We start from the raw sequence: 115,343 nt of genomic DNA on the forward strand, positions 1-115,343 counted from the left end.
GCCATCGGTAATGATGCCCAGCACACGCCGGTCGGCGTCTACCACCACGGCGCGGCGGCGGCGATCTTGTTCCAAGACCTGCACAATCTCCTCCACCGTCGCCTGTGGTGATACCACCGGCACATCCCGGTACATCAGGTCGGCGATGGCCGTGCCACCAGACCTGGTTTCCGGGGTCGTATCCTCTACCGGCTGAAAATCTTCCAGCACGCGCAAAATATCTACGCGACTCACCCACCCGGCGAGACGGCCGTTGGCCTTCACCACCGGCAGCCTTTTCAGGTGGTGGGCCACCATCAATTCCATCGCCTGACGCAGCGGCGTGGTAGGCGCAACAGTCATCACCGGGGCAGTCATCAGGTTGGCGGCCGTGGAAGCCTGCGCCGGCAAATCGGCCAACTGCCGCAGCCAATCGGCGGCTGATATGTCGGCCAGCATGTCCAGGCGGGTGCTGAAACCGGCGCGGCGCAGCAGATCGCCATCGGTGATGATGCCCAAGAGATGACCGTTCTCGGCCACCACCGGCAGGCTGCGATACCCCTTTTGCAGCAGCAAGGCCACAATTTCGGCCGTCGGCGTATCCGGCGAGACGGCAACAACTTCCGTGCGCATCACGTCGCGTACTGGCTGGTCCAACGGGTCTACCGGCCGATCTGCGTCGGGCGCTTTGGTCATTTTTTCGGCGAAGGGAGCGATCATCAGCGATTCCATAATGGGCGGTTCGGAAACGGCCGTGACTTCTTCGCCCACCGCCACGATCACCCCCAAAGCCGCGATAGCTTTGTCGGCGCTCCAAAAGACATGTTCTGGTCCCAACTCTTCCAGCACACCGGCCCGCTCCAACAACACCCGCACCCGATCATCCATCGAAGAGAGCAGAATATCGCCGCCCCCGTGTTTCTGTCGCTCTATGAGTTCACGAATTACTTCCATGCCGGTGGCGTCAATCAGGGGCACGCCGCGAATAGATAAAATGAGAGTCGCGTCCGGCTCGTCGTGGCTTTCGACAAACTCCAACAGGCGGCGGGCAGCGGCAAAAAAGAGAGGGCCGCTGAGGTAATAGACCGCTACGTTGTGGCCGGAGGGCGCCAATGTTTGCCCCGCTTCAGACAACCGCTCGATTTCTACCGGCTTGCGCGATATTTGCAGTTCGCTCATCTGCGCCATAAAAATCAACGTGCTAATGCCAAAGCCAATCAAAATAGCCTGTGTCAGGTCCAGCACCACCGTCGCCACCAATGTAATGGCAAAGGCGATGATGGCGTGGCGCAGGCGGTGGCTGAAGTAGAAGCGGATGGTATGCCACTCGTTCATGCGCCAGGCGGTCACAATGAGTACGCCGGCCAGCGCCGCCAGGGGAACCTGCCGGATGATGCCGGCCAGCAGCAGCGCCGCCAATAGCAAAACAACGCCATGCAAAATGGGGACCACGCGCGTGACGCCGCCACTTTTGATGTTGACGCTGGTGCGGGCGATGGCCGCCGTAGCCGGCACGCCGCCAAACAGGGGAATGAGCATATTGCCCACGCCCTGGGCGATCAGTTCCAGGTTATTGTTCAGCCGAATGCCGGTCATGTTGCCGGCCACAGCGCCGCAGAGCAGGCTTTCGATGGCTCCCAAAGCAGCAATAGACATGGCGGGCACAATCAAATTGTTTAGATCCGACCAGGGAATTTCGGTGAGGCTGAGCCGGTTCTCCAACAAGATGGTGCGCGGCACGGCGCCAATCACCGGAACCGGCCAATGGGCGACGACGACGATCAGGGTCGCCAAGATAATGCCCACCAGCGAACCGGGCACGCGCTGGCCGAACTTGAAACGAGGCCAGACAACCATGGTGGCGATGACCAACAGGGCCAGGAAGACAGCCTCTGGGTTAGGCGCAATACCGTTTTCCGCGTAATAGCGCAGCTTTTCGATGACGTTTTCCGCCGCCGGGGTTTTGATGCCCAGGAAGTTGTCTAGCTGCCCCAGGGCGATGATGATGGCAATGCCGCTGGTGAAACCGGAGATGACCGGGCTGGGGATGAGGGCGACGACGCGCCCCAGGCGAAAAATACCCAGGAGGGTCATCATGATCCCGGCCAGGAGCGCTGCCACCCACATGCCTTGCAGCCCATAGCGGCTGACCAACACAATGAGCACCGCCGACATGGCGCCGGTGGGGCCGGAAATCTGGTAAGGTGCGCCGCTCAATAAGCCAATGACGACGCCAGCGAGTACGGCCGTTACCAATCCCGCCGCTGCATCTGCCCCCGAAGCCACACCAAAAGCCAGCGCCAATGGCAGGGCCACGGCCGCTACCGTGATACCGGCCAACACGTCTTTTTGCAGTGTGGATCGGTTGTACCCGGCAAACTCGCGCCGCCACATACGCGGCCACTCTTGAACCATCATGAGAACACCTCTATTAGATTAGATTTTTGGCGTCCGGCACGCTGTCCAAAAAAAAGACATACCAGAGGTATGTCGTCTCGGTGACAAATTGGGCATCTGTCGGTTCGTCGTGGCGCTCATTTTATGACCATCTGGCGCGAAGGGCAACAGATTCAGGCGTCATTATGGATTGACGATTGACGATTTGGGCAATTGACAATTGGCGATTGGCCCGTTAGTTCCGGCATTCTTCGCACAGACCGTAAAACTCTAGCAAGTGTCCCTGCACATCAAAACGGAAGCGCTGGCCGACCACTTTTTCGATTTCCGCCAACACGCAGTCATCAAACTCAATGACTTTGTCGCACGCGCCGCAGATGAGATGGTGATGATGGCCGTGATGCAACAAGACAAAATGGGCCGCGCCGGTACCCTGGTAAATAGGGCGAATGAGGTTGAGTTGGCACAACAAATCGAGCGTGCGGTACACCGTCATGCGGCCAACGTTGGGGGAATCTTGATGCACACGCTCTACCAGATCGTCGGCGGAGATGTGACCGCCGCAGGCAACCAGCGCTGCGAGAATGGCCTGCCGCGAGGCAGTGAGCCGATAACCATGTGCGGTAAGCGCCGCACTGAGCCGGGTGAGTTGATCTTCCATTGTTCCCATTCTAACCGGATTGAGAGTTCTTATCAAAAGGTGCAAAAAGCCGGGCGAACCGACATGACAAATCCCTTTACGAACCGGCCGCAACCAGATGCTTGACGGTGGCAACCAGGTCCTTGCTTTTCACCAGGGTTTCGCCGACGAGAATGGCGTCCACGCCAATGCGGCGCATGGCGTGGACATCAACGGCCGTTTTAATCCCACTCTCCGCCACCACGACCACGTCTTCGGGGATGCGCTGGCGCAGCCGGGCGGTGTTGGCAAAATCCACCTCGAAGGTCTGCAAGTTGCGGTTGTTGACGCCGATGATTCGTGGCTTCACCGCCAGCGCTTTTTCCAGTTCCGCCTCGGTATGCACTTCCACCAGAGCACTCATGCCCAGTTGCTGCGCCAGATGCAGCAAGTCGCGCAGCTCATTTTCGCCGAGAACGGCCGTAATCAACAAAATCGCGTCGGCGCCGGCGGCCCGCGCCTCATACACCTGATAGGGGTGGAAGATGAAATCTTTGCGCAGCACCGGGATTTTCTGCGAGCCAACCGATTGGCGCACATCGCGCAGATGCTCCAGCGAACCTTGAAAGTGACGGCCGTCGGTCAATACAGAAATCGCGCTGGCCCCACCCTGCACGTAGGCCCGCGCCAACTGCACCGGATTGTATTTGGCGACCAACAGTCCTTTGCTGGGCGACGCTTTTTTGCATTCGGCGATTAAGGACACGCCGGGCTTGCGCAGCGCGGCGTAGAAATCGTTGGGTGGTGGCGCGGTGTTGGCGAACGCCCGCACATTTTCCAGCGGCGTTTCGCGCATTATTTTCGGCAGGTTTTCCCGATGAAAGGTCATTATTTCGTCAAGAATAGTCCCGCGACGTTTGGCTAAGTTGGTAACGCTCATAGGAAGCTGTTGGTTGTCTTAATCCAGGATTGTAAGGCGGCCAGGGCACGGCCGTTAGCAATAGAATTACGCGCTTTTTCCAGTCCGGCCATCAGGTTATCATCCGCCACACTGAGGGCGGCGGCGGCATTCAGCAGCACAATGTCGCGGCGCGGCCCCTGGTCTTGCCCACTAAGAATGTCGTAGGTGATTTGGGCATTGTCCTGCGGCGCGCCGCCCAATAGATCGGCCATCGTCGCCCGCGCCAGACCCAGGTCACGCGGATCTAGTTCACGGGTACGCACAATCCCATCTCTTAAATAGCTGACGCGATTCACGCCCGTCGTCGAAAGTTCGTCTAATCCATCCGCGCCGTGAACCACATAAGCGGCCTGGCTGCCCAATTTAGCCAGCACGGCCGCCAGCGGTTCTGTCAGCGCCGGGCTGTAAACGCCGATCAGTTGGTGCGTCGCTCCGGCGGGATTGGTCAGCGGCCCCAGGAGGTTAAAGACAGTGCGCTGCCCCATCTCCCGGCGCGGCCCGATGGCGAAGCGCATGGCCGGATGGTGGTGGATGGCATACAAAAAGCCGATGCCCACCTCGGCTATGCAGGCAGCCACCTGCGCCGGGGCAAGGTCCAGATTGCCGCCCAGAGCCAGCAGCACGTCGGCCGAGCCGGATTGGCTGCTGGCGGCGCGATTGCCATGTTTGGCGACCTTCACCCCGGCCCCGGCGACAACAAATGCGGCCGTGGTGGAGATGTTGAAGGTGTGTTTGCCGTCGCCGCCAGTGCCGCAGGTATCCACGACCATCTCGCCGGGCAGCAGGCCAGGCACGGCCACCGCGACGACATGGGCGCGCATGGATTGGGCGCTGCCGGCGATTTCGTCCACCGTTTCGCCTTTCATGCGCAGGGCCGTCAGGTAGCTGCCGATTTGCGCCGGGGTGGCTTCGCCGTTCATGATGACGTTCATGGCTTCTTCTGCCTGGTTGAAGGCGAGGTGACGGCCGTTAATCACTTCGGCAATGGCTTCTTTTAAGGGCATGTCGTTTTTCCTGACTACTTTTCGCCAGATTCTTTGGCGGGTGAGCAATACGCCGGTGATCTCAGGGGCTAAAGCACTTTGGTCACTTGCAGCCAGTTGCTGTCGTTGACGGCCGTAATCGCCTCGGCCGACCCCATCACCACCACCAGACCATGCTGGCTGACCTGGGCCAATACCTCGCCAAATTCGCGGAAGTTGACGGCCGTTGTCGCCAGGATTTCGTCGCGGTACTGCTGACGCGCCTCATCGGTGCGGCCGATGAGGTGGCGCTGAAGCGAAGTAAAGCCTTTGGCGTCCGGCAGTTGGTAGGCGTCCATCGAACCAATCGCGCCGATGATAGATTTGACCAGCTCGGCATCGTTCAGGTCCAGGTTGCGCAAAAAGTCGCTGGTATGGTCATAATTTTCCAACGTTTGCAGCAGATTCGGGTCGCGGTAAGAAAGATAGGTGTAAACGCCGGAATCCATGTCGAAGGAGCAAAAGCCGCCATACGCGCCGCCCTGGACCCGCACTTTTTCCCACAACCAGGTGGTGCGCAGGTATTTGGTGATGACTGAGACGGAGCCGTGCAGTTTGTAGCCCAGCTCGTACAAATTGGCCCCTTTGCCGACATAATTCACCTGGGCGGGGATGGTCAGCCCTTCGTGTTGGCGGCCGAAAGGGGGCGTCCAGGTGAGCAGCTTGCCCGGTTTGGCGGGAATGGCCGCCAGGAAATCGGCCAACTGCGGTTGGAAGCGGGCGTAATTGTCCGCGTCCAGGGTAACATTGACGATGAGGTTTTGCCGATTGACCAACAGTTGGCGCACCGTTTCCAGCTTTGCCAGCACAGAGGGCCAATCCTTCTCCACTTCTTCGGCCAGTTGGCGCAGCAGGAACAGGTAACTGATGCCACCCATCTGCTCGTCTACCCAGGAAGATTCATCCAGATGGGCGCGGAGACGGCCGTTAACCACCGAATGCCCCGATGGAACCAGCCCAGCCTCGCTGCGCGCTTTGCCTTCCAACACAATCTGGCGGAAGCGGGCCTGGTTGTCCAGCTTCACCGTCAACAGCATGTCGCGCAAGATGTTCAACATCTCTTGGGCCTGGGTGACGGTCGCTTTGGCGCGCAGGAACAACCAGGCCATGCTGCCCTGGCGGTCGGCCAGCGCCGAGGTAACATGCGTGGGATAGACGCCACCTGTTTTGCGGCCAATACGCTGCGACATCTTGACAAAATCTTCCGTTTCTGTGCCCAATTTCACCAGCGTCTGCCCAAACAAGCGCACATAGGGCAGCAAATCGGCGGGCACGGCTTTCATGTTCAAGCCCACATCAAAGTAGACAATACCGTTGGTGAAAAGGTCATGGTAGACCACTTCGCTGCCTTGCAGCGCGGCTACTTCGATGGGGATGCGCTTGTTTTCTTTTTCCAGGTCGGCCAGGGTAAGCACTGGAATCGCCGCCAACGCTTCCGGCGAATCAGGGGCTTCCTGACGAGCTTTTAACTCCTGGGTATTGGTGATGATCGCCTGCAATTCCGCCTGACTCAACGCAGCGCGCACGGCCGTCAGGCGGGCTTTTTCCGCCTCTTCCTGCTGTTGGCGCAGTCCGGTGTCCGGCTCCAGCAGCAGGGTAACGCGGTGTGGGTTTTGCAGCAGGTACACGCGGATGAAGTCCTGGAGGTAGGTGGGGTTGTTGGCGAGATTGGCTTTAACGGCCGTCATCGCTCCTTCATATTTAAGCGGGGCCAGGGGATCACGGCCGTAAGCCCAGGTCCCCAACGCGCGCATCATCAGGGCGATGCCGCGCGGAAAAGAGCCGGTATTGTTTTCACGCAGGCTAAATTCGATGCTGTTGACGGCCGCTTCCACCATGTCTGGCTCAAAGCCGTCGCGGACAATTTGGTTCAGCACTTCTTGCACCAGGGCTTCCACCTTGCCGGCGTCGGCTTTGTCTATGCCCTTCAGCCCGACAGAAAAGGTCATCTGGCGCAGGTAAGTGGAAAGGCCGCTGCCAGTGAGGTCCTCGCCCAGACCAGAATCAATCAGCGCCTTGCGCAGCGGCGATGCCTGTGTGCCCACCAGGGCGTAAGACAGCACATTCAACCCCCAGACAAGTTCTGGATCGGCCGCTTCCGGCAGCACCCAATTGATGTCTACCATCGCTTTTTTGGCGATGTCGGCGCCATCGTCCATGCTGTAGGGATAGGTGACGTATTTGGGCGCGGCAAAGGGGGCTTGCAAATCTACGCTGCCATTCACCTGGATGCGGTCAAAGTCGCGCAAATACGCATCCAACAACCGCAGCCGCTCTGTCTCGTCATCATCGCCATAGAAGAAGATGAGGGCGTTGGCAGGATGGTAGTAAGTGTCATGAAAATTCTTGAACTGCTCGTAAGTCAGGTCGGGAATCACCTCCGGGTTGCCGCCGGAATCGTGCTGGTAGGCGTTGTCCGGGAACAGTTCTTGCTTCACATAACGGAACAAGATATTGTCGGGCGAAGAATAAGCGCCTTTCATCTCGTTAAAGACGACCCCTTTGTAGGTCAGCGGCGCGTCCAGGCTTTCCAATTCATAATGCCAGCCTTCCTGCTGCAAGTGGTGGGGGTGATGAGCGGATAAAAGACGGCATCCAGGTAAACGTCTACCAGATTGTAGAAATCTTGCAGATTGGTGCTGGCGACCGGGTAAGAGGTGCGGTCGGCGCTGGTGAAAGCGTTGACGAAGGTGTAGAGCGAGCCTTTGAGCAGCTCCACAAATGGCTCTTTGACCTGATATTTGCGTGAACCGCCCAGCACGGAATGTTCCATGATGTGGGGCAGGCCGGTAGAATCGGCCGGCGGTGTGCGGAAATTAATGCCAAAGACTTTGTTTTCGTCGTCGTTGGCGAGGGAAAGCAGTTCCGCGCCCGTCTTTTGGTGACGATAGAGACGCGCCTGGGTGTTCAGTTCGGCGATGTGTTCTTCGCGCAGCAGTTCAAATCCGTGGGTGATCATGTGCTATTACCTCGCTGGAAATTTTGGGTATTGTAACCCTGATGAGCGGGCTGTGTCCAACCAGGACGGCCGTTATTCAGCAATTCCAATAATGAGCCTATCTCACCCCAGTGTGAACCAAAAGGGGCGAGACGGCATTGGTTGAAGTCAACGGCCGTTCACAAATCCAGAGTTATCTTCAATATCTTGTCTATTTGCGCCATCACGTCTGGCGGCAGACTGCCTCAATGCCTCCCAGTCGCTCTTGGCAAAAGATTCAGCGATGTCGTTTTGCAGCGCCTGATACGCAGCATCGCCGGACAGCGTGGCAAATTGACGATCAATTTCTTCTCGCTCTAGCCGGGCAATGAACTGCTCTAAAGCCGTAACAATGAGGGCATTGCGGTTCGGCGACTGGCCTGAGTCCACCAGGTTCTGGTTGCGTTGAAGCAGTTTTGCGGGAAACATCACGGTGGTACGGACCGTTCCACATTTGTCGAGCATACAAACCTCCATCATTTTTGATGTGGAATATGATGCGAGATGAATCAACTGTCAACGGCCGTCTAAAAAATTCTGCAATATCCGCTTACCATGCTCCGTCAAAATGCTCTCCGGGTGGAACTGTACACCCACCACCGGATATTCGCTGTGCTGCAAGGCCATCACCTCGCCCTCGCTGGTGAAAGCCGTCACCTTCAGGCAGTCCGGCAGCGGCTCCTCAACGATGAGCGAATGGTAGCGCGTGGCGTTAAACGGGCTGGGCACGCCAGAGAATAAGCCCTGACGATTATGGTACACCGGCGAAACCTTGCCGTGCATCAGGCGCGGCGCGCGCGTCACCTTGCCGCCATACACTTCGCCAATACACTGGTGGCCCAGGCAAACGCCCAAGACCGGCGTCGTCGGCCCCAACTCGCGGATCACATCGTTAGAAATGCCGCCATCCCCCGGATCGCCCGGCCCCGGGCTGATGACGATTTGCGTCGGCCGCAAGGCGCGGATCTCCTCCAGCGTCACCTGATCATTACGAAACACAGTTAACTCTGCCCCCAATTCCCCCAAATATTGCACCAGGTTGTAGGTAAACGAGTCGTAGTTATCAATCACCACAATCATGACAAAATCTCCAGAACTCAACTCACTCCAACTTCACAACAATCAAGGTAAACGTCGCCGCGCCACCGTTGGCTGTGCTGATTTCAATGGTGTATTCGGTGGTGCGCAGAGGCAGGACAAAAGCGGCCTCGGCCGAACCAGGGCCGGAGAAGTTGGCTTCGTTGGCGATACTGCCAGCCTCGAAAAACTTAAGCACGAGGTCGCTCTGGTCCAGCGGCTCGGCAAAAGCCACCACCGGCCGGCCGCCGTTGGATTGGACGGTATAACTTTTACTCTGTCCGGCAGTCAGGGTTTCGCCGCGATAATGGGTGGCTAAGGGGGTGTCGGTGGCTTCATCGAAGACATAGACGGCCGTTTCCCCCGCCCCACTGCCCTGATTAGCCACAATCAAGCTAAACAAGCCATCATTATCTGGTGAAAACACCAACACTTCCGGCCGCCCCGCCGGGCTGAAATTCGCTTCGGTCAACGGACGTGCGCCATCCGCGCTGGCCGCCACCGCCAGCGCCACATCCGCCTCGCCAGAAGCCTCGGCAAAGACAAACAACGGCTGGAATTTGCTGCCTTGAATGGTATAGCTCTTCGACGCGCCCGGCTCCAGCCGGCTCACATCTTGCTGCCCGGGACCAAACAGGCGCACGGCCGTACCAACCATCGCCGGTGTAGGCGGAACGGCCGTCGCCAGACCACCTGTAGCCGGCCGTTCGGTCGCCGTTGCCGGGGGGACGGCTGTCGCCGTCGCCGCTGCCGTCGCGGTGGCCGGAACGGCCGTATCTGTTGGCAGGGGAATGGCGGTGGGCAAAACGGCCGGCGACCCCTCCTGCGCCGCCGCCTGCGTTGGAATGGGCGTGGGAACGGCCGTTGCCGTCGGCGTGCCCGAAAAATTACACGCCAATGTCAGACCAACCAGGCTAAACAACGCCAACCAAACAACACTCTTTCTCGGCATCATACGCACCTCCAGAAAGCGAGAGCAAGAGAAAGAAACCCACTCTCGCTTTCGCTCTCGCTAAGGAACCACCAGCCCCATCATCCGTTTCATCTCGTCCACTTTTGGCTGCGAGACGGCCCGCGCCTGCGCGGCGCCAACCGCCATCAGCCGGTCCAATTCGGCCGGGTCTTGCATCAGTTGGTTATGGCGCTCGCGGATGGGAGCCAACATCTCAATGGTGACTTCAGCCACGCGCGTTTTCAGGTCGCCATAACCCCGGGCATCGGCAAAATCGGCGAGTACGGCCGTTTCCTCCTTGCCCGTCACCGCTTTATAGATGCCCAACAAATTGTTCACCCCTGCCTTCTCCGGGTCATTGGAAAAGACGATCTCGTTGCCCGAATCCGTCACCGCCCGCTTAAACGAACGCATGATCTCCTTCGGGTCGTCCAACAGGCGCACGGCGTGCCCCCGTTTATCGGCCAGACTTTTGGACATTTTGGCCGTGGGATCATCCAGGCCCATCACCCGCGCGCCAACCGCCGGGATAATCGGCTGCGGAATCACAAAAAACTCGCTCTCATACAGCGCGTTAAAACGCTGGGCGATGTCGCGCGCCAGCTCCACGTGCTGCTTCTGGTCTTCGCCCACCGGCACTTCATGGGCATCATAGAAGATGATGTCACCGGCCATCAGCACCGGATAATCCAGCAGCCCTGTCAACACGCTCTCCTGTTTGGCCGACTTGTCTTTGAACTGCGTCATGCGCTGTAACCAGCCCAGCGGCGTGACGCAGTTCAACAGCCAGCAGCCCTCGGCGTGGGCCGTCACGTGGCTTTGAATGAAAATGGTACTCTGATCAGGGTCCAGACCACAGGCCAACAGCATGGCGGCCATAGACCGCGTTTCGTAGCGCAGTTCACCCGGCTTCTGCGGCACTGTCAGACTGTGCAAATCCACAATGCAAAAGAAGTTTTCCTTCTCTGCCTGCCGCGCCACCCAGTTGCGGATGGCCCCTAAATAATTGCCCAAATGGGTGTTGCCCGTTGGTTGAATGCCACTAAATACTCGTTTTTTACTCATGTCGTCGTTTCCTAACCTGGTCAAGCCAGAACTTAAAAGGGTTATCAAAGATGACGCAGATTTCACAGATTGAAGCTGGTTGGCTGACAAATTTTATTTTCAAAGGCCGCAGAAACCGGTGACGATTTTATAGAATTCCTTGCTCTGCTTTGTCCACGGCCACAAAAAGCGCCTTTGCTTTATTGACACACTCTCGATACTCACTGGCCGGATCACTGTCGGCGACGATGCCAGCGCCGGCCTGCACGTGAACTGTGTCACCCTGCACCAGCATCGTGCGGATGGCAATACAGGTGTCCATGCTGCCATCATAACTGAAATAACCCACCGCGCCAGCGTACAAACCGCGCCGCTCACCCTCTAATTCTTCGATGATTGTCATCGCTTTGACCTTAGGCGCGCCGCTGACCGTGCCGGCCGGGAACGTGGCGCGCATCAGGTCAAAGGCGTCCATACCCGGCTTGATCTGTCCCTCGACGTGGCTGACCATGTGCATGACGTGGCTGTAACGCTCCACCACCATCAAATCACGCACCCGCACTGTGCCATATTCGCTGACGCGGCCGATGTCGTTGCGCCCCAAATCCACCAGCATGACGTGTTCGGCCCGCTCTTTGGGGTCGGCCAGCAGGTCGTCGGCCAGGGCGTTGTCGGCCTGGGGGGTTGCGCCGCGCCAACGGGTTCCGGCGATGGGGCGCACACTGGCGACGCCATCTTCCAGCCGCACGTGCATCTCCGGCGATGCGCCGACCACCTGTATGTCGAATTCGGGAAAGTTGAAAAAGAACATGTAGGGCGATGGGTTGAGCATCCGCAGCGCCCGGTAGATGGCGAAGGAGTCGGCGCTGGTATGACGGCTGAAGCGCTGGCTCAACACCACCTGGAAGATGTCGCCGGCGGCGATGTGTTCCTGGGCCTCAGCGACGATTTCTTCGTAGCGGGTCTGGCTCATGTTGGCTTCAATACGGCCGTTCCGCCCATTCCTCACCCCGTATCTTCGCTGTGGGATAGCCGGTAACGGCCGTAACAACTTCTCGCTCACCCGCGCAATGCGCTGTATGGCATCCACATAAGCCGCCTCCACGTCCGCGGCGACGTGGGCGTTGGCCAGAATAATCAGCCGGTGGCGGGCATGGTCGAAGACCACCAGAGTATCGGTCAGGAGGAAAATGGCGTCAGGGATGGGCAGGATGGGCACGGCCGTTTCCGGCAGCCGCTCGAAGTAACGCACCACATCATAGCCCAAATAACCAACCGCCCCGCCCTGAAAACGGGGCAGACCGGGCAAATCGGCCGGAGAGAATTGGCCCAACTCCGCCTTCAGCACGTCCAGGATGTCTTCGCCATCGGCCAACTCGTGTGCCGTATTCCGTATTCCGTGTTCTGTGCGCGGTTCACCGTGTATGGGATACGAATAACGGCTGACGGAACGGCCGTGCAGCGCCACCATCCCACGCGGATTCACCCCCACGAAGGAGTAACGCCCCACCTGCTCACCGCCCTCCACCGATTCCAGCAGAAACGACGGCCCTAGTTCGTCCAGCAGCTTGATATACACCGACACCGGCGTCTCCAAATCGGCCGCAAACTCCCGGTACACCGGAATCAAATTCGCCGCACCCGCCGCCAATTGGCGAAACTCAGCCAAAGTTGGCTGATACACATTTTGCACAACCATAATTCCTCCATTGAGAATAGCGAGAGCTAGAGCTAGAGCGAGAGGAAGAACTCTAGCTCTAGCTCTAGCTCTCGCTCTCGGCTTTCACCTTATCTCCGGCAAATGGGTCATCGCTTCTTCAATTGCCGCCTGCGGATAATCGTAATCTTGCAGTTGGCCTTTCATGTAGGCGTCATAAGAAGCCATATCAAAATGACCGTGCCCACAGAGGTTGAACACAATCACCTTTTTCTCGCCGCTCTCTTTGCATTTCAGCGCTTCTTCGATGGCGATGGCGATGGCGTGGGTGGGTTCCGGCGCGGGGATTATGCCTTCAGCGCGGGCGAAGGTCAGCGCGGCTTTGAAGGTGTCTAGCTGCTTCACCGAGCGGGCTTCCACATCGCCATTGTCTACCAGGGCGCTCACCTGGGGCGACATGCCATGATAGCGCAGACCGCCGGCGTGAATGTCCGGCGGCATGAAGGTGTGGCCCAAGGTGTGCATTTTGACGATGGGAGCCATCTGCGCCGTGTCGCCATAATCAAACGTATACCTGCCTTTGGTCAGGCTGGGCGATGCCGACGGTTCGGCGGCAATGACCCGCGTCGTTTTGCCGTTGGTGAAGTTCTGCTGCAAGAAGGGGAAGGCAAAACCACCAAAATTAGAGCCGCCGCCGGTGCAAGCGATGACCATATCCGGGTATTCGCCGGCCATTTCCAACTGCATCAGCACTTCCTGCCCAATCACCGTCTGGTGCAGCAGCACGTGATTGAGAACCGATCCCAGGCTGTATTTTTTCTGCCCGCCCGATTTAGCCGCTACTTCTACCGCTTCGGAGATGGCAATGCCCAGCGAACCGGGATTATTGGGGTCCTCGGCCAGGACGGAACGGCCGTAATCCGTGCGGTCGGTTGGGCTGGCATATACTTCCGCGCCATACCCCTCAATGACCATGCGGCGGTAAGGCTTCATGTTATACGACGTTTTGACCATGTACACTTCCAGGTCCATGCCAAAAAAGTTGCAGGCCATCGCCAACGCCGACCCCCACTGCCCGGCGCCGGTCTCGGTGGTCAGGGCCTTGACGCCTTCTTCTTTGTTGTAAAAAGCCTGGGGAACGGCCGTATTCGGCTTATGTGATCCCACCGGGCTGACGCCTTCATATTTGTAATAAATGTGCGCCGGGGTATCCAGCGCCTTCTCTAACCGATGGGCGCGGAAAAACGGGGTCGGCCGCCACAGCTTGTAAATCTCGCGCACCGGCTCCGGAATTTCAATATACCGTTCCGTGCTGATCTCCTGCATGATCAGCCCCATAGGGAACAACACGCTGAGAAAATCAGGCGTCACCGGTTCTTTCGTCTGCGGGTGCAGCACCGGCGCCGGCGGCACGGGCATGTCGGCATTGATGTTGTACCACGCCTGCGGCAGCTTGCTTTCGTCTAACAAAAATTTCGTCTGGTCGCTCATCTTTCTGCTCCTTTCGTTGATAGAAAATAAAAACGCTCTCGCCCAAGCAGATAATTTGCTCGGGACGAGAGCGCAAAATCTCCCGCGGTGCCACCCGGATTAAGCGGCCAATCTAACAAAAAACGCGCCGGTGAAAGCGCGTCGGGTGGTTAGAAAAGCCAGCTTCACTTGACATAGTCTACCAGTTTGCCGCTGAATGGGACGAACAAACCAGCTAACTACTTTGCCCAAATAACGGTGGCATTTCCGGTTCAGGCTAATAGCGCTGGCGTTCGCCTGAACAACTCCCCGGTCCATTCACCTGCTGCGCCGACGTTGGCCTTGCAGCTCCAGGGCCAACTCTCTAGGACTCGCTTTGCCGGTTACTACTCCGGATCATCGTTTTTTCCTGTTCAGTTGGGCAGATGTTAGCATGGAGGCAGGCGCGTGTCAAGCCGCTTTGTCACTTTGTGCCTTTGTCCCTTTGTGTTAAATTCCCGCCTAAGGAAGTGAAATCATGCCCAAAATCCTGTCGTTTTGCCTGCTTCTGCTGTTCCTTTTGCTCTCCGCCCTGGCCTGCAATCGCCGCGCTGACGCTGTGCCACCGGCCATGCCCACAATGGTCAGTACGGCCGTTTCTCCCACCGCTACGGCCGTTCCCCCACCAACCAGCCCATCCCCAAACCAGGCCGACTTGTTCCGCGCCGGTCTCGTCAGCGCCGCCCTCGATGGGCTGGACAGGCTAGACAGCGCGCCATTTTACCACCTGACCTTGACCATTGACCCTGTTGGCAGTACCGTTGTCGGTCAGCAGCTAATTCGCTACACGAATATCGAAGATGTTTCACTCGACGACATCTACCTCCATTTATTCCCCAATCTGCTGGGGGGGCGCATTGAAGTGAGCAACTTTCGGCTAGACGGCCGTTCTGTTAATTTGCTATACGAAGAAATCAACGACAGCGTGCTGCGCGTCCCGCTGCCAGCCCTGCTCGCGCCAGGCGACACAGTGGAGATGACGCTGGACTTCATAACGGCCGTGCCGCCCGAAACCGGCCGGAATTATGGCGTTTTTGCCAACGTGGATGGGGTGATGGCTTTGGCCCACTTTTACCCCATGCTCGCGGTGTATGATCACAGCGGCTGGAACATCGCCACGCCGGCCGTTTTTGGCGACGCAACTTACAGCGACGCCGCCTTCTACATTGTTGAGTTAACTGCCCCGGCTGATCAGGTGGTGGTGGGCAGCGGTGTATTAACGACCCAGTCGGCCAGCAGCGAGACGCAAACACAAACGCTGGCGGCCGGGCCGGCGCGCGATTTTTACCTGGTCCTTAGCTCTGACTACGCCGTAGAAACAGTGACAGTCGGCGAGACAACCATCAACAGCTATGCACCCTCAGCCTTTGCCGCCAGCGCCAGACAGGCGGCCGAACACGCGGCCGTCGCCCTGCGCATCTTCAACGCCCGCTATGGCGATTATCCATACACGGAGCTGGACATTGTGGCGACGCCTACGCTGGCTTTGGGGATCGAATATCCCGGCGTCATCGCCATCACGCAGCGCGAATATGACCCAGACAACCCAATTTCGGCGGCGCGGCCCAACAGCGCCTACCTGGAATCAACCGTCGTTCACGAGGTGGGGCATCAATGGTTCTATAACGTGGTGGGCAACGATCAGTTGGATGAACCCTGGCTGGATGAGGCCCTGGCGCAGTACGTGACTGGCGTCTACTATGGTGATTATTATGGGGCCGAGGCAGCGCAAGATTACGCCGATTCCTGGCGCAGCCGATGGACGGCCGTTAGCAATGCCGAAATTCCCATTGGGCTGCCGGTGAGCGACTATGAAGGGGCGGCCTACAGCGCGATTGTATACGGCCGTGGCCCGCTCTTCATCCTGGCATTGGCCCAAGAAATGGGCGAGCCGGCGTTTGATAACTTTATGCGCGATTATGTGGCTCAGTTTGCCTGGGAGATCGCCACCACCAAAACCTTTATGGCCCTGGCAGAGCGGCACTGCCAATGCGACCTGACAGATTTGTTTGCGACGTGGGTAAACCCCTAACGGCCGTAAACCGAAGCCCGTAATCCGTTTTCCGCCGGCATTTACCAGAGGCAGCACCCACGGAATACGGATTACGGATTACGCTCACTTATGTTCAACATTCAGCAGCCCCTCAAACCCATCCCCTACCCCTAACCCAGTACTTTTCAGCCAGGACTACAGGTTTTCACTTATTAACAAACTTTGTAACCTGGCGATCTTATAGTTCTTCTATAACCAAATAGGGGTGGCGCTCAGCAGTCATGAAACAGTATTAGGGAACATCGCGGCCACATCACAGCGAACATTGCAGCCCATTGCAGCCTCATCGAGACCACATCGCCGACTACACCGTTGCACCATCGTTCCTAACACAAAGCAGCATTGTTGTTATCATCGTAGTTGCACTGAAGCTCTAGCTGTTTCATCACATTGTCGTATCACTGTCTACATCGCAGCCGTAACGCAGCCAACATCGCAGCCCCACAGATGCTCATCTCAGCCACATCGAAGGCTGAAAGCGTCGCACCTCTCATCGAGAAAAGAGCCTGGACTGATGGTCCAGGCTCTTTTTCGTTCTAGCTTGCGGCTGGTGGTTTCCGGACCTCGGTCAGATGATCCAATAAAGCCGTTAATCCCAATTGGTAACTCCGCCAGCCAAAGCCGCTAATTTGCCCCACACACACGGCCGCAATCACCGACGTATGCCGAAATTCTTCCCGCGCATGGATGTTGGACAGGTGTACTTCCACGGTGGGCAGGCCAACGGCGGCCACTGCGTCACGCAAGGCGTAGCTGTAATGGGTAAACGCGCCGGGGTTGATGAGGATACCATCGGCCCAATTGCGGGCGATGTGAATGGCGTCTAGCAAATCCCCTCATGGTTGGACTGTTGGAAGCGCAGTTCCACCGATTGACCAGCCACAAAGTTTGCCAGGGTGTCGTTGATGTCTTCCAGGGTGGTACGGCCGTATACCGCCGGTTCGCGCGTGCCCAAAAGATTCAAGTTTGGCCCATGCAGCACAAGAATTCGCTTCATCCCATTCCTCCCTCTGGCTGCGTTTGCAGGGCGCGGAGAGTGTCTAGCACGGCCGTTTCCGCCACATCTCCGGCCACAAATACGTCACCCACGTCTCGCAGCAACACAAAACGCAGTTTACCGGCTGCCTTTTTCTTGTCATGACCCATTGCCTGATACAAGCGCTGCGGCGGCAAATTGGCGGGAATGCGCGTGGGCAGCCCAACATTTTGCAGTACGGCTTCAATCCTGGTTGGCAGCGCCGGGTCGCAAAAACCGAGGCGCGCCGACAGGTGGGCGGCCGCCGCCAGACCCATCGCCACGCCTTCGCCATGCCGCACCGCGTAGCCGCTGACCTGCTCAATGGCATGGCCGAAGGTGTGGCCCAGATTGAGAACCGCCCGCCGTCCCTGCTCGAAGGGGTCTTGCTGCACCACGTCGCGTTTCACCTGGACCGCTTCGAGGACCAAGGATGCCAGGTTGGCGATGAGCGCCTGGTTGTCGGCGTGCAAGCGCCAATCGCCAATTGCCAGTCTGGCAAATAAACCAGGGCTGGCGATGAGGCCATGTTTGACCACCTCGGCCATGCCGGCGGCAAACTCGGCCGGTGGTAGGGTGCGCAGGGTGGAAACATCGGCGAGGACGGCCGTTGGCTGCTTAAATGCGCCCACCAGGTTCTTGCCCTGAGGCAAATCTACGCCTGTTTTGCCGCCCACGCTGGCGTCTACCATGGACAGCAGGGTGGTGGGGCACTGCACAAAATCCACGCCGCGCAGGTAACTGGCGGCGGCAAAGCCGGCCATATCCCCCACCACGCCGCCGCCCAAAGCCACGATTGTGCCTGTGCGGTCCAGCCCGGCGGCCAGCAGTTCATCATAAAGGCGCTGGACGGTGGACAGGGTTTTGTGGTGCTCACCGGCGGGCACAGTGATAACGGCCGTCGCCCCAACACAGCACGCGGCATACATCGGCCCTACATGGGCATCGGTGATCACAACAAACGAGCCGGTGATGCCGGCCAATTCACCCACCCGCGGCAGCAATTCTTCGCCGACAATGATGTCATATTGCCCGGTCGGATGGCTGACGGGCAAATGGGTTTTGTTCATACGTGGTCCTTTTCGATGGCAGTGTTCGGTGTTCGGTGTTCGGTGTTCAGTGTTCAGTGTTCAGTGTTCAGTGTTCAGATCACTGGATACTGAATACTGAAAATCTCCTGGGCGACTTGCTCTGCCGTTTTACCGCTGGTGCTGATTTGGGGGAAACGGCCGTATGCCGCAGCCCGCGCCGCCAACAAGCGCCGGATTTGCGCCTCCGGGTCGGGCACATTGAGCAGCGGACGGCGTTCGTCGCCATCCAGCCGGGCGACAATTTCTTCTGGCTCGGCAGTGAGGCAAAAGACACGGCCGTTTTGTTGCAAAGCCGCCGCGTTGCCCTCGTCCAGCATCAAACGGCCGCCGGTGGCAATAACCAGCGCCTCAGATTGGCCGAGTTCCTGGGCGATAGTCGCTTCCCACTGGCGGAACGTCTCCTCGCCTGATTCACGGAAGATATCGGCAATCGCCCGGCCGTCGCGGGCGACAATCATTTCATCGGTATCCACAAAGGCATAACCCAACTGCGCCGCCAACAGCCGCCCCACCGACGATTTGCCTGTGCCCATAAACCCGGTTAGCACCACATTTGGTCTTGTCATGAAGCATAGTATAGCGGAATTGGGGGAACGATTCAGGAATCTGGGGAACAAAATGAATTCCGGTGGCGTTGTAATGAATGAAACGCCAATTATCGGCGCAACTTTTTGTATTTTTGTAAAGGAGTGACAACCATGTCTATCAATAGAGTAAGGACAACGATTGCAGTTTTGCTTTTGGCTGTGTTAACGGCCGTATTGGTCGCCTGCACCCCGGCTGCGGCCAGCCCCTCAGGGCAAACTGGCGGCATCACCGTCATCGGCCAGGGCGAGGCGTTTGGCACGCCGGATAAAGCCCAGGTGCAGGTGGGCGTGGAAATTTTCGCCCCCACCGTCGCCGAAGCCACCAGTCAAAATGAGGCCACCATCCAGCGCATTATGGACGCCCTGACCACCCTGAACATTGCCGCCGAGGACATCCAAACGACCAACTACAGTCTGTGGGCCGAGCAGATTTATGGTGACAGGGGGCCGGAAGGCATTGCCGGGTATCGTGTCACCAATCAGGTCAACGTGACCATCCGCGATATTGACCGGGTGAGTGACGTGCTGTCGGCGGTGATTGAGGCCGGGGCCAATACGGTTTATGGCATTCAGTTCAGCGTGGCCGACCCGGCCGCCCTGGAAGCGGAAGCCCGCGCCGCGGCTGTGGCCGACGCCCGCGCCCGCGCCGCATCGCTGGCCGGTCTGGCCGAAGTGCAGTTGGGCGACGTGACGGTGATCAGCGAAGTGATCGGCCAGCCGGTTATGCCGATGGGGTATGGCGGGGCGATGGTCATGGCCGAGGCAGCCGCTGCGCCCAGCATTTCGCCAGGACAACTGAGCTACAGTGTCCAGGTGCAGGTGACGTTCGGCATCCGGTAAACCAGGCTGAGGGTATAGGCAATAAAAAACGGCCGTTCTGTGTCAGAACGGCCGTTTTGCATTCATACAGTGACTCCGGAAGGACTCGAACCTTCAACCTCGGCATTAAGAGTGCCCTGCTCTGCCAGTTGAGCTACGGAGCCGCTACTGCCCGTATTTGGTAATCCGTATCCCTTGTTCCGTAGGTTGCCACGGCCGGCAAATGCCAACGGAAAACAGGAGACGGACTTCGGTTTACGGCTGCCAGGGGGCTAACCCCACAACGGAAAAGAATTATACCGACTTTCCGACCTGTGGCAACCGGGGTTTTCGTTCCGCAGCAGTTCTCAATTTGTCATGGTGCATGGTAGGGGCGAGACGGCGCGCGCAGAAAACAGCCGCAGCGGACGGACTTTCCCGCGCCGTCCCGCCCCATAAGGCCCAAAGAGGGGCGGGGGCAAGGCATTGGTGATTGCAAGGCGTTGCGGCTATCCCCCTACGTCTGGATTGCAAAATGAGAACTGCTGCTCGTTCCGTCAAGCCCCGGCAGATTTCTAAAAATCTGGCGGGGCTGATGTGCTATAATTGCTTTCACGGACTTCGGTTTACGGCTGTCGGGTCAGGAGTTCAGGACGAAACCAATGAAACAAATTCAACTGGAAGACAAAGAACTACAAGTTTTGCAAACATTAGAACAGCGCGGGGCCATGAGTCCCAGCCAGGTATCTGCCTCAACGTGGCTGCTGCCAGGGGAAACGCTGAACGTATTAAAAACATTATCCAGCGCCGGCATGGTCCTGATGCGCAACGACACGCATAGTCCAGATGGCATGGTGGTAGCCATCACCCAAGATGCCCGCTCTTACCTGGGCGTTACCATGCCACGCGCCAACAAGGGTGGTTTATGACGGGTGATCATTTACCACATAACGCCGCTAAACCCAGCCGCTCCTCCCGCTTAAGTTTGGTGGTGGTGGGTCTGTTTTTGCTGGTGATTTGTGTTCTGCTGATCTTTCCCAGCAATACTGTCATGACGCCAGCCTGGGTTCCGGCGATTCAGAGCGAACTACGGATGGCGCTAACCATTATTGCGCCCTACCTGGGGGTGGCGCTGCTGGGCACAACCGTGGCCATGGCCGAATTGGCTTCAACCTTTCCAACCTATCCCCGCGAGGCGCTGCAAACCCGGTGGGCGCGGGTGCTGGTGCTGGTCAATGTGACGGCCGCGATTCTGGCGCTGATCATCGCCCGCGTGACCATGCCGGCAACCAATCCGGTGCTGCTGGTGATTGGCGTGGGGGTGGGGTTTCAGGCAATCATTCGCACGCGCTTTGTATTGGCGCGCTCGATGAGCAGCGATGGCGCCAGCGAGAATGAGGTGAGCCTGAATTTGGGCTGGCTGTATGAGCAGTTCCAACATCTGTGCCGGACGCAGATTGACCTGGAATTGATGAAGAACCGGCGCACGGCCGTTACCCAACTGCTAGAATATTACCCCACCATCGCCGAACTCTACGACATCGCCTATTACACCATCATCGCGCGGGCCACCCTGACGCCAGAGGAAGAAAAACTGCGCATGGAACAGTTGCAAACGCTGATCGATCCCAAGGCGCCAGAGCAGTTCGCCCGCAACAGCATGGCCCTGACTATCCTGGAAAACGGTGGGCCAGCTTACGTGGAGATGCTGCTGAGCCAGGCCATGAACGAAACGACAGCCACACCCCCGCGCCGGGCGACGCAAGAAAAATTGGTCTGGCAGTTGATCAACAACTTCTCATTGGCAGAATTGGTGACGCTGACGGCCAGTTTGACCGACGACCCTAGTATCCAAGATTGGGTTGCCCAGGCGGCCACAACGAATCAGGCGACGGGAGAGGCCAACCAGAAAGCGTCAATTGCCTATTTTCTGGTCCAGCAGTTGGGGGTGGACAAGATTGAAGAACGATTGGGAACTGGGGATTAACGATTAGCGGGTTCGCCTTTGCCGGGCGGCTTCAAAGAGGATAATGCCGGCGGCCAGGGCGGCGTTGAGCGATTCGGTGGCGGCGTGCATGGGGATGGTGCAACGGCCGTAAGCCAGACTGCCCGCTTCTGCCCGCGTCCCCCACGCCTCGCTGCCGATAATAAGCGCCGAGGGCGTGTGCCAGGAACGGCGTATAATCCACCCCCTCGCCCACATCGGCCAACCACACCGTCAACCCGGCCAGCAGCGGCCTAATCTCCGGCCAATCCAACGCCTGAATCGGCAGCCGCAGGTGTGCGCCCATCCCACCGCGCAGCGCCTTCGGATTGTAGACATCCACACAGCCCGGCCCCAACAACACGCCATCCACCCCGGCCGCCGCCGCCGCGCGCAGCATCGTGCCCAGATTACCGGGGTTGCTAATGCCATCCAAAACCAACAGCAGAGACGGCAGCAGCGGCCACGTTTTGGCCGCCATACCCACCACCGCCAAAACGCCCGCCGGAGTATCGGTGTCGCTCATAGCAGCCATCACTTCCGGGCGAACTATCTGTACGGGCGCGCGAAGTTGCTGTAAAATGACGACGTGATCGGGTGAACGGAACCAATCTTCGGTATAAAAAACGATTTGCAAGGGCGCATCAGATATTGTCAACTCTGATAACCAGCGCGTCCCTTCGACCACAAATGCCTGCTCCCGCCAACGAAAACGACGTTCCGCCTGCAAGCGGGCCACATATTTCACTTTGTCATTTTTGCTGCTGCTAATCATAAACAGGAATTGTATCTTTTTTGCCCAAGGCGGGTTAATAGTAATGGGTCTGTGACTGGCAAATCTTATTTTCAAAGTTCGCAGAACACCAATTTTCAGGATTTGCAGATAAACGCGAGTCCACCGGAGGAAGTTCAACCCACAGGAGAGCAGATGAATCAGATCAAAGGTCTCTATAAAATTAGCCGTCCCATGTCTACCCTCTCTGGGGCTTTGGCGGTGGTATTGGGTGGATATGTGGCCGGCACAGGCGAATGGCTGAACATTTTGCTGGCAACGCTGGCAACGCTGCTTATCTCGTCGGCGGCCAATGCCTGGAACGATTATATGGACATTGAGATTGATAAGATCAACCAACCGCAACGGCCGTTACCGGCCGGGTTGGTCAGCCCACGCACTGTCCTAACATTCTCATTTGTCGCCGCCGGGCTGTCTGTGCTGCTGGCCGCCTTCATCAACCCGGCGGCCTTTGTGATTGCCCTCACCTCGGCGGTCATGTTGTACGTGTATTCCTGGCGGCTCAAAAGCACCGTCCTGCTGGGTAACGCCACTGTCGCCTTCATCTCTGCCTTAAGCGCCATCTTTGGCGGCGTCGCCGCCGGCAATGTCATCCCTTCGCTGTGGCTGGCGGCGATCATCTTCACGGCCATCATGGGCCGCGAAGTGCTGAAAACCATGGCTGATTATGAAGGGGATTTGCGCCAGCGCTGCCGCACCATCTCCACTGTTTGGGGACGGCGGCCGGCGCGTATTGTGTTTTTTGTGCTGGCCTGGGCCACTCTGGGCATGATGATGCTGCCTTATCTGTTTCGCGTTTACAGCCCCATTTACGCCTATATCGTCGTCTTTGGCGTTTATCCGGTGATTGTCTACATCCTGGTGAAGGTCAACCGTTACCGCACGGGAGCGCAATTGGAACGCCTGAGCCAATTGATGAAATATGACTTTATGATCTGGTTTGTGGCCGTGCTGCTAGGCGCGCAGGCATGGTAAAGCAAATCGGCTATTCGCTGCGCGTGTACCGGTCGGGCAAAAAAGATAACTGGCTGTTAAACAACGGTTTGGCCTCGGTGATGGTGGCGGCGGCCAGGTAACGGCCGTCTGGCTGCAATAACCACGCTTTGGCCGTATCCTGCAAATAAACTTCCAAAATATCCTCAACAATCTGACGGCGCATCTGCACATCTTCCACCGGAAATAAAATTTCCACCCGGCGATCAATGTTTCGCGGCATCAGATCGGCGCTGCCAATATACATGTCGGGCGCGCCATTGTTGTGGAAATAATAGATGCGGCTGTGTTCTAAGAAACGGCCGACGACACTCATCACCCGAATATTCTCGCTCACCCCCTTCACACCTGGCCGCAAACAACAAATGCCACGAATCAGCAAATCAACCTGCACCCCTGCGGCCGACGCTCGATACAGAGCCTGGATAATTTCCGGGTCCACCAGGGAATTGGCCTTGACGATAATTCGTCCTAGCTCGCCATGCTCGATTTCCCGGTCAATAAAACGCAGCATGTGGTAACGTAAATTGACCGGCGCGACCAAAAATTTGCGGTATTGGGTCTGTTTAGAATAGCCCGTCAGATAATTAAACAATTCCGAAGCGTCGGCCCCAATATCCTCCTGACTGGTCATCATGCCCAGGTCGGTGTACAGGCGGGCGGTCTGAATGTTGTAGTTACCGCTGGCAACGTGGACATAACGCCGAATGCCATCCCGCTCCCGGCGCACGACCAGACACAATTTGCAGTGGGTCTTCAAACCGATCAACCCATACACCACATGCACGCCAGCATTTTCCAGCGCCCTGGCCCATTCTATGTTGCTCTCTTCGTCAAAACGTGCCTTTAATTCCACCAGCGCCGATACTTGTTTGCCATTTTCCCGCGCCCGCATCAGCGCTTGCACCACTGGCGGATTGGGGCCAACACGATACAGGGTTTGCTTGATCGCCAGCACATCCGGGTCTTCGGCCGCGGCGCGGATGAAGTCTATCACCGGCGAAAAACTGTCATAAGGATGGTGCAGCAGCATGTCCTGGCGCTGTAGAACCTGGAAAACAGTCTCGCCGGCGTTCTGCAGAACTGCCGGATAGCGCGGACGAAACGAGACATCTTTCAGCTCCGGTCGTTCCAATTTGTGCAGTTCCCACAGACTGCTTAGCCCCAACGGGCCGTTAAATGTGTACACGTCATAGGCATTCATTTGCAAATTAGTTAGCAGCAAATCGCGGATGTCATCGGGTGTGCTTTCGTCAATTTCCAGACGAACCGGAAAGCCAAAATGACGCTGACGCAGGTTTTTTTCCATGGTTAACAACAGATCGTCGGCCTCTTCCTCTTGAATCTCCATGTCGGTGTTGCGGGTAACACGAAATGGATAAGCGGCCACAATTTGCATCCCAGGGAACAGGCGGTCCAGGTTGGCCGCAATCACCTGCTCCACCCAGACAAACTTCTGCAAGGCAGGCAGCAGCAGTTCGTCCGGATCCAGCGGCTTCAACGGAACCAGGCGAGGCAAACTGGCCGGCACTTTTACTCTGGCAAAGTGCATTTCATCGCTCTGCAAATCACGGATGACAACCGCCAGATTGAGGCTGAGATTGGAAATGTGCGGGAAAGGATGGCCGGGGTCAAAGGCCAGCGGCGTGAGAACGGGAAAGATGGTCTCTTCAAAATACTCCCGCACACGCACTTGCTGCCCTTTTTTGAGTTGATCATAATCGAGGACATGAATTTTGGCCTCTAGCAGAGCGGGATGCAGCAGGTCGCGCCAGATGGACATGGCTTCGGCGAAGAGTTGGGTGACGGTGCGGTAGACAGCCACCAACTGCTCGCGGGGCAGCAGGCCATCGGCCGGGGTGCTGGTGATGCCCAACAAAACCTGCTGTTTCAGGCCAGATACGCGCACCATAAACAATTCGTCCATGTTGCCGGTGAAGATTGCCAGAAATTTTACCCGTTCCAGCAGTGGATTTTTTTCGTTGTAACATTCGTGCAAGACACGCCGATTGAACTCAATATGGCTCAATTCGCGGTTGATGTATAAACTTGGGTTGCTCAGATCAGTTTCCGACATAGGGAAATCCATTCGTTATGAGATGGTTTAACCGCAATGGTCGCAATGAGCGCAATGGGCGCGATGGGCGCGAAGTTTTTCGGTTTGTATAGACTCGCGGTTTTATGTTTAGCGGATGATGTTAATTTTAATGCGTATATCGTTCTTGTCCAGTGGTAAGAAGTTTATTGTCGGCTTATTCGTTTTGCTGCTGCTGCCAGGGTTGGCGGCCTGTGCCGGGGAAGGCGTTGTTCCCCTGCCAACACCTATCATTCCGGCTTCAGTCGCCGACTACACAGCCACAGCGCCAGACACACGGCCGCCGACGCCGGTAATTACGCCACGTCCGGTAGATGGCACGGCCGTTTCCCTGCCCACCCCCTTGCCACCCCTGGCTCAGCCAGCACAAACCTGGCGCGTTGGCGTCTCGCCGGCCGCACCACCTGAGCTGCAAGCCCACATCCAGCAAATGATTCAGGCAAACCCAGCTGGGTTTACCTGGGTTGGCAACGGCGAAGCCGATGTGGTGATTGGCCTGGAGGGAACACGGCCGTTTTTCAGCACCATTTACGTCCCAGCCGCCCCCTTCGCCACCCTGACCGACGCCATCAGCCAGGCCGCTTTGCTGGCCGCCTGGCAAAGCGGCGCTGGCGACCCGCTTGTGCTGACGGATGAGACGGCCGCCGCGCTGACGGCCGTGTGGGGCGCGCCCCACACCGGGGTACAAATCGTACCAGCCGCAGAACTGCTGGCCGAAGTCTGGCAGCAACGGCCGTCGCTCACCATCCTGCCCTTTGACCAGCTTCAGCCGGAACTGAAGGCGCTGCGGTTGGACGGCGCATCGCCGTTGGACCGGGACTTTGACCCGGCCGGCTACCCGCTGACCGTTTCGTTTGCGGCTGGGGGGCTGGAAACGGCCGTGTCTGATTTCGTCGCCGCCTGGAATGGGCCAGCTTCCAATTACGAACCGGCCAAATTAACCCGCGTCGCTCTGACCGGCGTCACGGCGTTGGTGCGGGCCACCGCCTACAACATGGAGCAAAAGGGCATCCTGTGGCCGGCCGAAGACGTCGGGCCGGTGCTGCAAATGGCCGACATCGCCCATGTGAGCAACGAGGTCTCCTTTGCGCCCGACTGCCCCTATCCCAACCCCATCGGCGGCACCACATTTTGCTCGCGGGACAGCTATTTTGCGCTGCTGCAACACCTGGGCGTAGACGTGGTGGAATTAACCGGCAATCATCTGAACGACTGGGGGCGGGCCAATTTGCTGCGCACAATTGATATGTACGAAGCGGCCGGCATGGCTGTCTACGGCGGTGGCAAAGATGGAGCGGCAGCCGCCGAACCGGCGCTGTTCAGCCATAACGGCAACCGCATCGCCTTTGTCGGCTGCAATTCGTTTGGGCCGACCTACGCCTGGGCGACGGCCACCGAAGCCGGTTCGCGCCCCTGCGATGAGGGCATGACGGCTCAGGTCCGGCAGTTGGCCGACGACGGCTATCTGGTGATTGTGACGCTGCAATACACGGAGGATTACCAATATACGCCTTCGCCGCAGCAAAAGGCAGATTTTCGCGCCTGGGCCGATGCGGGGGCGACGGCCGTTTCCGGCAGCCAGGGGCATCATGCCCAGGGGTTTGATTTTTACAAGGGCAGCTTCATCCACCACGGGCCGGGCAACCTGTTTTTTGACCAGATGGACATGCTGGGCACGCGGCAGACGTTTGTGGATACGTATGTGATATACGACGGCCGTTTGCTCAATGTAGAGTTATGGACCGGTCTGATCGAAAACTATGCCAAACCCCGTCTGATGACGGCGGAAGAAAGAGCGCAGGCGTTGACGGCCGTTTTCCAGGCCAGCGGTTGGTAAACCAGTTTGATGCTTTTTGTCGCAAAATCAGCCCTTTTGCATTGGTCACAATTTAGTGACACGGAGCTGCACGGAGGAGTCACGGAGTACCACGGTTTTCATTGGCGTTTGCGCGGTTTCATTTCAATGCGGAAGGTGTGCGGGTGGTTGGGGCTGCGCGAGGCGCGGAAGATGAAGTGGCGGCGGCATTCGCTGCAACAGCCTTCGTAATGGAAATCGTTTTCCTCAATGCGAATGGCGTAGGAATTGAGGACCAACTGACGCACGGCCAGATTCCAGGTTAGCGACAGCCAACCAGATTTCGCCCGCTCAACGGCCGTAATCAAATCCGCCCGGCCATTGGCCGCCCAATAACCGGCCAAAAAATAACCGCAGCGACCACAGGGCGAAAAGTAAGAAACCACATCCTCAACCTTCAGGCGTGGGCCACGTGGCAAAGCCGACGTATGTTTTTGCACAGGTTTTGCCGCCGGAGGTTCAGGCAAAGTCTCCGGGTTGTTCTCTAGAAAAAAGTCTGTGGGCATTTCCGCAGAGCCACCTGTTAAAAGAAGCGCATCGGGAACGGCCGTTTCATCATCTATAACCATAATCATCCCATTCGCACACAAGTATGTAAACCAGATGGATTCTAATGCGCTTGGCGCATCTGTCAAATCTTTCGCCCAATGTTTCTAGGTAAAGCTGCCGCTTTGCCGATTTCCAGTTGGCGAAAGTAAGGAATCGGGGTTTAATTACGGTATCGTAGTACTGGAGTCCTGTAACAGCGTAAAATATCGTATGCACACATTTTATTTTCCCGGTCACGCCCAGCACGATCCGACGCAGATTGGCAGCGCTGACGGGCCGGAAGCAACGTTATTGATAGACCATCCCCAACGCGGTGATGCGATTTGCCAGGCTATCCAGGAAGCCGGCCTGGGTGATATTACCGCGCCTGGCGACTTTGGCGGCGAACCGATTGAGGTGATCCACGAGTACGGAATGCTCAACCTGCTGCAAGATGGCTACGAACGATTGGCGACACAAAACAACCAGACGGCTGCCTTGCCAGACACCTTTATCACCAGCGTCCGGCCGCTGCACAAGACCCGTTCTATCCAGGGACAGTTAGGTTATTACTGCTTTGATCGCGCCTCACCGCTGCTGGCCCATACCTGGCAGGCGGCGTATTGGAGTGTGCAAACGGCCGTATCCGCCGCCGCGCTGGTGGCTGCCGGGGGTGAGACTGTGGCCTATGCCCTATGCCGCCCACCAGGCCATCATGCCGGGCCAAACAGCTACGGTGGGCGTTCTTACCTCAACAACGCGGCTATTGCCGCCAATTGGCTGGTGCAGCAAGGCCGCCGGGTAGCCGTGCTGGACATAGATTACCATCATGGCAATGGCACGCAGGCGGTGTTTTACGGCCGTTCCGATGTCCTCGTCTGCTCCATTCATGCCGACCCATTTTACGAGTACCCCTACTTCTGGGGCTTCGCCGACGAATTTGGCGTGGGCAGCGGCCTGAACTACAACTACAATTTCCCTCTGTCTCGCGGCGCGCAAGAGGCCACTTATCTGGAGACCCTGACCGCCGCCCTGATCAAAATTCGTCTGTACGTGCCCGATGTCCTGGTCCTCTCCCTGGGCACAAACATCATCGAAGGCGACCCTGGCGGCAGTTTCCGCCTGCACAGCGACAGCCTCGGCCGCATTGGTCGCCAACTGGCCCAGCTCAATATCCCGCTGGTGGTGGTGCAAGAGGGTGGGTATGCGTTGACGGCCGTTGGTCAGCAAATCGTCTCCTTTTTCAGCGGCTTATTAGACTCGCAAAAGCCATAATCTGACATGATTGTCACCTTGTCAGATGTCACCTTGTCAAGCATAGACACCACAATCCACGTATAAACAGATGAGGGACAACACCTATGATCCGTACCATCGGCAAATCTAGTCAAATCAGCACGCAGCGACCCGGCTGCCTGGTGGGGTTTTCCCTGTTTTGGATAGCCTTTTCCGGCATCTTTGTGGTGATTGGGCTAACTGCTGGCGCTGGGTTTTTTTTCACCGCGTTTGGTCTGGTCTTTGTGGGCATTGGCGTCGTCCTGTTGATCTACGCCCTGATGAGTTACTTTGCCCGCTACAAAGTAGGCCAGCCGGAGTTCCGGCTGTCGCAGACCGAGCTGCGCGTCGGCGACAGTTTCGCCTTCAGCTTTACCCACACCTTTCCCCGCAGTGTACAGATTACTGAGATGGAAACACAGCTCATCTTTCGGGAACGGGCCACCTATCAGCAGGGCACAGACACTAAAACAGTCACCCATGAACACATCATTCAGACCTTCAGCGAACCCGGTCGGCAGTTTCAGGCCGGGCATCTCATTGCCAAAGGATACCAACTGCAAATCCCCCGAACGGCGATGCACACCCTGAAAGTGCGGCGCAACGAACTGACCTGGATGGTAAAATTCACGGCAAAAATACCCAGCTTACCTGACTTTGTGGAAGAGTTTGAGCTAAACGTCTTACCAGAAATAACGCGGCAGGTGTCTGATGGCTAAAGCAGATTTTACAGTTACGTTTCATGGCGGCGAAGATACGCCCACAGCCAAAACATTTCGCCCCGGCGAACAACTGCGCGGCCGCGTGACGCTTTTCACCGATGAAAAAGTGAAATGCAAACATTTTTACATTCGCCTCGGCTGGCGCACCGAAGGACGCGGCAGTATCTATGCGGAAAAAGTGGCCGAGTTGGACGTTTTCCAGGGTGAGTTGTCCCCTTCTATCCCGGCGACGCATGATTTTGCCTTTACGCTGCCAGCGCAGCCGTGGAGTTATGAGGGGCATTACATCAGCATTGTGTGGGGCGTGCAGGTGGAAATAGACGTACCCTGGGGGATTGACCTGAAATACCATGAGCCGTTTATTCTTACGCCACAGCGGGAGGGAGTTGAGAGTTGAGAGTTGGGAGTTTAGAGGGCGTGGTGGATGGCGGCCAGGTGGTGGGCGTCCAGGGTGATGGGGGCGTCCTGACGCTGCCAGACCTCGTATAAAAAGTATTCGGCGTCGCGCATGTTGTGGCCGAACGTGTCGTACAGGAACGACACGGCCGTTTCCGCCAAAGTCACCCGCTCTCTGTCTGGCAGCGCAAAATAGGCCAGCCGCCGCTCCAGCACCGCCCAGTAATGGGCGACCGAAATTTCTGTCGCCAACCACACGGACGCCAACGGCCGTCGCCAGCGGGCAAACAAAGGCGACAAATCCTCATGGCTGCTGATAATCAGGCGGATACGGCCGTGTTCCACCAGGCGCAGCAGACGCCGCCGCTCGCGCCCACTCAGGCGTTGCGCCTCATCAAGCAAAAACAGGTCCAATTCAGCCGTGTCGGTGACAAACCGGGATTGACCATCCGGCAGATATTCATAGGCCACACGCTGCCCCAAGGCGGCAAAATGGGCTTCAAGCCCCAACAAACTGGTCGTTTTGCCGCTGCCCATTGGCCCCAAAAGCTGCCAGTTTTGCGGCGAAACCGCCAATAACAGGTTTACAGGCGACGGTAACACAGCCACCGCCGCCCACTCCGCCGCCGTCAGCGCCCCAAATGGATTGCGCCGATAGCCTAATTGGTAAAAATGAAAGTGCGCCCGATTCATTATGCTATAATCATAGGGGAATCTGGTTATGACGCAATTACCTTCCAGTTGGATTGGCTGCACGCTTAACGGCCGTTACCACATCGAGTCCCTGTTGGGGCGCGGTGGAATGTCTACCGTTTACCGGGCGACAGACCCCAATTTACAGCGCGTCGTCGCCATCAAACTCATCCATCCCCATCTCACCGAAAACCCACAGTTTGTCCAACGCTTTGAGCAAGAGGCAACGGCCGTTGCCCGCCTACGCCACCCCAACATCGTCCAGGTACACGATTTTAACCACCATGAAGGCGTCTATTACATGGTGCTGGAATACATACCCGGCGAAACCCTGGCGCAAAAGCTAGAAACCCTCAACCAGGCGCAGGCCCATATGCTGCCCGCCCAAAGCGTGCGCATTTTGGCCGATTTATGTCTGGCGGTAGATTACGCCCACCAGCGCCGTATGGTCCACCGCGACCTGAAACCGGCCAATGTGATGATCAACCGGCTGGGCGAGCCAGTGCTGATGGATTTTGGCATCGCCAAACTGCTGGGCAGCCCATTGGCGAACCTGGGGGAAGATGGACTGGGAACCGCCCGCTACATGTCCCCAGAACAAATCCAGGGGCAAGAAGTGGACCACCGGGCCGACATTTATGCGCTGGGCGTTATGCTTTGGGAGATGTTGACCGGGCAGCCGCCGTTTAACGGCCGTTCAACCGAAGAAATCCTTGCGAACCATCTAAACCAGCGCGTGCCGGACATTCTGGAAGGGTTGGGCGATGTCATTCCACCGGCGCTGACGGCCGTTATCAGCACCGCCCTGGCTAAAGACCCAGCCTATCGCTACCAATCGGCCGCCGACATGGCCACCACCCTACAAACGGCCACACTCTACTTGCAAGAGCTGAGCGGGCCGCTGGGGGTGCGCCATTGGCAGCATTTGTCCCGTCTGCTGCAGCAGGCGCAAACGGCCGCCGAAACAGACGACCACCTGGGCTGCCTGGAAAAACTGGATGAGCTAGAACGCACCGGGGCCGATTTTGCCCCGGAACAGGTGGCTCACCTGCGCCAGGCGGCGCAAACAAGGCTGTATGAACAGGCCGTCCACCTGTTCCAAAGCGGCCGCTTTGATGACAGCCTGACTCTGGTAGACCGGCTGGCGCAATTTTCACCCGACCTGCCCAATCTGGATCATCTGGAGACACAAATTCGCCAGGGGCAAAAAACGGCCAGTCTGCAAACAACATTAGACCAGTTGTACGATGAAGCCATCGCCTACCTGCGGCAGGGAGAATACGAAGCGGCGCTGGCAAAATGGCGCGACGTACAGGCGCAGCACGGCCGTCTGGCTTACAGCGACCGACTCCAGGTGGAGCGCCTGGCCAAAGAAGGCATTTGCGCCAGTTTGTACAGCCGGGCGTTAACGGCCGTCTCCACCAACCGCCCCGAAGAAGCCCTGCGCCTCTGGGAGGAAATTCAGGCGACCGACGCTGATTACCCAGACCTGGGGGATGTAGCAGCCCAGGCGCAGCAGCTTTTGCATCAGCGGCGGCAGCAAGTCACCTGGCAGCGCCGTCTTCTCTACGCCGTCCCGGCGCTGCTGCTCTTGGGGTTGGCGGCGTTTTGGCTGCTGCGTGGCCGGGCGGACGTGGCGGCGTCAGCGCCAATGCCAACGGCCACCCAACTGCTCGCCACCCCACAGCCCACCCAAACGGCCGTGCCCGCAGCCACACCGACCGCGCCGCCTACGGCCGTGCCGCCTACAACCATCCCTGCGGTTCTGCCACCGGCCAGCCCCACACCCACTACCGCCCCAACCACCGAAGCGACGGCCGTCCCCACCCGGCCGCCCAATATCGCCCAGGCCAACGCCGACGCTTCCATCTTTGCCAGCCCCAATACAAGCAGCCTGGAACTGGCTGTCGTGGCTGCCGGGGAACAGGTGCAGGTGCTGGGGCGTTCGGAAGTGCGCAATTGGCTGTTTGTAGACAACGGTCAGGTGGCCGGGTTCATTTTCCAACCCCTGCTGCTGTGGGATGGCGATGTGGCCGCGCTGCCGGTTTACACCTACACCGACGCCGCTCCGGCGGACGACGCCGCTCCGGCGGACGACGCCGCTCCGGCGCTGGCCTCGCCCACCCCGCCTTCAACCAGCAGCAGTGTGATCACCCCGCTGAAGATTGATTTGTGGGGATTGGCCGGCACGGCGCGATGCAGTGGTGGGCGGTGGAGCCAGAGTGTGTTTGTTCAGGGGCAAGGTGGTAACGGCCGTTACCGCTACTATTGGAATGATCAACTGCTGGCCGGCCCAACCAGCGCCAGCCACACCTTCACTGTTAACAGCGGCGGCGGTGTGGTCATCGGCGTCGGCCGCGTCGTCTCCGGCGACGGGCAAACCGCCGAACGCGAACTGTTTATTCCCATTCCCACCTGCGCCAGTGGTTCGTAACATCCGTAGGCCGAAGTCTGTATCCCGTTATCCGACGACATCTTCCAGAGGTAACACCCTACGGACTACCGCTTACGGTTACTAATGTGTATCAAAGATTGCGCAGATTGCGCAGATTATTTTCTGCTACGCTCTGCGCATTCTCTGCGGTTTATTGTTGAAGGAGTACAAGTCATGAATACGATTCAAGAAAGGCAGTGGTATACCGGTGATATTGCCGAGGAAATACGCAACCGTGAACAGGAGTATACGGCCGTTACCCAAGACATCACCTTTACGGCCGAACAACACGCCATCTGGGCGCGGCTGTACAAAGGCATCCACCGGCCCCATTTATTGGAGCATGTTTGCCGTGAATTTGTCGTCGGGTTGGAACGGCTGCAATTAGACCCACAGCGCATCCCCTCCATCGCCCACCTGAATGAGCGCATTCAACCCCACACCGGCTGGCGCATTGAGCGCACGGCCGTGCGCTATACCAAAGCCGACGACTGGTACGCCAAATTCGCCCAACGCATCTTCCTCATCACCGATTACCTGCGCAGCCACGACCAGCTCCAATTCACGCCCGAACCAGACATGTTCCACGACATCTTCGGCCATCTGCCCTACCTGACGCTGGACTTTTACGCCCGCATCGAAGACAAATTTGCCCCCGCCTACCACAAGGCCACCGACGCCGAACGTGAAGTTATCAAGCGGCTGGCCTGGTACAGCACTGAATTTGGTCTGGTGATGGAGGACGACCGCATCAAAATTTTTGGCGCGGGCATCATCTCCGGCCGCAGTGAACTGGCGAACACCATCATGGAACTGTACCGGCTGGACCGGGACGATGTGGTGTCTTACAGCGATGGCAATATCTATGCGCAAATCACTGCCCAATTTGAACAGCACAAAACGGATGTGGACCGCATTATTCACGGCGTGAACCGACTGCACCAGCGGGGCGAAATGTCTTCGCAAGACCAGGGCTGGAATGTCATCCGCGCCCTGTATGATGACCTGGGCATCGCCCGTGTGGGCTATTTTGGCGGCGAGGTGCTGCTGGCGCCCTTTGAGATTGAGTACATCGCCCGGATTCCCAAAACCGTGTACGCTTTTAATCCCATCTTCTTCGTCTTTGAATCGTTTGCGCAGTTGGACGCGCTGCTAGACAGTTACCTGGAACCGATTGCCCGGCGCTGACGCATGACGCGCAGTGTACTCTACTCTATAATTCCATCCCATGATATCCATCACACATCCCGAACAAATCGCCCAAACCCTTACCTTACGGCCGTCACAAGTGACGGCCGTCATCGAACTCCTCGACTCTGGCAACACCATCCCGTTCATCTCCCGCTACCGCAAGGAAGCCACCGGCAGCCTGGACGAAGAACAAGTCCGGGCCATCGAGGAACAACTGCACCGCCTGCGCGCCCTGGACGAACGACGCGCGGCCATCATCGCTTCCATCACCGAACAGCAGAAGATGACGCCAGAATTACGCGCAGCGCTCCTGGCCGCCAACACCCTGACCACTCTGGAAGACCTCTACCAGCCGTACAAACCCAAACGGCGCACCCGCGCCACCATCGCCCGCGAAAAAGGGCTAGAGCCGCTGGCCGCCCTCATCCTGGCCCAACCGCGCAGCACAAAAAGCATCTACGAACTGGCCGAACCCTTCCTCACCGAAGCCGCGCCCACCATCGCCGAAGCCCTGGCCGGGGCCTATGACATCGTCGCCGAAACCATCAGCGACAACGCCGAGGTGCGCCAGCGCGTGCGCGAGAAGGCGCTGCAATTTGGGCTGCTGCACAGCCAAAAAATCGAAGGCGCGGCCGACGAGAAGGCCGTCTACGAACTCTATTACGACTACGAAACGCGGGTGGACCGGCTGCGGCCGCACCAGATTCTAGCCATCAATCGCGGTGAAGCGGAAAAAGTGCTGCGCGTCAACCTGACCATCACCGAGAATGATTGGTTGATGCCGATGCGCCATGTTTTTCGGCCCGATTTTCGCCATTCGCCGCTGGCCGAGCCGCTGCAACTGTGTATGCACGACGCCGCCCAACGCCTGCTGCTGCCGGCCATCGAGCGCGACGTTCGCCGCACACTGACAGAAAAAGCGGAAATCCACGCCATCCATGTCTTTGCCGCCAATTTGCGTGGGCTGCTCAGCCAGCCACCGCTTGGCGGCCATGTGGTCCTGGCGATTGACCCCGCTTTTCGCACGGGCTGCAAAGTGGCCGTGATTGATGCGACGGGCAAGGTGTTGGAGACAACGGCCGTTTACCCCCACCCGCCGCAAAAAAAATGGGACGAAGCGCTCAAAACCCTGGCCATGCTGATTGCCCGACACGCCATCACGCTGATCGCCATTGGCAACGGCACCGCCTCGCGGGAGACAGAGCAGTTGGCTGCCGAACTGACGCGGCAGATACCAGGCGTGCATTACCTGATGGTCAACGAAGCCGGCGCCAGCGTTTACAGCGCCAGCAAGCTGGCCCGCGAAGAAATGCCCGACCTGGACGTCACGCTGCGCGGCGCGGTATCCATCGGCCGCCGGGTGCAAGACCCACTGGCCGAACTGGTGAAAATTGACCCCAAGGCCATCGGCGTGGGCATGTACCAGCACGATGTCAACCAAACGGCGCTGGCGGCCGCGCTGGATGGGGTGGTGGAGTCGGTGGTAAATCAGGTGGGGGTGGACCTGAACACCGCTTCGCCGGCGCTGCTGACATATGTGTCGGGCATTGGGCCGAAGTTGGCCGAGAAAATTGTGGCGCATCGGGACAAAAACGGCCGTTTCCCCCACCGCCAATCTCTGCTCAAAGTGAACGGACTGGGCAGCAAAGCGTTTGAGCAGTCGGCCGGGTTTTTACGCATCCGCGATGGCGCCGAGCCGCTGGACGCCAGCGCCATTCATCCAGAGAGTTATCAGGTGGCAGCGGCCGTTTTGCAGCGCGCCAACCTGTCACTCGCCAATTCCCCGGCCGAGCGCGAGACAGCGCTGCAGCGGCTGCGTCAGCAGCCGTTGGCGGACTTGGCCGCCGATCTCAAAACCGGCGTACCCACCCTGCTGGACATCTTTGAACAATTGGTTCGCCCCGGCCGCGACCCCCGCGAAGATTTGCCCCAACCCCTGCTGCGCCGCGACGTGTTGAGCATGGATGATTTGCTGCCGGGAATGCAGTTGAGCGGCACAGTGCGCAATGTGATTGATTTTGGCGCGTTTGTAGACATTGGCGTCAAACAAGATGGCCTGCTGCACCGCACGCAAATTCCCCGCGACGAAACGCTGAACGTGGGCGACGTACTGGAAGTATGTATCTTGAAAGTGGAAAAGGATCGCAATCGGATCAGCCTGGGCTGGCCTGTCCCCGACTAGTATCCGTAGGCCGTAAGCCGAAGTCCGTACCCCGTTATCCGATGGCATTTTCCAGAGGTAGCGCCCTACGGATTACCGCTTACGGATACTAGGCCGCCTTCCCATGCCCCGCCAGGACATAAACGGCCGTTGTCGCCAACAAATTCTTAAACCAGGTTCGCGGACCGCGCTGTGCGCTGGCCAGGTAAACCTCGTCCAAAAAATCTACATTGAGTTCTCGGCACAGGCGCGCAAAATCGGCCACGGTCATGGCCTGCCAGCGTGGTGGTTCGTACCAGGATTGGGGCAAGTCGGGGGCCGGGGGGATACGGCCGTTCAGCAGCAGCGCCAACCGGCAGCGCCAATAGCCCCAATTGGGGAAGCTGACCACCCCTTTGCGCCCCACACGCAGCATCTCGCGCACAATCATCGCCGGGTTATCCAGATACGGTAAGGTTTGGCTGAGAATGACATAATCAAAACTATCGTCGGGATAATCGGCCAGCCCCTCTTCTAGATTGCCCTGGCGCACCGTCAGGCCGCGCCGCACACAGGCCAACACGCCCAATTCGCTCAGCTCGATGCCCCGTCCCCGCGCCTGCCGCTGGTGTACCAGAAAGTCCAGCAGTTCGCCATTGCCACAGCCCAGGTCCAACACCCGCGCCCCCGACGGGATGAGGTCGGCGATGACCCGCAGGTCGGGACGGAGCGGCGGCGGGTTAGCCACCTATCGCCGCCTCAGCCCATAACCGGTCCAAAAAGCTGCCTAAGAGTTCGGTCATGGTGTCTACCTCCAATAGAAAAGCGTCGTGGCCCCAGGTGGATTCAATGTCTAAAAAGGTAACGTCGGCGTTAACGGCCGTTAACGCCGTCACCAACTCTTTACTGTGATAAGTGGGATAGAGCCAATCGCTGGTAAAGCTAACCACCAGATATTTCACTTCGGCCGAATGAACAAAAGAACCGGCCAGCGTGCCCGTCGGCTCGGTCAGGTCAAAATAATCCATCGCTTTGGTGACGTATAGGTAGCTGTTGGCATCGAAACGGCGGGTAAAGTTGTTGCCATTGTATTTCAGGTAACTTTCCACCTGGAATTCCGTCTGAAATTCATAACCAAACTTTTCCCGGTTTTGCAGCCGACGGCCGAATTTTAGATTCATGCTCTCATCGCTGAGATAGGTGATGTGGCCGACCATGCGCGCCACCGCCAGACCGGCGTCTGGTTTGTGGGGCTTGTCGTAGTAGGCTCCGTTTTGCCAGTTGGGATCGGCGTAGATGGCCTGCCGCCCCACTTCGCCGAGGGCGATGAGCATCGGGCTGTGCCGCCCGGTGGTCGCCAGAGGAATGGCTGCCTTTAGCCGATGAGGATGGCGCGCCGCCCACTCCAACACCTGCATCCCGCCCATGGAACCGCCGGCGACACAAAACAACTGCACGATTCCCAGGTAATCAATCAGCCGAACCTGTGCCCGCACCATGTCACCAACGGTGACGACGGGGAATTGCAGGCCATACGGCCGTCCAGTCGCCGGATTGGTCGCCGTAGGGCCGCTGGAGCCGTAGCAGCTGCCCAGGACATTGCTGCACACGACAAAATAGCGGTTGGTATCAAACGCTTTGCCAGGGCCAATGCAGTCGTCCCACCAGCCAGGGCTTTGATCTTCAGGTGTATGGTAGCCGGCGGCGTGGGCGCTGCCGCTGAGAGCATGGCAAATGAGAATGGCGTTGCTGCGGTCGGCGTTTAGAGCGCCATACGTCTCATAAGCCAGCGTCACCGGGCTGAGCGCAGCGCCGCTCTCCAACTGAAACGGCGACCTCTCCGCAAAGGTGAGGTGCTGAGTGTGGACAAGGCCGACGGAAGATGTTGGGGTCATTGTGGCGTTAACCAGCAGGCGACAAAAGTCTTGGAGACTTTTGTCGCCTGCTGTCTGGTTTAGGCGGCGCTTAATGCCTGGTCCAAATCCCACAAGATGTCTTCAATATCTTCGATACCTACGCTCAGGCGAATAAAGTCCGGGGTGACACCGGCCGTCTTCAATTCGGCTTCCGTAAGTTGGCTGTGGGTCGTGGAGGCGGGATGAATCGCCAACGATTTCGCATCGCCGACATTCGCCAGGTGGCTGAACAACTGCAAGTTATTGATAAACCGTTCACCGGCGGCGCGGCCGCCCTGAATGCCAAAACCCAGGATGGCCCCGCTGCCTTTAGGCAGCAGCCGTTTGGCGCGTTCATAATGGGGATGGCTGGGCAGACCGGGATAAGAGACCCAGGCAACCAAAGGATGCGCTTCCAGGAACTCGGCCACCCGCTGCGCATTGCTAACATGGCGGTCAATCCGCAAACTCAGGGTCTCTAACCCCTGAATGGTTTGCCAACTGTTAAAGGGCGCCTGCGACGCGCCAATGTCGCGCAAAATCTGGACGCGAGCCTTCAAAATAAAGGCCGGCGCACCCAAATCCGCGTAGACCAAACCATGATAGCTGGGGTCAGGCGTGGTGAAATTGGGGAAACGGCCGCTTGTCCAATCAAAATTCCCCCCATCCACAATCGCCCCGCCAATCGTCGTGCCATGCCCACCGATAAACTTGGTGGTCGAGTGGGTGATAATGTTGGCGCCCCATTCAAACGGCCGGAAAAGATACGGCGTAGGGAACGTGTTATCAATCACCAGGGGAATGTGATACTTTTGGGCAATCGCCGCAACTTCCTCAAAGGGAAAAACAGCAATGTCTGGATTGCCCAACGACTCCCCATAGATAATTTTGGTATTGTCCTGAATGGCCGCCTCAAACGCCGACGGGTCTTCCGGGTTCACAAACGTCACGTCAATACCCAGGCGGGGAAAGGTATAGTTAAACTGGTTGTACGTGCCGCCATACAATCGGCTGCTGCTGACTAAATGGTCGCCTGCGCCGCAGATAGTCAAAATCGCCATCGTTTGCGCTGCGTGGCCGCTGCTGGCGGCCAGCGCACCCACGCCTCCTTCCAGATCGGCCAGGCGCTGCTCCAGCACGTCCGTGGTAGGATTCATGATACGGGTGTAAATGTTGCCAAATTCTTTCAAGGCAAAGAGATTGGCCGCATGTTCCGTACTCCTGAACTGGTAACTGGTGGTCTGATAAATCGGCACGGCGCGGCTGCCGGTGGTCGGGTCCGGCTGCTGCCCGGCGTGCAGTTGACGGGTGGTAAAACCTAATTTGCGGGGCTGATCGGTCATGAAAACGCTCCTTTTCAAATTATGAATGGTGGACTGCGAATTGTGAACGATGAATACGATTGCGAATGAACTCATGACCTGGCGCCAGATCAATTCAAACTTCACAATTCACGATTCAAAATTCACAATTCTTGAGCGTTTTCTGGGAGATTTGCCTTTTGCGGAATACAACGCTTAGGGCACAGGGGGGCGGAAACCACGGTCCTCTCTCATCTTCCAGAATCGCTCTGCCGGAATTGGCACCCGGTCGCTGTTTGTGTCTGGCTAGACATGAACAGTCGGGTTGCCGAGGCTTCATCGGGCCGGTCCCTCCGCCTCTCTGGATAAAAGTGACACTATATAGTTGTTAGTTTTCGACTATACCGATTCGCCAGGGATTCGTCAAGCAACAGAATTGCACAAAAGTACCACGATTGCAATTGTGCAGATAAGACAGGTCTAGCTTATTCCTCAGGCAAATTGGGAACGTCTAGCGTTAATTCCTGGCTAACAAACTCAAAGAGCAGCGCCAGGTCGGTGAAATGCCGCCATTCACCGGTGCGGACATCCTGCACTGAAACGTGCCAGGCCGGCGGCTGCGCCTGCATCCGCCGAAAACGTATCAGATAAGATTGATACTCTTGTGGCGCTGGCTTGTAAGGCATGGCTCGATAACCTTCTTGGCATCAAACAGGGGCAAGGGCAGGGGCACAATACACTGTGCCCCTGCCAAACAGGCAATCAATACGCCGCTGTCCGGAGACCTGGTACAGTTGTCCAGAAATCAGGACCAGGTTTGTAGGGGCTGGCCTTGTGCCTGCCCCAGAGGGCGACCACAAGGGTCGCCCCTACAAACATGATGCGAATTTACGGAAAGCTGTACTAGCCGTTGTTGACGATAAACGTATTGAGAATACGGTCCAACGCATCCAGGTCGGCGTCGCTGACAACCTGAACCATGATGAGCGCCAGGTAGCTGCGGTCGGCTGGTTCAGCGGCCATGACGACCAGCAGGGTTTCTGTGCCGCCACAGTTCAGCCAGAGATCATATTTGCCGGTGTAAACGGAGTCATCATAATCACTGCGTGGGCCTCCGCTGTCGCAGTCGGAGCTAAACTCAAAGGCATCCAACAGTTCGTCCACAGAAACATCAAACTGGTCGGTGGCCCCAAAGAAAACGCCGGGCGTGGTCCAGGAGTTCAAGAATTTATCCAGGCTTGGCGCGGCCGTTACCGAAAGGCCAATGACTTCACCACTTAGTTCCCAGGGACTGCCATCTACTTCGCCCCAGGTTGAGGGGATTTCCAGCGTCATCAGGCCAGAGTCATCGGTGACGGCGACGTAATCGGTGTATGTCGTGGCGCTGCTGCCGGTGCTGGCGCTGTCGTTGTTGCTGGCTTCGTTTTGCAGCGTTTGGGCAAAGGAGAAGGATTGTTCCAGGACACGGCCGTTCAACTGCCCGGCCAACACCTCTTCGCTGCTAAAGCGCAGGACTTCCACCGCCAATTTGTCGTTGGGGCCATGCGTGCGCAAAATGTCGCAGTAATCGGCCATTGTGCCGTCCAGGGCCAGGATCAGGTTTTCCAGGCTGGTGATGATGTCGCCACCTTTGACGCCCACTTCATCGGCTGGCGAACCAGATTTGACGGAGGAAACCCAGATGCCGGAGATGTTTTGTCCATCGTTAACGGCCGTGCCATTCACCCCAATAGACAAATAATCATTTCCCTGACGAAGCTGATCGATCACCGGCAGCGCCTGCGCCTGAGCAATGGCGAAATATTGGTTGGTGGTGTCTGATCCGGCGTAATTGACAGCCACAATTTTGCCATCGGGCGTCAACAGCGGGCCGCCAGAGTTGCCAGGGTTGATGGTGGCGTCATGTTCGATCACGTCATCCACCGAAGCCCAATTGGTCTCGCCAGAAGTACGCGCTTTGGAAACAATGCCCCGCGTCAGTGTGTATTCCGGGTCGCCCAGCGGGAAACCGGCCGCGTACACATCCAGACCCACACCCACCGGGCCATCGTACCATTCAAAATAGGGGTAGCCATCGCCGTCAATATCTATCACCGCCAGGTCGGCGCATTCAGAGACGCCCAAAATGCGGGCGTTGCGCGGCTGCGATTCGCCGCCGACCCACACCTTGAGCAAAGCAGCGCCGGTAACGACGTGATTGTTGGTAACGGCAATCCCGCTGGGGTCAATAATAAAGCCAGACCCGCGCCCGGCGGCGTTGTAGAGAGTCCCCACTTCGGGATCAACAAAAGTCCCTTCGGCTTGAATCTGAATGACACCTGATTTGGCCTGTTCCAGACTGGAGATGGCGCCGCTGGCAACGGCCGTTTCCGCCGTCGCCTCGGCGACAACTGTTTCCGTCCTGGTGTCCTGGGCCAAGCCACCCGACACCCGGAAAGGCAAAACACGCGCCGATTCCCCATTCAGGAATAGTTCCACCTGGTAATCGCCGGCCGGCCAGGGGCCATTGTTGGTCAGGTCAAAGGTCAACACGCCGCTGCCATTGGTCAATTCTACATCGTCGAGAATGGTGTTGGGATCCGCGCCGGTAACGGCAACGGCCGTCCACGATGCCTTCACTTTGGTATCATCGGGCGCGTTCGCCAGGTCCACAATCAGCCAAAACGTATCATCGGGGGCATAGGTCGTGGTAGATTGCGCGCCGCTCTCATCTTTGGTCAGTCGGGCATTGGCGATGTTGGCCGTGCTAAAGCTAATTTCCTTCCCACCACAAGCCACCAACCAAAAAAACAAACCAAACAAAGACACCTTGAGTAATTGTTTAAGACTCATTTGTTACGCTCCTTGTAAATAATGATTCACCACGGAGGCGCGGAGGATATGGTGATTTAACCCGTCAATCCTCCGTGTCTCCGTGGTGCAATCTCAACCAGAGTGTATCGTTACACCTGTCATAGATTGCCGTAGAATAGTGGACAAGCGCCAACAAAACGCCAACAGATGGTCAAAAAACGTCGAACAACCAAAAGGGGCTATAATCCAAGACAATGAGTCGCCTAGTCATGAGCTTCTTTGGACCGTTCCAGGTAACACTGAACCAGCAGCCCCTCAGCGGCTGGCGTTACGACAAAGTCCGGGCGCTGCTGGTTTACCTGGCGTGCGAGCAGTCGCGCGCTCATTCGCGGGACGAACTGGCGGCTATGCTCTGGCCAGACAGCGCCAACGCCGCCGCCCGTAAAAGCCTGCGCCAGGCGTTGACCATTTTGCGCGCCGTGATTGACGACGAAACGGCCGTACCCCCCCATCTCCTCGCCAGCCGTGAAACCCTCCAGTTCAATCCCGCCAGCAGCCACACGCTAGACGTGACCCGCTTCGCCACCCTGGTCCGGCAGGTCCAATCCCATGCCCACAACGATATGGCAGCCTGCGACGCCTGCCTGACGGCCCTGGCGCAGGCCACTGCCCTTTATCACGGCGACCTATTGGCCGGTTTCTCCTTGCCAGAAAGTGTGCCCTTTGAAGAATGGCTTATCTCCACCCGGGAACGGCTGCGGCTACAAACCATCGAAGCGTTGGGCCAGTTGGCAGCAGCCTATGCCCACCGAAACAGCCACGATCTGGCCGTGCAGGCGACGCGCCAACAGTTGGCGCTGGACCCCTGGAACGAGACGGCCGTCCGGCTGTTGATGGGCACGCTGGCGCAGCGCGGGCAGCGGGCCGCAGCCCTGGCAGAGTATGAACGCTGCAAGCGCATTCTGGCCGACGAATTAGGTATCACACCATCGGCCGAAACCATCGCCTTGTACCGTGAAATACGCGGTGAAGAGGGCGCGGCTGCCTGGCAGCCCCTGGAACAGGCCGGTCTGTCGCCGGCAGTCGTCCCCACGCCGCTCTCTCCACTGATTGGCCGTGAACAAGAGACAACGGCCGTCATCACCTTTTTGCGCCAGGACAGCGTGCGCCTACTGACGCTGATGGGACCGCCCGGCGTCGGCAAAACACGCCTGGCGCTGCATGTCGCCCAGGCGCTCCAGGCAGACTTCCAGGGCAGCGTCTACTACGTCGCTCTGGCGGGCATCGCTGACCCCACATTGGTCACAGTCGCCATCGCCCGCACGATGGGCGTTCCCGGCGACCAGGCAAAGGCTTCGCCGCTGCTTCAACTCACCCGGGAATTGCAGAACAAACGGGCGCTGCTGGTGTTGGACAACTTCGAGCAGCTGCTGGCGTCAGCTGCGGCCGTTCTCGACCTGCTGCACGCCTGTCCCCAACTCAAAATCCTGGTCACGTCGCGCGCCCCCTTGAACCTGCGCGGCGAACAACGGTATCTGCTGCCCACCCTGCCAGATGACCCGGCCATCCGCTTGTTTGTGGCCCGCACCCAGGCCATCGTGCCCGATTTTAGGCTGACGCCGGAGAATGAAACGGCCGTCGCCGCTATTTGCCGCCAGGTAGATGGACTGCCGTTGGCTATCGAACTGGCCGCCGCCCGCGTCCGGCTGCTGCCACCACAACGGCTGCTGCAACAGCTCAGCAGCGCCTCTGGCAAAGCGCTGAGCCTGCTGAAAGGGGGTGGCCGCAGCAGTACCGACCATCATCAAACGCTCCACCAGGCCATCGAATGGAGCTACGATCTGCTGGACGAGGCGCAGCGGCGGTTGTTTGCTCGATTGGGCGTCTTTGCCTCTGGTTTTACTCTGGAAGCCGCGGAAGCCGTCTGCCAGATTGGCCCTGGCGCGCCCGATCTGGCGGAAAGCATTGAGAACCTGCTGGATAACAGCCTGCTGCGGCGCAGTGAAACGGCCGTCCATGGATACCGCTTCCTCATGCTGCAAACTATCCGCCACTATGCCCTGGAACGTCTGGCCGACAATGGCGAAGCCCCCCTTATGGCCAGCCGCCACGCCGACTATTTTCTCGGTCTGGCTAAAATCGCTGCGGCCGAACTGGCCGGGCACAACCAGGCCATCTGGCTGGAACGGCTGGAAGGGGAGCAAAACAACTGCCGGGCAGCGCTGGAGTGGAGCATTGAACATTCGCCGGAGCAAGGGTTAGAGTTAGCTGCCGCGTTGTTTCCTTTTTGGCACACGCGCTCTTATTTGCGCGAAGGGCGGTTGTGGCTGGATAGGGCATTGGCGCAGGATGGACCGGAAACGGCCATGCGCGCCCGCGCCCTGGCCGCCGCCGGTCTGTTGGCCCAGCGCATGGGTGATTATGCCCAGGCGGAGAGCCAAACCCGCACGGCCGTTGCCCTGAGCCAACAACTAGGCGACTCAGTCACCACGGCCTACGCCCTGAACAACCTGGGCATCGTCCTCATGTCCCAGGGCAACAACAGCGCCGCGCTGCAATTGGCTGAAGAAAGCCGCGCTTTCTGTCAGGCAGCGGGCGACGAGATGGGCGTCAGCCGCGCCCTGATGATTATCGGCCAGGTGGCTTTGCACGAAGACCGCCTGGCCACCGCCGAGGAAGCGTTGGCCGCCAGTTTGGCCTTCTGGCGGCGGCAGGGCGACCGCAAAAACGCCATTTTGTGCCTGCTGAATCTGGGGCGCGTCCATATGATGCGCGGGGCGTATGCCGCGGCGGCGCAAGTCATTCGGGAGGGCGTGGCTCTCAGCCGGGCGGTGGGCGACCGGCACTTTGAGATGGTGGGGTTATGGACAGTGGGCGAAATTGCCCTGCTGCTGGGCGACACCCCGGCGGCAGTGGCTCAATATGAAGTCTGTCTGGCCCAAGCGCGGGAAATCGGCGACCAATACTTTGAGGCGCTGACGCTGAGCAAATTGGGCTTGCTGCAATTGGAGGTCGGGCGCAGCTTTCTGGCGGGCAGGGGCAGCGAGGCTGACGCAGAAGCCACTTTGCCCCCAGATTGGGCCGCGGCGGAACGGTCGCTGCAAGTGAGCCTGGAATTGGCGCGGCAGATTGGGGCCAGGTGGGGCGTAGCCGATGCTCTGGGCAATTTAGGGCTGGCCGCCCTGCGCCAGCAAAATCCAGATCAGGCTGGCGAGCTGCTGCGGCAAAGTTTGCAGTTGTTTTATGAACAAGGAGACCGGGCGAACACGGTGTTGGTCTTGGAGCGGCTGGCGGCTGTGGCCGCGGCCCAGACGCGCCCGGAACCCGCCGCGCAGCTGCTCGGCGCGGCCAACGCCTGGCGCATCGCGCTGGAGAATCCGCTGCCGCCCAACGAAAAGGCTGATTACCAGCAGCTAATGACCGCCATCCGCCGCCAATTGGGGGAACGGCCGTTTGCCCTGGCCTTTGCCACCGGGCAGGCAATGAGCCTGGAGCAGGCTTTATCAACCGCCGCGGGTTTGCCGGGCAAATCCGCCTATCCATCTGAATGAGGTCTACAGGTTATGATCCACACAATTGCCTTCGACGGTGACGATACACTCTGGCACAACGAATCGCTTTATGCCCTGACACAGGCGCAGTTTACCCAACTGCTGGCCCCTTACCACGACGCGGCCTGGGTCGAGCAAAAATTGTATGAAACCGAGATGCGCAATTTGCGCCTGTATGGCTATGGCCTGAAAGCCTTTACCCTTTCCATGATCGAGACCGCCATCGAGTTAACCGAGGGCCGTATTCAGGGGCACGAAATCCAGCAGATCATAGACGCCACCAAAGCCATGCGCCAGAACAAAATTGCCCTGCTGGATGGCGTGGTCGAGACGGTGGCGCAGTTGAACGGCCGTTACCGCCTGATGCTGATCACCAAAGGGGATTTGCTGGACCAGGAAGCCAAAATCGCCGGTTCTGGTCTGGCCGATTATTTTGATGTTGTGGAGATTGTGAGCGAGAAGACGGCCGTGACCTATCAGGCCATCTTCGCCAAATACCAGATCCAACCGGATACATTCCTGATGGTCGGCAATTCGGTCAAATCGGACGTGCTGCCGGTGGTGGCCCTGGGTGGTATGGGCGTCCACGTGCCCTACCACATCACCTGGGAACATGAGAGGGCACAAGGTGGGGAGACGGCCGTTTACCACAGCCTGTCCCATCTCAGCCAACTGCCTGATCTCTTAATCCGCCTGAACCATTAATTCATCTTGACGCCGCTCCTCTCATAGGCTATCGTTAAATTCAGGAACGACGCGCCAGACACCACAAAACGCAAGGCTCACTGTATCTGGCAAAAAACGCTTCCCCTTTAACAACCCTATAGGTGTCCAAAGAAATCTTCGCGCAATTTGTAGAACGATTTTCCCAATCGTTCTACAACAGCAGGAAAAGAGTTTTCCGGACAACTAGACTCAATTCCCATTCCCAAGAAAAAGGAGCAACAATGGACAAGCAAACCTTAATTGACCACTTGAACGATGATTTAGCCAGCGAATTCAGCGCCATCATCCAATACATCACCTATGCCGCCAAAGCCACCGGCCCTTACCGGCCACAGTTGGCCCAATTCTTCCTCACCGAAGTAGCCGACGAGCAGATCCACGCCCAATTCCTGGCCAATAAAATCGTCGCTCTGGGCGGTGAACCGACCACAACCGCCAAACCCGTGCCGCCGGCGGCAACCAACCGCGCCATGCTGCAAGCCATCCTGGCCGCTGAATTAGAGGCTGGCAAGGGCTACACCCAACGCGCCCAAGAAGCCGAAGCCTACGGCGACAAAGGGCTGGTGGTCGCTTTGGAAGACATGGTGCGCGACGAGATGGGCCACTCCGAAGAAACCGAACGGATGCTGCGCGATTGGCCGCTGTAAAACAGATCGTCGCAAATGAGTAAAAGCAAAAAGGGGCGTTTAAACGCCCCTTTTTGCTTTTACTCATTTGCAATACACCCTTTGCAACATCGTTCTTGGGGCGATTTTCTTGCCTCAGCAATTCTCATTTTGCAATCCAACCGTAGGGGCAGGACAGCATCTTTGCCAATCACCAATACCTTGCCTCCCGCCCGTCTCGCCCCTCTTTGGGTCCCATTGGGCGAGACGGCGCGGGAAAATGGCGTCCGCTGCGGCTGTTATCTGTCCGCGCCGTCCCACCCCTACGATAACACCAGGGCAAATTGAGAATTGCTGTTCTTGCCTTTGAAACCTTGACAAAAGTCGGCGTTTACTCTATTCTGTTAATACTATGCGAAAACAAGAAGGAGTCCCAAATGGCCGATAATCCACAACCACCACTATTCTCAAAAAGCGAACTCCCCACCGACCAAAGCGGCCAGCACATGTCACAAGCCATTCTGACGGCCGATGCTTCGATTCAGGCCGCCATAGGGCTATTTGAGACCCATATGCGCGATGAGGGCTTTGCGCTGAACACGCGCAAGGCATTTGTCAGCGATGTCCGGCTGCTGGGCAAATATCTGGGCATTGGGCAGCCAATTGGGGCCATCGGCACCAAAGACCTGAATGATTTTCTGGATTGGCTGGAGAACAAGCGAGGTGTGCCGTGCAGCGCCAAATCCTATTCACGGCGGGTGACAACGTTGAAGATATTTTTTGGCTGGCTGCACGAGAGCGGTGTGCTGCTCAACGACCCATCTACGGCCGTTATCCAGCGCAGCGTGAGAAGCCCATTGCCCGTCCTGCCTACGGAAGAAGACCTGGAAAAAGCGACGGCCGTTACCCTCAGCCTGATGCGGGGCGACGGCGATAAAAAAGCGGATGCACGCCCACATCTGCTGCTGACTCTGCTGCTGCAAACTGGCATCAAAAAAGGGGAGGCAATGGCCATTGTGCCCAATCACATTGACCGCAGCGATCCCGATAATCCTGTTTTGTTCATTCGCTATGCCAACCCACGCCTGCGCTACAAAGAGCGCAAAGTAACCCTGACGGCCGAATGGCTGGATGTGCTGGATGAATACACGGCCCAATACCAGCCGCCAGACACCATTTTCACCTGCACGCCGCGCAACCTGGAATACATTCTGCGCGATGTCAGCGATGCCGCCGGTCTAGAGAATGGGCTGCTGTCGTTCGAAAATTTACGCTGGTGCTCTGCCCTGCGCGACTGGCGCAATAAGGAAGAGCCAGACGACATCCGGCAAAAATTGGGTCTGTCTAAGATCACCTGGCGCGACACAAAAGCAAAGTTGGAGAAATTGGCGCAGGGGGGCTAGTGGCAGTATCCAGAAGTCAGTATTCAGTTTTCAGTGCGCCTTTGCGTTGAAAATTTCTCTGTGACTAAAAAGATATTCACTGGCTGGCTAGAGCCAACATCGCTCGCAAAAACTGCCCGGTATAGCTGGTTTCCACCTGAGCCACTTCTTCCGGCGTGCCCTGAGCAATGATCTGCCCGCCGCCATCGCCCCCTTCCGGGCCGAGGTCTATTAGATAATCGGCCGTTTTAATTACGTCCAGATTGTGTTCAGTGACAATAACCGTATTGCCGGCGTCCACCAGTTGGTGCAGCACATCCAACAGCTTCTGGATGTCGGCAAAGTGCAGGCCCGTCGTCGGCTCGTCGAGGATGTAGACGGTGCGTCCGGTGGCGACGCGGCTCAATTCCTTCGCCAGTTTGATGCGCTGTGCCTCACCGCCGGAAAGAGTCAGGGCGCTTTGCCCCAGTTTTACATAATCGAGTCCTACATCGTGGAGCGTTTGCAACATGCGGGTAATTTTGGGATGGTTGGCGAACAGCTCCAGCGCTTCCTGCACGTCCATGTCCAGCACATCGGCGATGGTTTTGCCCTTGAAGGTCACGGCCAATGTTTCGCGGTTGTAACGCCCGCCATAACATTCGCGGCACATCACCCACACATCGGCCAGGAAGTGCATTTCTACTTTGCGCAGGCCGTACCCCTGGCACGCCTCGCAGCGGCCACCTTTAACGTTGAAACTGAAACGGCCGTTTTTATACCCACGCAGTTTCGCCTCCGGCGTATTGGCAAATACCGTGCGAATTTCGTCAAACAGCTTCACATACGTCGCCGGGTTAGAACGGGGCGTGCGGCCAATTGGGTCCTGGGTGATATTGATCACCTTGTCCAGATGCTCCAGACCAGAGAGGCGGGCATACGGGCCAGGCGTGGTCTGGGCATTGTTCAGGGCGCGGGCCAGGGCCGGTTCCAACGTTTCAGCGATGAGACTGCTCTTGCCGCTGCCAGACACACCCGTGACGCAAATCATGGTTCCCAGCGGGAAACGGGCGTCTACGTTTTTCAGGTTGTGCAGCCGCGCCCCCAGCAGTTCGATGCTGCCATTGGTGGGAATGCGCCGCGTCGGGTGCTGCCCGCCGTGACCATTGGGTGACGAGACCTGCAACACGCCAGACAAATAGCGGCCGGTCAGCGAATTGGGGTCGGCCATCACCTGCGGCGGTGTCCCGGCGGCTATCACTTCGCCACCCTTCACGCCCGCGCCGGGTCCCAGGTCAATCAGCCAATCGGCGTCGCGCATGGTCTCTTCGTCGTGTTCCACCACCAGGACCGTGTTGCCCATGTCGCGCAGTTGGTGCAGCGTCTCGATGAGCGCCCGGTTGTCGCGGGCGTGCAAGCCGATGGACGGCTCGTCGAGGATGTACAACACGCCCACCAGCCCACAGCCAATCTGGCTCGCCAGACGAATGCGCTGCCCCTCGCCGCCAGACAGCGACGGCGCGGCGCGGTCCAGTGTGAGGTAATGCAGCCCGACGTTGAGCATAAATTGCAGCCGGTCGCGGATTTCTTTCAGCACTTCTTCGGCAATCTCGAACTGTTGTGAGGTCAGGGATGGGTGTTCCGTTTTCCGTGAACCGTAGTCCGTGTTCCGCAGTCCGTTTTCCGTATTCCGTGTTCCGTTTAGGGCATACGGCTCACGGTTTACGGCATACGGCATACGGCTCACGGTATACGGCTCGCGGCCAACGGCCAATGAAACCACCCACTCATACGCCTCATCAATCGCCATGCGCCCGACTTCGGTGATGGATTGGCCGCCAACGGTGACGGCGCGGGCTTCAGGGCGCAAGCGGGTTCCCTGGCAGGTGGGACACGGCCGTTGGCTCATAAAGCTGGCGTAGAAGGCGCGGGTATACTCGGAGCTGGTCTGGCGAAAGAGGCGGTAGATGTTGGCGATGATGCCTTTTAACGGCCGTTTTGTCTCCCCCGTCCACTGCGCATCATTGCCCTCGGCCTCATACTTGATGTGTACTACCTCGTCGCCGGACCCATCAAACAGCACGTCGCGGAACGACTGTGGCAGTTCGCGCCAGGGAGTGTCCAAATCTATGCCATAATGCTCGGCGATAGATTCTAACTGCGTCGTCTGCCAGCGGTTTTTTTTCTTACGCACGTTGCCATACCAGCGCAGCGCCCCATCCATAATGGACAGCGTTTCATCCTCCACAATCAGGTCCGGGTCCACCTGCATTTGCGTGCCAATGCCCTGACAATCCGGGCACATACCCAGCGGCGAGTTAAAGCTGAACAACTGCGGCGATAATTCCGGGAAGCTGATACCGCAGTGGGGGCAGGCGTTGTGTTCGCTCAGCAGCAGCTCTTCGCCGCCCAAATCGGCAATCAGCAGACCGTCACCGGCGCGCAAAGTCGTCTCTACCGAATCTACCAGTCGCGGCAAAAACGATTCGTCGGCCGCGGCCGGAGTTTGCAGCCGGTCTATGACCAGTTCAATGGTGTGTTTGGCTTTTTTGTCCAGTTTGGGCAGCGCGCCGGACAAATCTACCATCTCGCCATTGACGCGGGCGCGGGTATAGCCGTCCTGCCGCGCCTGGGTCAGCGCCTCCAGATGCGCCCCTTTGCGGTTGCGGGCGATGGGGGCCAGCAGTTGAAAACGGCTGCCGGCCGGCAGAGCGGCCAACTGATCGGCGATCATTTGCGCGGTTTGCGGCTGAACGGCGCGGCCGCACTGCGGGCAGTGGGCCAGGCCGATGCGAGCATATAACACGCGCAAATAGTCCATCACTTCGGTGACGGTTCCGACTGTGGAGCGCGGATTTTTGCTGACCGCTTTTTGCTCGATGGCGATGGCCGGGCTGAGGCCGCTGATGTGGTCTACTTTGGGTTTTTCCATCTGGCCGAGGAATTGGCGGGCATAGGCGGAGAGGCTCTCGACGTAGCGGCGCTGCCCTTCGGCGTAGATGGTGTCGAAGGCCAGGGATGATTTACCGCTGCCGCTGACGCCGGTGAGGACAACCAGTTGGTTGCGCGGGATGCGCACATCTATGTGCTTGAGGTTGTGCTGTTGTGCGCCACGAATGTAGATGATATCGGGTTCCATAGTTTTTCCGCAATCAGTGATCAGAATTCCGCTGTGATATTATGTGAACATGTGTTCTATTACACACAAACATTATAGCATACATGGGGCACGGCCGTTACCCCAAACATGCCCATCATAAAAAGAAATCCTGACAACTTGTGTCAGGATTTCAACTCTTGTTGTTGAATTAGAGTGCAGGCGAGACGCCCGCGCTCCCAGCCGTGATCAGCGCATGGTTTTGTAGGCGTTGATCAGCCCATTGGTCGAAGCGTCATGGGCCGACACCGGGGCCACGCCGCGCAGTTCGGGCAAAATTGCTTTGGCCAGCACCTTGCCCAACTCTACCCCCATCTGATCAAACGAATTCACATCCCAGATGACGCCCTGGGTGAAAATTTTGTGTTCGTAGAAGGCGATGAGTGTGCCCAACGTTTCTGGCGTCAGTTTTCTAAACAGCAAGGCGTTCGACGGCCGATTGCCGGCAAACGTCTTGGCGGCCACCAACATCTCTAGCTCTGCCTGGCTGAGATTGCTGTTGGCTAATTCGGCGCGGACTTCAACGGCCGTTTTGCCTTTCATCAGCGCTTCTGGTTGGGCGAAAAAGTTAGACAGCAGCAGGGTATGATGGTCGCCCAGCGGGTTGTGGCTCTGCGCCGCGGCGAGAAAATCGCAGGGGATCAACTTTGTGCCCTGATGAATAAGCTGGTAAAAAGCGTGCTGCCCATTGGTCCCTGGCTGGCCCCAAATCACCGGCCCGGTGGAATAATCTACCGGCTTACCGGCCCGCGTCACACTTTTGCCGTTGGATTCCATGTCTCCCTGCTGGAAATAGGCCGGGAAGTATTGCAGGTATTGGTCGTAGGGCAAAATGGCGTGGGATTCCGCGCCGAAGAAGTTGTTGTACCACACGCCCAACAAGGCCATGATGATCGGGATGTTGTGGGCAAACGGCGCGGTGCGAAAATGCTCGTCGGCGTGGTGCGCGCCGGCCAACAAAGCCGCAAAATTGTCGAAGCCGACGGCCAGGGCGATGGACAAGCCGATAGCCGACCACAAAGAGTAGCGCCCACCGACCCAATCCCAGAACTCGAACATGTTGTCGGGGTCAATGCCAAAGGCGGCGACGGCCGTCTCATTGGTAGACAGGGCGACAAAATGTTGGGCAACGGCCGTTTCCTCCCCTATCGCCCGCAGAAACCATTGCCGCGCTGTATGGGCGTTGGTCATCGTCTCCTGCGTGGTGAAGGTCTTGGAGGCAATGAGAAACAGCGTCGTCTCCGGCTGCACCTGGCGCAGCGCCTCGGCGATGTCTGTGCCGTCCACGTTAGAGACAAAATGGGCGCGCAGGTCGCGCCGGGTATACGGCTTCAGCGCCTCCACCACCATTTTTGGCCCCAGGTCGGAGCCGCCAATGCCGATGTTGACAATATCGGTGATGGGCAAACCGGTGCAGCCGCGCCAGTAGCCGGAGCGCACTGCTTCGCTAAACCGCTCCATTTTAGCCAACACACGGTTCACTTCGGGCATGACATCACGGCCGTCTACCAGAATTGGCCGATTGGAACGGTTACGCAAAGCCACGTGCAGCACGGCGCGCCCTTCGGTATTGTTGATTTTTTCGCCGCTGAACATCGCTTCAATCCGCTCGGCCAACCCGGACTGTTCGGCCAAAGCCAGCAAATGAACCAGGGTTTCCTCGGTGATGCGATTTTTGGAATAATCGAACAACATATCGCCAAAGCGCAATGAAAATTTGTCGAACCGGGTCGGATCGGCGGCAAACAGGTCACGCATGTGAACGGCCGTCATCTTCTTATAATCGTCTAGCAGAGCTTGCCAGGCGGCAGACTTGGTAAGTGTAGACACAGGTTACTCCTTTCAATCGTCAATCACCAATCGCAAATCGTAAATCGCCAACATTGGTCGTAAAATCGCCCATTTCGGATTCTACCGGAAATCGTGTGGATAGGTAATAAACTGGGTGTAAAGATACAGCGATACGAGAGGACATCACTTCAGCCAACTCCTCTATCTCTATACTCTAAAACTCAAGCAAGGAATACAAATGACAAAAACAGAGTTTTTTAAGTTAACCAAGAAACGCTGGCGCAGCAGCAAAAGAGTGCTGCGGCGCGAAATTCCCCGTTTCATAATTTTGGTGATCGGCACGGCCGTTATTGCCATCGGCTACGTCTTATTTCAGATCCCCAACCAGATTGTCGCCGGTGGACTCAGCGGCATCGGCATCATCGTCAACTCCTTCACCGGCTGGCCGCTGGGCCTGATGTATTGGGTGATGAACATCCCCATGCTCATATTAGGCTTTCTTTACCTCGGCCGGTGGGCGTTCCTCATCCGCACACTGTTTGCCGTCACCATTTTTTCATTTTTGGTGGATTGGTTGCAAGTTTTTTTGCCAACCGTCGTTTCGCCTTACCCCATCTCCAACGATTTGCTGCTGAGTACCATCTATGGCGGCATCGTCGGCGGCATTGGCGCCGGACTGCTGTATCGTGCTGGCGGCACGGTTGGCGGAACCAGCGTGATCGGCCGTATCTTACAGCAAAAGACCGGCCTGCCGCTCAGCCAATCTTATTTCTATGCCGATGGGACCATCATTCTGGCAGCCGGCATTGTGTTCGGCTGGGAAATTGCCCTGTATGGCTTGTTGATGATGTTTATCAACGGCATCGCCTCAGATTACATGCTGGAAGGCCCCAGCACCACGCGAGTCGCTACAATAATCACCAATCACCCAGAACCGGTGGCCAAAGCCATCATCCACCACCTGCATCGCGGCGCGAGTTATTGGCCAATAACCGGCGGCTACACCGGGGTAACGCGCTACATGATCACCTGTACCGTCTATCGCTCGCAGGTTGTTGACCTGAAGAACACCATTGCCGACACCGACCCGGAAGCGTTTGTGACCATTGGCATCAGCCAGCACGCGCTGGGGCAAGGGTTTACGCCGCTCAAGCGTGAGATGTAATTCCATGAGCCACATGTAAGAAATCACCAGTTGCTACAGGCATAACGCCTGCCTATGGTACAATGCGCGGTCGGAGCTTATTAACTTTAAAAGGAGATTTTGTGAACGAGAAAAGATTGTCCCTTATGAGCATCATTGCCGTCCTGGCGATGGTATTTTTGCTGGCGGCTTGTGGTCCGGCTGTTCCTGCCGAGGATGCGGCGCAAGCCGATGCCACCGAGACCGGCGCAGTAACTGTTGCGGAAACGGCCGTCCCGCCCGCCGTTGACGATTCCGGCCTGGGTTTAACGGATGTCACCCAAAGGCAGCCGGAAGAAGTCGGCGCATACCTGGAACTGGGTGATGGCCTGGGGGCCTACGACATGGTGTTAGGCGATGGCGCCGCGCCGCAAGATGGCGACATTGTCACCACCAACTATGTCATGTGGCTGCTGGCGGCTGAGGAAGGAGCCGTGCCCCAACTGCTGGACGATTCCGAAGCCACCGGCCAGCCATTGACCTTTGTCTTGGGCAGTGGGCAGGTTTTCCCCGGTTGGGAAACAGGCGTCGCCGACATGCAAATTGGCGGTCGTCGCCAACTGCTTGTCCCCCCGGAACTCGCCTTTGGCGCTGATGGCGGCGGCGTCTTCCCGCCGAATTCTTCCGTTATCCTACAAATCGAGCTGTTGAACGTCGAAGCGCCGCCACAGCCAGCAGACGTCACCGAAGCAGACTACACCACCACTGATTCTGGTTTACAATTTGTTGACCTGGGAACTGGCAGCGGCGAACTGGTCGCCGAAACCGGTGATTCAGTGAATGTAGACTTTGTTCTGTGGGTAGCCGATGGTCTCCGTTACTTTACCGGTTCTTACCAGCAAGGCACGCCGTTCGATTTTAGCATCGGCAGCGGGCAGGTGTTCCCCGGTTGGGAGGAAGGCATGATCGGTATGCAGGTTGGCGGCAAGCGCCTGCTGCGCATCCCCGCTGATCTGGCGCTGGGCGAAGAAGGGTATGGCGAAGCCATCCCTCCCAACTCTGTGCTGCTGATGGAAGTGGTGCTGAACGATATTCGTAAGCCTGTAGTACAAACCGAAGTAGACGAAGCCGACTTCACCACCACCGACAGCGGCCTGAAATACTTTGACATCGTTGAAGGTACTGGCGCAGCACCAGAGACCGGCCAAACGGCCGTTGTCCATTACACCGGCTGGCTGGAAGATGGAACCCAATTCGACAGCTCGGTGGACCGCGGCACACCCTTTGAATTTGTCCTGGGGACCGGCGGTGTCATTACCGGTTGGGACGAAGGCGTGGCTACCATGCGCGTCGGCGGCAAGCGCCAACTAATCATCCCGCCCGATTTGGGTTATGGCGCGGCCGGTTCTGGCTCGGTCATTCCGCCCAACGCCACCCTGATTTTTGAAGTGGAACTACTGGACCTGAAATAAGCCTGAACAGGCAGCATAGGAGATTGGCTGTAGCGCCAATCTCCTATGTTTTACTGGGTCTCTGATAAATTCTGTGGTTGCCGTATGGACGCCCCCCTCCCTAACCCTCCCCCTTTGGGGGGAGGGGGCCGGTTCCCTCTCCCTTTGGGAGAGGGTTGGGGAGAGGGGTTTGCCAATTGAAACCCCTCCATCCTTGCCTTATAATCTCAGATGACAATCCACTGCGGATGGAGTAAATGAACCCTTGACGGAAACACGTACCCAACACCCCCAATTCGTCCACCCGATTGAAAGAGAATTTGCCCGGATTTTGGATTATTATGGCATTCGCTGGCAGTATGAACCGACCACCTTTCCGTTGGAATGGGACGAGAACGGCCGTGTCATCACCGCCTTTGCGCCTGATTTTTACCTGCCAGACGAAGACCGCTACATCGAACTGACCACCATGCGCCCCAAGCTCGTTACCATCAAAAACCGTAAACTGCGCCGGATGCAGGAGCTGTATCCAGAGGTCAACATCACCCTGCTCAAACGCAGCGACCTGCGCGATATGATGATCAAATACGGCATCGAAGACCACGCCGCCGAAATCATGGGCACGGAGGCCCAATAAACGCCCCATGACCCGCTTTTTCCCCCCCGAAGCATACGGCGAACTCAACGACAGCATCAGTCAGGTGCTGTTTAGCGAAGAGACTATCCAGGCCAAAGTGCTGGAACTGGGGCAGGCCATTTCCCGCGACTATGAAGGCTGCCATCCTATCCTGGTCGGCGTCTTGAAAGGCGTGTTTCCCTTCATGTCAGACTTGCTGCGGGCCATCACCCTGCCCGTAGAAGTAGATTTTATGGCGATTGCCAGCTATTCCGTCGAAGCGCGCGACAAAGGGTATGTGCGGCTGCAAAAAGACCTGGATGAATCCATCGCCGGGCGGCACGTTTTGTTTGTGGAAGACGTGGTGGACACCGGCCTGACGCTGAACTACTTGCTGGGCAATTTACGCGCCCGCCAGCCGGCCAGCCTGAAAGTGTGCGCCCTATTCAGCAAAGGACGGCGGCGGCTTATTTCAGTGCCCCTGCAATACAAAGGCTTCGATTTGCCAGACAAATTTGTGGTGGGCTACGGCCTGGATTACCGCGAACTATACCGCAATCTGCCCTTTGTTGGGCTGCTCAAACCAACCGTCTTTGCCCCCAATGGGCATTGATGCGCCTGCCCCTTTCGCTATTCAAACTCACCCATTTCCTGCTATACTCCCGTCGTTGAAGCACCGTATTCGGATTGCGGATTGCGGATTTCGGATTGCGGATTGCGGATTACACATAAGACGCACAACTCAACTACCAACTCAGGAGTCTTTTTATGAAACTCGGCATTATTGGCCTGCCCAGTTCCGGCAAAACAACCATTTTTAACGCCCTTACCAAAGGCAACGCCCCCACCGGTCAGAGCATGGGCGGCCGTTTCGATGTGTTAACGGCCGTCGTAGACGTCCTCGATCCCCGCGTAGACATCCTCAGCGCCATGTTCAAACCGAAAAAAACCACCTACGCCCGCATCACCTACTCCGATGTGGCCGGGCTGCAAAAAAGCGGCGATGAAGGGACCGCCCTCAGCGGCCAACTGCTCAACCACCTATCTGGGCTGGACGGTTTTGTCCACGTGGTGCGCGCCTTTAGCAGCGACCTGGTTCCGCACGCCGACGGCCGTGTGGATGCCGCCCGTGATCTGGAAGCGCTGGACACCGAATTTTTGCTCAGCGATTTGAGTACAGTGGAAAAGAAGCTCTTCAAGCTGCACGAAGGGCTGACCAAAGGGGCATTCAAAGAGAACAAAGCCGCAGCTCAGGCCGAAGCCTCCCTGTTTGAGCAAATGAACGAGGCGCTGTCGGCGGAACGGCCGCTGCGCGACCTGGACCTGGACGAAGAACAGCTCAAATCGCTGCGCGGCTACGGCCTGCTCACCCTCAAACCCACCCTGGTCGTCGTCAACATCGGCGACGACCAGGACGAAATCGCCCTGACCTACAACCACCGGCACAGCCTCGTCACCAACCTACGCGGCAAGTTGGAGATGGAGCTGGCCCAACTCAGCGCCGAAGGCGACGAGGAGTCGCTGGCGATGTTCATGGACGAATACAGCGTCACCGAACTCAGCCTGGACAAAATCATCCGCCTCAGTTACGACCTGATGGGCCTGCAATCCTTCTTCACCGTCGGCGAAGACGAAGTGCGGGCGTGGACGGTGGAACGGGGGGCAACGGCCGTAACCGCCGCCGGCTCCATCCACACCGACCTCGCCAAAGGCTTCATCCGCGCCGAAACCATCCTCTACGACGATCTCATCGCCCTCGGTGGCATGGCCCAGGCCCGCGCCGCCGGCAAACTGCGCCAAGAAGGCAAAACCTACGTCATGCAAGACGGCGACATTATCAACGTCAAATTTAACATCTAGGCTCGGTAGGCCGTAAACCGTAAGCCGTTCACGGAACACGGAACACCAACATCAACATGGATCACGCCCACCATCATCACGACAATCCCTTCTTCAACCGGCAGCGTATTACCGACCCGGCCTATTTTTCCGGCCGCGAACGGGAAGTAGAAGCGCTTTACAGCGCCATCGCCACCCGCCAGAGCCGTTCCGTCGTCGGCGAGCGCAAAATGGGCAAAAGCTCCCTGCTGACCCATCTCTCCTGCCCCGACAGCCTGCGCCAACACGGCTTTGACCCCGGCAAATTTGTCTTCATCTACGTAGATTTGGAAGGCATGTCCAACATCACCTACGACGAATTTTGGCCGGAAATTCTAGACCGGATCGAGTTGGCGCTGCCCGAAGGTCAGGACATCCTGCAAGAGATGGTAGCCGAGCTGGCCGGGCAGGCCGAGGTGCGCTTCATGCAGGTGCGCCGCCTGCTGCGCCGCGTGGAACGCGCCGGTTTAACCGTGGTGATGATGCTGGATGAATTTGAAAGCCTGGCCGGAAACCCCGCCTTTTCTTCCAGCTTTTATGGCGAACTACGCAGCCTGGCCGGTGAATTGGGCGTGGTTTACCTCACCGCCTCTAAGCGCAGCCTGTACGACCTGACTTACCAACACGCCGACACGCTCTCGTCGCCATTTTTTAACATTTTTTCCGAGGTACAGTTGGGGCTGCTGCCGCTGAGTGAAGCCGAAGGCTTGCTGGCGCAGTTATCGGGCCTGGCCGGGCAACGGCCGTTTCTCCCCCAACAAGCCGCCGACCTCATCCAGTTGGCCGGGCCGCATCCCTTCTTCCTCAACCTGGCCGGTTCTTACCTCTACGATTTACGCCGCGAGCCGATCACCGACGACGTGCTAACTGAAACCGTCCACCGCCGCTTCAAAGCCGAAGCCGAAGACCATTACCGCTACCTCTGGAATCAGCTCGACGAGCCAGAGCAGGCCGGGCTGCGCATCAGCGGCACGGCCGCGCCAGACGTGGTGCGCCGCCTGCGCGCCAAAGCGCTGCTGCGCGAGATGGACGACGGCCGTCTGCAACCTTTCTCCCTCGCCTTTGCCGATTTTCTGGGGCGGGCTGAACCCACGGAACGGCCGTCATCCACCACCAGCCCGCGCGCCGCCGCCGACCTTACCGGGACCACATTGGGCAATTACCGCGTCCTCTCCCCTGTCGGGCGCGGTGGTATGGCCGTCGTCTACCAGGGCTACCAATCCTCGCTGGACCGCTATGTCGCCATTAAAGTGATGTCCCACCAACTGGCCGACGACCAGACCTTTGTCGAGCGATTCCAACGCGAGGCGGCCAGCGTGGCCCAACTGCGCCATCAAAACATCGTGCAGATGGTGGATTTTGGCGTTAAGCGCGACATTTCCTATATGGTCATGGAGTTTATTGATGGCGAGACCCTCAAAGAGCGCCTGATAGCCCTGAACAATGTTAACGAGCGCTTGCCGCTGGGCGAAGTGGTTAGCACGGTGGCGGATATTGCCGCCGCCCTGGATTACGCCCACGCCTATGGCATTGTCCACCGCGACGTGAAGCCGGCTAACATCTTGCTGCGCCGCGAAGAGCGCCTGGCGCAGTTGACCGGCGGACGGCCGTTTACGGCCGTTCTCACCGATTTTGGCGTCGCGCGCATGTTGGAAGGGGTGCAAATCACCGGGACCGGCGCCACCATCGGCACGCCCGACTATATGTCGCCAGAACAGGCCCGGGGCCAATCGGCCACGCCCGCGTCCGACATTTATGCCCTGGCGATTGTCCTCTACGAAATGCTCACCGGCGAACTGCCCTTCACCGCCGACACGCCCATCGCCATGCTGCTGCAACATATGCAGGCCATGCCCCCCTCTGTGCTGTTGAAAGCGCCCAATTTACCGGCCAACCTGGAATTGGTCCTGCTGAAAGGTCTGGCTAAGGACCCGGCCGGCCGTTACGCCACCGCCGGACAGCTCGCCGACGAGCTGCGCCGCGTGACTGGAGACCAGACGTGATCCGCCGTGCCCTTGTCGTCGGTTTGGTCGGCGGAATTTTGCTTAGCCTGGCCGGGCTGTACCCGGTGGTCAGCCTGCTGGCGCCGCTGGTCTCGCCGATGTGGGTGCGACCGGTTGCCAATGAACTGGCGCACGGCTTACTGCTGATGGTTTCGGCGGCCATCGGCTTTCCCGTGCTGTTCAGCCTGGGATCTTTAGCCGCCAAACGCGGTGAAGCGCAGGGCTGGCTGCCAGGGGCCAAAGCCGGTCTGATCGCCGGTCTGGTCGCCAGCCTGATCGTCTACACCACCCTCGTTTCGCCCATCAACGCCTTGTTTGCCTTTGGCGAGCTTGTACAATTTTTGATGCGTATGCCGGAAAGCCACAACCTGCCAACGGCCGTACTTTATCGCTATATCGCCATCTTTGAAAACGGCAACTACCTGATCGAAATCACCTTCGCCATTGGCCTGCTGCTGACCGGCGCACAGGGGGCATGGATGGGTTGGCGGCGGCGGCACGAGGACAAACCGCCGCGGCCGTCGCTCTATGCCCACATCGCCAACGGCCGTCATCCGCGCCGCTGGTTCCACGGCGACGAAACCGCCTCCAGGGCTGGCCTGATAGTCGGCTTTGTCGGCAGTCTGGTCGCCATGTTTGCCGCCTTTAGCTGGTTTTACGTCGGGTTCATCACCGAATGGCCGGAACTGGCGGCAGCAATGCAGCACAGCCACATTGGCATTGTCGTCAGCGGGCCACTGCGTCAGGCGGGTTCGGTGCTGTCCCCATTCATATTGGTTGGCAGTCTCTTCTATGGCGCGTTGGTCGTCTGGCTGATCAAGGACCCGCCGAATTTGCTCGTGGCGCGCGTGCGTGGCGTGCTGCTGGCCAGCCTGTTCATTGTCGGCGCCACCTTTGCCATTGGCCTGCGCGTGTTGTACTTCAACATGGGGCTGCTGCCCTTCTGGTTGGCCCAGGCCGTGCAGCAAGACCCGGCGCTGATGACCGACGCCGCGATGACATTTCAGGGCATGATGGAACTGGCGCAACGGCCGTCGGCGCTGATTGCCCTGGTATTGGTCACCCCCTGGTTGGTAATGGTTCTGGGCACGGTGGCAGCCACCATCATTGGTCTGCTGCAAGGTCTGGTGTACGGTTTCTTCATACCTCTGGTTCACCCGCGCCCGGTAGACAAAGCAGCCCGCTGGTGGGGCCGCCTGCGCCGCGAACCCAACGACGCGCTGCGTCTGATTTATGCCCTATTCAATGAGGAGAAAGAGGCGTACCAGATTTTGCCTCATCTGGCCGTGGCCGCCTATCGGCAAATGCCCGGCGCGGCCCGCCTGGCAGCGGCTTACCACACGTTGGGCACGTCTACCACCGAAGCGGAGCAAACGCCGGTCATCGCCGCCATTCAGGAAATTCTGGCCGCTGAACCAAATTGGCGCTGGTCGGCCGATTTCCAGTCCGTGTTTGCCTCGCTCAGCCAAATTTTGGCGGCCAAGAGCCTGGACGACATTCTGCAAATTAAGTCGCCAATGGCAGAGCAGCAGACCTCCTCGCTGCCGCCGCTGCTGGTGCAGAGCGTGCAGCGGCTCAGCCGGGTGGTAGATGAACTGCACAAAGTGACGATGGTTGACGATCTGGCGACGAAGCTGATTTTTTTGGAGAATGCGCTGACGGTCATCCACGCAGCACAGCGGTTTGTCGAGCAGCAGTTACACAATTCGGCAGCGGCCGTTTCCCCTGAATTCACCGCCCTCAACACCACCCTCGACCACTGGCAGGGTATCGTCCTGGAAGCGATCAAGCGGCTCAAAGGGCGCGCCGACGTCAGCGCCGACCTGCAAACGCGCCAGAGTCCGCTGGCGGCGCAAATCCCGCTCATTTACTGCGTCGCCAACAGCGGTCTCAACGTCGCCCAACAAGTGCGCGTCAAACTCCTGCCCGGTGAAGATTACCACCTAGGCGATGAAAACGAGAGCTGGATTGAGATTTTGCCGCCTGGCGAGCGGCGGCAGGTAAACCTGACGGTGCTGCCGCAAGACGGCCGTCGCCGCCTGCGTATCGCCTGGCAGGTTACATACGACGACGCCGTAGACGCCGAACGCTCCCTCACGTTCGCCGATGTGGTGGAATTTGCCCAGCCAGACACACCATTCCAGCGCATTTTCCCCATTCCCTATGTCACCGGCACGCCGCTAAAAACCGACGATGTGTTTGTGGGGCGCGAAGATGTGTTCGCTTTTATCCGCGAAAATTTGCTGGGACGGCATCAAAACAACGTCATCGTGCTGCACGGACAGCGGCGCACCGGCAAAACGTCCGTGCTGTACCGCCTGGGCCAGATGATGGCCGACAGCCACATTGCCGTGCTAATTGACATGCAGGGCAAACCGGCGCGCGGCGAGGCCGACTTCCTCTTTTCTATCGCCGATGACATTACCTTTGCCCTGGAAGATCGCGGCCTGGATATAGAACCGCCGCGCCGCGAGGATTTTGCCGAATCACCGGAGTTTTTCTTTGGCTCCCGCTTTTTGCGCGGCCTGCGCCCACACCTGGGCGACAAAAATCTGCTGCTGATGTTTGACGAGTTTGAAGAGATGCAGCGGCGGGTGGACGACGGCCGTCTCCAGCCGGAAATCCTCCAATTTTTACGCAACCTGATGCAGCATGAAGACCGGGTAGATTTTGTCTTTTCCGGCACGCACAAGCTGGAAGAACTGGGCGCAGAGTATTGGTCCATCCTGTTCAACATTGCCAGCTACAAGCCCATCACCTTCCTCAGCGCCGCCGACATGCGCCGTCTCATCGAAGAGCCGGTGGCTGCCTACAACCTGGAATACGACCCCCTGGCCGTTGAGCGCATGATCAAGGTGACGGCCGGACATCCTTATTTTGCCCAGTTGGTGCTGCATGAGATGGTGGTGTACCACAACGAGACACAGCGCAGCTACCTGACAGTGATGGATGTGGACCGGGGGCTGGAGCGTATCGTTGGGCGCGGCGAGGCGCATTTTAAGTTCATCTGGGCGGAATCGTCGCCGGAGGCGCGGACGGTGTTGCAGGCTGTGTCGGAGCTGCTCATCGGCCAGGAAACGGTGCACGTGAAGGATTTGCGCGCTTTCCTGGCACGGCAAGGCTACCAATCGGCCGACGATTGGCAGCAGGCGCTAACGGACCTGGAAGGGCGCGACATCCTGACGCGCCAATCGGCCAAAAGTCCGTTGTACCGCTTTAAGGTTGATTTGATCCGGTTGTGGATAGACAGGACACGGCCGTCGCTGTGAACCGTTGGCATGTTGTGGCGAGGTTGGCGGTGTGGGGGGGTATGGCGCTGCTGCTCGGCTGCCAGACTGCCAGCCCAACGGCCGTACCGCTGCCAACGACCCAACCCACGGCTGTTCTACCCACCGCGACAGTGACGGCCGTTCTCCCCACCGCCACAATCAAGCCAACGGCCACGCAGCCGCCGCCACCAACAGTCACACCCGCACCCACCCGCACCCAGCCCCCACCACCCAGCCGCACCCCATCGCCCACCGCCACGCTGGCGCCAACGGCGACACGGCCGTCGCCCCTGGCCGTCGGGCGAACCTGCCCGGCCGAATATCCGGTAAAGCCAGAGTACCAGCGCCTCTATCTGGCCGCCCAACCCTGGCCCACGCCCGACCCGGCGCTGCTAGACGCCCATTTCTGGCTGGCGAAGCCGCTGCCCGGCGGCGGCCGCTTTTTAATCAACAACAATTTTCCGTATGGCTCGGACGGCAGCGGCCGTTACCTGCTGCACAACGGCGTGGATTCGGCCGAAGACAAAGGCACGCCGGTGCTGGCCGCCGCCGATGGCCTGGTGGTCTACGCCGGGCCAGACGCCGACATTTTGTTTGGCTGGCGCTGTGACTGGTACGGCCATCTGGTCGTTATTCAGCACGACTTTACCTGGCTGGACCAACCGGTCTACACGCTGTACGGGCACGTATTGGGCATTGTCGTGGAAACCGGCCAGCGCGTCTACCAGGGACAGCCGGTGGCTGAAATTGGCGTGGGCGGCGCGGCAACCCACGCCCACCTGCATTTTGAGGTGCGTATCGGCGAAAATGCGTTTGGCGCGACGCGCAATCCGATGTTGTGGCTGGACCCTGGCGGCACGCGGGGCGTTTTGGCCGGGCGATTGGTGGATGAAAACGGCCGTCCCTGGCAAGGCGTGACGATAACGTTGATAGACGGCCGGGGCGAAGAGGTGCAGTTCCTCCATACCTGGAGCTACCTGGACGACCCCGACCACCTGATTAACCCGGATGAAGGCTACGCCGAAAACTTTGTCTTTGCCGACCTGCTGCCTGGTTTTTACGAATTGTTCGTCAAAGTTCGCGAGGTGGAATATCGCCAGCGCGTAGAAATCAGCGCCGGGGCGTTGCGCCTGGTGGAAATGCAAATACCCGGTGATTCTTAAGCGGTGGGTGGCTGTCGCCCGTATTCCGTATTCCGTGGGGCGCAGCTCTGATAAATGCCAACGGGAAACGGCATACGGACTTCGGTTTATGGCTGATGGGGCAGCGCGTCGAACCGCTGCGTGCCTTCAATCTCCAGCACAAAGTCAGCGCCGAAGGCCAGCGAGGGGGTGAGCGCGCCGACTGGTTGTTGGCGCAGAGTGGTCTCAACCGCCAGGATACCGGCTACGGCCGTCAGCCGATACGCCTCTAACGTCTCCAGCCATGCCTCCCGTTTATTGCCGGCCGCATCACTGGCGCAGGCCCAAATATAACTGCGCGCCCGCTGCCGCAGCGCCTCATCCGGCCCGTCAAAGGTCCAACGGACCAACTGCCTGGCGGCGCGGCGCGCCAACCCGATTTTTAGCAATCGCGCCGCCAGTGGGGTAACGACGCCTGCTCCACGCGGCAAAGACATCGCCATGTAGGCGGTAACGTTGGCAATGCCGGTGGAAAGCTGCGCCGTAGCCAGGTCGCCCCAGGGGATGGGCGTTATCTGGCGGGTACGGCCGTTGCTAAACGTGACTTGTTTGCTGCCCGCGCCGAGGGGTTGGGAGACGAGACGGCCGTCGCGCCGCACCAGGCTCCCTTGCGGCAGGTTAGCCATCATCTCCACCAACGTTTGCGCCGTGCCGGAACTGGTGCGCGACAGCCCCATGAAAGCCACTTCCAGGTGCGTCGCGCCGGGAAGGTGGGCCGCCACATAACTGCCCAGGCAGTCCGTCGGCACAATGTCGAAGCCCACGCCGGAAACGAGGGCCACGCCTTGTTCGCGGGCATGGGCGTCGTAAGACAGAGTGGCCTCAAAGACCGGAATTTCGCCGGTGATGTCCAGATAATGGGCGCGGCCGGCCAGGCAGGCCTGCACCATCGGCTCGCTGGTGTAGATGAAGGGGCCAGCAGCGTGCAATACCAGGTCAAAATCGGCGACGATCTGATGCAATTTGTCGGTGTCGCTTAAGTCGAAGGCGAGGTGGCGCAGGTTGAACTGTTGGGCGATAACGGCCGTTTTGCCCTCATCCCGCCCCGCCAGCACCGGCGTGTGGCCCCGCTTCACCGCTTCCTCCACCAGCAACCGCCCCGTATAACCATACGCACCATACAACAGCCAGCTTGCCATAAGCAACTCCTTCTGTAGAAGAGATAGAGTGTAGAGCTAGAGCTAGAGGAAGAGGCCATCCTCTAGCTCTATACTCTATCCCTCGCTCAATTTGGTCGAATGCCATTTTACCAGTATGATCGTGCAAACCCAATGATGAGGTATCTATGGCAAATAAGCGGGCGCGATTAAGCCCTTTGCGCATGATTTTGTTGTTTGTGGCTCTGGTATTGATTGTCGTTTCCTGGTGGCAGGTGGGGCAGGCAGCGGCCGGACTGGTCGTGCGGCATGTGGACCAGGATGGTCTGCCGCTGCGCTTTGTCATCGCTGAGGGTGTGCAGAATGCGCCGGGCGTGCTGATTGGGCACGGGTTTTCCGGCTCGCAGCAGTTGATGTTGGCTTACGGTTATGTGCTGGCCCACGCCGGCTATGGCGTGATGCTGCTGGATTTTGCCGGGCATGGGGCCAATGCCACGCCCTTTGTGCAAGGGGAACCGGTGCTGACGCAAAATGTGGCGCTGGCAACGGCCGTTCTGCAAGCTCAGCCGGAGGTGGACGCCAGCCGTCTGGCCCTGATCGGCCATTCTATGGGCAGCCGGGCGGTGCTGGAAGCTGGCGTGGACCAGGGCGATCTGTACCGGGCAACCATCGCTATTTCGCCCGGCGACGTGGCTGTAGACGAGAATTGGCCGCGCAATTTGCTGCTGATGGCTGGGTCACTGGAAGCGCCTTTTTTGCGCAACGCCCAGGCGGTGTTGGCCCGCGCCGGTGGGCCTAACCCCGACTTTTCGCAGGATAAGGCCAGGGCGTTGGTGGTGGTGGATGGCGCCGAACACATGTCTATTTTGTTTCGCCCGCTGAGCCACAACGCGGCGTTAGATTGGTTGAACAATGTGTTTGGCGTGCAGCGGGCCAGCGCCTACCAGGATGTGCGGATAATCTGGTACGGGCTGCATCTGGCGGCGTGGTTGGTGGCTCTACTGGCGCTGTCGCCACTGCTGCCTTCGTCCAAAACCTTGCGCGGCGCGGACCGACGACGGCCGTTCCATTGGCTCGGTTTGGTGCTGGGTGCGGCGGCGGGCACGGCCGTTGTCTGGCTGCTGGACCAGGTAATTGGGATGGCTTACCTGGGTGGGCTGGCTGTGGGCGGCGCGTTGGGTGTCTGGTTTTTTGTCGTTGGGCTGGTGTGGTTGTTGACCGGGTTTCGGCCGTTCAAACCTGTGCCGCGCCGCCTGGCGTGGGGGCTGGCGATCTTTGCCAGCCTGTGGCTGGCTTTCGGTCTATTGAGCCAGTGGGTGTGGCTGCCCTGGTTCCTCATCCCGGCGCGGCTGCTGCGCTGGCTGCCGCTGACGGTTACGTTTGTGCCCTGGCTGCTGGCGGCCGGCATCGCCATGCAAGGGGCCAAAGGTTGGAGCCGATTGGGCTGGTGGGCCTGGCAGTCGGTCGTTTTGGTCCCGGCGCTCATTGGGTTGGTATTCCTGGTCCCTGGTTTGGCTTTCCTGGCCCTGGTCGTCGTCACCATTCCTTTGGTTGTCGGCGTCATGACCATCGTCGGCGCCGCCATAGACGACGCCTGGGCTTACAGCCTGGGCGGCGCGCTCTTTTTTAGCTGGCTGATACTGACCGTTTTCCCACTGGCCGGGTAGATTGTTATAGCTGACAAGGTGACAAGGTGACATCTGACAAGGTGACAAAAATGTCAGATTATGACCCTTGCGCGTACAGCTTCTATTCCAAAATCCAAAATAAGTATGCTTTACGCCGACAACCAACACATCACTGACCCGCGCCTGAATCTGGCGCTGGAAGAATACCTGCTGCGCCACGTGCCGACGGCAGAGGCGATATTGCTCTTTTACGTCAACGAGCCGTCGGTGATTCTGGGGCGCAACCAAAACGCGCTGGAAGAATTAGACCCCGATTACACAGCCAACCACAACGTCCATGTGGTGCGCCGGTTGTCGGGCGGCGGGGCGGTGTTTCACGATTTGGGCAATCTGAACTTTAGCTTCATTACCAATGGTTCGCGCGATTTGCACAATTTTCAGCGCTTCACCGAGCCGGTGATCCGTGTGTTGAACCAGTTGGGCGTCCCGGCGGCGCTGCATGGCAAAAGCGACATCTACGTGGCCGGCCGGAAGATTTCCGGCAACGCCCAATACCTGGCGCGTGACCGCATGGTCAGCCACGGCACGATTTTGTTCGACAGCGACCTGGAAGCGCTGCTGCGCGCCCTGAATCCACGCCAGGTCCAGATCGAGTCCAAGGCGGTGCAATCTATCCGGGCGAAGGTGGGCAATGTGAAGGAGTGGCTGCCGGAGATGGATACGGCCGTTCTACGACAAACCCTATTAACAGGCATCTTTGCCGGCCGGCCGGTGGACCATCTGCCCCTCAGCGCCGACGATTGGACGCGCATCCACCAGATTAAGACGGAGCGGTATGATACCTGGGAATGGAATATCGGCCGTTCCCCCCGGTTCAGCGTGCAAAGGCGCATCCTGTGGGGCCAAACAGAGATAGAGGCGCGGGTGGAGGTGGTGAACGGCCGTATCCAACAAGTCAGCTTCAGCGAATCCCTACAGCCATCCGCCGGTAGGGGCCTGCAAGCGCACCTCATCGGCCGGCGCTACGACCGCGCCAACCTGTCCCAGGCTTTGCATGAATTTTCGCCAGCCTACTCCACAGACAACTTGCCACCGACAGCGCTGCTTTTGGATTTGCTGTATTAGCGTCGGGCAGAACGGCAGAACAGACCAGAAACCAAGTAGGCGATTGCCGATGAACTTTTTTGGATTGGTTGACACGATGGGATAATTTGTTACTATTCCGCCACGATGAACACCGTTTTAGCATTTCTTCCGCGTCGCCGCCGCCGCAGCCGGACCATAGGTCTGGATTTTTGGCTTGGGTAAGTTACGCGCAACACGCAAACGGCACACCAAACCGCCAGACCCCACACGAGGTCTGGCGGTTTTTTTGTGTACGGTTGACGATTGGCGCTACCAACTACCAACTATCAACTATCAACTGGAGTCTTACATGATTCACGCAGGAATCTTTGGCGCAACCGGGTATACCGGTTACGAATTGGTGCAAATACTCAACAAACATCCACAGGTGGAGATCACCTTTGCCACGTCGCACTCTTATGCGGGCAAAACGCTGGACGCCATTTACCCACAAGCGCCACGTCTGCCGCTGATTTCGGGGGAGGCAGCCCCGTTAAACCAGGCCGACGTGGTTTTTTTGTGTTTACCCCATGCGGCGGCGGCAAAAACGGCCGTATCCATCCTCCAAACCAACGCCAAAGTGATAGACCTCAGCGCCGATTTCCGCATCAAAGATGTGGCAACCTATGAAAAATGGTACGGCGCGACTCACCCCGCCCCGGACCTGCTGCCCGAAGCCGTCTACGGCCTGACCGAATTTGCCCGCAGCGCCCTGCGGCAAACCCGGCTCGTCGCCAACCCCGGCTGCTATACCACCACCAGCCTGCTGGCCTTGCAGCCCCTCATGGCCGCCGGGGTGAATATAACCGGGTCAATTATCATAGACGCTAAATCGGGCGTCTCCGGCGCAGGGCGCAATCCGGCCGACAACACCCACTTCATGGCCGTCAGCGACAACCTGGCGCCCTACAAAATCGGCCGGGCGCACCGCCATCTGCCGGAGATGGAAGCCATTCTCAAAGAGTGGAACCCGGCCGCCCCCGACCTCATCTTTTCGCCCCACCTGCTGCCTGTGCCGCGAGGCATTCTGGCAAACAGCTACGTCTCGCTGGCCGAACCCTGGGCAGAGGCCGATCTGCGCCACCTTTATGAGACGACTTACGCCGGCGAGCCATTTGTGCGTGTGCTGCCCAAAGGCGAACTGGCAACCCTGGCCCACGTCACCTATACCAACCGCTGCGCCATTTCCCTGACGCTGGCCGGGCAGATGCTCATCGTCACTTCGACGACGGACAACCTGATCAAAGGGGCGTCGGGCCAGGCGGTGCAGAACATGAATGTGATGTTTGGACTGGCGGAAACCAGCGGACTTGTTTGATTTCGGATGTCCGATTTCTGGAGGGATGATGCGTGTATTGAAAATTGGCGGAAATGAGTTGGATGAGCCGGGCTTTTTGCCGCTGTTGGCGGGTTGGGTGGCGGCGGCGGCCGAGCCGATGGTGATTGTGCATGGCGGCGGGCGCGACATCGCCGCGATGCAGGCGCGGCTGGGACTGGAACCAAAGAAGGTGGATGGCCTGCGCGTCACCGATCCGGCGTCATTGACGGTGGCGCAAATGGTGCTGTCCGGGCATACCAACAAGCAGCTTGTGGCGGCGCTGCTAGCAGCCGGCGTAGACGCGGTGGGGCTGAGCGGCGTGGATGGCGGCCTGCTGCGCTGCGTGAAGAAGGCCCATCCCACGGCCGATTTGGGTCTGGTGGGCGAAATTGTGGCCGTGCGCACGGAGCTGTTACAGAAATTGGCGGCGATGGGGATTACGGCCGTTCTCTCCCCCATCTCCCTCGGCCAGGACGGCTTCATCTACAACGTCAACGCCGACGACGCGGCCAGCGCGGTGGCCCTGGCGCTGCCGGCCGACCAGATAGATTTTATCTCCAATGTGCCTGGCGTGCTGGACAACGGGCGGGTGGTAGAGCGATTAACGGCCGTTCAGACCGAATCGCTCATCACCCAGGGCATCATCAACGGCGGCATGGTACCCAAAGTGCGTGGGGCGTTAACGGCCGTTGCCCAGGGCGTGCCCCAGGCGCGCATCGTCAACCTCACCGGTCTTCTGAATGGCGGTGGGACGGTGTTTACGGAGTAGAGAATTGTCAATGGTCAATGGTCAATCGTCAATTGTCAATTGTGGCATCACCCCCTTTACCATGAACGATTACGCCGCTGTGCTGGCGTTGTGGCGGCAGTGCGAGGGCGTGGGCTTGAGCAGCGCCGATGAGCCGGAGCGGATTGAAGTGTATCTGGCGCGCAATCCGGGCATGAGTTTTATCGCCAAAGATGGCGACAGGGTGATTGGCGCGGTGTTGTGTGGGCACGACGGCCGTCGCGGATACATCCACCATGGCCGTCCATCCCGACCACCGGCGGCAAGGCATCGGCCAACAACTGGTAGACCACTGCCTGGCCGCCCTGCTGGCCGAGGGCATAGATAAATGCCACCTCTTCATCTTCACCAGCAACCAGACCGGCATCGCCTTCTGGCAGGCTGGCGGCTGGCAGTACCGCACCGACATCGCCGTCATGTCGAAGATGGTTGACGGCGGCGAACAGCCCATCACCGGCTGCTGATGATAGGACACAGATTTTCACAGATGTACACGGATTTTCCCTTTGTTTCTTCGTCCCTTTGTCTCTTTGTAATAAATTCTTCACGGAGTTGAACCATGAATCTAACTCAAACCGAAGCCGTAATGGCCGCCGACGCACAGTATATTTTGCCCACCTACAAGCGGGCCGATGTACTCTTCACCCGCGGCGAAGGCATGTATTTGTACGACAGCGCGGGCAAAAAATACCTGGATTTTATGTCTGGCATTGCCGTAGCGGCATTGGGGCACAGCGACCCGGAATGGGTAACGGCCGTTACCCAACAAGCCAGCCAACTCATCCACGTCAGCAACCTCTACTACACCACCCCCCAGGTCGAACTGGCGCGCAAACTAATCGAAAACTCCTTCGCCGATAAACTTTTCTTCAGCAACTCCGGCGCGGAAGCCAACGAAGCGGCGCTGAAATTCGCCCGCAAATATGGGGGAATTTCGGATTTCGGATTTCGGATTTCGGAATCGCCTGCAATCCGAAATCCGAAATCCGAAATTGTTGCCTTTAGCGGCAGTTTTCACGGCCGTACCATGGGCGCTTTATCCGTTACCTACAGGGCGCAGTACCGCGAGCCGTTTGGCCCACTTATTCCCGGCGTTACCTTTGCCCCCTTCAACGATTTAGACGCGGCGCGGCAAGCCATCACCGATGAGACCTGTGCCGTCATCGTGGAGCCGGTGCAGGGCGAGGGCGGCGTCAATCCGGCCACGCCGGAATTTCTACGCGGCCTGCGCGCCTTGTGCGACGCCCACGACGCGCTGCTTATCTTCGACGAGGTGCAGTGCGGCCTGGGGCGCAGCGGCCACCTGTGGGCGCACGAAGCCTACGGCGTCACGCCGGACATCATGACCCTGGCCAAGCCGTTAGCCGGCGGCCTGCCCATCGGCGCGACGTTGGTCACGCAGAAGGTAGCCGACGCTATTCAGCCCGGCGACCACGGCAGCACTTTTGCCGCCGGACCGCTGGTCTGCGCCGCGGCCAATGTGGTCTTCGACCGGGTGAATCGGCCGGAATTCTTGCAGCAGGTGCAGGAGACCGGGGCTTATTTGCGCCACCGGCTGGAGACGCTGGAGTCTGACGAGATTGTGGCCGTGCGCGGCGTGGGGCTGCTGGTGGGTGTGGAGATGAAAACAGCCGTTGCCCCCCTCATCGCCCGCGCCCGACAAAACGGCCTCATCCTCATCAACGCCGGCGACAACGTCCTCCGCCTGGCCCCCGCCCTGATTGCGGAACGCCAGCACGTAGACGAAGCGATAAAAATCCTTGAAGGGACAATTTCGGATTACGGATTGCGGATTGCGGAAAACGCCCCCAATCCGCAATCCGAAATCCGAAATCCGCAATAGTATGAACATCCGTCCTGCCCGTGAAACCGACATTCCCGCCATCTTGCGCCTGGTGAGCGACCATGCCCGGCGCGGCGATTTGCTGCCGCGCAGCGCCCTTTCTATCCGCGAGACCCTGGGCGATTGGCTGGTTGGCGTTTATCCTGATGGCGACATCGTCGCCTGTGTATCCCTGTTTTATTACACGCCCTACCTGGCCGAAGTGCGCTCGCTGGCTGTCAGCGACCGGGTGAAGGGGCAGGGTTGGGGGCGCACGATTGTGAAAACGGCCGTCAACGAAGCCCGCCATCGCAGCGTGCCCACCCTGTTCGCCCTCACCCGCGCCGTCGAATTTTTCCAGAAGGCCGGCTTCAAAATCACCGCCAAAGAGCGCTTTCCGCAAAAGGTATGGCGCGACTGCTCCATTTGCCCGCTGCTAGAGAACTGTGATGAAACGGCCGTTGTCCTCGAACTCGGCCCCGCCATCCTCACCCATGATCACGTGATTCCCGTGACGGACGTTCTGTCCGCGCACGCAAATTTGGTAGAAGAGATACTTGAAACAGAAAAAGGAGTTTTTCCCATGTCAGCTAAATCCAAAGCGAAAGCCAATAAAGTCGTCCTGGCCTACTCCGGAGGGCTGGACACCTCCGTCATTGTCCCCTGGCTCAAAGAAAACTACGGCTGCGAAGTGATCTGCTTCTGCGCCGACATCGGCCAGGGCAACTTTGAACTGGACGGCCTGCGCGAGAAAGCCCTCGCCAGCGGCGCGAGCAAGGTCTACATCGAAGACTTGCGCCATGAATTTGCCAAAGATTTCCTGTTCCCCATGCTGCAATCCGGCGCGGTGTACGAGAAGGAATATCTGCTCGGCACATCGGTGGCCCGGCCGCTCATCGCCAAATGGCAGGTCGCCATCGCCGAAGCCGAAGGCGCGGAAGCCGTGGCCCACGGCGCAACCGGCAAAGGCAATGATCAGGTACGCTTCGAGCTGACCTACAAGGCGCTCAATCCTACCCTGAAGGTGATTGCCCCCTGGCGCGAGTGGGAAATCCGCTCCCGCGAGGATGCGCTGGCCTACGCCCGCAAGCACAACGTGCCCGTCACCCACACCGAAAAATCCATCTACAGCCGCGACGCCAACCTGTGGCACATTTCCCACGAGGGCGGCATCCTCGAAGATCCGTCGCTGGAGCCGGAAAAGGGGATGTTCCTCTTCACCGTAGACCCCGAAGATGCGCCCAACGAAGCGGAAGTGGTGAAGATTGAGTTTGAGCAGGGCTTGCCGGTGGCCGTCAACGATGTGCAGCTTCCCCCGGCGGCCATCATCGAAAAGTTGAACCAACTCGGCGCGAAGCACGGCGTCGGGCGCGTGGATTTGGTGGAAAACCGGCTGGTAGGCATGAAATCGCACGGCGTCTACGAGACGCCCGGCGGCACGATTCTCTACAAGGCCCATCAGGCGATGGAATCGCTCTGCCTGGACCGCGACACGCTGCATTACAAAGAGCAACTGGCTGTGCGTTACGCCGAACTTGTCTACTACGGCAAGTGGTACACCTCCCTGCGCGAAGCGATGCAGGCGTTTATTGACAAAACGCAGGAACCGGTGACCGGTTGGGTGAAGGTGAAGTTGTACAAGGGGAACGTGATCACGATCGGCCGTTCCAGCCCGCACAGCCTTTACCGCGAAGATTTCGCCACCTTCGGCAAGGAAGATGTGTACGATCAGTCGGACGCGGTGGGCTTTATCACGCTGTTTGGCCTGCAAATGAAGGTGAAGGCGATGCGCGAGGTAAGCGACGGCGGCAAGACGCGCTACGCGGCGCCGGATTACAGCAAGTTCAAGCGGGATTAGGAGAGGGTGATCCGCAGATTACGCCGATTGGCGCAGATTTTGTAGTGGTTAAGAGACGGTGTGTTATTCTGAGCGGAGTCTTCGGAGCGAAGAATCTCCTTCTAATTCGCGGGAAAGGGATTCTTCCTCGAAGACTCGTCAGAATGACGAGGTTCTAGCTAACCCTTGATCGTTACAAATGAACGCCGATTTGCCCTAAAAATCGGCGTTCATCTGCGTCAATCTGCGGATTCTCTTCTATTATTTTTCGCGCCGAAATCGGCCGAATCATGGTATGCTATCCTTTGTAACTATTGTTGAATTGGGTAAGGAGGTAGTCACCATGTTTAGGAGACTTCGGGAACTTATCAAATCATCTGCCGAACCAGAAAAGCCAGAACCAGCCCAAGCAGATAATACACTACAAGAAGAGCCACAACAGGCATTCAACCCAATGCTACACCGTTTGAACCTGGAAAATGCCCAAAACGAAAAATTCAAACATATATGGCAGCAAATGGCACAAGAACTAAGCCCTGTCGAGCTTCGGGAATTAGCCCTGGATATGAATGTTGACATTGAGAACTTGCCTGACACCAATGATAAGCTGGTCTTTTTGAATTTTCTGAATTATCTAAAACGGCGCAGTCTCATTCCACAAATGCTTGACATTCTTGAAAGTCGTTGGCCGAAAGTGGACTGGGGAAAAGAAGGCATTTTGCAGGCAATGGAAGAATTGGAACAATTTCGGCCCCCTGCGCGGCCAATAACCTGGCCAACCACAACAAACTTGGGGCAAGGATTAGATTGGCATGAGCTACTCGGTAGACATTTTAGCCTGGACGAACTAGCCGAGTTAGCGCGAAAGCTGGATATTGATTTCAAAGCCCTAGATGGCAACACCAGAGCTGCAAAGATTAATTCGTTATTTGAATGGGTGATGAAAGCGGGAAAAATGGATGAGCTGACAGCTTATGTAGCGCAAGTGAGGCCGTTTCTTGCCAGCGAAAAGACATCACCTGCTCCCCCTACTAAACAGACACAACAATACAGCCAAAAGCTCGAAAGCCTGAGCCTGGACGAATTACAGGCCATTTGCCACAAACTTGGAATTGACTTTGACAACTTGCCGGGCGAAAGTAAATCTGGCAAAGCCAGAGAGTTGCTCGTTTACTTGGGCAGAAAAAACCGGCTGGCAGAGTTGGGGCCGCTGTTGGCGGAAATGGAGGAGGATGCGGGGGAAACGGCCGTTTACCACGCCATCCGAACCCTCATCTTCCAGGTCTTCCCCGACGACGTGGCCCTGACCGATTTTTGCCACCAACATCTGCCCCAGGCCGTCTATGAATTTGGCTTCGGCATGTCTTACCGGCAAAAAACGCAGGCATTGCTGGAATACTGCACCCTCAAAAAGCGATTCACGCCCCTGCTGGCCGCTTTGGAAGCGACTTTTCCCGAAGCGTATGCCGCCAATGGTCCTTACGAGCCATAAAGCCAAAAGATTACCAGTCGTGACAAGTTTATAGTAAAATGGTAGTGATTTACTACCATTTTACTACCAAAGAGGTGTGAAATGCCCGGATTACTGATTAAAGAATTCCCTGAAGCGCTGCACTACAAGCTCAAAGCGCGGGCAGCGCGCAACAAGCGCAGCATGACCAAAGAGGCGCTTTATTTGCTGGAAATGGCCCTGATCGAAGAGGAAGAGGAACGGCCGTTAACCCTGCCAGAACCTTTTGATGCCGGTTTCTTACTGACAGATGAATGGCTTGATCAGGCCAAACGCGAGGGGCGAGAATGATTGTTGTAGACGCCAACATCATCGCCTATCTATTCATCAAAGGTGAACGGACGCAACAGGCGCGGCAGCTCTATACCCAGGACCCTGAGTGGATAGCGCCGCCTTTGTGGCAACATGAGTTCCTAAACGTGCTGGCAACCATGGTCAAACAGGGCAACCGAACTGTGACCGATGCGCTCAATTTATGGCATCAAGCGCAAACGCTTATGCTAAACCGGGAAAGGGCCATTCCACTGCCAGAGGCGCTTATTTTGGCTACAACTCATGGGATCAGCGCCTACGACGCCCAGTATGCCACCCTGGCCGATGGGCTGAACTGTGTTTTGGTCACCGAAGACAGACGCCTCGTGCAAAAATTCCCTGGTAGAGCAATGACGATGCAAACCTATTTACATCATCTGGATAGCAAGAGTTGAGGAAGGATAAATGCAGCATCTCCCCGATGGCACAGTCACCAGCCCACAAGGCTTCCGGGCAACGGCCGTTTCCGCCCACATCAAATACCCCGACCGCCTCGACCTGGCCCTAATCGTCAGTGAACAAGATTGCGCGGCAGCCGGGCAGTTCACCACCAATCAAGTCGCCGCCGCCCCCGTCGTCGTAGACCGCGAGACGCTAAAGGCCAACGACAGCCACATCCGCGCTGTGTTGATCAATTCCGGCAACGCCAACGCCGCCACCGGCCAGCCCGGTCTGGAAAATGCCCGCGCCACGCAGCGGCTCGTCGCCCAGGCCATCGGCTGCACCGCCGACGAAGTGCTGGTGATGTCCACCGGCGTCATCGGCGTGCCGCTGCCGATGGCGCGGCTGGCGGCGGGCATTGCGGCGGCGGGGGAAGAGATTAACCGCGGAAAGGCGGAGAGCGCAGAGGGAAGAGAGGGTGGCGGGTTGGCAGTAGCGCGGGCGATTATGACGACGGACACGCGGCCCAAGCATCTGGCGGTCAGCGTCGAATTGCCCGGCGGCAGGGTCATAATTGGCGGTATGGCGAAGGGCGCAGGCATGATTCACCCCAACATGGCGACGATGCTCAGTCTAATTACGACAGACGCGGCGATTGCGCCGGACGTGTTGGGCGGATTGTTGCAAACGGCCGTCACCCACTCCTTCAACCGCATCTCCATAGACGGCGACACCAGCACCAACGATACCGTGCTGCTCCTGGCCAACGGGGCCAGCGGCATGGCCGTAGACGACCACACCAGCATCATCGCCTTCGGCGAGGCGCTCAACTGGCTCTGCGCTCAATTGGCCCGGATGATTGTGAAGGATGGCGAAGGGGCGACAAAATTTGTCGAGATTCAGGTCTGCGGCGCCCAAAGCCGCGCCAACGCCCACGCCATCGCCAACACTATCGCTACCTCGCCATTGGTCAAAACCGCCTTTGCCGGCAGTGATCCCAACTGGGGGCGTATTCTGGCAGCGGCCGGCCGCGCCGGAGTTCCCTTCGACCAGCACCGCGTCACTCTGTCCATCGGCACGCGCCAGCCGGATGAGCTGACGCTGCTGCGCTGGGGAGACGTGATGAACTACCGCGAGGAAGACGCGGCGGCGATCTTCGACCGGCCGGAGTTCCTCATTCGCCTGGATTTGGGCGCGGGTGAAGCCGGCGAGACGGTCTGGACTTGCGACCTGAGCCACAATTATGTGAGCATCAACGCCGATTACCGGACGTGAACCGATGATCCATTTGCGATCTATCACAGCAAAGGCGTGGCAAAAGCAGGCCAACGCCCAATTCCCCTTCAACCTGCCCATTCTCGCCTCGCTGCGCGAATTGACCTTTGCCGAGCCAGTGACGTTTTTTGTAGGCGAGAATGGCTCTGGCAAATCCACCCTGCTGGAGGCGATTGCCTGCGCCGCGAACGCGACGACGGTGGGCAGCGAGAGCGTGCGAACGGATAAGACGTTAACGGCCGTTCGCCACTTCGCCCAACATCTCCAACTCTCCTGGAACCGGCGCACCCATCGCGGCTTCTTCCTTCGCGCCGAGGATTTCTTTGGCTACGCCAAGAGCCAGGCGCAGCTGCGGCAGGAGATGGAAGCGGGACTGAGCGCGGTTGACCAGGAATATCAGGGCCGCTCTAAACTGGCAACCGACCTGGCGAAAATGCCTTACGCCAGAGAGCTGCACGACATGAAGCAGCGCTATGGTGATGGGCTAGACGGCCGTTCACATGGCGAGAGTTTTCTCGCGCTCTTTCAGGCGCGATTTGTGCCCAACGGCCTCTACCTGCTGGACGAGCCGGAAGCGCCGCTCTCCCCCATCCGCCAATTGGCCTTCATCGCCGCCCTCAAGCAGATGGTGGCGCAGGAGGCACAGTTCATCATCGCCACCCACTCGCCGATCATCATGGCCTTCCCCAGCGCGACGATTTTGCACTTTGATGGGGCGCAGATTCAGCCAGCCAGCTATGACGACCTGGAACACGTCCGGCTGACCAGGGATTTTCTGAACAACCCAGAGGCATATTTGAGACATTTGGGAAATAACACGGGGGTCGCGGAGAGGCTTGGAGAATGAGCGCATGAGGACCTGATGGGACGGCCGTTTCCAAAAACCAACGGCCGACTTCGTCTGCCATTACCTCCACAGCCTGCCCCTCGACCAGTGGCTGTTCAAGCAAGACATCACCGGCGCGCCATTCCTCTGATCGCCACGAATCCCGATGAAGTGCAATAACCCCTCTTCGAGGAATACAGCAACGCCTACTGCTCTCCCTCTCGTGTCCCGTCAAACGACCGGGTCAGCGTATGGACATCTATACGGTCAGTGTCGGGAGCAGCATAATAAACGGTAGCCGTTACCTCGTAGTAGGTGGTCGGTTTTTTGTCGCGCAGATGCATGGTCAGGGAGAAATTAGCGTCTGCTGTCTCGATGACATTCAGCCAGCCGGCCGTTTCGCCGCGTTCGTTGACCACCCGCACTTCAATACATGGTTTTTCCAGGAATGGGGTCAAATGAAAGCCGACGGCCACACGACGGCCGTCTGGGTACACATACAGCCCCAGCTCATTCAGCCGCACGTCCTCGCGCGATTTCGGCGTTTGCGCCGGGTCATCAAAAAAGTTTATCTGCATTGCCACCTCTGGGGTTCATAAGCCGTAAACCGTAAGTCGGATTACGGATTACGGTTTACGTCTCACGTCCACGTCTCCAACTTCTCCAACACCTGCACCAATGTCACCTGCCACTCGTGGGTGCTTAACTCGCGGGGCATCCACACGGCCGATTTGCTGACGCGCACCTGATTACCCAAATAACGCTGCAAACGATACCGGTCCAGGTTGTCCTTTTCAACGATGCGTACCTTGATCTGCCCGGCTTCGGTGGTAACGGCCGTCACCCCCGCCCGCTGCGCCAGCGCCTTCACCCGCAGTTGATACAACAAATTATGCACCGGGTCCGGTATCGGGCCAAAACGATCGGCTAATTCCTCGGCCATCTCATCTATCTCCGGCAGCGTGCCCAGCAGCGCCATGCGCCGGTACAGGCGCAGCCGCAGCGCCGCGTCCGGAACATAATCCGTCGGCACATAGGCTGCCAGAGGCACGTCAATCAACACCGCCTCCGGGATTTCCGTTGGGAGCGCTTCGCCGGCTTCCAGCGCCTTGCGCTTCTTCACCGCATTGGTCAGCAGCCGGGTGTACAAATCGAACCCTACGGCCGAAATATGGCCGCTCTGCGACGCCCCCAACAAATCGCCGGCGCCGCGAATTTCCATGTCGCGCATGGCGATGGTGTAGCCCGCGCCCAATTCGGTATTCTCGGCCAGCGTCTCCAACCGCGCCTGGGCGTCTGGGGTGATCTGCCGCCAGGGCGCGTGGAAGAAATAGGCATAGGCGCGGCGCGCCCCTCGCCCCACCCGGCCGCGAAGCTGGTACAACTGCGACAGACCAAACTGCTCAGCGCGGTCTACAATCAGGGTATTGGCGTTGGGAAAGTCCAGGCCACTTTCGATGATGGTCGTGGACAGCAAAATATCAATGCGGCCTTCGGCAAAATCCAGCATGATCTGCTCCAACTGCCGTTCGCTCATTTGTCCGTGCCCCACCGCCAGCCGCGCCTCCGGCACAAGCGCCGCCAACCGCGCCCGCATGATGTCAATGGTCTGTACCCGGTTGTGGACAAAAAATATCTGCCCGCCCCGGTCCAATTCACGCAAGATGGCGCCTTTGAGTCGCGTCTCGTCCACCTCGCCGACGTAGGTCTGCACCGGCAGCCGTTCAGCCGGGGCAGTGTCTATGACGCTGATATCGCGCACCCCGGTCAGGCTCATGTACATGGTGCGGGGGATGGGCGTGGCAGTCATGGTTAACACATCCACTTCGGTGCGCCACTGCTTCAGTTTTTCCTTATGGGCGACGCCAAAGCGCTGCTCCTCGTCTATGATGACCAGGCCCAAATCTTTGAAGGACACATCGTCAGACAACAGGCGGTGGGTTCCGATGATGATATCCACGTCGCCGGTGCGCAGGCTTTTGACGATATGATCCTGCTGCACGGCCGTGCGGAAGCGCGACAACATCTCCACTTTCATGGGAAAGGGCGACAACCGTTCCTTAAAAGTGTTAAAATGCTGCTGCGCCAGGATCGTCGTCGGGACCAGAATAGCGACCTGCTTATTGTCCAGAACCGCCTTAAACGCGGCGCGTAAAGCCACCTCCGTTTTGCCATAACCCACGTCGCCACAAATCAAGCGGTCCATCGGCCGGGCCGTTTGCATATCGGCCTTCACCTCGGCGATGACCCGCAGTTGGTCTTCGGTTTCGCGGTAGGGGAAGCTGGCTTCCAGTTCCACCTGCCACTCGTCGTCGGACGGGAAGGCGTGGCCGTCTATGGATTCACGAGCAGCGTACAGCTCCAGCAGCTCACCCGCCAGCTCATCGGCGGCTTCCTGTGCTTTGGCTTTGGTGGCTGTCCAGCTCTTTTCGCCCAGGCGGTGGATGGCCGGCGGCCGTTCATCGGAGCCGATCCATTTGCCCAGCCGGTCGGCGTGATGCACCGGCACGTAAAGCACATCGCTGTTGGCGTACTGCACCAGCAGATATTCCCGCTCCATGCCGCCCACCGCCCGCGAAACCAGCCCCATAAATTTACCGATACCATACTCCAGATGGACGACGTAATCACCGGCGGCGATGTCGGCAAAATAGGTTTCTGGAGCGGTGGGGCGCGTCTGCTGCCAGCGGCGCGGCGCGGGGCGGCTCCAGCCAAAAATCTCGGCGTCGCTGAGTAAATCCAGCAGGATTTTGTTGTCTTCGCGCCGTACCAGATTAAACCCTTCGCTGACCGCGCCGTGAACAAAGGTCAGCGTGCCCGGCTCTGGCAAATGAGGCAGCGTTTCGACGGGGTGGGCATGGGTGGCGGCGTTGGGCAGCAGCAGTGATGGCTGACTGGCCCGGTTTTCTTCACGCCACAGTTCGGCCAGGCGCGCCGCCTGCAAACTAACCACCACCACACGATCATTTTCGATGCGTGTTTGTTTGAGTTGGGTCATCAGCGGCCGCATCTGACCGCCGTAGCGTGGTCCCGGTTCAAAAGCGTCGGCCAGACCGCCAAACGGCCGTTCACTACTTTCCACCCCTTCGCCCAACACCAGCGGCTGCCACCAGGCCAGGTCGGCGGCGGCGATGGACCAATCGAGAATAGGCGATGGGTAATCGGGCGGCAGGAGGGGCTGCTCGGCGGCAATCTGGTTGGCGTGTTGGTCCAGGTCTTGCACGGCCGTTACCAATTCGCGCCAATCATCCACCACCACCAGCGCGTTTTCCGGCAAATAATCCAACAGGGTGGCGGGTTGGGCATAGATTAGCGGCAGGTAAAATTCCAGGTGGGCGAAGGTACGGCCGTTTTGCAAATCGGCGATGTCATCGCGCCAGGAAGGCAGGCTGCCGGGCGCCGGACGGGCGTCTTCCGGCAGTACGAGGCCATACCGCTGCGCCGCTTCCGGTAGCGCCTCGCGCGCCGGGGGGACGACGATGCCTATTTCTTGTGCCGCCGGGTCCATTTCCAATGAGCGCTGCGTCGCCAGGTCGAAGTAACGCAGGGTATCAATTTCATCGCCAAACAGCTCGATACGCACCGGATACGGCGATGAAGCCGGGAAAATATCCACGATGCCGCCGCGCCGGCTGAACTGCCCCGGCGATTCGACCACGCTGACCGCTTCGTAACCGATTTCAGCCCAGCCGCCCAACGTCTTTTCCAGGTCCAACCGCCGCCCAACGCGCAAGACGCGGGTGGCTGCCAAAAAGCGCCGCTTAGGCAGTGTCTTCTGCAAAAAGGCGCGCGCCGATGTGACGATGAGCGGCGGCTTCCCCGCCGCCGGGATTTGCGGATGTTGTCCGGCCATCAGGCGGGACAATACACGCAGGCGAGACAGCCGGGCCGTTTCGCCCCAGGGGGCGCGGTCGTAGGGCAAGGGGGTTGGTTCGTAGAAACGGTAGACGCTGTTGTCATCGGGCAGCCACGCTTCCAGGGCTTGCATCCAGCGGGAGGCAGCGTCCACCTTGCCGGTCAGCAGCAAGATGGGAACCTGGCGGGCGCGAAACAGCCGCGCCAGCACCGGGGCGCGCGCGCCGGGCGGGAGGAGCAGGGGGGAAACGGCCGTTTCCCCATCCAAACCCTTGATGACGGCCGTAAAGGCCGGTAGTTCGTCGAAGACGTTGAGAAGGCCGGAAAGATCCATGGGAATTGTGAATTGTGAATTGTGTATTGTGGACGATGGACAAGCACTATTGCTGCACCTGTCACCTACCACCTATCAACTATCAACTACTCTCCCGGTAAACTGCCATTATGCCGGGACATGGCTAACTGGATGCCTTCGGTGACGTAGGTGTAGGCGGCTTTGGCGGCTTCGTCGAGGATTTCGGCGACCAGCGGCAGGTCGGTGGGGCCGAAATCTTGCAGGACGTAGGCGGCGGGGGGCATTTGTCCTGGCGGGCGGCCAATGCCCAGGCGCAGGCGGGGAAATTCTTGCCCCAGGTGATTGATGATGGATTTCATGCCGTTGTGCCCGCCGGCGCCCCCTTTTTCGCGCAGACGCACTGTGCCCAGGGGCAGGTCTAGTTCATCATAAACGACCAACACGTTGGCCGCCGGGACCTTGTAAAAGTTTGCCAGCGGACCCACAGCGCTGCCGCTGTCGTTCATGTAGGTTTGCGGCTTGGCCAGGATGACAGGGTGCTCGGCGATACGGCCGTTGCCCGTCAGCGCCTTATTCTGCACCTTGCCCAGCGCGATGCCATGCAGCCCCGCCAGCTTATCCACCGCCATAAAGCCCACGTTGTGCCGGTTCTTCTCATATCTGCGGCCTGGATTGCCCAGGCCCACAATCAGAAAACGCTCTTCGTTCACGTCAGTCAGTTCATCCACGTCGGGCCTCACCCGGCTTAACAAGTTTGTCCACCAATGGGTCATAAATGGGTCATAAATGGGTCATAAATGGGTCATAGTTCATTCATTGATTGGCCGGTTGTTAGCCAACCGGCCAACCCTGTTATTGCTCCAGGTCCAATTCGTACAAATTCCACAATTCGGACGTTTGGGTGGTGTCTAGTTGGAAATTGCGCACTTCTGGCTGAGTAGCGGCCACTTTGAGATTGGTGAACAACGGGATACCCGGCAGCTCCTGGCTGAAGATACGCAGCGCCGCCTGGTGATTGGTGATGTAAGCGTCTGTGCCCGGCAGCGATTGCCCGGCCGTGCGGCAGGCGGCGTCGTATTCCGCATTGCGCCAACCGGTGGGGTTGATATTGTTCCAACCGCCATACCCTTCTTCACGCGGGCCGGTGATATTTTCTGACAACCAGAGATTACACGGGGGCTGTGCGGCCGCGCGCCAGGCCAGCGCGCCCATGTCGAACCGGCGGCCAAACAGCGAACCCAGCGGCCCATCACCGTACCATTCGGCCGGCTGGCGGAAGTCCAGGTCTACAACCAGACCACATTCAGCCAGATCGGCCTGCACCATTTCCAGCACCCGCGCCCGCAGCGGGCTGGCGGCATCGGCGCTGAGGCGGAAGCGGAAGGGCACGGCCGTTTCCGGCTGTTCGCGCACGCCATCTTCATCGGTATCCACGTAGCCCAATTCATCCAGCAGGGCGCGGCCGGCGGCCGGGTCGTAGGGCCATTGGGCCACATCGGCCGGGAAGAGTGGATGTTCGGCGGGGGTAAAGGTGTGCAAGAGTTCGGCGCGGCCGTCTAACAACTCATCCACCATACGCTGTCGGTCAATGCAGGAAGTGATCGCCTGCCGCACCTGGACATCGGTAAACCAGGGGGGACGGGTGCTGGCGTACTCTTTGATCGGCTCAATGCCAAAGGCGATCTGCTCGAAGAACGGGCTGTTGACCACATGGGCCTGCACCAGCCCGGCGTCGGCGGCGGCCAAAACATCGGCCACCGCTTCCGGGGCGATGACATCCTGGGCGACAACGTGGCACTCGCCAGGCAGCAAATCCTCGGTCAACCCGGTGTTGACCTTAAACAGAACCGAGGCCAGGTGGGGCAGCCCTTCGTCGGCGCGGTAATAGGCGGGATTGGGTTCCAGGCGAATGGTCGCGCCAGGAATCCATTCGGCGACGACAAAGGGGCCATTGCCCAGCGGCTTTTCCCGTGCTTCGGGCAAAGCCAGCAGTTCGACGGCCGAATAAAGGCCGTACTGGTGGCGCGGCAGCGGCGTCCAGACATTGGTGACAAAGCTGGAATCAATAAAACCGGGAATACCCACCCACTGCACTGTTAAATCGCCGGTGGCTGTGTAGGCGGCCGTGCGCTCTATCTTTATTTTACTGCCCGGCGTCACCGGGTCGGCGGCAATCTCAAAGCTGAACACCGAATCGTCGGCCGTCACCGGCTTGCCATCGGCCCAGGTCATTGGCTGAAAAGTAAATTCGACCACCATTTGCTGCATCGGCACACGCGATTTGTCGAAGCGCACCAGGTCGCCATCGGCGCTGCGCACCGTCACACCATCGGTAAAGCGCCGGACAAGCCCGTTGGCGTCTAGCACCGTTGTGTTCTCGCGTACCTCGACTGTCTCAATGCGCACGCCGCCATTCTCGACTGAAGGCAAATCCACCAGACCTTGCGCCTGGTAATCGAAGCCAAGTGTGGTTAGAAGATTTTCGTAGAGGGCGTGGCGGACGGAAACGGCCGTCAACGAGTTGTCACCATACAAAAAGAGACTGGTCGGTTCAGCGGCCACGCAGACCACCAATTCTTTGGGCGGCGGTGGGGTGGCGGTGGGCTGCGGCGCAGCCGTCGGGGCCTGGGTGGCGACGGCCGTCGCCACCACCTCGGCCGTCGCTAAAACAGCAACTGTAGCGTCAGGCTCAGATTGGGCAGCGGTGACGTTGACCACCGCGGTGGGAGACAACGTGGGGGGTGTGGCCGCGTTTTGTTCACGGCAAGCAGCCAACAACAACATACTGAAACAAGATACCAAAATTGCTTTTAACCAATTCATTTTCACTCTCCACAGATTAGTGTACGTATTCCGTATTCCGTATTCCGTATTGCGTATTGCGTAATCCGTAGAGCGCCGCCTCTGGCTAGATGCCAACGGGAAACGGCATACGGACTGCGGTTTACGGCTATTAGACCCCAAAATTTGGCTGTTCTTGATACACTCAGTCGCGCTTCTGGGGACGCTGCCAATAGCTGCGCCAAAGCCAGCGAAAGAAGGCGCGCAGCAGCAGGTAAAGCGCCAATCCGCCAAAGATGAGCGCGGTGAAGCGGGCGCCCTGCCAAAAAGCGCGGCCAAAACGGCCGCCATCTATGCCCGCCAGTTGGTCAAAGACGCCCCCGGTCACGGCTGCATCCTGCGGCGCGCTCACCGCGCCGCTGCCCGGGTTAGCCGGAGCGGCCGGCGGGGTGGGGGTGGGAAACGGCGTCAACGATGGCAGGGCGGTTGGCTGTTGAAAAACGGCCGTTTCGCCGGCAGTAGGTGTTGTCGCCAGAGCCGGGGCAGCCCCATCGGTGGTCGCGGTGGGTGTGGCGGTCGGCGTAACATCCGCGTTCGCCACCACCAGGTCGGTGACGAAATATTCGTCGTAGTTGTAATCGGCCCGCACCACGCGCAGACGTAGTTGGTAACGGCCGTCTGGGAAAACGGGCGCCCCCACATCACGCCCAATCGTCGTGTCCCACACTGCCAGCGTGCCCTGGTTAACCGGCAGGCTGCCTTCGGCGAAGACAATCCAATCGGCCGTGGGGTCAGATACGTGGCGAAAAGCCATCTCATAGCGCAAATAATCAGGGTGAACGGCCGTGCCCATCACGCGCACCACCCCGGCAATCGTCTCGCCAGAAACCGGTTGTGTGATACCATTACCGGACTGCGCCCAAACAGGTTGGACGACCAACTGGCCCGGTGCGCCCATCGCCAACACCGCCAACGTTAAGAGCGGTATAACGAGGCGATACAAGGCTGGCAGCACCATTCGCTTTCGTTTAAGATACAGATGTTTCATCATAAAAGCGTGGTGACGCAGCATGACTATGCAAAACAAACAGTGGAGTCTACCACAAACGGATCCACGTGACGAATAAATCTCTACTCTGCCCGGCCCGCAGACAGCGGGAACTCCGGGGAATTATAAGGAACAGTATGCCCCAAATTCATCAATCTCTGCGGCAAGCCCTCTTTTTTTTCAGCCTGTTTGGTCTGCTGATTTTGGCCGCGTGCGGCCCCAGCGTCGCCCCTGGCGAGGGCGAGATCGGCCAAGCAGCAGCGCCAACCAGTGACGCCAACCTGTTGGCAGCGCCAATTGACCCGGCGGCCGTCTTTAGCGCTCCCCGTTCGGCCAGCAGCAGCGCCGACGGCGAAGTAGACGCCAATGGGCTGCCGGTTGGGTTTTTGGCCGACGGCCGTCCCTATCGTGGCAGCCTGGACGCGCCGGTCGTCATTGAAGAGTTTTCCGATTTTCAATGCCCGTTTTGCAGCCGGTTCGCGCTGCAAACCCTGTCGCAGATCAACCAAAACCAGGTGGCTTCCGGCGAAGTCCTGTTTCTCTATTACGATTTCCCCCTGAGCAGCATCCATCCCCAGGCGGAGGCCGCGGCCAACGCTACCCGCTGCGCCGCCGACCAGGGCGCGGCCGCCTATTGGGATATGCACGATTTGCTCTTTGCGCGCATGGACGCCTGGGGCAACAGCCAGGCCAACAGCACCTTCATCGCCTATGCCGAAGAATTAGGGCTGGACAGCGCCATCTTCGCTGAATGCGTGCAAAGCAACAAACACATCGAAGCAGTGCGCGACGATGTGGACCTGGGCTTGAGCCGGGGCGTTTCCAGCACACCGAGTTTCTTCATTAACGAACAACCCCTCATTGGCGCCCAGCCGTTGGAGGTGTTTAACCAGGCCATTGCCACCATCCAAAACGGCGGTGAGTTAACCGCTAATCAACCGGCCAACACCGAGCCACCAACCCCAACCCCGGTCGCCATCTCCGAAGAAGGCGTGGCGGCCACCTTGGGCAGCGCCGAGGCCCCCTACACCATCGTGGAATTTACCGATTACGGCTGCGCGGCGTGCGCCCGGTACGTGGCCGACACGCTGCCCACGTTGAAGGAAATATTGGTAGATTCCGGCCAGGTCCGCTACATTCTGAAAGATTTCCCCCAGGCGGCCAGCGGAACTGCCGCCCAAACGGCCGCTGCCGCCGCCCGCTGCGCCGGCGAACAAGACGCCTATTGGCCGATGCACGAAGCGTTGTTTGCCACGCAAGAGGTATGGGTGCAAAACCAGGCCAGCGCGGATGCCCATTTCCAGACGTTGGCTGCCGACCTGAACCTGGACCAGGCGGCGTTTCGCGGCTGCCTGAGCAGCGGGCAGTTTGATGCGGCCATTCAAACGGCCGTTGCCGAAGGGCAGCGCGTGGCCGTTGGTGAACTGCCCTACTTTTTCATCGAAGGCTACCCTCTCAGCGGCGCGGAACCCAACAGCGTGGCTGTAGCCCTGGGCCTGCCGATGAACGTGCCGATTGACGGCGCTTACAGCATCGGCGACCCCAACGCGCCGATCACCATTGTCGAATATACCGATTACCAATGCCCGTTCTGCACGCGCCATTTTGCTGAAACATTGCCGCTGCTGCGCCAAAATTTCATTGACACCGGTAAGGTTTTGTACGTATTTAAGGATTTCCCCCTGACCAACATTCATCCGCAGGCGGTGTTGGCGGCGGCGGCGGCGCGCTGCGCCGGGGCGCAAGAGGCTTACATGCCGATGCACGATGCTTTGTTTACCAACCAGTCGCTCTGGAGCGGACAAAACAACGCCGCCGATTTATTTGTCGGGTTTGCGGCGGACCTGGGGCTGGACAGCGATCTGTTTCGGACCTGTCTGGAAAGTGGCGAGATGGAAACGGCCGTGTTCGCCGATCTGAACGAAGGCATGAGTTTTGGCGTCAATGGCACACCGGCTTTTTTCATTAACGGCTTTTTGGTTTCCGGCGCGCTGCCCTACGCCAGTTTTGAGCAAGGTTTAAACGGGCTGTTGGCCGACAGCGAACAGCAATAGAGTGACGCAAACGGGCAGCACACGCGCGCCGCGCAATCGCACCATTACTTTGTCTGACGAGGAGCGGCTCTTGTATAGCCGCCGCTGTGTGCGGCTGGATGACCCCGCGCCATTGGCGGCCATTGTCAACCGCACCATCCAGCAGGATTTGTTTACCCTGCTGGATTGGCTGCCCGCCGCATCGGTGGATTTGCTGTTCGCCGACCCGCCCTATAATCTGAGCAAATCGTTTAATGGACGGCCGTTTACCCCCCTATCCCTGGCCGATTACGAAACATGGCTGGCAACCTGGCTGCGGCCGCTCAGGCGGGTACTCAAGCCTACCGCCTCGCTGTATGTCTGTGGTGATTGGCGCTCGGCGGCGGCCATTCAGCGGGTGTTGGCAAGCCATTTTGTGGTGCGCAACCGCATCACCTGGGAGCGGGAGAAAGGGCGCGGCGCGGCGCGAAACTGGAAAAACTGTGCCGAAGACATCTGGTTTGCCACCTGCGGCGACGAGTACACCTTCAACGTGGATGCTGTCAAACTGAAGCGACGGGTGATTGCCCCGTACACCCAGGCCGACGGGCAGCCCAAAGATTGGCAGGCGGGGCAAGACGGCCGTTTTCGCCTGACCCACCCCGCCAATATCTGGACCGACCTCACCGTGCCCTTCTGGTCTATGCCCGAAAACACCGACCACCCCACGCAAAAACCGGAGAAACTGCTGGCAAAAATCATCCTGGCCTCTTCCCAAACCGGCGACGTGGTTCTGGACCCATTTCTCGGTTCGGGCACAACCTCGGTGGTGGCCCACAAATTGGGCCGCCGCTTTATCGGCATTGAAGTGGACGAGACCTACGCCTGCCTGGCCGAAAAGAGGCTGGCCCAGGCCGCCGACGATCCGCACATTCAGGGCTACACCGACGGTTTCTTCTGGGAACGCAACAGCGGCGGGAAATAGACTTATGTTTTTTCGGTTTCATGATCTAACGATCGAGTTGGTCAGCACCGATGGGCGAATTCGGGCGCAGTGGGCTTATTTGCTGGCCGGTTGGCTGCAAGCCGAAAGTACGACCAGACCAGATATTCGTTTGGAATTAACCTGGGCGGAGGATTTACCAGAACGGCCGTCTACGCCGCCTATCTTTGTGGACCAGGAATCGCGCACCGATGCGCCGGCCATTTTGACGGTTTACGCCGAGGCGGATGGGGCTGCGCTGCTGCATTTTCACCAGGCGGGCCTGCTGCGCGTGCCGCTAACAGCGCCACAGCCGGGCGTAACACTGGTGGCGACGGGGGTGATCACCCCGGCGTCGTTGGCGAACGGCCGTTTTGAGGATGTGACTTTCACCGGGCTGGCCCCCATGCTGCGGCGGCATGGCTATTTTTTACTGCACGCTTTTGCCGCTGTCAGGGATGGCCGGGCGGCGCTGTTGGTCGGTGCATCGGGCAGCGGCAAGACGACGACTGGCCTAAATTTGCTGCTGAACGGCTGGGAACTGCTGAGCAACGATGTGGCTCTTTTGCACCTGCGACCCGACGGCGTGTATGTGTTGGCCGCACCCGATATTGTGAGTATACGGCCGTTTACCCTGGAACTGCTGCCCCAATTAAGCGCCAAACTGGCCGCACCGGCGGCCGGGCGCGCTCAGGTGATCAGCGCGTTTGCGCTGACTGACGGCCGTTGGGCGTCGCCCAGCAAAGCGACGACCGTTTATTTCCCCCAAATCACCGATCAGCCAACCCGCCTGGCCCCGCTCAGCCGGGCCATTGGTCTGGCGCGGCTGATGGAACAAAGCGTGGACCAATGGGATACGGCCGTACTGCCCGACCACATAGCCATTTTGCAGGCGCTCAGCCAGCAAACGGCCGTCTACACCCTCTTTTTAGGGCCCCGACGTGGCCCGACTGAACGGCATCATTACAGCCTGACGATTGGGAATTGACAATGGGTGCGTTCCAAATGGTTGAGCAGGTAGGGGCGAGACAGGCGGGGGACATCTTTGCCAATCACCCATGCCTCACCCCAACATGTCTCGCTCTCTTCTTTGCCTGGCGTCGGCATATATCGGGCGAGGTGGCGCGAGAAGATGCCGTCCGCTGCGGCGAATACCATCCCGCGCCACCTCGCCCGTACACAAGGCGTAACTGAAATGAAATACACCCATTGACAAGTGGTCCTGAGCTTGCCGAAGGATTGGGGATTGGGGATTGACGATTACTGAAGCGCTAAGGACGCAATCAGCGCATCAAGTTTGCGCAGGTCTAGTTTCCAGGCGGAGGGGGGTAAACTGTTCAACAGATCTTGGGTGTCGCGCAGGTAGGCGTCGTAAGTGGCGGCGTTGGTAGACTGCGCTTTGACATCGTCGGTGGCCTTCTCGAAGGTGTCGGGCAGGGCGTCGGTGCGTACCGGCCAGATGAGCGACACGTAAAAACGGCCGTCATTGCTTAAACCCTGGTAATAATAAGCCGTCGTCTCGTTGGTCCAGGGGCCTATAGCCTGACGGTTGGGCGTGTCGGCGACATAGCGCACGCCCGCGCCCTGGGTAAAGTCGAGGTCGGCAAACTGGACCCATCGATCCATCAGGCGGAAGGGGGGCGGCAGCAGCGGCATGAGGCTGGGGGGTGGATCGCTGCGGCCGTCGGCGGCTTGAATCAGCCCTTGCAGCCGGGACACCTCGCTGGCGGCGGCAATACCGACCAGGTCCTGGTACTCTTGCGCGGGAAAAATGTATAAGCGACGGCCGTTGTTCGCCACCACTTCTTCCGAATTTTCGCCGTCAAACGTCACCAGGATATGGGCAGGGACCAACGGTCCGGCCTGAATCGCTCGCCAGGCGAACGAATGGGCCACGCCCTGCACCTGCAAACGAATCGCGCCGCCTTCTATGACGGCCGTATCTTCTTCGGCAACAACCTGATTCTGCTCAAAATCAGTGGCAGCCGATGGGTCGGCGCGGCGAAAACGCATTCCGCCGCTGTCGGCTGCCAGGTCAAACAGCAAATCGTCGCCAGCCATGAACCAGAGGACCGCCCCGCTGAGGCGCTGCACAAATTGCCCGGCCAGGGAATCGGCCGGGCAATCGGCCTCCGTGAGAGGGTCAGGCGAAATGACAATGCCCCCGGCCGTCAGGCTGTAAGTTCCACCGATGGTGTGGCAGTCGGCCTGGATGAGAACACGGCCGTCGGCTTCCAGGCGCAGCGCATAGCGGGCCGGCTCGGCTATTTCTTGCGGACCGGCGGCCGGGTCGAGGAAGGCCACCCACTGCCAGGTAAGGTTTGTCAGGAAAACTGCTGCGTCTGATACCCCTGTTGGCACGGCCGTAGGTTCCAGGGTGGGGGTGGCTGATGGCGTTGCTGTGGCTGATGGCGTGGCTGATGGTGTGCGCGTTGGCCGCAAGGTAGGCGCGGCTGTGGGGGAAAGGGTGGGTTGAGGAACGGCCGTCTGCTCTGGCACGGTTGCCAGAGGCAGCGGTGATGGGGTTGACGCCGGCAGTGCACTGCACGCCACCAACAGAACCCATAGGCTTAAGAACAACCACACTAGATACTTCTGCATAACGCCACCTGAATGGGTTGTCAGGCCTCTTTGCCTTTCTGAGCAACAATTTCCAACGCCCTTGCTCAAAACGACTGCCCATGACTTGGCCGATTTAGGCGTTGGCAGTTGCTCATGATTTTAACGAAAGACGGCCGTTTCCCTTTTATGCAACTAACCTGCCGTTTTTATTGACCTATCAAAGTGCCAAGTTTCTGCAAAACTTCATTGAGGGTGGAAGATGGCAGCTTACACACAAACTCTGCTTGTCGAGCTTTCCAATCAAGACTTTCTATCTGGCTGGTTGACTGACAAATCTCAGATTTTCACCGCAGAGAGCGCGGAGGACGCGGAGATTTTCTCTGGTACAGCCTCCGCGCTCTCTGCGTTCTCCGCGGTTAGATAAGTTTTGTCAGTCAATCAGTTTTATCTGGTCTGACAAAATCGCGCCACCAATTTTCAAACCCTCCGGTATTAATACTTCAAAGGGATAATTTTTGATTTGACTCGTAATCGGACATAAAATCGCCAAACCGACCTTGCCGTTATAAGCTGCCGGAGACAAAACCAACGCTGGTCTTCGCCATGCTTGCTCATGTCTAGCTTGTGGATTGAAAGTTATCCATACACTATCACCACGATTCGGAATGTATGCCAAAGGTATCTCCTTTTGTGTCTACAACAAAGATACACTTTTGTGTTCAATTCACCAAGCTCTTTCCCCTGCGAAATGAGAGCGCCAAACAGGTTCCTTTACACAGCTTACCGGAAGCCGCTATTATACGGTGTGGAGTACGGCGCGTAAAATAGACAGTGACGATTGCCGGTTGACGCTGTGGGCTGCCCTTTGGCCCTCAGCATGGGTATTTGTTCGTTAGTATGGAGATGACATCAGATGAGTGGACGCAATACGGGTATGGGCTGTTTGGGCACGATATTGTTTGTGGGCATCTTTATCGCGGTGGGGATAGGGCTTTTTATTTGGGGATTGAATGTATTGCAAAAGGCGCAGGCGAGCCAGGATTGGCCGACGGCCGATGGCACAATCATCTCTGCGACCGTGCGCGAAGACCGCGATGACGATGGCACGTCCTATTTTGCCGACGTTACCTACCAATATACGGCGGCCGACCGGCGGCACAGTTCAGACAATGTGAGCTTTGGGCAATATGGCGGCAGCAGCCGCCACGCCGAAGGCATTGTCGCCAGATACCCGGTGGGCCAACGGGTGACGGTGTATTATGACCCGGATGACCCGATGACGGCCGTTTTAGAGCCTGGCGCTAATTTTGGCAGCTATCTACTGGTGGGCATGGGTGCGCTGTTCATCGGGGTGGCCTTGCTGGTTGGGCTGTTTTCCCTGTTTGGCATACTGCGTCGCCGGTAACAGCAGCAATCAGCGGACCAGGCGCATATTCAACAATTCCCGCAGCCGCGACACAACCATCTCCATCGCCACCTGATTACGGCCGCCATTCGGGATAATCACATCGGCGTATCGTTTACTCGGCTCAACAAACTTCAGGTGCATGGGGCGAACCGTCGCCTCATATTGGGCCACCACCGAATCCAGCGACCGGTTGCGCTCGTTCATATCGCGCTCCAGGCGGCGGATAAAGCGAATGTCGGCGTCTGTATCCACGTAAATTTTTATATCCATCAAATCACGCAGTTTGCGCCGGGTAAAAATTAAAATCCCCTCAATCAATATGATTGGGCACGGCTCCACCAAAACCGTCTCCTTTTTACGCCGGTGCAGCGTAAAATCGTAGACTGGCACCGCCACCGGCTGCCCGGCCAAAATTTGTTGGATGTGCTGCACCAACAAACTGTTCTCCAATGAATTGGGGTGATCGTAGTTTTGCTGCGAGCGCTGCTCAAAAGACAGATGGGGATTATCGCGGTAGTAAGCATCGTGAGGGAAATAGGCTACCTTTTCAGCACCCACCGATTCCAGAATGGTGCGGGCCACCGTTGTTTTGCCGGAAGCCGTGCCTCCGGCGACGCCAAACACGACCGGCAAAAAGTCACCCATTCTTACCTCCTCTACCTTGCAGCAGACAAAAAAATACCCCGGAACCAACGCGCCAGGGTACGTAGAAATTAGAAAGCCACCCAAGGGACTTGAACCCTTAACCTATCGCTTACGAAGCGATTGCTCTGCCATTGAGCTAGGGTGGCGAAGTGGCGGGATTATATCAGGCCCTACGGCGCTTGACAAACAAGATTTCGCGCCTATATTAGCGCATTGACGATGAAGCTGTGCAGAACGGCGAGCAGACGCGCCACTTCAAAAACCGGGAATAAAGGCGAAACGCCATGACTCTATGGGGTGGTTTTGCCGCCAAGTTTTGGTCGTCAGGAAGTGATATGGACCCAATTACACGACAAATGATTGAAGACACGGTGGCCGTCGTTGGCTCAAAACACGTCACGCTTGCCGGGCTGGATTTGCGCGGCCTGGGCGACCTGGCGGATATTCAACTGGAGGGGGCCAATTTGAATGAGACAAAGCTGGATGGCGTGACCTTGTCCAACGCCAAACTAAAAGGGGCCAAATTCGACAGCGCCAGCCTGAAAGGCGCTTTGCTCGACGGCGCCGGGTTACAGGAGGCGAATTTATACCGGGCAGATTTGCGCGAAGCAAATCTGACGGGAGCGTCTTTGCAAAAGGCGTATCTGGGCAGCGCCAACTTGCAAGGAGCCGTGCTGGTAGAGGCTGATTTGTCTGAGGCCAATTTGCACTTTGCCGATTTGCGCGGGGCAGATTTGCGCGAAACGATCATGACGAGTGCTGACTTGAAGGGGGCGCGCTACAATGACAAAACATTGTGGCCGGAGAAATTAACACCACTGTTAGTCGGCGCCGTCTTTGAACGCCGCTAAGAAAACTGCCAAACCCTGAACACTGCCTACTGTCAGCCACTCTCCACTGGCCGCTCCGGGTCGCGGCACCATTCGCTCCAGGAACCGGCATACAGACGGCCGTCTCCCAGCTCGCTGTGCGCCAACGCCAATAGATTGACACAGGCCGACACCCCGGAACCACAGTAAAACGTGGTCTGTTCTGGCGGCGTGTCGCCCAACAAGGCCATCAATTGAGCGCGTAAGGCAGACGGGGGCAGATAACGGCCGTCAGTCGTCCAATTCGCCTGGTAATAATAATTCACCGCGCCGGGGATGCGCCCGGCAACCGGGTCTATCGTCTCCAGTTCACCCCGATAGCGGGCCGCGTCACGAGAATCCACCAGCAGCGGCAAAGATGAAACCTGCTCCACCTGCACCAACCACTCCTGGCGCGGCTGACCCTGGAAAACGGCCGTGTCCCGTTTTTCCTCGCCAGACCGTGTAGGCAGCCCGGCAGCCGACCACAGCGGCCAGCCACCATCTAACACGGCAACGGCCGTATGCCCCATATAGCGCAGCATCCACCACAAGCGCGCCGCAATCATGCCATTGACGTCGTCGTAGGCCACCACTTGCGTGTGTGGGCCAATGCCCATCTGGCTAAAACGACTCAGCAAGACATCTGGCGGGGGGAGCGGGTGACGGCCGTGATCGGTCACCGCCGGGTTGCTCAAATCTTCGTCCAGGTGGGCATACATCGCACCGGGGATGTGCGCCGCCAGGTAAGCCCGCCGCCCCGCCGCCGGCTCGGCCAGACTAAACCGGCAGTCTACAACCACCCAGGTCTCATCTCCCAGGTGGGCTTGCAAGGTTTCAATGTCAATCAATGTCGTGTGCATACGGCAGTTGCCTCATGAGTAAGCAGTGTTCAGTAACCAGTATTCAGTCGGCATTACCTCTGGGGAAAGCGCACTGAACACTGAAAACTATTCCTAAGGCGAAGGGGCGGTGACGATGATAGGTGGTGCAACGTCAGTGGGGCGCGGGGTGGGCGTAGGATAATTGGGCGTGGGGGTGCTGGTGGGCGTCGGGGTGGGGGTCGGCGTGGCGGTAGCTGCCAGGGTGGGTGTGACAACAGGCGTCGGGGTGGGCAGATCCGGATCGGCGACAATTTCCAGGGAACGGGGTTCGCTCCACAACAGGGTGTTCTGACGGCCGTCTTCCAACCGCACCTGCCACTCAAAAGAGCCAACGGCCGGGGACACGTCCATCACCGCCGTGCGCACACGGTACAGCGTGCCCGCCGCCGGCTGCGCTGCCGAACCCATCGGGATTGCCTGACTGTCACCCAACAAATACAGCGTAAACTGCTGCCCGTCGGCCAGCGGCAGCGGCCAGTTCCAGGCAAAATCCACCACTTCGGAGTTCAATGCCGACGCACCAGACAGCGGCCCGCGCACCCGCAGCGCGGGCGCTTCGGGCGCGCCATACGCGCCAAATTCGGCCGTCCAATACCAGACATTGGGGCGCTAAAATTGGCTGTAAAGGCAACGCCCACTTCAGTCGCGTATTTATTAAGAATGATGGCCCGGTGGCCGGGGCTGTTGACCCAAAATTCCACCGCCTGATACGCCTGTTCAAAGCCCCAGGCCGTCGCCTCGCCGGCATACGCGCGGGAATAGCCGTGCCACAACAGGCGCTCCGCCGGCGTCGAGCCATCGGAACCGGTGTGACCGGTGTAACGGTAGGCAACCATATCTTCGGCGTGCTGTTGAGCGGCAACAGTCAGCTCGTAAACGTATTGCAGCGGCGGCAAATCAAACTGGCGGCGCGCCTCGTTGATGTAGACAAACAACTGCTCGGCCGGACTGGTGGTGGCCGGCAGGTCCAGAGGGGCCATCACAAAAGGCGCTTCCAAGTCTACCGGTTCCAGGACAACGCCAAGCGGATCCAACGATGCGCCGGGGACGATGGCTTCGCTGTCTAGTGTCATAATGGCCGGCAGGTAAACGGCCATGATGCCCGGTTCCACAGCCAGCCAGCGGCTCACCTGGGCGTCGCCAAATTGGTTGGAAGCGGTCATGGTGATGTAATAGTTACCGGGCAAGGCGTAGATATGGCTGATTTGCGCCCCTTCGTGGGTACGGCCGTCGCCCATATCCCAGCGGAAAGCCGTCACCGTATCGTCGCCAAGACCCAGAGCGCGCACCGGCTGCCCGCTGCTGGCAAACTCGTCCAAGGCCATATCGGCGGCCGGCGGCAGACCAACCGTCAGCGGCCACAACGCTTCGGAGCGGCCAAAGGCATTTTCAATGCTTAAGCGCACCTGATAGACACCCGGCGACGTATACACATGGGCAGGTTGGGCATCGGCCGATGTCGCGCCATCGCCAAAATCCCAGCGGTAGGTGATCGGCGTTTGTCCGCCGCTTTCGTTGACGAAGCGGACAGGCTGCCCCACGCCGGGCGTATCATCTTCTACTTTAAATTGGGCAGTGGGATGGGGGACGATGGTGATGCGGCGCACGGCCGTTGCCGCGCCAATCGCGTTGCTGGCCGTCAGAGTGACATCATAAACTCCGGCCGCCGGGTACACCACCACCGGGTCATTGACATCTACACGACGGCCGTCACCCAACTGCCAGGATTGGCTAATCGGGCCGGGTCCATTCAGCTCGGCGCGCAGTTGGATGGGCAGTCCCAGCGAAACCTGGCCCGGCAGGTTGACGCTGCTAACGTAAGGCGGAATGCCAATCCACAGCGTCGTGGCCGCTTCTTGCACCTGATTGTTGAACTTGAGAACGGCCGTTATCGTCTGTTCCGGGCGGAGAATATCGGCCGTTTCCACCCGCAGCGGCAGCGCAAACTGCTGCGTCCCGCCGTTTGCTGAAACAACAGGGACCCAGGTGAGGCGATTCGCCTGCAAATTAACCGTCGCCCCCGGTGGTAAATTTGCCACATTCAGGCGCAATCCCAGAGGCAGCTGCAGGCTCACTTCCGGCTGATAAGTGACCTGATCAAGATTGACGAGCGAAAGTTCCAACACGAGAGTATCGCCAGGCGTGCCAATGGGCGGCGTCACCTTTAGCTCCAATTGCAGCGGCCCCACAATGCGCAGCGCGCCAGGATACGTGGCCGCTGGAGCCAAAGCCGCGGAACCAACAGCCGGCAGCAAAAGCAGCAGCAGCCACAGCCAACCCAGATAAAGTTTTTGGCGATCCCAATTTTTCATGTGCCCGCAGTTTAGCAGAGTTAGCCAGACAGAACAAGATGACGACCAGGACTACAGCAATTCTCAATTTGCCCTGGTGTTATCGTAGGGGCGGGACGGCGCGGAAAGGTAACAGCCGCAGCGGACCCTTTTCCCGCGCCGTCCCGCCCAATGGGACCCAAAGAGGGGCGAGACAGGCGGGAGACATCTTTGTCAATCACCAATGCCTCGCCCTCGCCTATCTCAGCCTCTTCTTTGCCGGGCACAGGCGTTTATCGGGCGAGATGGCACGAGAAGATGCCGTTCGCTGCGGCAAATACCATCCCGCGCCATCTTGACCATTACACGTTTGCTTTTATCTAGCAGGTTGTCGGAAAAGTAGAAAGGGATACACGGATGACACGGATTTAACGGATTTACACCGATTTTCTGGTGATTTATCCGTAAAAATCCGTCGAATCCGTTCAATCCGTGTACCTATCCTGAGTTCTCCGACAGGCTGCTAGCCGCGCTGCTGACAGAATGAGAAAATCACGCCTTTTTAGGTTCCTCTTTAGGCGCGAGCGGTTATAATTGGTACGAATTCAGGTATCAAGTTCAATAACCTGTATAAACGACCATGGCAAGCGGCAGCGTAAAAGCATCTAATCCCAAACGTTTTTCTTTTTTGCGGCGTAAGCAGGCGTGGCGCGAGATCTCTGGCTACCAGGTTGGTAATATCCATGAAACGCAGCCGGTGGCTATCGCCGCCACGGCGACCGTGGTGGGCAATGTCTTTGCGCCGCAGTTGATTGTGGCCGGATTGTTGTCGGGCACGGCCGTTAGCCCGGAAGTGACGGTGCAAGCCGAGGGCCAGATTTGGGGCGACATTTACGCCACGCGGCTGCACGTGGAACAAGGCGGCCTGATTCGCGGTTGGGTCCACACGCTAGACGACGCGGCCTACCAGCTATTGAACGGCCGTCACTCCCCCATAGATCCGCTGCCAGACGACGCCAAAGCCGCGCCAAACGGCTTAAAGCCCGAACACCACCGCCTGCGCGACAACGCCGACCTGGATGCCCGGCGCTGGCTGCAAATGGAAACGGCCGTCGCCCTGGCCGCCCGCACCGAACTAGAAGAAACCTTCGACCAACGCCTGGCCGAAATCGCCGGCGAAGCCACCAATCAACTCACCATCACCCGCGAAGAGTTAAAAACCACCCGCGCCGAACTGACCACCTGGCAGCAGCAGGCCCAAGACAAAAGCAGCCAACTACAACAACGCGACACCCAGCTAGAACGCCAGGGCAGAGAATTGGCCCTGGCCCAAGAAACACTGGCTCACACCAATCAAGAATTAGAGGAACTGCGCGAAGCCTACGCCGCCAAAGAAGCCCTGCTCAAAGAACTTACCCTGGCCAAAGTTGGTGTAGATACCCATCTACACGAAGCCTTACAGCACGTAGACACCCTCACCGGCCGGGTTCACAACATCGAAACCGCCCTCCAGGCCAGCCTGGTACACAGCTCCGACCAGGAAGACGCCCTCCAGCGTTGGCAAGAACTGGCCGAAACCACCGAAAAGCGGGCCGCAGAATTAGAAGTGGAGCTTGCCACCGTCCGGCAGCAGTTGGAGCAGAGCAAAGATCTCAACAATCTGCTGCGTGACCAGCGTAAACAGATCGAAGATGAGTGGGTTCATGCCCAGATTCGCCTGGAAGAGCTGCAAAAACAGCTTGAAAACGAAACCGAGGCCAGCAGAACGCTGCTGGCAGACAGCGATGAAACGATTCGCTCATTGACCAGCCTCAATGCCCAACTAAAGGAGGAACTGGAACCGCTGCAAAACCGCAACGCCATTTTGATGAAACAAATGGAAATGGCAAAGACCAAGTTCTTCAAGCAAGAAGAGGATATGGCGCAGCTGCGCCGCCAATACGCGGAATTGGAAAGCGCCTGGACAGCGGCGCAGGACGAATTGGAAAGAATTCGGCAGCAGCCGACCAAACTATTCTCCTCAGAGCAGCTAGATGACCTGAAAGCACAATTGACGGCCGTCGCCGAAAAAGCAGACAGCTACCAGGAACAAATGTTGTGGCATCAGGCCAATCTGGAAACCAGCCAGGCCGCCTTAAAGAAAAGCCAACAACTGGCCGAACAGCAGGCGGCGCAATTGGCGCAGCAGCAGCAAGAATTGGAACGCCTGTGGCAGCAGATGCAAGACCAACGCGGCCAGGAGCAAGGCGAACTGCGCCTGACAAAAGAAAATCTACGCCAAAAACAGATGCAGTTGGAGGCAAGTGAAGCGGATTTACAGCATCACCTTCAGGAGACGGCCCATCAGGGGCAGCGTTTGGCCGAAATGCAATCTCTGTTAATCGAGCGCGAGCTGCAATGGCAGCAGGCGCAGCAAACGATTGCCAAACAGCAGCAGCTTATCAAACAGATGAAACAAGTTACTGTGGAAAAGATCAGCAGCCTGGAAGCGGCTTTGGCCCAGGCGCGCCGCGAGTGAAAGCCCTGGGGGGCAGGCGTTTCGCCTGCCGGGGCGGACGGGACGTCCGCGCTCCCATGTTCACAGGAGACAACACGTGACAAACATCGAATTGGCCGTCATCGGCGGCAGTGGTCTGTATAACATGCCAGACCTGACAAATGTGGAAGAAGTGGAGATTGATACTCCTTTTGGCAAACCTTCGGACAAGTTGATATTGGGCAGTTTATACGGCCGTCGCCTACTCTTCCTGCCACGCCACGGCCGTGGCCACATCCTGAACCCCAGCGAAGTGCCTTATCGCGCCAACATCTACGCCCTGAAAACATTGGGCGTGCGTTACGTGGTAGCCGTCAGCGCCTGTGGGTCGCTGCGCGAAGATTATGCCCCGGGCCACGTGGTTATCCCCGACCAGATTTACGACAACACCCGCAAGCGCGAGAGCAGCTTCTTTTTCGGTGGATTGGTGGCCCACATCAGCCTGGCACGGCCGTTTTCGCCCGAATTGAGCGCGGCGGTGGAGCAGGCCGTGCGGGCCTGCGGCGGCACCGTCCACAACGGCGGCGCGTTTGTCACCGTCGAAGGACCGCGCTTTAGCACGCGGGCCGAATCCAACGTTTATCGCCAATGGGGCATGGACATCATCGGCATGACCACCAGCCCGGAAGCCTTCCTGGCGGCCGAAGCGGAGATGGCCTACGCCTGCATGGCCCATATCACCGATTATGACGTGTGGCACGACAGTGAAGCGCCGGTAACAGTGGAACAGGTGATCCGCGTCCTGCGCCATAACACCGAGATAGCGCAGCAGGCTTTGCGCTATCTTGTCAGCCACATGGGCGAGTGGGTCGGCGAATTTGCGGCCCATTCCGGGCTGCGCGACGCGCTCATCACCGACCGCAGCCTGATTCCGGCGCAGACCAAAGCCACGTTGGCCCCGCTGATCGGCCGGTACCTGGACCAGACGGCAAGCTGACGGCCGTATGCAACTTTTTGCCCTGGAAGAAGCGCAAGAACAAAACGGCCGTCGTCAGGCTGTCCTGCTCCTGCTGGTTGCCGCCTTTGTCTGGCTCAACGCCCTGGCCCTCAGTCTGGCGCTGGATGGGCGGCTGCGCTGGCAGCATCTCTGGGCGCCGGGGGTGTGGCTGCTGTTAATGGGCGCAGCCCACTTCAGCCTGCACTACTTCAAACCCCGCCGCGACCCCTTCCTGCTGCCGCTCATTGCTCTGCTAACCGGCTGGGGGTTGGTGCTGATTGACCGGCTGGCGGTGAACTTTTTGGCGCGGCAGGTGATGTGGCTGGTTTTGGGCACGGCTGTCCTGCTGGCTGTGGCTATTTTGCCGCGCAATTTGCGCCTGCTGCGGCGCTATCGGTACACCTGGTTAACCGGCGGGCTGCTGCTGCTGGCCGCCACGCTGCTGTTTGGCGTCAACCCCTCGGGCTATGGCGCGGCGTTGTGGCTGCCCATCCCCTTCATTGGCCAGGTGTACTTCCAACCGTCGGAACTGCTGAAGCTGCTGTTGATCGTCTATTTAGCCAGCTATTTTGATGAACGCGAAGCGCTGTTGGCCGCCAGCCGCGAAAGAGGTTGGGCCGATATGTTATCTTATCTGGCGCCGCTGCTGCTGATGTGGGGTTTTTGCATTGTGCTGCTGGTGTGGCAGCGCGATTTGGGCGCGGCAACGCTGTTTTTTATTGTCTTTCTGGGGCTGTTGTATCTGGCGACGGGCGACGGCCGTTTTGTGCTGGCCGGCGGTGGGCTGCTGCTGCTGGCCGGGGTCTTCGCCTATTTCGCCTTCGACCTGGTGGCTTTGCGGGTGGAAGCATGGTGGAACCCCTGGCCCGACGCCGATAACCGCGCCTTCCAGATTGTGCAATCATTGTACGCCCTGGCCGCTGGCGGCATTTTAGGCCAGGGCGTAGGGCAGGGCTATCCGGTGTACATCCCGGTGGTCCATTCTGATTTTGTATTCGCGGCCATCGCCGAAGAATGGGGCCTTATCGGCAGCCTGAGCATTGTGCTGGTGTTTGTGCTGCTGGCCTACCGGGGGATGCGATTGGCGCTGTTGGCAAAACGGCCGTTCCGCCGCTATCTGGCCGCCGGTATCACCATCCTCATCAGCGCCCAGGCGTTTCTGATCATGGGCGGCGTCACCAAACTGCTGCCGCTCACCGGCGTTACTCTGCCGCTCATCAGTTATGGCGGCAGTTCGCTGCTGGTCAACAGTGCGATGATGGGCCTGCTGCTTTACATGTCCGGCGTTGATGAAAACTGACCCCTCTTCGACTCACATCCATTACCTGGTGCGCGCCATCTTGCTGGCGTTTACGGCCGTTGCCATCTCCCTGGCGTTTTGGAGCATTGCGCGGGCGCCGGCCATTTTGGCCCGCGCCGACAACCCGCGCCGTGTGGAAGCCGAACTGCGTATTCAGCGCGGCCGCATCTATGACCGCCACGACACGCTGCTGGCTGAATCGCAGCGCACCAACGGCTTTTTCACCCGCCTGTACGCCTTGCCAACGGCCGGCCCGGCGGTGGGTTATTACAGTTTTCGCTACGGCACGGCCGGCGTCGAAGAAGGTTACGACGCCTATTTACGCGGCGAAAGCAGCGACCCCTGGCAGGCGCAAAGCCGCGAGCTGCTGCATCAACCACAAATCGGCGGCGATCTGCGTCTGACGCTGGACGCCACCCTCCAGGCACAGGCCGACAGCCTGTTGGGCGACCAGACCGGGGCGCTGCTGCTGCTGCAATTAGGCGATGGCGGGAGTGACCCGGCCCAGATTTTGGCCCTTGCCAGCCACCCCGGCTACGACGCCAATGACCTGGACAAAGCGTTTGAAACGCTGGCAGCCGACAAGCAAGCGCCGCTGCTGAACCGGGCGACCCAGGGGCAGTACCAACCAGGGCTGGTCACGCAGCCGTTTATCCTGGCGGTGGCGCTGGAACAGGGGATTATTGATCTAAACGAGCCGGTGGCCCACACCAACCGGCCGGTGATGGTGAACGGGGTGGCGACTTACTGCGCCACGCCGCCGCCCGATCCATCCACCTGGGCCGATGTGCTGTACCATCGCTGCCCCGGCCCGATGTTGGACCTGGTAGAGCGGGTGGATCAGGCCGACGTGGCGGCGGCATTGAGCGCGTTTGGCCTGACAGAACGGCCGCAGCTGCCGTTGAATACCGAAACGGCCGTGTCCACGCCCATCAGCAGCACCACCCTGGCTTTAATCGGGCAAGACACGTTGGTGGTGACGCCGCTGCAAGTGGCCGTGGCCTGGGCAGGGCTGGCGGGCGACGGCCGTTTACCCGCCTTGCAGATTGTCAGCGACATACAGGATGAGAACGGAAATTGGCTGGCAGAACCGCCGGCAGAACCAACAAGAGAAACGGCCGTTCCCTCGGAAATTGCCCGCCGCCTGCGCCAGACGCTGCCCACTGGCCCGACCGGCGCGTCGTTCAGCGTGCTGGTCTTGTCCGGGCCAGATGGCAGCACCAATGCCTGGTATCTGGGTCTGGCCCCGGCCGCAAACCCGGCTTACGCCGTGGTTGTGGTCCTGGAAAACAGCAGCGACTTAACGGCCGTCGAGCAGATTGGGCAAGAGATGTTGACGGCCGTAGTCCAGGAGATGCTCCCATGACTTGCCTCTCATTTTCACATGGCTATATTTCTGGTATAGAATGAGGTAGTTATGATCGACAGTCAAACGAAATGGGCCAGCCGATTTACCTGATTCATCACCGACAAACGCGGCAATGACCAAATTTTTGACGGGAGCAGCCCACCTTGGCTAAAAAAAGCATCTTGGACGCGCATCTTTTTAACAGCTATCTCGAGGACGTGGATGATTGGATCTTTTCGTTGGATGAGAACGGCCGTTTTAGCAACGTCAACAAAAAAGTATGCCACGACATGGGTTTGGAGAAGTCTAGCATTATTGGCAAACAACCCATGGATTTTTTAGAAGTGGAAGACAAGGCGCGCATTGCCGCGACGTTGGATGAGATAAGCCACAACAAATCGGTGGATTTTGCCGAAGTGAAAGTCCCTGGGCCAGACGGCCGTCTCTTTTGGCTCGAAGTGCGCGGCCGCATTCTCAGCCGAAACAACCAGGTTTATGGCAGTATCCATATAGCCCGCGACATCACCGAACGAAAACAAGCAGCCATGACCCAACAAAAACTTAATCGAGAAATCACCCTTTTGTATGAAGCCAGCAAACGCCTGGGGCAGTCGCTTAATTTCCCTATGATTTATCAGGCCATTGATGAAGTGATTACGGCCGTTTATGACTGCTCTTTCTTGCTGTTGTACCGCCTTGACCCGACCAACAGGGAGCTAATTTGTGTTCATGCCCGGCAAAACGGACGGCCGTTAGACCATACCCCCGTGCCCCTCGCCATGCTGGGCAGTCAAGACGAAATGCGGCACGGCCAGTCCGTTTACCAGGAATTTGTGCAGTTGATTCGGGGAGAAACGGCCGTCGCCGCCGCCCTGCCCCTGCCAAACCTGTGGCCGCCAAATCCACAACCGCCCCAGGCGGCGCTGCTGCTGCCTCTAAAAGTTGGGGCCGAAATCAGCGGCTTTATCCAGGCGTATCTCAACCAGATTCCCGCCTTTACATCAGATGACGAACGCTTCTGGGAAGCCTTTGCCCAACAAGCAGCCATCGCTTTAGCCAACGCCCGCCTCCTGGCCCAACGCCAATACGAATTACAAGAACGGCAAAAGGCCGAAATGGACGCCCTTCAGCAGCGCGCCGCAGCGGAAACGCTGCGTCAGGCGGCGGCCATCCTAAACTCTTCCCTTTCTTTAGACGTTGTGCTGGCGCGTATCTTGGAACAACTGCGCGTCGCCATTCCCTATGACAGCGCCTCGGTGCAGCAAAAGGAAGGCGACCAACTGGTTATTCGCGCGGCCAAAGGGTTCTCTGACGACCATGCCTTGATCAATATGAACTTTCCGATTACAGCCAATTTGCCCAATGCGCACGCCTTTCGTACTCTGGCGCCGCTGGCCGTTGAGGATATTCGCATCAGCTACCCGGCCTTTGTGGCCCAAGCCAAAGGGTATCAGGCCAACGGTGTCATCTCCTGGTTGGGCGTGCCCCTGGTCGTGGATGAGACGGTTCTGGGCATGATTACGATTGACCGCAACGAGAAACGGCCGTTTTCCGCCGAAGAAATCGCTCTGGTCGCTGCCTTTGCCGACCACGCCTCCATCGCGCTGCGCAACGCCCACCTGTACCATGAAATGGAAGGTTACACCGCCCGGCTGGAGCAGGCCGTCGCCAACCGCACGTCTGAATTGCAGCGCACCACCGACGAGGTACAGGCCATTCTCAACAACAGCCCGGACGCCATCTTGCTGCTCAGTACCGACTATACCATCGAGCGTGTCAATCGGGCCTTTGAAACCTTGTTCAACTATCGCTCTGAAGAAGTCTTGGGTAGGCAGCCCTTCTCCCTGGCGGCGGATGCGGCGGCGGCCCCGTTCAGAGACATCTGCCAAAAGACCCTGGAAACCGGCCAACCACAGCGCCTGGAGATCATCGCCCGGCGCAAAGATGGCCGCCAGGTTGAAGTAACCGCCGCCCTGGCGCCCGTTTTTGAGCATACAAAGATCACGGCCGTTGTATGCAGTCTGCACGACATTAGCGCCTACAAAGAAATCGAACGCCTGAAAGATGATTTTGTCTCCAATGTCTCACACGAACTACGCACGCCCATCGCCAACCTGAAATTGCACCACGACCTCATCAAACTCAACCCTGTCAAACAAGATATTTATCTGGAGCGTCAGGAACGGGAGATTGAGCGGCTGAACATCATCATCGAATCCCTGCTGCGCCTGTCGCGTCTGGACCAGGGGCGGGTGGAAGTCAATTTAACGGCCGTCAACCTCATGGACCTGGCTCAAGATTACGTGCAAGACCGGCTGTCTCAGGCCGAAAGCCTCGGCTTAACGCTGCGGTGGATTGGCGACACCCAGATACCGACGGCCAAAGCGGACGGCCGTCTCTTGGGTCAGGTCATAGGAATCCTGCTCACCAACGCCCTCAACTACACACCCGCCGGTGGGCAAATCACGCTGCGCGGCCATACACGCCAACAGGCCCATCGGTCGTGGGTGGGTCTAAGCATTCAGGACACCGGCCCTGGTATTCCGTCGGAAGAGCAAACGCTCGTTTTCAGCCGCTTTTTCCGCGGCCAGGTCGGCCGCGCTTCCGGCGCGCCCGGAACCGGCCTGGGATTGGCGATTGCCAAAGAAATCATCACCCTCCAGCAGGGGGAAATCGAGTTGCTCCCTTCCGTCGCCGGGCAGGGAAGCACATTTATCATCTGGCTGCCGGTGATGGCGCTGTAGGGACGTACCCTCATCGCCACCCTCCGGCGCGGGGACAAGCCCCACCCCTCTATCTCTTCTCAAGGAGTTAAACCACATGAAAATCGGCGTCGTCTTTCCGCAACTAGAGTTTGGCAGCGATCCGAGTGCTATCCGCGAGTATGCCCAGATGGCCGAAGCGCTGGGCTATAACCACGTCCTGGCTTACGACCACATCCTGGGCGCAAATCCAGATCGGCCCGGCGGCTGGCAGGGACCCTACACCTACCAAAACAGCTTCCATGAGCCATTTTTGCTGTTCAGCTACATGGCTGCCCTCACCAATCACCTGGAATTTGTCACCGGCATCCTCATTTTGCCGCAGCGAGAAACGGTGTTGGTGGCTAAACAGGCGGCGGAACTGGATGTGCTGAGCAACGGCCGTTTCCGTTTGGGCATTGGCAATGGCTGGAACAAGGTCGAATTCACCGCCATGAACCAAGACTTCCACACACGCGGGGGGCGCATAGAAGAGCAAGTAGATGTACTGCGCCGTCTGTGGACCCAAGAACTGGTCACATACAAAGGACGCTGGCACGACATCCCCGACGCCGGCATCAATCCCCTGCCGGTGCAGCGCCCCATCCCTCTCTGGTTTGGCGGCCACGCCGATGCCGTGTTAGAGCGCATCGCCCGTTTAGGCGATGGCTGGTTCCCCAACTACCGCACGGCCGCAGACGCCCGGTCGGCGCTGGATACATTGGCCGGCTACCTGCAAGCCAACGGCCGTGCCCCATCCTCCCTCGGCATTGAAGCCCGCCTGTCCTACGGCAACGGCCGTGCCGACCTATGGCAGCCCATCATCGCCGATTGGCAGGCCGCCGGCGCCACCCACCTGAGCCTCAATACCATGTCCCTGGGATTCGACACCCCGCAGAAACACCTGGCGGCGATGACAGAGTTTGCGAGGGCTGTGTCTGACAGGCTGGCAAGGTGACGGTCTGACAAGGTGGCAAAGTCGCACATTATGTTCGTTGGCAGCGACCGGACACCGAACACTAACAACCAAAGAGGAACCATGAAACGCGAACTATTTAACGGCGAACACACGATGTTTCGGCAGGCGGTGCGGCAGTTTATCGCCCAGGAAGTAACACCCTACCACGCCGATTGGGAAACCGCCGGACAGGTCCCCCGCGACATCTGGCGCAAGGCTGGCGACGCTGGTTTTCTGTGCATGGCCGTGCCGGAAGCCTACGGTGGTCTTAGCGAACCAGACTTCCGCTACAACCTGATCCTGACCGAAGAGTTCATGGCCGCGCTGGCAACCGGACCCGGTTTTTCGCTGCAAACCGACGTTGTTGCGCCCTACTTGTTGAATTATGCCAACGAGGAACAAAAACAGCGCTGGCTGCCGGGCATGGTGCGCGGCGAAACCATCACCGCCATCGCCATGACTGAACCCAACGCCGGCAGTGACCTGGCCGGCATTCAGACAACGGCCGTGCCCCACGGCGACCATTACCTGCTCAACGGCCAAAAAACCTTCATCACCAACGGCATCCTCAACGATCTGGTCATCGTCGCCGCCAAGACAGACCCTACCAGCCGCCACGCCGGCCTGACACTGCTGGTTGTGGAACGCGACATGGCCGGCTATACCCGCGGCCGCAACCTGGACAAAATGGGCTGGCACGCGCAAGACACGGCCGAGCTGTTTTTCCAGGACGTGCGCGTACCGGTGACCAATCGGCTGGGTGAAGAGGGCGCGGGCTTCATCTACCTGGTGCAAAATTTGCCCCAGGAACGGCTCTCTATTGCGGCGGCGGCCGTCGCCCAGGCCCAGGCCGCCCTGGACCTGACCGCCCGCTACTGCCAGGAACGCACCGCCTTTGGCCGGCCCATCGGCAAGTTCCAAAACAGCCGCTTCAAGCTGGCGGAGATGAAGACGGAGTTGGAGATTGCCTGGGTGTTTTTGGACCGCTGTGTGCTGGCCCACAATGCTGGGGAGCTAACGGCCGTAGACGCCGCCATGGCCAAATGGTGGACCACCGAGCTAAACAAACGGGTTATTGACCAATGTTTGCAGTTACACGGGGGCTATGGCTATATGAAAGAGTACCCCATCGCCTGGCTCTACACCGAAATGCGCTGGCAAACCATCGGCGGCGGTTCCACCGAAATCATGAAAGATTTGATCGGCCGGGCTATGGGTTTTTAGCTGCACAGCCAGCCAGAAAAGTCTTTTGCTGCGATTGTAGAACGATTTTCCAACTCGCCCAGAGAACGATTTGGAAAATCGTTCTACAAATTCATCCCTCTGTTTTCTGTTCTTCTCGCTTGCGCTGCACACTGGGAACAATCGCTGCCACCGCGACGAGAATAATAAAAATCCCCATCACAAATAAACCCAACGGATCCATAGCTTATCTCCTTGCGACCTGGGCATTCAGCCCCTCTGGCCCATTGTCCTGACGAGGGGCCAGAGCGGTGAATGCTCGCCTTGTAAAGTGAATGTGTCTGAACCCTATTTTAACCACTTCCAGCACAGGTCACAAAAAGGTGGGCGCGCAGCGGCCGTCGTGAACATCCCATGAAATCACCCCAACAGAACCCGTAAATCAACCGATGGTGACATTTTTGTCACCTTTTCGCCTTTTCAAGTATAAAATACACCCTTTGTAAAATCGCCCAACAAGGAGGGCTGACTTTGAAAGTAACGGTTATTGGCGGCGGCTCGACGTATACGCCGGAGTTGGTGAATGGGTTTCTGGATCGCGTGGCGCAGTTCCCACTAACAGAACTGTGCCTGATGGACATTGACGCGCACCGTCTGGAAATTGTGGGCGGCTTCGCCCAACGGATGGCAGCGGCAAAAGGCGCGCCCTTCACCGTAATCCTCTCGACCAACCAGCGAGAGGCGGTGAAGGATGCAACCTATGTGACGACCCAACTGCGCGTGGGGCAAATGGAAGCGCGCCGTGAAGATGAATATCTCGGCCGGCGACACGGGCTGATCGGCCAGGAGACGACCGGCATTGGCGGCATGGCGAAGGCGCTGCGCACCATCCCTGTTATCCTGGACATTGCCCGCGACATGCAGGCGGTGGCGCAGCCGGGGGCGATGCTGGTGAACTTCACCAACCCGGCCGGGCTGGTGACCCAGGCCCTCAGCCAATACGCGCCGCAGACGCCCAGCGTCGGCGTCTGCAACGTGCCGATCACGGCGAAGATGATGATTCTGAGCCACCTGGAAAAGGCGATGGGGCGCTCTTTGGACCCAAACCAGGCGGAGCTAAAGACGTTAGGGCTGAACCATCTTTCCTGGCATCATGGCTTTACCCTGGAAGGTGAAGATGTCTGGCCGCAGGTGTTGCAGCAGCTTCAGACGGCGCTGCGCGGTGAGGCAGAGCCGGAATGGCCGCCGCGCCTGATCGAATCGCTGGGCATGATCCCCAATTACTACTTGCACTACTTTTACGGCACGGCGAACAAGCTCAAGGAGCAGGCCAACTGGCCGCCTTCGCGGGCGGAAGAAGTGATGGAGGTAGAGAAGGGGCTGCTGGCGCAGTACGCTGATCCGGATTTGCAGGCGCCGCCGGCCGACCTGATGAAACGAGGCGGCGCGTGGTATTCCACGGTGGCGACGCAGCTCTTGAACGCCCACTACAACGACCTGGGCGAAACGCATGTGGTGAATCTGGCGCATGGCGGGGTGGTGGCCGGTTGGCCGGCCGATTGGGTGTTAGAAATGCCAGCCGTCGTCAGACGCAGCAGGATCACGCCTCTGCCGGCCCAACCACTGCCGCCGGCGCAGTTTGGCCTGCTGGCGCAGGTGAAGGCGTATGAACTGCTGACGGTGGAAGCGGCCGTTTCCGGCAGCCGGGAAGCCGCTTACCAGGCCATCCTGGCCCACCCTCTGGGACCGACGGCCGACCGCGTGCAGGCCGTATTGGACGATATGTTGGAGACCCACCGGGCATATTTGCCACAGTTTTGGGCCTAAGCGACAACGAAACTAACGGCCGTAAACCGAAGGCCGTATCCCGTTTTTCGTTGGCAGTTGCCAGAGGCAGCGCCCTTCGGATTACGGATTACCGAACAAATACAGTAGAAATTGGGAACTGCTATGCGCTACTATTTGGGGGCTGACCTGGGCAGTACAAAAACCCACATCGCCATCGCCGACGAGGCGGGGCAGGTGGTAGGGTTTGGCCGGGGCGGAGCCGCCAACCCGCAAGGGGTTGGTTATGATGGCATGTTGCACGCCCTCCAGCAGGCTTTGCAGGAAGCGTTGGGGCAGGCGAGCATCCCGGAAACGGCCGTTTCCGGCGCAGGTTTTGGCATAGCCGGCTACGATTGGCCGTCGGCTAAACCGGCGATGACGGCCGTTATTGCCAAACTCGGCCTCGACTGTCCCATCGGCCTGGTCAACGACGCCAGTCTGGCCCTCTTCGCCGGGGCGGAAAACAGCACCGGCGTCAGTCTGGTTGCCGGCACAGGCTGCAACTGCCGCGGCTGGGACCAGCAACGGCAGCGCGAAGGGCGCGTGACTGGCTTCGGCTACTGGATGGGCGAATTTGCCGGAGCATCGGAACTGGTGTGGCGGGCGATGCAGTTGGTGGCTTTTGAGTGGACGCAGCGCGGCCCGGCGACAGCCCTGTCCCCCATCTTCATCGAATATGCCGGGGCCGACGATCTGACCGATTTGCTGGAAGGGTATACCAACGGCCGTTACCCCATAGAAGCCCAGGCTGCTCCCCTCATCTTCAAGGCTGCCCGCCAGGGAGATCAGGTAGCCACCGACCTGATCCGTTGGGCCGGCGTGGAATTGGGCGAGATGGCTAAGGCGGTCATTCGCCAGTTGGAATTTGCAGAACGCGCGTTTGATGTGGTGCTGGTCGGCAGCATGTTTGCAGGTGGCCCAATGCTTATTGAACCGATGTGGCAGACCATCACCCAATTTGCGCCCCAGGCCCGGCTGGTGCGTCTGGCCGCGCCGCCGGTGTTGGGCGGCATCATACTAGGCATGAACCAGGGCGGGTTGGCCGTCACACCGGCCGTCCGCCGGCGATTGTCGGTAATCCGTATTCCGTAGGGCGCTGACTTTGGCAAATGTCAGCTGAATATGGAATACGGGATACGGAATACGACCATTAGACTATTTTAATTCAATGACTACGCGACAAAAGGAATCTGCCATGCAATACGGACATTTCGACGACCACGCCAAAGAATACGTCATCACCCGGCCGGACACGCCACAATCGTGGAGCAATTATCTCGGCTCAACCGAATATGGGGCTATTATCACCAACAATGCCGGCGGTTATGGCTTCTACAAATCGGGCGCGCACGGCCGTTTCCTGCGCCTGCGTTTCAACAGCGTACCAATGGATCAGCCCGGCCGTTATTTCTACCTGCGCGACAACGACAGCGGCGACTACTGGTCAGCCTCCTGGCAACCTGTCGGCAAACCCCTGGACCAATACGCCTCCACCTGCCGCCACGGCACGGCTTACACCACCATCACCGCCCAATACAACGGCATCAGCAGCGAAGCCACCTACTTCGTGCCTCTGGGCCAGACCTTTGAATATTGGCGGCTCAAACTCACCAACAACAGCGGCCGGCCGCGCCGTCTGGGCGTCTTCTCCTACTGTGAATTTACCAACCAGTGGAACACCGAACAAGATCAGGTGAACCTGCAATATTCGCTCTTCATCGTCAAAGGGGAACTGGCCGATGGACTGCTGCGCATTGCCATCCACGATAACCTTACGCCAGAACCGGGCAGCGCCCAGGCCGATGACGACGTGATGCACACCTGGATGGGGCTGATTGGCGCATCTCTGGACGGCTACGATACCAGCCGCGAAGCGTTCCTCGGTCCCTATCGCGGCTACCACAACCCGCTGGCCGTCGAGCAGGGGTGCTGTGCCAACAGCCACGCCTATGGCGACAACGCCTGCGGCGTGCTGCACAGCAATCTCACCCTTCAGCCCGGCGAAAGCGGCGAACTGCTGGTCATGCTGGGCATCGGCGATGCACGCACGGCCGGCCAGGGCGCTGTGGCCGAATTTGGTTCACTGGAACGCGCCACTCTGGAGCTGCAAAAGCTCAAAGAGAGTTGGCACGCCAAACTGGGCAGCCTGACGGTACAAACGCCCGACGAAGCGCTCAACCACACCATCAACGTCTGGGGCCTCTACAACTGCCTGATCACCTTTGCCTGGTCGCGGGCGGCCAGCCTGGTTTACAACGGCGAACGAGACGGTCTGGGCTTCCGTGACTCGGTGCAGGACATTTTAGGCGTGGCGGCGGCCATTCCCGACGAGGCCCAGGCGCGGCTGGAACTGCTGCTCACCGGCCAGCTTGCCAACGGCGGGGCCATCCCCATCATCAAACCCTTCGCGCATCGCCCCGGTCATGAAACGCCGCCCAACCCGGAAGAATATCGCTCCGATGACTGCCTCTGGTTCTTCAATGCCGTGCCTGCCTTCGTCGCCGAAACAGGCGATTTCGACTTTTACCGCAAAGTGCTGCCCTACGCCGACGAAGGCGAAGACAGCGTCTTCGGCCATTTGCGCCGCGCCCTCGAATTTAATCTGGCGCGTACCGGCCGCAACCACCTGCCCTGCGGCCTTTCCGCCGATTGGAACGACTGCCTGCGCCTGGGCTACTTTGGCGAAAGCCTGTTTGTCGCCTTCCAACTGCGTTTGGGCCTGACCGTGTACGCCGAAATTGCCGGGCGACTGGAACGACCGGACGAAGCCGCCTGGGCTTTAGGCCAGCGGGCGCAGTTGGACCAGGCTATTCAGTCGGCCACCTGGGATGGCGATTGGTTTATCTGGGCCATTACCGAAGATGGTACGGTTTACGGCACGAAGCAGTATGAAGAAGGCCAGGTTTACTTGAATACCCAGGTCTGGGCGGTCATCAGCGGCGCGGCCTCGCCAGAGCAAGCAGAGCGCTGTATGCAGACGGTTTACGATAAGCTGGCCACGCCCTATGGCCTGATGTTGTGCGCCCCGCCACTGGTTAAGACTTCTATTGACGTGATGCGGGCGGTGGTTTTTAATCCCGGCATCAAGGAAAACGCGGGTATTTTTAACCACACCCAGGGCTGGGGGGTGATGGCCGAATGTCTGTTGGGGCACGGGGACCGCGCCTACGAATATTATCGGGCAGCGATGCCCGCCGCTTACAACGGCCGTGCCGAAATTCGCCAGATGGAACCTTATGTACAGGGACAAACAACCTACTCAATCTATTCACCCCGCCCCGGCCATACGCGCACTGCCTGGCTGACAGGCGCGGCCGCCTGGGCTTACTACAGCGCCACACAGTACATCTTGGGGCTGCGGCCCGAGGTGGATGGCCTGCGGATTGACCCCTGCATCCCGGAAGAATGGCCCGGTTTCAGCGCCACGCGCCGTTTCCGGGGCAAGACGGTTGAGATTGAAGTGCAAAA

86 protein-coding genes, 2 tRNA genes, 3 pseudogenes, 1 riboswitch and 1 other annotated feature (1 of these 93 running past the window's edge) are annotated in these 115,343 nt (G+C 58.5%); of the genes and pseudogenes, 51 read left to right on the forward strand and 40 right to left on the reverse strand.

Features of this window, described 5'->3' with window-relative positions:
* The 11 genes and pseudogenes from IPM39_22815 to IPM39_22865 all read right to left on the reverse strand — a co-directional run.
* Nucleotides 1-2,397 (reverse strand): CBS domain-containing protein (locus IPM39_22815; protein ID MBK8988869.1); only part of this gene is annotated, 2,397 nt, incomplete at its 3' end.
* Nucleotides 2,398-2,611: 214 nt separating this feature from the next.
* Nucleotides 2,612-3,037, reverse strand: a complete 426-nt coding sequence (locus IPM39_22820; GenBank protein ID MBK8988870.1) for a transcriptional repressor — start codon at nt 3,035-3,037, stop codon at nt 2,612-2,614.
* A gap of 76 nt (nt 3,038-3,113) precedes the next feature.
* The gene (gene trpC, locus IPM39_22825; GenBank protein ID MBK8988871.1) at nt 3,114-3,935 is read right to left on the reverse strand and encodes an indole-3-glycerol phosphate synthase TrpC; all 822 of its coding nucleotides are present in this window, start codon (nt 3,933-3,935) and stop codon (nt 3,114-3,116) included.
* The gene (gene trpD / locus IPM39_22830) at nt 3,932-4,960 is read right to left on the reverse strand and encodes an anthranilate phosphoribosyltransferase (GenBank protein ID MBK8988872.1); all 1,029 of its coding nucleotides are present in this window, start codon (nt 4,958-4,960) and stop codon (nt 3,932-3,934) included. The genes trpC and trpD overlap by 4 nt, the downstream gene beginning before the upstream one ends.
* Before the next feature lie 68 nt (nt 4,961-5,028).
* Nucleotides 5,029-7,937: pseudogene (locus tag IPM39_22835) on the reverse strand (insulinase family protein).
* Between the two features lie 147 nt (nt 7,938-8,084).
* Nucleotides 8,085-8,420 (reverse strand): CopG family transcriptional regulator, encoded by a 336-nt coding sequence (locus tag IPM39_22840; GenBank protein MBK8988873.1) that lies wholly within the window; start codon nt 8,418-8,420, stop codon nt 8,085-8,087.
* Nucleotides 8,421-8,471: 51 nt separating this feature from the next.
* Entirely contained in the window at nt 8,472-9,035 is a 564-nt protein-coding gene (locus tag IPM39_22845) for an aminodeoxychorismate/anthranilate synthase component II (protein ID MBK8988874.1), read from the reverse strand.
* A 22-nt stretch (nt 9,036-9,057) separates the two neighbouring features.
* Nucleotides 9,058-9,987: a hypothetical protein gene (locus IPM39_22850; GenBank protein ID MBK8988875.1), complete on the reverse strand. Its 930-nt coding sequence runs from the start codon at nt 9,985-9,987 to the stop codon at nt 9,058-9,060.
* A 57-nt stretch (nt 9,988-10,044) separates the two neighbouring features.
* The gene (gene trpS / locus IPM39_22855; GenBank protein ID MBK8988876.1) at nt 10,045-11,049 is read right to left on the reverse strand and encodes a tryptophan--tRNA ligase; all 1,005 of its coding nucleotides are present in this window, start codon (nt 11,047-11,049) and stop codon (nt 10,045-10,047) included.
* A 127-nt stretch (nt 11,050-11,176) separates the two neighbouring features.
* Nucleotides 11,177-12,712, reverse strand: coding sequence for an anthranilate synthase component I (gene trpE / locus IPM39_22860; GenBank protein ID MBK8988877.1), 1,536 nt, complete (start codon nt 12,710-12,712; stop codon nt 11,177-11,179).
* A 99-nt stretch (nt 12,713-12,811) separates the two neighbouring features.
* Nucleotides 12,812-14,176: a TrpB-like pyridoxal phosphate-dependent enzyme gene (locus IPM39_22865; protein ID MBK8988878.1), complete on the reverse strand. Its 1,365-nt coding sequence runs from the start codon at nt 14,174-14,176 to the stop codon at nt 12,812-12,814.
* 57 nt (nt 14,177-14,233) lie between these two features.
* Nucleotides 14,234-14,564 (reverse strand) — a binding site (T-box leader).
* 108 nt (nt 14,565-14,672) lie between these two features.
* Between IPM39_22865 and IPM39_22870 the strand changes: the two genes are divergently transcribed.
* Nucleotides 14,673-16,226: a M1 family metallopeptidase gene (locus IPM39_22870; protein ID MBK8988879.1), complete on the forward strand. Its 1,554-nt coding sequence runs from the start codon at nt 14,673-14,675 to the stop codon at nt 16,224-16,226.
* 557 nt (nt 16,227-16,783) lie between these two features.
* Here the strand turns inward: IPM39_22870 and aroQ are convergent.
* The 3 genes and pseudogenes from aroQ to IPM39_22885 all read right to left on the reverse strand — a co-directional run bounded on the left by aroQ (nt 16,784) and on the right by IPM39_22885 (nt 18,919).
* Nucleotides 16,784-17,244: pseudogene (gene aroQ / locus IPM39_22875) on the reverse strand (type II 3-dehydroquinate dehydratase).
* Nucleotides 17,241-18,332, reverse strand: coding sequence for a 3-dehydroquinate synthase (gene aroB, locus IPM39_22880; protein ID MBK8988880.1), 1,092 nt, complete (start codon nt 18,330-18,332; stop codon nt 17,241-17,243). Before aroB ends, aroQ begins: the two are co-directional and overlap by 4 nt.
* A 74-nt stretch (nt 18,333-18,406) precedes the next feature.
* Nucleotides 18,407-18,919 carry a shikimate kinase gene (locus IPM39_22885; protein ID MBK8988881.1) on the reverse strand — a complete coding sequence of 171 codons (513 nt, stop codon included), beginning with the start codon at nt 18,917-18,919 and terminating at the stop codon, nt 18,407-18,409.
* 132 nt (nt 18,920-19,051) lie between these two features.
* Between IPM39_22885 and IPM39_22890 the strand changes: the two genes are divergently transcribed.
* Nucleotides 19,052-19,780: an SIMPL domain-containing protein gene (locus IPM39_22890; GenBank protein ID MBK8988882.1), complete on the forward strand. Its 729-nt coding sequence runs from the start codon at nt 19,052-19,054 to the stop codon at nt 19,778-19,780.
* A 70-nt stretch (nt 19,781-19,850) separates the two neighbouring features.
* Here IPM39_22890 and IPM39_22895 read toward each other — a convergent pair.
* Nucleotides 19,851-19,923: transfer RNA gene (locus IPM39_22895), tRNA-Lys, on the reverse strand.
* A 477-nt stretch (nt 19,924-20,400) separates the two neighbouring features.
* Between IPM39_22895 and IPM39_22900 the strand changes: the two genes are divergently transcribed.
* The gene (locus IPM39_22900) at nt 20,401-20,667 is read left to right on the forward strand and encodes a hypothetical protein (GenBank protein MBK8988883.1); all 267 of its coding nucleotides are present in this window, start codon (nt 20,401-20,403) and stop codon (nt 20,665-20,667) included.
* Nucleotides 20,664-21,725, forward strand: a complete 1,062-nt coding sequence (locus IPM39_22905) for a hypothetical protein (protein MBK8988884.1) — start codon at nt 20,664-20,666, stop codon at nt 21,723-21,725. Before IPM39_22900 ends, IPM39_22905 begins: the two co-directional genes overlap by 4 nt.
* Before the next feature lie 31 nt (nt 21,726-21,756).
* Here IPM39_22905 and IPM39_22910 read toward each other — a convergent pair whose 3' ends face one another.
* Complete coding sequence (locus IPM39_22910; GenBank protein MBK8988885.1) at nt 21,757-22,497, reverse strand: RNA methyltransferase; 741 nt, start codon at nt 22,495-22,497, stop codon at nt 21,757-21,759.
* Between the two features lie 153 nt (nt 22,498-22,650).
* Between IPM39_22910 and IPM39_22915 the strand changes: the two genes are divergently transcribed.
* The gene (locus IPM39_22915) at nt 22,651-23,490 is read left to right on the forward strand and encodes a geranylgeranylglycerol-phosphate geranylgeranyltransferase (GenBank protein ID MBK8988886.1); all 840 of its coding nucleotides are present in this window, start codon (nt 22,651-22,653) and stop codon (nt 23,488-23,490) included.
* A gap of 10 nt (nt 23,491-23,500) precedes the next feature.
* Here the strand turns inward: IPM39_22915 and ppk1 are convergent, their stop codons facing one another.
* Complete coding sequence (gene ppk1 / locus IPM39_22920; GenBank protein MBK8988887.1) at nt 23,501-25,597, reverse strand: polyphosphate kinase 1; 2,097 nt, start codon at nt 25,595-25,597, stop codon at nt 23,501-23,503.
* 118 nt (nt 25,598-25,715) lie between these two features.
* Here ppk1 and IPM39_22925 point away from each other — a divergent pair, with 118 nt between their 5' ends.
* Entirely contained in the window at nt 25,716-27,440 is a 1,725-nt protein-coding gene (locus IPM39_22925) for a CapA family protein (GenBank protein ID MBK8988888.1), read from the forward strand.
* A 98-nt stretch (nt 27,441-27,538) separates the two neighbouring features.
* Here IPM39_22925 and IPM39_22930 read toward each other — a convergent pair whose 3' ends face one another.
* Nucleotides 27,539-28,027, reverse strand: a complete 489-nt coding sequence (locus tag IPM39_22930; protein ID MBK8988889.1) for a hypothetical protein — start codon at nt 28,025-28,027, stop codon at nt 27,539-27,541.
* 190 nt (nt 28,028-28,217) lie between these two features.
* Between IPM39_22930 and IPM39_22935 the strand changes: the two genes are divergently transcribed.
* The 3 genes from IPM39_22935 to IPM39_22945 all read left to right on the forward strand — a co-directional run bounded on the left by IPM39_22935 (nt 28,218) and on the right by IPM39_22945 (nt 30,380).
* Nucleotides 28,218-29,261: a histone deacetylase family protein gene (locus tag IPM39_22935; protein ID MBK8988890.1), complete on the forward strand. Its 1,044-nt coding sequence runs from the start codon at nt 28,218-28,220 to the stop codon at nt 29,259-29,261.
* Nucleotides 29,262-29,347: 86 nt separating this feature from the next.
* Complete coding sequence (locus tag IPM39_22940; protein ID MBK8988891.1) at nt 29,348-29,980, forward strand: hypothetical protein; 633 nt, start codon at nt 29,348-29,350, stop codon at nt 29,978-29,980.
* Nucleotides 29,973-30,380: a hypothetical protein gene (locus IPM39_22945; GenBank protein ID MBK8988892.1), complete on the forward strand. Its 408-nt coding sequence runs from the start codon at nt 29,973-29,975 to the stop codon at nt 30,378-30,380. The genes IPM39_22940 and IPM39_22945 overlap by 8 nt, the downstream gene beginning before the upstream one ends.
* Before the next feature lie 11 nt (nt 30,381-30,391).
* Here IPM39_22945 and IPM39_22950 read toward each other — a convergent pair whose 3' ends face one another.
* Nucleotides 30,392-31,072: a hypothetical protein gene (locus tag IPM39_22950; GenBank protein MBK8988893.1), complete on the reverse strand. Its 681-nt coding sequence runs from the start codon at nt 31,070-31,072 to the stop codon at nt 30,392-30,394.
* A gap of 28 nt (nt 31,073-31,100) precedes the next feature.
* Between IPM39_22950 and IPM39_22955 the strand changes: the two genes are divergently transcribed.
* From IPM39_22955 to IPM39_22965, 3 genes are all read left to right on the forward strand, one after another.
* A complete protein-coding gene (locus tag IPM39_22955) occupies nt 31,101-33,506 on the forward strand; it encodes a serine/threonine protein kinase (GenBank protein MBK8988894.1) in 2,406 nt (801 codons plus the stop codon).
* A 174-nt stretch (nt 33,507-33,680) separates the two neighbouring features.
* Nucleotides 33,681-34,694, forward strand: a complete 1,014-nt coding sequence (locus tag IPM39_22960) for a hypothetical protein (GenBank protein ID MBK8988895.1) — start codon at nt 33,681-33,683, stop codon at nt 34,692-34,694.
* Between the two features lie 40 nt (nt 34,695-34,734).
* Nucleotides 34,735-36,879, forward strand: coding sequence for an RNA-binding transcriptional accessory protein (locus IPM39_22965; protein MBK8988896.1), 2,145 nt, complete (start codon nt 34,735-34,737; stop codon nt 36,877-36,879).
* 88 nt (nt 36,880-36,967) lie between these two features.
* On the opposite strand, the gene metW is transcribed toward IPM39_22965, so the two are convergent.
* The 5 genes from metW to IPM39_22990 form a co-directional block, all read right to left on the reverse strand.
* Complete coding sequence (gene metW / locus IPM39_22970; protein ID MBK8988897.1) at nt 36,968-37,585, reverse strand: methionine biosynthesis protein MetW; 618 nt, start codon at nt 37,583-37,585, stop codon at nt 36,968-36,970.
* A complete protein-coding gene (locus IPM39_22975; protein MBK8988898.1) occupies nt 37,578-38,732 on the reverse strand; it encodes a homoserine O-acetyltransferase in 1,155 nt (384 codons plus the stop codon). The genes metW and IPM39_22975 overlap by 8 nt, the downstream gene beginning before the upstream one ends.
* Nucleotides 38,733-38,791: 59 nt before the next feature.
* A complete protein-coding gene (locus IPM39_22980; protein MBK8988899.1) occupies nt 38,792-40,075 on the reverse strand; it encodes an O-acetylhomoserine aminocarboxypropyltransferase/cysteine synthase in 1,284 nt (427 codons plus the stop codon).
* 206 nt (nt 40,076-40,281) lie between these two features.
* Nucleotides 40,282-40,405: riboswitch (SAM riboswitch) on the reverse strand.
* A gap of 113 nt (nt 40,406-40,518) precedes the next feature.
* Nucleotides 40,519-40,719 (reverse strand): hypothetical protein, encoded by a 201-nt coding sequence (locus IPM39_22985; protein ID MBK8988900.1) that lies wholly within the window; start codon nt 40,717-40,719, stop codon nt 40,519-40,521.
* A 217-nt stretch (nt 40,720-40,936) separates the two neighbouring features.
* Complete coding sequence (locus tag IPM39_22990; GenBank protein ID MBK8988901.1) at nt 40,937-42,865, reverse strand: serine protease; 1,929 nt, start codon at nt 42,863-42,865, stop codon at nt 40,937-40,939.
* A 230-nt stretch (nt 42,866-43,095) separates the two neighbouring features.
* On the opposite strand from IPM39_22990, the gene IPM39_22995 reads away from it, so the two are divergent.
* The 4 genes from IPM39_22995 to IPM39_23010 all read left to right on the forward strand — a co-directional run bounded on the left by IPM39_22995 (nt 43,096) and on the right by IPM39_23010 (nt 49,111).
* Nucleotides 43,096-46,377 (forward strand): tetratricopeptide repeat protein, encoded by a 3,282-nt coding sequence (locus IPM39_22995; protein ID MBK8988902.1) that lies wholly within the window; start codon nt 43,096-43,098, stop codon nt 46,375-46,377.
* Between the two features lie 12 nt (nt 46,378-46,389).
* Nucleotides 46,390-47,082: an HAD family hydrolase gene (locus tag IPM39_23000; GenBank protein ID MBK8988903.1), complete on the forward strand. Its 693-nt coding sequence runs from the start codon at nt 46,390-46,392 to the stop codon at nt 47,080-47,082.
* A gap of 242 nt (nt 47,083-47,324) precedes the next feature.
* The gene (locus tag IPM39_23005) at nt 47,325-47,750 is read left to right on the forward strand and encodes a ferritin-like domain-containing protein (protein MBK8988904.1); all 426 of its coding nucleotides are present in this window, start codon (nt 47,325-47,327) and stop codon (nt 47,748-47,750) included.
* A gap of 395 nt (nt 47,751-48,145) precedes the next feature.
* Entirely contained in the window at nt 48,146-49,111 is a 966-nt protein-coding gene (locus tag IPM39_23010) for a site-specific integrase (protein ID MBK8988905.1), read from the forward strand.
* 76 nt (nt 49,112-49,187) lie between these two features.
* Here the strand turns inward: IPM39_23010 and uvrA are convergent, their stop codons facing one another.
* Entirely contained in the window at nt 49,188-52,208 is a 3,021-nt protein-coding gene (gene uvrA, locus IPM39_23015; protein MBK8988906.1) for an excinuclease ABC subunit UvrA, read from the reverse strand.
* 207 nt (nt 52,209-52,415) lie between these two features.
* Nucleotides 52,416-54,056 carry a glucose-6-phosphate isomerase gene (gene pgi / locus IPM39_23020; GenBank protein ID MBK8988907.1) on the reverse strand — a complete coding sequence of 547 codons (1,641 nt, stop codon included), beginning with the start codon at nt 54,054-54,056 and terminating at the stop codon, nt 52,416-52,418.
* A 199-nt stretch (nt 54,057-54,255) separates the two neighbouring features.
* Here pgi and IPM39_23025 point away from each other — a divergent pair, with 199 nt between their 5' ends.
* The 8 genes from IPM39_23025 to IPM39_23060 all read left to right on the forward strand — a co-directional run bounded on the left by IPM39_23025 (nt 54,256) and on the right by IPM39_23060 (nt 65,520).
* Nucleotides 54,256-55,182, forward strand: coding sequence for a YitT family protein (locus tag IPM39_23025; GenBank protein MBK8988908.1), 927 nt, complete (start codon nt 54,256-54,258; stop codon nt 55,180-55,182).
* Nucleotides 55,183-55,736: 554 nt separating this feature from the next.
* The gene (locus IPM39_23030; GenBank protein ID MBK8988909.1) at nt 55,737-56,612 is read left to right on the forward strand and encodes an FKBP-type peptidyl-prolyl cis-trans isomerase; all 876 of its coding nucleotides are present in this window, start codon (nt 55,737-55,739) and stop codon (nt 56,610-56,612) included.
* Nucleotides 56,613-56,856: 244 nt separating this feature from the next.
* On the forward strand, nt 56,857-57,228 hold the full coding sequence (locus tag IPM39_23035; GenBank protein MBK8988910.1) for a hypothetical protein: 372 nt from the start codon (nt 56,857-56,859) through the stop codon (nt 57,226-57,228).
* Between the two features lie 7 nt (nt 57,229-57,235).
* The gene (gene hpt, locus IPM39_23040) at nt 57,236-57,820 is read left to right on the forward strand and encodes a hypoxanthine phosphoribosyltransferase (GenBank protein ID MBK8988911.1); all 585 of its coding nucleotides are present in this window, start codon (nt 57,236-57,238) and stop codon (nt 57,818-57,820) included.
* Between the two features lie 155 nt (nt 57,821-57,975).
* Entirely contained in the window at nt 57,976-59,067 is a 1,092-nt protein-coding gene (ychF, locus tag IPM39_23045) for a redox-regulated ATPase YchF (GenBank protein MBK8988912.1), read from the forward strand.
* Between the two features lie 56 nt (nt 59,068-59,123).
* A complete protein-coding gene (locus IPM39_23050) occupies nt 59,124-61,088 on the forward strand; it encodes a protein kinase (protein MBK8988913.1) in 1,965 nt (654 codons plus the stop codon).
* The gene (locus tag IPM39_23055; protein ID MBK8988914.1) at nt 61,085-64,357 is read left to right on the forward strand and encodes an ATP-binding protein; all 3,273 of its coding nucleotides are present in this window, start codon (nt 61,085-61,087) and stop codon (nt 64,355-64,357) included. Before IPM39_23050 ends, IPM39_23055 begins: the two co-directional genes overlap by 4 nt.
* Nucleotides 64,327-65,520, forward strand: a complete 1,194-nt coding sequence (locus IPM39_23060; GenBank protein MBK8988915.1) for a M23 family metallopeptidase — start codon at nt 64,327-64,329, stop codon at nt 65,518-65,520. Before IPM39_23055 ends, IPM39_23060 begins: the two co-directional genes overlap by 31 nt.
* An 86-nt stretch (nt 65,521-65,606) precedes the next feature.
* On the opposite strand, the gene IPM39_23065 is transcribed toward IPM39_23060, so the two are convergent.
* The gene (locus IPM39_23065) at nt 65,607-66,677 is read right to left on the reverse strand and encodes a saccharopine dehydrogenase NADP-binding domain-containing protein (GenBank protein MBK8988916.1); all 1,071 of its coding nucleotides are present in this window, start codon (nt 66,675-66,677) and stop codon (nt 65,607-65,609) included.
* Between the two features lie 146 nt (nt 66,678-66,823).
* On the opposite strand from IPM39_23065, the gene IPM39_23070 reads away from it, so the two are divergent.
* The 12 genes and pseudogenes from IPM39_23070 (at nt 66,824) to IPM39_23125 (ending at nt 79,477) form a co-directional block, all read left to right on the forward strand.
* On the forward strand, nt 66,824-68,302 hold the full coding sequence (locus tag IPM39_23070) for an alpha/beta hydrolase (protein ID MBK8988917.1): 1,479 nt from the start codon (nt 66,824-66,826) through the stop codon (nt 68,300-68,302).
* Nucleotides 68,303-68,407: 105 nt separating this feature from the next.
* Entirely contained in the window at nt 68,408-69,388 is a 981-nt protein-coding gene (locus tag IPM39_23075) for a lipoate--protein ligase (protein MBK8988918.1), read from the forward strand.
* A 310-nt stretch (nt 69,389-69,698) separates the two neighbouring features.
* Nucleotides 69,699-70,706 (forward strand): N-acetyl-gamma-glutamyl-phosphate reductase, encoded by a 1,008-nt coding sequence (locus IPM39_23080; GenBank protein ID MBK8988919.1) that lies wholly within the window; start codon nt 69,699-69,701, stop codon nt 70,704-70,706.
* Between the two features lie 25 nt (nt 70,707-70,731).
* Nucleotides 70,732-71,475: an acetylglutamate kinase gene (gene argB / locus IPM39_23085; protein ID MBK8988920.1), complete on the forward strand. Its 744-nt coding sequence runs from the start codon at nt 70,732-70,734 to the stop codon at nt 71,473-71,475.
* Between the two features lie 61 nt (nt 71,476-71,536).
* Nucleotides 71,537-71,957: pseudogene (locus IPM39_23090) on the forward strand (GNAT family N-acetyltransferase).
* A 95-nt stretch (nt 71,958-72,052) separates the two neighbouring features.
* Entirely contained in the window at nt 72,053-73,336 is a 1,284-nt protein-coding gene (locus tag IPM39_23095) for an aspartate aminotransferase family protein (GenBank protein ID MBK8988921.1), read from the forward strand.
* Nucleotide 73,337: 1 nt separating this feature from the next.
* Nucleotides 73,338-75,173 (forward strand): argininosuccinate synthase, encoded by a 1,836-nt coding sequence (locus IPM39_23100; protein MBK8988922.1) that lies wholly within the window; start codon nt 73,338-73,340, stop codon nt 75,171-75,173.
* 274 nt (nt 75,174-75,447) lie between these two features.
* Nucleotides 75,448-76,644, forward strand: coding sequence for a hypothetical protein (locus tag IPM39_23105; protein ID MBK8988923.1), 1,197 nt, complete (start codon nt 75,448-75,450; stop codon nt 76,642-76,644).
* An 81-nt stretch (nt 76,645-76,725) separates the two neighbouring features.
* Entirely contained in the window at nt 76,726-76,953 is a 228-nt protein-coding gene (locus IPM39_23110; protein ID MBK8988924.1) for a hypothetical protein, read from the forward strand.
* Complete coding sequence (locus IPM39_23115; GenBank protein ID MBK8988925.1) at nt 76,950-77,369, forward strand: type II toxin-antitoxin system VapC family toxin; 420 nt, start codon at nt 76,950-76,952, stop codon at nt 77,367-77,369. Before IPM39_23110 ends, IPM39_23115 begins: the two co-directional genes overlap by 4 nt.
* Before the next feature lie 10 nt (nt 77,370-77,379).
* Nucleotides 77,380-78,630: a bifunctional glutamate N-acetyltransferase/amino-acid acetyltransferase ArgJ gene (gene argJ / locus IPM39_23120; protein ID MBK8988926.1), complete on the forward strand. Its 1,251-nt coding sequence runs from the start codon at nt 77,380-77,382 to the stop codon at nt 78,628-78,630.
* A 4-nt stretch (nt 78,631-78,634) separates the two neighbouring features.
* A complete protein-coding gene (locus IPM39_23125; protein ID MBK8988927.1) occupies nt 78,635-79,477 on the forward strand; it encodes an AAA family ATPase in 843 nt (280 codons plus the stop codon).
* A gap of 185 nt (nt 79,478-79,662) precedes the next feature.
* On the opposite strand, the gene IPM39_23130 is transcribed toward IPM39_23125, so the two are convergent.
* The 5 genes from IPM39_23130 to IPM39_23150 all read right to left on the reverse strand — a co-directional run bounded on the left by IPM39_23130 (nt 79,663) and on the right by IPM39_23150 (nt 87,438).
* On the reverse strand, nt 79,663-80,034 hold the full coding sequence (locus IPM39_23130) for a hypothetical protein (GenBank protein ID MBK8988928.1): 372 nt from the start codon (nt 80,032-80,034) through the stop codon (nt 79,663-79,665).
* Nucleotides 80,035-80,096: 62 nt separating this feature from the next.
* The gene (gene mfd / locus IPM39_23135) at nt 80,097-83,645 is read right to left on the reverse strand and encodes a transcription-repair coupling factor (protein MBK8988929.1); all 3,549 of its coding nucleotides are present in this window, start codon (nt 83,643-83,645) and stop codon (nt 80,097-80,099) included.
* A gap of 86 nt (nt 83,646-83,731) precedes the next feature.
* Nucleotides 83,732-84,379 (reverse strand): aminoacyl-tRNA hydrolase, encoded by a 648-nt coding sequence (locus IPM39_23140; protein MBK8988930.1) that lies wholly within the window; start codon nt 84,377-84,379, stop codon nt 83,732-83,734.
* A gap of 79 nt (nt 84,380-84,458) precedes the next feature.
* Nucleotides 84,459-86,429 (reverse strand): hypothetical protein, encoded by a 1,971-nt coding sequence (locus IPM39_23145; protein MBK8988931.1) that lies wholly within the window; start codon nt 86,427-86,429, stop codon nt 84,459-84,461.
* Between the two features lie 163 nt (nt 86,430-86,592).
* A complete protein-coding gene (locus tag IPM39_23150) occupies nt 86,593-87,438 on the reverse strand; it encodes a hypothetical protein (GenBank protein MBK8988932.1) in 846 nt (281 codons plus the stop codon).
* 134 nt (nt 87,439-87,572) lie between these two features.
* On the opposite strand from IPM39_23150, the gene IPM39_23155 reads away from it, so the two are divergent.
* From IPM39_23155 to IPM39_23165, 3 genes are read left to right on the forward strand one after another with little or no spacing between them, the layout of a single operon-like run.
* Nucleotides 87,573-89,489: a thioredoxin domain-containing protein gene (locus IPM39_23155; GenBank protein ID MBK8988933.1), complete on the forward strand. Its 1,917-nt coding sequence runs from the start codon at nt 87,573-87,575 to the stop codon at nt 89,487-89,489.
* Between the two features lies 1 nt (nt 89,490).
* Nucleotides 89,491-90,432, forward strand: coding sequence for a site-specific DNA-methyltransferase (locus IPM39_23160; protein MBK8988934.1), 942 nt, complete (start codon nt 89,491-89,493; stop codon nt 90,430-90,432).
* Between the two features lie 4 nt (nt 90,433-90,436).
* The gene (locus IPM39_23165) at nt 90,437-91,417 is read left to right on the forward strand and encodes a hypothetical protein (GenBank protein MBK8988935.1); all 981 of its coding nucleotides are present in this window, start codon (nt 90,437-90,439) and stop codon (nt 91,415-91,417) included.
* Here the strand turns inward: IPM39_23165 and IPM39_23170 are convergent.
* The 3 genes from IPM39_23170 to IPM39_23180 all read right to left on the reverse strand — a co-directional run bounded on the left by IPM39_23170 (nt 91,393) and on the right by IPM39_23180 (nt 93,667).
* Nucleotides 91,393-91,587 (reverse strand): hypothetical protein, encoded by a 195-nt coding sequence (locus IPM39_23170; protein ID MBK8988936.1) that lies wholly within the window; start codon nt 91,585-91,587, stop codon nt 91,393-91,395. The two genes, IPM39_23165 and IPM39_23170, sit on opposite strands and share 25 nt — an antisense overlap.
* 102 nt (nt 91,588-91,689) lie before the next feature.
* On the reverse strand, nt 91,690-93,030 hold the full coding sequence (locus IPM39_23175) for an META domain-containing protein (protein MBK8988937.1): 1,341 nt from the start codon (nt 93,028-93,030) through the stop codon (nt 91,690-91,692).
* 391 nt (nt 93,031-93,421) lie between these two features.
* Nucleotides 93,422-93,667: a type II toxin-antitoxin system PemK/MazF family toxin gene (locus IPM39_23180; GenBank protein ID MBK8988938.1), complete on the reverse strand. Its 246-nt coding sequence runs from the start codon at nt 93,665-93,667 to the stop codon at nt 93,422-93,424.
* A gap of 237 nt (nt 93,668-93,904) precedes the next feature.
* Here IPM39_23180 and IPM39_23185 point away from each other — a divergent pair, with 237 nt between their 5' ends.
* Entirely contained in the window at nt 93,905-94,396 is a 492-nt protein-coding gene (locus IPM39_23185) for a DUF3592 domain-containing protein (GenBank protein ID MBK8988939.1), read from the forward strand.
* 9 nt (nt 94,397-94,405) lie between these two features.
* On the opposite strand, the gene udk is transcribed toward IPM39_23185, so the two are convergent.
* The gene (udk, locus tag IPM39_23190) at nt 94,406-95,044 is read right to left on the reverse strand and encodes a uridine kinase (GenBank protein ID MBK8988940.1); all 639 of its coding nucleotides are present in this window, start codon (nt 95,042-95,044) and stop codon (nt 94,406-94,408) included.
* 74 nt (nt 95,045-95,118) lie between these two features.
* Nucleotides 95,119-95,190 (reverse strand) — tRNA-Thr (locus IPM39_23195).
* Between the two features lie 189 nt (nt 95,191-95,379).
* On the opposite strand from IPM39_23195, the gene IPM39_23200 reads away from it, so the two are divergent.
* Entirely contained in the window at nt 95,380-95,895 is a 516-nt protein-coding gene (locus tag IPM39_23200) for a pentapeptide repeat-containing protein (GenBank protein ID MBK8988941.1), read from the forward strand.
* 32 nt (nt 95,896-95,927) lie between these two features.
* Here IPM39_23200 and IPM39_23205 read toward each other — a convergent pair whose 3' ends face one another.
* From IPM39_23205 to IPM39_23215, 3 genes are all read right to left on the reverse strand, one after another.
* Complete coding sequence (locus tag IPM39_23205; GenBank protein ID MBK8988942.1) at nt 95,928-96,755, reverse strand: sulfurtransferase; 828 nt, start codon at nt 96,753-96,755, stop codon at nt 95,928-95,930.
* A 93-nt stretch (nt 96,756-96,848) separates the two neighbouring features.
* Nucleotides 96,849-97,286 carry a hypothetical protein gene (locus IPM39_23210; protein MBK8988943.1) on the reverse strand — a complete coding sequence of 146 codons (438 nt, stop codon included), beginning with the start codon at nt 97,284-97,286 and terminating at the stop codon, nt 96,849-96,851.
* The gene (locus IPM39_23215; GenBank protein MBK8988944.1) at nt 97,283-99,088 is read right to left on the reverse strand and encodes a PKD domain-containing protein; all 1,806 of its coding nucleotides are present in this window, start codon (nt 99,086-99,088) and stop codon (nt 97,283-97,285) included. Before IPM39_23215 ends, IPM39_23210 begins: the two co-directional genes overlap by 4 nt.
* A 598-nt stretch (nt 99,089-99,686) precedes the next feature.
* Here IPM39_23215 and IPM39_23220 point away from each other — a divergent pair.
* From IPM39_23220 to IPM39_23265, 10 genes are all read left to right on the forward strand, one after another.
* On the forward strand, nt 99,687-101,564 hold the full coding sequence (locus IPM39_23220; GenBank protein MBK8988945.1) for a polymer-forming cytoskeletal protein: 1,878 nt from the start codon (nt 99,687-99,689) through the stop codon (nt 101,562-101,564).
* Between the two features lie 76 nt (nt 101,565-101,640).
* Nucleotides 101,641-102,519, forward strand: a complete 879-nt coding sequence (gene mtnP, locus IPM39_23225; protein MBK8988946.1) for an S-methyl-5'-thioadenosine phosphorylase — start codon at nt 101,641-101,643, stop codon at nt 102,517-102,519.
* Nucleotides 102,520-102,526: 7 nt separating this feature from the next.
* The gene (locus IPM39_23230) at nt 102,527-103,819 is read left to right on the forward strand and encodes an FtsW/RodA/SpoVE family cell cycle protein (GenBank protein MBK8988947.1); all 1,293 of its coding nucleotides are present in this window, start codon (nt 102,527-102,529) and stop codon (nt 103,817-103,819) included.
* Complete coding sequence (locus IPM39_23235; protein MBK8988948.1) at nt 103,809-105,185, forward strand: hypothetical protein; 1,377 nt, start codon at nt 103,809-103,811, stop codon at nt 105,183-105,185. The genes IPM39_23230 and IPM39_23235 overlap by 11 nt, the downstream gene beginning before the upstream one ends.
* Nucleotides 105,186-105,331: 146 nt before the next feature.
* Nucleotides 105,332-107,911, forward strand: a complete 2,580-nt coding sequence (locus IPM39_23240; protein ID MBK8988949.1) for a PAS domain S-box protein — start codon at nt 105,332-105,334, stop codon at nt 107,909-107,911.
* 76 nt (nt 107,912-107,987) lie between these two features.
* The gene (locus tag IPM39_23245) at nt 107,988-108,866 is read left to right on the forward strand and encodes an LLM class F420-dependent oxidoreductase (GenBank protein ID MBK8988950.1); all 879 of its coding nucleotides are present in this window, start codon (nt 107,988-107,990) and stop codon (nt 108,864-108,866) included.
* 81 nt (nt 108,867-108,947) lie between these two features.
* The gene (locus IPM39_23250) at nt 108,948-110,090 is read left to right on the forward strand and encodes an acyl-CoA dehydrogenase family protein (protein ID MBK8988951.1); all 1,143 of its coding nucleotides are present in this window, start codon (nt 108,948-108,950) and stop codon (nt 110,088-110,090) included.
* Between the two features lie 489 nt (nt 110,091-110,579).
* Nucleotides 110,580-111,875 carry a 6-phospho-beta-glucosidase gene (locus IPM39_23255; protein MBK8988952.1) on the forward strand — a complete coding sequence of 432 codons (1,296 nt, stop codon included), beginning with the start codon at nt 110,580-110,582 and terminating at the stop codon, nt 111,873-111,875.
* Nucleotides 111,876-111,998: 123 nt separating this feature from the next.
* On the forward strand, nt 111,999-112,967 hold the full coding sequence (locus IPM39_23260; protein MBK8988953.1) for an ATPase: 969 nt from the start codon (nt 111,999-112,001) through the stop codon (nt 112,965-112,967).
* A 103-nt stretch (nt 112,968-113,070) separates the two neighbouring features.
* Nucleotides 113,071-115,343: the 5' portion of a N,N'-diacetylchitobiose phosphorylase gene (locus IPM39_23265; GenBank protein MBK8988954.1), read on the forward strand. Its footprint extends 124 nt past the window's final position; 2,273 of the gene's 2,397 nt are visible here — the first part of the coding sequence; the start codon lies at nt 113,071-113,073; its stop codon lies beyond the right edge, outside the window.

Origin of the sequence: Candidatus Leptovillus gracilis, assembly GCA_016716065.1 — a bacterium.
Classification (GTDB): domain Bacteria; phylum Chloroflexota; class Anaerolineae; order Promineifilales; family Promineifilaceae; genus Leptovillus; species Leptovillus gracilis.

Excerpts from the sequence above, each read along its gene's own strand:
- IPM39_22820 (MBK8988870.1), bottom strand. The coding sequence starts at position 3,037 with ATGGAAGATCAACTCACCCGGCTCAGTGCGGCGCTTACCGCACATGGT.
- trpC (MBK8988871.1), bottom strand. The coding sequence starts at position 3,935 with ATGAGCGTTACCAACTTAGCCAAACGTCGCGGGACTATTCTTGACGAA.
- trpD (MBK8988872.1), bottom strand. The coding sequence starts at position 4,960 with ATGCCCTTAAAAGAAGCCATTGCCGAAGTGATTAACGGCCGTCACCTC.
- IPM39_22840 (MBK8988873.1), bottom strand. The coding sequence starts at position 8,420 with ATGCTCGACAAATGTGGAACGGTCCGTACCACCGTGATGTTTCCCGCA.
- IPM39_22845 (MBK8988874.1), bottom strand. The coding sequence starts at position 9,035 with ATGATTGTGGTGATTGATAACTACGACTCGTTTACCTACAACCTGGTG.
- IPM39_22850 (MBK8988875.1), bottom strand. The coding sequence starts at position 9,987 with ATGATGCCGAGAAAGAGTGTTGTTTGGTTGGCGTTGTTTAGCCTGGTT.
- trpS (MBK8988876.1), bottom strand. The coding sequence starts at position 11,049 with ATGAGTAAAAAACGAGTATTTAGTGGCATTCAACCAACGGGCAACACC.
- IPM39_22865 (MBK8988878.1), bottom strand. The coding sequence starts at position 14,176 with ATGAGCGACCAGACGAAATTTTTGTTAGACGAAAGCAAGCTGCCGCAG.
- IPM39_22870 (MBK8988879.1), top strand. The coding sequence starts at position 14,673 with ATGCCCAAAATCCTGTCGTTTTGCCTGCTTCTGCTGTTCCTTTTGCTC.
- aroB (MBK8988880.1), bottom strand. The coding sequence starts at position 18,332 with ATGAACAAAACCCATTTGCCCGTCAGCCATCCGACCGGGCAATATGAC.
- IPM39_22885 (MBK8988881.1), bottom strand. The coding sequence starts at position 18,919 with ATGACAAGACCAAATGTGGTGCTAACCGGGTTTATGGGCACAGGCAAA.
- IPM39_22890 (MBK8988882.1), top strand. The coding sequence starts at position 19,052 with ATGTCTATCAATAGAGTAAGGACAACGATTGCAGTTTTGCTTTTGGCT.
- IPM39_22900 (MBK8988883.1), top strand. The coding sequence starts at position 20,401 with ATGAAACAAATTCAACTGGAAGACAAAGAACTACAAGTTTTGCAAACA.
- IPM39_22905 (MBK8988884.1), top strand. The coding sequence starts at position 20,664 with ATGACGGGTGATCATTTACCACATAACGCCGCTAAACCCAGCCGCTCC.
- IPM39_22910 (MBK8988885.1), bottom strand. The coding sequence starts at position 22,497 with ATGATTAGCAGCAGCAAAAATGACAAAGTGAAATATGTGGCCCGCTTG.
- IPM39_22915 (MBK8988886.1), top strand. The coding sequence starts at position 22,651 with ATGAATCAGATCAAAGGTCTCTATAAAATTAGCCGTCCCATGTCTACC.
- ppk1 (MBK8988887.1), bottom strand. The coding sequence starts at position 25,597 with ATGGATTTCCCTATGTCGGAAACTGATCTGAGCAACCCAAGTTTATAC.
- IPM39_22925 (MBK8988888.1), top strand. The coding sequence starts at position 25,716 with ATGCGTATATCGTTCTTGTCCAGTGGTAAGAAGTTTATTGTCGGCTTA.
- IPM39_22930 (MBK8988889.1), bottom strand. The coding sequence starts at position 28,027 with ATGGTTATAGATGATGAAACGGCCGTTCCCGATGCGCTTCTTTTAACA.
- IPM39_22935 (MBK8988890.1), top strand. The coding sequence starts at position 28,218 with ATGCACACATTTTATTTTCCCGGTCACGCCCAGCACGATCCGACGCAG.
- IPM39_22940 (MBK8988891.1), top strand. The coding sequence starts at position 29,348 with ATGATCCGTACCATCGGCAAATCTAGTCAAATCAGCACGCAGCGACCC.
- IPM39_22945 (MBK8988892.1), top strand. The coding sequence starts at position 29,973 with ATGGCTAAAGCAGATTTTACAGTTACGTTTCATGGCGGCGAAGATACG.
- IPM39_22950 (MBK8988893.1), bottom strand. The coding sequence starts at position 31,072 with ATGAATCGGGCGCACTTTCATTTTTACCAATTAGGCTATCGGCGCAAT.
- IPM39_22955 (MBK8988894.1), top strand. The coding sequence starts at position 31,101 with ATGACGCAATTACCTTCCAGTTGGATTGGCTGCACGCTTAACGGCCGT.
- IPM39_22960 (MBK8988895.1), top strand. The coding sequence starts at position 33,681 with ATGAATACGATTCAAGAAAGGCAGTGGTATACCGGTGATATTGCCGAG.
- IPM39_22965 (MBK8988896.1), top strand. The coding sequence starts at position 34,735 with ATGATATCCATCACACATCCCGAACAAATCGCCCAAACCCTTACCTTA.
- IPM39_22975 (MBK8988898.1), bottom strand. The coding sequence starts at position 38,732 with ATGACCCCAACATCTTCCGTCGGCCTTGTCCACACTCAGCACCTCACC.
- IPM39_22980 (MBK8988899.1), bottom strand. The coding sequence starts at position 40,075 with ATGACCGATCAGCCCCGCAAATTAGGTTTTACCACCCGTCAACTGCAC.
- IPM39_22985 (MBK8988900.1), bottom strand. The coding sequence starts at position 40,719 with ATGCCTTACAAGCCAGCGCCACAAGAGTATCAATCTTATCTGATACGT.
- IPM39_22990 (MBK8988901.1), bottom strand. The coding sequence starts at position 42,865 with ATGAGTCTTAAACAATTACTCAAGGTGTCTTTGTTTGGTTTGTTTTTT.
- IPM39_22995 (MBK8988902.1), top strand. The coding sequence starts at position 43,096 with ATGAGCTTCTTTGGACCGTTCCAGGTAACACTGAACCAGCAGCCCCTC.
- IPM39_23000 (MBK8988903.1), top strand. The coding sequence starts at position 46,390 with ATGATCCACACAATTGCCTTCGACGGTGACGATACACTCTGGCACAAC.
- IPM39_23005 (MBK8988904.1), top strand. The coding sequence starts at position 47,325 with ATGGACAAGCAAACCTTAATTGACCACTTGAACGATGATTTAGCCAGC.
- IPM39_23010 (MBK8988905.1), top strand. The coding sequence starts at position 48,146 with ATGGCCGATAATCCACAACCACCACTATTCTCAAAAAGCGAACTCCCC.
- uvrA (MBK8988906.1), bottom strand. The coding sequence starts at position 52,208 with ATGGAACCCGATATCATCTACATTCGTGGCGCACAACAGCACAACCTC.
- IPM39_23025 (MBK8988908.1), top strand. The coding sequence starts at position 54,256 with ATGACAAAAACAGAGTTTTTTAAGTTAACCAAGAAACGCTGGCGCAGC.
- IPM39_23030 (MBK8988909.1), top strand. The coding sequence starts at position 55,737 with ATGCAAATTGGCGGTCGTCGCCAACTGCTTGTCCCCCCGGAACTCGCC.
- hpt (MBK8988911.1), top strand. The coding sequence starts at position 57,236 with ATGACCCGCTTTTTCCCCCCCGAAGCATACGGCGAACTCAACGACAGC.
- ychF (MBK8988912.1), top strand. The coding sequence starts at position 57,976 with ATGAAACTCGGCATTATTGGCCTGCCCAGTTCCGGCAAAACAACCATT.
- IPM39_23050 (MBK8988913.1), top strand. The coding sequence starts at position 59,124 with ATGGATCACGCCCACCATCATCACGACAATCCCTTCTTCAACCGGCAG.
- IPM39_23065 (MBK8988916.1), bottom strand. The coding sequence starts at position 66,677 with ATGGCAAGCTGGCTGTTGTATGGTGCGTATGGTTATACGGGGCGGTTG.
- IPM39_23070 (MBK8988917.1), top strand. The coding sequence starts at position 66,824 with ATGGCAAATAAGCGGGCGCGATTAAGCCCTTTGCGCATGATTTTGTTG.
- IPM39_23075 (MBK8988918.1), top strand. The coding sequence starts at position 68,408 with ATGCTTTACGCCGACAACCAACACATCACTGACCCGCGCCTGAATCTG.
- IPM39_23080 (MBK8988919.1), top strand. The coding sequence starts at position 69,699 with ATGATTCACGCAGGAATCTTTGGCGCAACCGGGTATACCGGTTACGAA.
- argB (MBK8988920.1), top strand. The coding sequence starts at position 70,732 with ATGATGCGTGTATTGAAAATTGGCGGAAATGAGTTGGATGAGCCGGGC.
- IPM39_23095 (MBK8988921.1), top strand. The coding sequence starts at position 72,053 with ATGAATCTAACTCAAACCGAAGCCGTAATGGCCGCCGACGCACAGTAT.
- IPM39_23100 (MBK8988922.1), top strand. The coding sequence starts at position 73,338 with ATGAACATCCGTCCTGCCCGTGAAACCGACATTCCCGCCATCTTGCGC.
- IPM39_23105 (MBK8988923.1), top strand. The coding sequence starts at position 75,448 with ATGCTATCCTTTGTAACTATTGTTGAATTGGGTAAGGAGGTAGTCACC.
- IPM39_23110 (MBK8988924.1), top strand. The coding sequence starts at position 76,726 with ATGCCCGGATTACTGATTAAAGAATTCCCTGAAGCGCTGCACTACAAG.
- IPM39_23115 (MBK8988925.1), top strand. The coding sequence starts at position 76,950 with ATGATTGTTGTAGACGCCAACATCATCGCCTATCTATTCATCAAAGGT.
- argJ (MBK8988926.1), top strand. The coding sequence starts at position 77,380 with ATGCAGCATCTCCCCGATGGCACAGTCACCAGCCCACAAGGCTTCCGG.
- IPM39_23125 (MBK8988927.1), top strand. The coding sequence starts at position 78,635 with ATGATCCATTTGCGATCTATCACAGCAAAGGCGTGGCAAAAGCAGGCC.
- IPM39_23130 (MBK8988928.1), bottom strand. The coding sequence starts at position 80,034 with ATGCAGATAAACTTTTTTGATGACCCGGCGCAAACGCCGAAATCGCGC.
- mfd (MBK8988929.1), bottom strand. The coding sequence starts at position 83,645 with ATGGATCTTTCCGGCCTTCTCAACGTCTTCGACGAACTACCGGCCTTT.
- IPM39_23140 (MBK8988930.1), bottom strand. The coding sequence starts at position 84,379 with ATGACCCATTGGTGGACAAACTTGTTAAGCCGGGTGAGGCCCGACGTG.
- IPM39_23145 (MBK8988931.1), bottom strand. The coding sequence starts at position 86,429 with ATGAATTGGTTAAAAGCAATTTTGGTATCTTGTTTCAGTATGTTGTTG.
- IPM39_23150 (MBK8988932.1), bottom strand. The coding sequence starts at position 87,438 with ATGATGAAACATCTGTATCTTAAACGAAAGCGAATGGTGCTGCCAGCC.
- IPM39_23155 (MBK8988933.1), top strand. The coding sequence starts at position 87,573 with ATGCCCCAAATTCATCAATCTCTGCGGCAAGCCCTCTTTTTTTTCAGC.
- IPM39_23165 (MBK8988935.1), top strand. The coding sequence starts at position 90,437 with ATGTTTTTTCGGTTTCATGATCTAACGATCGAGTTGGTCAGCACCGAT.
- IPM39_23170 (MBK8988936.1), bottom strand. The coding sequence starts at position 91,587 with ATGGTATTCGCCGCAGCGGACGGCATCTTCTCGCGCCACCTCGCCCGA.
- IPM39_23175 (MBK8988937.1), bottom strand. The coding sequence starts at position 93,030 with ATGCAGAAGTATCTAGTGTGGTTGTTCTTAAGCCTATGGGTTCTGTTG.
- IPM39_23185 (MBK8988939.1), top strand. The coding sequence starts at position 93,905 with ATGAGTGGACGCAATACGGGTATGGGCTGTTTGGGCACGATATTGTTT.
- udk (MBK8988940.1), bottom strand. The coding sequence starts at position 95,044 with ATGGGTGACTTTTTGCCGGTCGTGTTTGGCGTCGCCGGAGGCACGGCT.
- IPM39_23200 (MBK8988941.1), top strand. The coding sequence starts at position 95,380 with ATGGACCCAATTACACGACAAATGATTGAAGACACGGTGGCCGTCGTT.
- IPM39_23205 (MBK8988942.1), bottom strand. The coding sequence starts at position 96,755 with ATGCACACGACATTGATTGACATTGAAACCTTGCAAGCCCACCTGGGA.
- IPM39_23215 (MBK8988944.1), bottom strand. The coding sequence starts at position 99,088 with ATGAAAAATTGGGATCGCCAAAAACTTTATCTGGGTTGGCTGTGGCTG.
- IPM39_23220 (MBK8988945.1), top strand. The coding sequence starts at position 99,687 with ATGGCAAGCGGCAGCGTAAAAGCATCTAATCCCAAACGTTTTTCTTTT.
- IPM39_23230 (MBK8988947.1), top strand. The coding sequence starts at position 102,527 with ATGCAACTTTTTGCCCTGGAAGAAGCGCAAGAACAAAACGGCCGTCGT.
- IPM39_23235 (MBK8988948.1), top strand. The coding sequence starts at position 103,809 with ATGAAAACTGACCCCTCTTCGACTCACATCCATTACCTGGTGCGCGCC.
- IPM39_23245 (MBK8988950.1), top strand. The coding sequence starts at position 107,988 with ATGAAAATCGGCGTCGTCTTTCCGCAACTAGAGTTTGGCAGCGATCCG.
- IPM39_23250 (MBK8988951.1), top strand. The coding sequence starts at position 108,948 with ATGAAACGCGAACTATTTAACGGCGAACACACGATGTTTCGGCAGGCG.
- IPM39_23260 (MBK8988953.1), top strand. The coding sequence starts at position 111,999 with ATGCGCTACTATTTGGGGGCTGACCTGGGCAGTACAAAAACCCACATC.